Annotated in this window: 100 protein-coding genes (2 of these 100 only partly in view); 33 read left to right on the top strand and 67 right to left on the bottom strand. The window is 64.2% G+C overall.

Annotated features, from left to right (window positions below; all coding sequences use genetic code 11):
* Positions 1 to 91, bottom strand: the 5' portion of a protein-coding gene (locus tag AB1451_01080) for a DUF2784 domain-containing protein (protein MEW6681507.1). It extends 308 nt beyond the left edge of the window; only the first 91 of its 399 coding nucleotides appear in the window; the start codon lies at positions 89 to 91; the stop codon falls past the left edge of the window.
* Positions 92 to 273: 182 nt separating this feature from the next.
* Between AB1451_01080 and AB1451_01075 the strand changes: the two genes are divergently transcribed.
* Positions 274 to 831: a hypothetical protein gene (locus AB1451_01075; protein MEW6681506.1), complete on the top strand. Its 558-nt coding sequence runs from the start codon at positions 274 to 276 to the stop codon at positions 829 to 831.
* A 37-nt stretch (positions 832 to 868) separates the two neighbouring features.
* Here the strand turns inward: AB1451_01075 and AB1451_01070 are convergent, their stop codons facing one another.
* The 4 genes from AB1451_01070 to AB1451_01055 all read right to left on the bottom strand — a co-directional run bounded on the left by AB1451_01070 (position 869) and on the right by AB1451_01055 (position 3,480).
* Complete coding sequence (locus tag AB1451_01070) at positions 869 to 1,054, bottom strand: hypothetical protein (GenBank protein MEW6681505.1); 186 nt, start codon at positions 1,052 to 1,054, stop codon at positions 869 to 871.
* Between the two features lie 84 nt (positions 1,055 to 1,138).
* On the bottom strand, positions 1,139 to 1,282 hold the full coding sequence (locus tag AB1451_01065; protein MEW6681504.1) for a hypothetical protein: 144 nt from the start codon (positions 1,280 to 1,282) through the stop codon (positions 1,139 to 1,141).
* A gap of 7 nt (positions 1,283 to 1,289) precedes the next feature.
* On the bottom strand, positions 1,290 to 2,513 hold the full coding sequence (locus AB1451_01060) for an aminotransferase class I/II-fold pyridoxal phosphate-dependent enzyme (GenBank protein MEW6681503.1): 1,224 nt from the start codon (positions 2,511 to 2,513) through the stop codon (positions 1,290 to 1,292).
* A 10-nt stretch (positions 2,514 to 2,523) separates the two neighbouring features.
* Positions 2,524 to 3,480 (bottom strand): NAD-dependent epimerase/dehydratase family protein, encoded by a 957-nt coding sequence (locus AB1451_01055; protein MEW6681502.1) that lies wholly within the window; start codon positions 3,478 to 3,480, stop codon positions 2,524 to 2,526.
* Positions 3,481 to 3,632: 152 nt separating this feature from the next.
* On the opposite strand from AB1451_01055, the gene AB1451_01050 reads away from it, so the two are divergent.
* From AB1451_01050 to AB1451_01035, 4 genes are all read left to right on the top strand, one after another.
* Positions 3,633 to 4,322 (top strand): hypothetical protein, encoded by a 690-nt coding sequence (locus tag AB1451_01050; protein MEW6681501.1) that lies wholly within the window; start codon positions 3,633 to 3,635, stop codon positions 4,320 to 4,322.
* 54 nt (positions 4,323 to 4,376) lie between these two features.
* The gene (locus tag AB1451_01045; GenBank protein MEW6681500.1) at positions 4,377 to 4,985 is read left to right on the top strand and encodes a penicillin-binding protein activator LpoB; all 609 of its coding nucleotides are present in this window, start codon (positions 4,377 to 4,379) and stop codon (positions 4,983 to 4,985) included.
* Positions 4,986 to 5,089: 104 nt separating this feature from the next.
* Positions 5,090 to 6,418 carry a hypothetical protein gene (locus tag AB1451_01040; protein ID MEW6681499.1) on the top strand — a complete coding sequence of 443 codons (1,329 nt, stop codon included), beginning with the start codon at positions 5,090 to 5,092 and terminating at the stop codon, positions 6,416 to 6,418.
* 1 nt (position 6,419) lies between these two features.
* Complete coding sequence (locus tag AB1451_01035) at positions 6,420 to 7,511, top strand: LPP20 family lipoprotein (protein ID MEW6681498.1); 1,092 nt, start codon at positions 6,420 to 6,422, stop codon at positions 7,509 to 7,511.
* Between the two features lie 211 nt (positions 7,512 to 7,722).
* Here AB1451_01035 and AB1451_01030 read toward each other — a convergent pair whose 3' ends face one another.
* The 4 genes from AB1451_01030 to AB1451_01015 form a co-directional block, all read right to left on the bottom strand.
* Positions 7,723 to 8,784, bottom strand: a complete 1,062-nt coding sequence (locus AB1451_01030) for a M28 family peptidase (GenBank protein MEW6681497.1) — start codon at positions 8,782 to 8,784, stop codon at positions 7,723 to 7,725.
* Positions 8,781 to 9,506 (bottom strand): gamma-glutamyl-gamma-aminobutyrate hydrolase family protein, encoded by a 726-nt coding sequence (locus tag AB1451_01025; GenBank protein ID MEW6681496.1) that lies wholly within the window; start codon positions 9,504 to 9,506, stop codon positions 8,781 to 8,783. The genes AB1451_01030 and AB1451_01025 overlap by 4 nt, the downstream gene beginning before the upstream one ends.
* 85 nt (positions 9,507 to 9,591) lie before the next feature.
* Entirely contained in the window at positions 9,592 to 9,873 is a 282-nt protein-coding gene (locus AB1451_01020) for a hypothetical protein (protein MEW6681495.1), read from the bottom strand.
* A gap of 238 nt (positions 9,874 to 10,111) precedes the next feature.
* Positions 10,112 to 10,825: a hypothetical protein gene (locus AB1451_01015; GenBank protein ID MEW6681494.1), complete on the bottom strand. Its 714-nt coding sequence runs from the start codon at positions 10,823 to 10,825 to the stop codon at positions 10,112 to 10,114.
* A gap of 119 nt (positions 10,826 to 10,944) precedes the next feature.
* Between AB1451_01015 and AB1451_01010 the strand changes: the two genes are divergently transcribed.
* Entirely contained in the window at positions 10,945 to 11,766 is an 822-nt protein-coding gene (locus tag AB1451_01010; GenBank protein MEW6681493.1) for an alpha/beta hydrolase, read from the top strand.
* 117 nt (positions 11,767 to 11,883) lie between these two features.
* Here AB1451_01010 and AB1451_01005 read toward each other — a convergent pair whose 3' ends face one another.
* The 27 genes from AB1451_01005 to AB1451_00875 all read right to left on the bottom strand — a co-directional run bounded on the left by AB1451_01005 (position 11,884) and on the right by AB1451_00875 (position 37,771).
* Positions 11,884 to 12,462, bottom strand: a complete 579-nt coding sequence (locus AB1451_01005) for a hypothetical protein (GenBank protein MEW6681492.1) — start codon at positions 12,460 to 12,462, stop codon at positions 11,884 to 11,886.
* Between the two features lie 176 nt (positions 12,463 to 12,638).
* A complete protein-coding gene (locus AB1451_01000) occupies positions 12,639 to 12,803 on the bottom strand; it encodes a YHS domain-containing protein (protein ID MEW6681491.1) in 165 nt (54 codons plus the stop codon).
* A 60-nt stretch (positions 12,804 to 12,863) separates the two neighbouring features.
* Complete coding sequence (locus tag AB1451_00995) at positions 12,864 to 13,586, bottom strand: hypothetical protein (GenBank protein MEW6681490.1); 723 nt, start codon at positions 13,584 to 13,586, stop codon at positions 12,864 to 12,866.
* Positions 13,587 to 13,661: 75 nt separating this feature from the next.
* Positions 13,662 to 14,780 carry an ABC transporter permease gene (locus AB1451_00990; protein ID MEW6681489.1) on the bottom strand — a complete coding sequence of 373 codons (1,119 nt, stop codon included), beginning with the start codon at positions 14,778 to 14,780 and terminating at the stop codon, positions 13,662 to 13,664.
* A complete protein-coding gene (locus tag AB1451_00985) occupies positions 14,780 to 15,883 on the bottom strand; it encodes an ABC transporter permease (protein MEW6681488.1) in 1,104 nt (367 codons plus the stop codon). The genes AB1451_00990 and AB1451_00985 overlap by 1 nt, the downstream gene beginning before the upstream one ends.
* A complete protein-coding gene (locus AB1451_00980; GenBank protein MEW6681487.1) occupies positions 15,880 to 17,817 on the bottom strand; it encodes an ATP-binding cassette domain-containing protein in 1,938 nt (645 codons plus the stop codon). The genes AB1451_00985 and AB1451_00980 overlap by 4 nt, the downstream gene beginning before the upstream one ends.
* 4 nt (positions 17,818 to 17,821) lie before the next feature.
* The gene (locus tag AB1451_00975) at positions 17,822 to 18,772 is read right to left on the bottom strand and encodes an efflux RND transporter periplasmic adaptor subunit (protein MEW6681486.1); all 951 of its coding nucleotides are present in this window, start codon (positions 18,770 to 18,772) and stop codon (positions 17,822 to 17,824) included.
* A 23-nt stretch (positions 18,773 to 18,795) separates the two neighbouring features.
* Complete coding sequence (locus AB1451_00970; protein ID MEW6681485.1) at positions 18,796 to 19,413, bottom strand: hypothetical protein; 618 nt, start codon at positions 19,411 to 19,413, stop codon at positions 18,796 to 18,798.
* Positions 19,413 to 19,865 carry a universal stress protein gene (locus tag AB1451_00965; GenBank protein MEW6681484.1) on the bottom strand — a complete coding sequence of 151 codons (453 nt, stop codon included), beginning with the start codon at positions 19,863 to 19,865 and terminating at the stop codon, positions 19,413 to 19,415. The genes AB1451_00970 and AB1451_00965 overlap by 1 nt, the downstream gene beginning before the upstream one ends.
* A 59-nt stretch (positions 19,866 to 19,924) precedes the next feature.
* Entirely contained in the window at positions 19,925 to 22,387 is a 2,463-nt protein-coding gene (locus tag AB1451_00960) for a heavy metal translocating P-type ATPase (protein MEW6681483.1), read from the bottom strand.
* 27 nt (positions 22,388 to 22,414) lie between these two features.
* Positions 22,415 to 22,639: an SHOCT domain-containing protein gene (locus AB1451_00955; protein MEW6681482.1), complete on the bottom strand. Its 225-nt coding sequence runs from the start codon at positions 22,637 to 22,639 to the stop codon at positions 22,415 to 22,417.
* 114 nt (positions 22,640 to 22,753) lie between these two features.
* A complete protein-coding gene (locus AB1451_00950) occupies positions 22,754 to 23,476 on the bottom strand; it encodes a lycopene cyclase domain-containing protein (GenBank protein ID MEW6681481.1) in 723 nt (240 codons plus the stop codon).
* A gap of 59 nt (positions 23,477 to 23,535) precedes the next feature.
* Positions 23,536 to 24,180, bottom strand: a complete 645-nt coding sequence (locus AB1451_00945; GenBank protein ID MEW6681480.1) for a hypothetical protein — start codon at positions 24,178 to 24,180, stop codon at positions 23,536 to 23,538.
* Between the two features lie 41 nt (positions 24,181 to 24,221).
* Positions 24,222 to 24,974, bottom strand: coding sequence for a copper resistance protein B (locus AB1451_00940; protein ID MEW6681479.1), 753 nt, complete (start codon positions 24,972 to 24,974; stop codon positions 24,222 to 24,224).
* Positions 24,974 to 26,737: a copper resistance system multicopper oxidase gene (locus AB1451_00935; GenBank protein MEW6681478.1), complete on the bottom strand. Its 1,764-nt coding sequence runs from the start codon at positions 26,735 to 26,737 to the stop codon at positions 24,974 to 24,976. The genes AB1451_00940 and AB1451_00935 overlap by 1 nt, the downstream gene beginning before the upstream one ends.
* A 32-nt stretch (positions 26,738 to 26,769) precedes the next feature.
* Positions 26,770 to 27,954, bottom strand: a complete 1,185-nt coding sequence (locus AB1451_00930) for a methionine adenosyltransferase (GenBank protein ID MEW6681477.1) — start codon at positions 27,952 to 27,954, stop codon at positions 26,770 to 26,772.
* Between the two features lie 19 nt (positions 27,955 to 27,973).
* A complete protein-coding gene (locus AB1451_00925; GenBank protein ID MEW6681476.1) occupies positions 27,974 to 28,651 on the bottom strand; it encodes an isoprenylcysteine carboxylmethyltransferase family protein in 678 nt (225 codons plus the stop codon).
* Entirely contained in the window at positions 28,644 to 28,862 is a 219-nt protein-coding gene (locus AB1451_00920) for a DUF2933 domain-containing protein (GenBank protein ID MEW6681475.1), read from the bottom strand. Before AB1451_00920 ends, AB1451_00925 begins: the two co-directional genes overlap by 8 nt.
* A gap of 199 nt (positions 28,863 to 29,061) precedes the next feature.
* Positions 29,062 to 30,768 (bottom strand): AarF/ABC1/UbiB kinase family protein, encoded by a 1,707-nt coding sequence (locus AB1451_00915; GenBank protein MEW6681474.1) that lies wholly within the window; start codon positions 30,766 to 30,768, stop codon positions 29,062 to 29,064.
* 1 nt (position 30,769) lies between these two features.
* On the bottom strand, positions 30,770 to 30,943 hold the full coding sequence (locus AB1451_00910; protein MEW6681473.1) for a hypothetical protein: 174 nt from the start codon (positions 30,941 to 30,943) through the stop codon (positions 30,770 to 30,772).
* Between the two features lie 48 nt (positions 30,944 to 30,991).
* Positions 30,992 to 33,397, bottom strand: a complete 2,406-nt coding sequence (locus AB1451_00905) for a heavy metal translocating P-type ATPase (protein MEW6681472.1) — start codon at positions 33,395 to 33,397, stop codon at positions 30,992 to 30,994.
* 76 nt (positions 33,398 to 33,473) lie between these two features.
* Positions 33,474 to 34,652, bottom strand: coding sequence for a periplasmic heavy metal sensor (locus tag AB1451_00900; GenBank protein MEW6681471.1), 1,179 nt, complete (start codon positions 34,650 to 34,652; stop codon positions 33,474 to 33,476).
* A gap of 702 nt (positions 34,653 to 35,354) precedes the next feature.
* Positions 35,355 to 36,194, bottom strand: coding sequence for a class I SAM-dependent methyltransferase (locus AB1451_00895; protein ID MEW6681470.1), 840 nt, complete (start codon positions 36,192 to 36,194; stop codon positions 35,355 to 35,357).
* On the bottom strand, positions 36,191 to 36,334 hold the full coding sequence (locus AB1451_00890) for a hypothetical protein (protein ID MEW6681469.1): 144 nt from the start codon (positions 36,332 to 36,334) through the stop codon (positions 36,191 to 36,193). Before AB1451_00890 ends, AB1451_00895 begins: the two co-directional genes overlap by 4 nt.
* A gap of 246 nt (positions 36,335 to 36,580) precedes the next feature.
* Complete coding sequence (locus AB1451_00885; protein ID MEW6681468.1) at positions 36,581 to 36,742, bottom strand: hypothetical protein; 162 nt, start codon at positions 36,740 to 36,742, stop codon at positions 36,581 to 36,583.
* Positions 36,743 to 36,784: 42 nt separating this feature from the next.
* Complete coding sequence (locus tag AB1451_00880) at positions 36,785 to 36,934, bottom strand: lmo0937 family membrane protein (protein MEW6681467.1); 150 nt, start codon at positions 36,932 to 36,934, stop codon at positions 36,785 to 36,787.
* 324 nt (positions 36,935 to 37,258) lie between these two features.
* Entirely contained in the window at positions 37,259 to 37,771 is a 513-nt protein-coding gene (locus AB1451_00875) for a phosphate-starvation-inducible PsiE family protein (GenBank protein ID MEW6681466.1), read from the bottom strand.
* A 226-nt stretch (positions 37,772 to 37,997) separates the two neighbouring features.
* On the opposite strand from AB1451_00875, the gene AB1451_00870 reads away from it, so the two are divergent.
* Positions 37,998 to 42,524 (top strand): glucoamylase family protein, encoded by a 4,527-nt coding sequence (locus AB1451_00870; GenBank protein ID MEW6681465.1) that lies wholly within the window; start codon positions 37,998 to 38,000, stop codon positions 42,522 to 42,524.
* Complete coding sequence (locus AB1451_00865; GenBank protein MEW6681464.1) at positions 42,491 to 46,600, top strand: hypothetical protein; 4,110 nt, start codon at positions 42,491 to 42,493, stop codon at positions 46,598 to 46,600. The genes AB1451_00870 and AB1451_00865 overlap by 34 nt, the downstream gene beginning before the upstream one ends.
* Positions 46,601 to 46,948: 348 nt before the next feature.
* Here AB1451_00865 and AB1451_00860 read toward each other — a convergent pair whose 3' ends face one another.
* The 7 genes from AB1451_00860 to AB1451_00830 all read right to left on the bottom strand — a co-directional run bounded on the left by AB1451_00860 (position 46,949) and on the right by AB1451_00830 (position 55,411).
* The gene (locus tag AB1451_00860; protein ID MEW6681463.1) at positions 46,949 to 47,458 is read right to left on the bottom strand and encodes a hemerythrin domain-containing protein; all 510 of its coding nucleotides are present in this window, start codon (positions 47,456 to 47,458) and stop codon (positions 46,949 to 46,951) included.
* Between the two features lie 170 nt (positions 47,459 to 47,628).
* Positions 47,629 to 49,320 carry an alpha-glucan family phosphorylase gene (gene glgP / locus AB1451_00855; GenBank protein MEW6681462.1) on the bottom strand — a complete coding sequence of 564 codons (1,692 nt, stop codon included), beginning with the start codon at positions 49,318 to 49,320 and terminating at the stop codon, positions 47,629 to 47,631.
* 56 nt (positions 49,321 to 49,376) lie between these two features.
* Positions 49,377 to 50,390 carry a sodium:calcium antiporter gene (locus AB1451_00850; protein MEW6681461.1) on the bottom strand — a complete coding sequence of 338 codons (1,014 nt, stop codon included), beginning with the start codon at positions 50,388 to 50,390 and terminating at the stop codon, positions 49,377 to 49,379.
* Positions 50,391 to 50,414: 24 nt separating this feature from the next.
* Positions 50,415 to 52,844, bottom strand: a complete 2,430-nt coding sequence (locus tag AB1451_00845; GenBank protein MEW6681460.1) for a glycosyl hydrolase family 65 protein — start codon at positions 52,842 to 52,844, stop codon at positions 50,415 to 50,417.
* Complete coding sequence (gene otsB, locus AB1451_00840) at positions 52,841 to 54,433, bottom strand: trehalose-phosphatase (protein ID MEW6681459.1); 1,593 nt, start codon at positions 54,431 to 54,433, stop codon at positions 52,841 to 52,843. The genes AB1451_00845 and otsB overlap by 4 nt, the downstream gene beginning before the upstream one ends.
* A gap of 235 nt (positions 54,434 to 54,668) precedes the next feature.
* Positions 54,669 to 55,037, bottom strand: a complete 369-nt coding sequence (locus AB1451_00835; protein MEW6681458.1) for a YtxH domain-containing protein — start codon at positions 55,035 to 55,037, stop codon at positions 54,669 to 54,671.
* Positions 55,037 to 55,411, bottom strand: coding sequence for a hypothetical protein (locus tag AB1451_00830; protein ID MEW6681457.1), 375 nt, complete (start codon positions 55,409 to 55,411; stop codon positions 55,037 to 55,039). Before AB1451_00830 ends, AB1451_00835 begins: the two co-directional genes overlap by 1 nt.
* 338 nt (positions 55,412 to 55,749) lie before the next feature.
* On the opposite strand from AB1451_00830, the gene AB1451_00825 reads away from it, so the two are divergent.
* The 12 genes from AB1451_00825 (at position 55,750) to treY (ending at position 75,291) form a co-directional block, all read left to right on the top strand.
* Entirely contained in the window at positions 55,750 to 56,595 is an 846-nt protein-coding gene (locus AB1451_00825; protein ID MEW6681456.1) for a universal stress protein, read from the top strand.
* Entirely contained in the window at positions 56,592 to 58,448 is a 1,857-nt protein-coding gene (gene treZ / locus AB1451_00820) for a malto-oligosyltrehalose trehalohydrolase (GenBank protein MEW6681455.1), read from the top strand. Before AB1451_00825 ends, treZ begins: the two co-directional genes overlap by 4 nt.
* 167 nt (positions 58,449 to 58,615) lie before the next feature.
* Positions 58,616 to 60,769, top strand: coding sequence for a cation:proton antiporter (locus AB1451_00815; GenBank protein MEW6681454.1), 2,154 nt, complete (start codon positions 58,616 to 58,618; stop codon positions 60,767 to 60,769).
* 120 nt (positions 60,770 to 60,889) lie between these two features.
* Positions 60,890 to 61,921: an AI-2E family transporter gene (locus AB1451_00810; GenBank protein MEW6681453.1), complete on the top strand. Its 1,032-nt coding sequence runs from the start codon at positions 60,890 to 60,892 to the stop codon at positions 61,919 to 61,921.
* Between the two features lie 25 nt (positions 61,922 to 61,946).
* Complete coding sequence (locus AB1451_00805) at positions 61,947 to 62,816, top strand: YihY/virulence factor BrkB family protein (protein MEW6681452.1); 870 nt, start codon at positions 61,947 to 61,949, stop codon at positions 62,814 to 62,816.
* A gap of 31 nt (positions 62,817 to 62,847) precedes the next feature.
* The gene (gene glgX, locus AB1451_00800; protein MEW6681451.1) at positions 62,848 to 64,995 is read left to right on the top strand and encodes a glycogen debranching protein GlgX; all 2,148 of its coding nucleotides are present in this window, start codon (positions 62,848 to 62,850) and stop codon (positions 64,993 to 64,995) included.
* A complete protein-coding gene (locus AB1451_00795) occupies positions 64,992 to 67,004 on the top strand; it encodes an alpha-1,4-glucan--maltose-1-phosphate maltosyltransferase (GenBank protein ID MEW6681450.1) in 2,013 nt (670 codons plus the stop codon). The genes glgX and AB1451_00795 overlap by 4 nt, the downstream gene beginning before the upstream one ends.
* Before the next feature lie 24 nt (positions 67,005 to 67,028).
* The gene (gene treS, locus AB1451_00790) at positions 67,029 to 68,666 is read left to right on the top strand and encodes a maltose alpha-D-glucosyltransferase (GenBank protein MEW6681449.1); all 1,638 of its coding nucleotides are present in this window, start codon (positions 67,029 to 67,031) and stop codon (positions 68,664 to 68,666) included.
* A gap of 39 nt (positions 68,667 to 68,705) precedes the next feature.
* Entirely contained in the window at positions 68,706 to 69,977 is a 1,272-nt protein-coding gene (locus AB1451_00785) for a glycosyl transferase family 2 (GenBank protein ID MEW6681448.1), read from the top strand.
* Between the two features lie 7 nt (positions 69,978 to 69,984).
* Complete coding sequence (locus tag AB1451_00780) at positions 69,985 to 70,686, top strand: hypothetical protein (protein ID MEW6681447.1); 702 nt, start codon at positions 69,985 to 69,987, stop codon at positions 70,684 to 70,686.
* 55 nt (positions 70,687 to 70,741) lie between these two features.
* Positions 70,742 to 72,385, top strand: a complete 1,644-nt coding sequence (locus AB1451_00775) for a putative maltokinase (GenBank protein ID MEW6681446.1) — start codon at positions 70,742 to 70,744, stop codon at positions 72,383 to 72,385.
* Positions 72,382 to 75,291: a malto-oligosyltrehalose synthase gene (gene treY, locus AB1451_00770; GenBank protein ID MEW6681445.1), complete on the top strand. Its 2,910-nt coding sequence runs from the start codon at positions 72,382 to 72,384 to the stop codon at positions 75,289 to 75,291. The genes AB1451_00775 and treY overlap by 4 nt, the downstream gene beginning before the upstream one ends.
* 52 nt (positions 75,292 to 75,343) lie before the next feature.
* On the opposite strand, the gene nhaA is transcribed toward treY, so the two are convergent.
* The 4 genes from nhaA to AB1451_00750 all read right to left on the bottom strand — a co-directional run bounded on the left by nhaA (position 75,344) and on the right by AB1451_00750 (position 79,642).
* Positions 75,344 to 76,747 carry a Na+/H+ antiporter NhaA gene (gene nhaA, locus AB1451_00765; protein ID MEW6681444.1) on the bottom strand — a complete coding sequence of 468 codons (1,404 nt, stop codon included), beginning with the start codon at positions 76,745 to 76,747 and terminating at the stop codon, positions 75,344 to 75,346.
* A 96-nt stretch (positions 76,748 to 76,843) separates the two neighbouring features.
* Positions 76,844 to 77,467 carry an SRPBCC family protein gene (locus AB1451_00760; GenBank protein MEW6681443.1) on the bottom strand — a complete coding sequence of 208 codons (624 nt, stop codon included), beginning with the start codon at positions 77,465 to 77,467 and terminating at the stop codon, positions 76,844 to 76,846.
* A 39-nt stretch (positions 77,468 to 77,506) separates the two neighbouring features.
* A complete protein-coding gene (locus AB1451_00755; protein ID MEW6681442.1) occupies positions 77,507 to 78,565 on the bottom strand; it encodes a lytic murein transglycosylase in 1,059 nt (352 codons plus the stop codon).
* A 132-nt stretch (positions 78,566 to 78,697) separates the two neighbouring features.
* Positions 78,698 to 79,642: a GGDEF domain-containing protein gene (locus AB1451_00750; GenBank protein ID MEW6681441.1), complete on the bottom strand. Its 945-nt coding sequence runs from the start codon at positions 79,640 to 79,642 to the stop codon at positions 78,698 to 78,700.
* A gap of 133 nt (positions 79,643 to 79,775) precedes the next feature.
* Between AB1451_00750 and AB1451_00745 the strand changes: the two genes are divergently transcribed.
* From AB1451_00745 to AB1451_00715, 7 genes are all read left to right on the top strand, one after another.
* On the top strand, positions 79,776 to 80,810 hold the full coding sequence (locus AB1451_00745) for a hypothetical protein (protein MEW6681440.1): 1,035 nt from the start codon (positions 79,776 to 79,778) through the stop codon (positions 80,808 to 80,810).
* Positions 80,807 to 81,832: an ATP-grasp domain-containing protein gene (locus tag AB1451_00740; GenBank protein ID MEW6681439.1), complete on the top strand. Its 1,026-nt coding sequence runs from the start codon at positions 80,807 to 80,809 to the stop codon at positions 81,830 to 81,832. Before AB1451_00745 ends, AB1451_00740 begins: the two co-directional genes overlap by 4 nt.
* 143 nt (positions 81,833 to 81,975) lie before the next feature.
* Positions 81,976 to 83,844 (top strand): molecular chaperone DnaK, encoded by a 1,869-nt coding sequence (gene dnaK / locus AB1451_00735; GenBank protein ID MEW6681438.1) that lies wholly within the window; start codon positions 81,976 to 81,978, stop codon positions 83,842 to 83,844.
* Positions 83,845 to 83,868: 24 nt separating this feature from the next.
* Entirely contained in the window at positions 83,869 to 84,969 is a 1,101-nt protein-coding gene (gene dnaJ, locus AB1451_00730; GenBank protein ID MEW6681437.1) for a molecular chaperone DnaJ, read from the top strand.
* A gap of 111 nt (positions 84,970 to 85,080) precedes the next feature.
* A complete protein-coding gene (locus tag AB1451_00725) occupies positions 85,081 to 85,704 on the top strand; it encodes a hypothetical protein (GenBank protein MEW6681436.1) in 624 nt (207 codons plus the stop codon).
* A 48-nt stretch (positions 85,705 to 85,752) separates the two neighbouring features.
* A complete protein-coding gene (gene xth, locus AB1451_00720; protein ID MEW6681435.1) occupies positions 85,753 to 86,529 on the top strand; it encodes an exodeoxyribonuclease III in 777 nt (258 codons plus the stop codon).
* On the top strand, positions 86,529 to 87,518 hold the full coding sequence (locus AB1451_00715) for a ParB/RepB/Spo0J family partition protein (GenBank protein ID MEW6681434.1): 990 nt from the start codon (positions 86,529 to 86,531) through the stop codon (positions 87,516 to 87,518). The genes xth and AB1451_00715 overlap by 1 nt, the downstream gene beginning before the upstream one ends.
* A 393-nt stretch (positions 87,519 to 87,911) precedes the next feature.
* Here the strand turns inward: AB1451_00715 and AB1451_00710 are convergent, their stop codons facing one another.
* A complete protein-coding gene (locus AB1451_00710; GenBank protein MEW6681433.1) occupies positions 87,912 to 88,616 on the bottom strand; it encodes an HAD family phosphatase in 705 nt (234 codons plus the stop codon).
* Between the two features lie 119 nt (positions 88,617 to 88,735).
* On the opposite strand from AB1451_00710, the gene AB1451_00705 reads away from it, so the two are divergent.
* The 4 genes from AB1451_00705 (at position 88,736) to AB1451_00690 (ending at position 93,744) form a co-directional block, all read left to right on the top strand.
* Positions 88,736 to 89,437 carry a carbonic anhydrase gene (locus AB1451_00705; protein ID MEW6681432.1) on the top strand — a complete coding sequence of 234 codons (702 nt, stop codon included), beginning with the start codon at positions 88,736 to 88,738 and terminating at the stop codon, positions 89,435 to 89,437.
* A 67-nt stretch (positions 89,438 to 89,504) separates the two neighbouring features.
* Complete coding sequence (locus AB1451_00700) at positions 89,505 to 90,071, top strand: DJ-1 family glyoxalase III (protein ID MEW6681431.1); 567 nt, start codon at positions 89,505 to 89,507, stop codon at positions 90,069 to 90,071.
* Complete coding sequence (locus AB1451_00695) at positions 90,058 to 92,184, top strand: sigma 54-interacting transcriptional regulator (GenBank protein MEW6681430.1); 2,127 nt, start codon at positions 90,058 to 90,060, stop codon at positions 92,182 to 92,184. The genes AB1451_00700 and AB1451_00695 overlap by 14 nt, the downstream gene beginning before the upstream one ends.
* Before the next feature lie 270 nt (positions 92,185 to 92,454).
* Entirely contained in the window at positions 92,455 to 93,744 is a 1,290-nt protein-coding gene (locus AB1451_00690) for an aminotransferase class III-fold pyridoxal phosphate-dependent enzyme (GenBank protein ID MEW6681429.1), read from the top strand.
* Between the two features lie 114 nt (positions 93,745 to 93,858).
* On the opposite strand, the gene AB1451_00685 is transcribed toward AB1451_00690, so the two are convergent.
* Both AB1451_00685 and AB1451_00680 read right to left on the bottom strand, forming a co-directional pair.
* Complete coding sequence (locus AB1451_00685; protein MEW6681428.1) at positions 93,859 to 94,191, bottom strand: DUF5615 family PIN-like protein; 333 nt, start codon at positions 94,189 to 94,191, stop codon at positions 93,859 to 93,861.
* Positions 94,188 to 94,415: a DUF433 domain-containing protein gene (locus tag AB1451_00680; GenBank protein ID MEW6681427.1), complete on the bottom strand. Its 228-nt coding sequence runs from the start codon at positions 94,413 to 94,415 to the stop codon at positions 94,188 to 94,190. The genes AB1451_00685 and AB1451_00680 overlap by 4 nt, the downstream gene beginning before the upstream one ends.
* A 231-nt stretch (positions 94,416 to 94,646) precedes the next feature.
* Here AB1451_00680 and AB1451_00675 point away from each other — a divergent pair, with 231 nt between their 5' ends.
* Positions 94,647 to 95,018 carry a hypothetical protein gene (locus AB1451_00675; GenBank protein ID MEW6681426.1) on the top strand — a complete coding sequence of 124 codons (372 nt, stop codon included), beginning with the start codon at positions 94,647 to 94,649 and terminating at the stop codon, positions 95,016 to 95,018.
* Here the strand turns inward: AB1451_00675 and AB1451_00670 are convergent.
* The 12 genes from AB1451_00670 to AB1451_00615 form a co-directional block, all read right to left on the bottom strand.
* Positions 95,015 to 95,665, bottom strand: a complete 651-nt coding sequence (locus tag AB1451_00670) for a hypothetical protein (protein ID MEW6681425.1) — start codon at positions 95,663 to 95,665, stop codon at positions 95,015 to 95,017. The genes AB1451_00675 and AB1451_00670 overlap by 4 nt on opposite strands.
* A 234-nt stretch (positions 95,666 to 95,899) precedes the next feature.
* Positions 95,900 to 96,874 carry a HEAT repeat domain-containing protein gene (locus AB1451_00665; protein ID MEW6681424.1) on the bottom strand — a complete coding sequence of 325 codons (975 nt, stop codon included), beginning with the start codon at positions 96,872 to 96,874 and terminating at the stop codon, positions 95,900 to 95,902.
* A gap of 99 nt (positions 96,875 to 96,973) precedes the next feature.
* Positions 96,974 to 98,746 carry a hypothetical protein gene (locus AB1451_00660; protein ID MEW6681423.1) on the bottom strand — a complete coding sequence of 591 codons (1,773 nt, stop codon included), beginning with the start codon at positions 98,744 to 98,746 and terminating at the stop codon, positions 96,974 to 96,976.
* Between the two features lie 418 nt (positions 98,747 to 99,164).
* A complete protein-coding gene (locus AB1451_00655; protein ID MEW6681422.1) occupies positions 99,165 to 102,422 on the bottom strand; it encodes an efflux RND transporter permease subunit in 3,258 nt (1,085 codons plus the stop codon).
* Positions 102,398 to 103,444, bottom strand: a complete 1,047-nt coding sequence (locus AB1451_00650; protein ID MEW6681421.1) for an efflux RND transporter periplasmic adaptor subunit — start codon at positions 103,442 to 103,444, stop codon at positions 102,398 to 102,400. Before AB1451_00650 ends, AB1451_00655 begins: the two co-directional genes overlap by 25 nt.
* The gene (locus tag AB1451_00645; protein MEW6681420.1) at positions 103,438 to 103,641 is read right to left on the bottom strand and encodes a DUF2892 domain-containing protein; all 204 of its coding nucleotides are present in this window, start codon (positions 103,639 to 103,641) and stop codon (positions 103,438 to 103,440) included. The genes AB1451_00650 and AB1451_00645 overlap by 7 nt, the downstream gene beginning before the upstream one ends.
* Before the next feature lie 107 nt (positions 103,642 to 103,748).
* Positions 103,749 to 104,072, bottom strand: a complete 324-nt coding sequence (locus AB1451_00640; GenBank protein ID MEW6681419.1) for a zf-HC2 domain-containing protein — start codon at positions 104,070 to 104,072, stop codon at positions 103,749 to 103,751.
* On the bottom strand, positions 104,069 to 104,638 hold the full coding sequence (locus AB1451_00635; GenBank protein MEW6681418.1) for a sigma-70 family RNA polymerase sigma factor: 570 nt from the start codon (positions 104,636 to 104,638) through the stop codon (positions 104,069 to 104,071). Before AB1451_00635 ends, AB1451_00640 begins: the two co-directional genes overlap by 4 nt.
* 52 nt (positions 104,639 to 104,690) lie before the next feature.
* On the bottom strand, positions 104,691 to 105,515 hold the full coding sequence (locus AB1451_00630) for a CBS domain-containing protein (GenBank protein MEW6681417.1): 825 nt from the start codon (positions 105,513 to 105,515) through the stop codon (positions 104,691 to 104,693).
* Positions 105,516 to 105,552: 37 nt separating this feature from the next.
* Positions 105,553 to 106,380: a CBS domain-containing protein gene (locus AB1451_00625; protein ID MEW6681416.1), complete on the bottom strand. Its 828-nt coding sequence runs from the start codon at positions 106,378 to 106,380 to the stop codon at positions 105,553 to 105,555.
* Between the two features lie 175 nt (positions 106,381 to 106,555).
* On the bottom strand, positions 106,556 to 107,140 hold the full coding sequence (locus AB1451_00620) for a hypothetical protein (protein MEW6681415.1): 585 nt from the start codon (positions 107,138 to 107,140) through the stop codon (positions 106,556 to 106,558).
* Positions 107,137 to 108,144, bottom strand: a complete 1,008-nt coding sequence (locus AB1451_00615) for a tetratricopeptide repeat protein (GenBank protein MEW6681414.1) — start codon at positions 108,142 to 108,144, stop codon at positions 107,137 to 107,139. The genes AB1451_00620 and AB1451_00615 overlap by 4 nt, the downstream gene beginning before the upstream one ends.
* A 103-nt stretch (positions 108,145 to 108,247) precedes the next feature.
* Between AB1451_00615 and AB1451_00610 the strand changes: the two genes are divergently transcribed.
* Positions 108,248 to 109,264, top strand: a complete 1,017-nt coding sequence (locus AB1451_00610) for a plastocyanin/azurin family copper-binding protein (protein ID MEW6681413.1) — start codon at positions 108,248 to 108,250, stop codon at positions 109,262 to 109,264.
* Positions 109,265 to 109,314: 50 nt separating this feature from the next.
* On the opposite strand, the gene AB1451_00605 is transcribed toward AB1451_00610, so the two are convergent.
* From AB1451_00605 to AB1451_00585, 5 genes are all read right to left on the bottom strand, one after another.
* Entirely contained in the window at positions 109,315 to 110,151 is an 837-nt protein-coding gene (locus AB1451_00605) for a carboxypeptidase-like regulatory domain-containing protein (protein MEW6681412.1), read from the bottom strand.
* A 4-nt stretch (positions 110,152 to 110,155) separates the two neighbouring features.
* On the bottom strand, positions 110,156 to 110,623 hold the full coding sequence (locus tag AB1451_00600; GenBank protein MEW6681411.1) for a MarR family transcriptional regulator: 468 nt from the start codon (positions 110,621 to 110,623) through the stop codon (positions 110,156 to 110,158).
* A 129-nt stretch (positions 110,624 to 110,752) separates the two neighbouring features.
* Complete coding sequence (locus AB1451_00595; protein MEW6681410.1) at positions 110,753 to 111,550, bottom strand: carboxypeptidase-like regulatory domain-containing protein; 798 nt, start codon at positions 111,548 to 111,550, stop codon at positions 110,753 to 110,755.
* A gap of 229 nt (positions 111,551 to 111,779) precedes the next feature.
* Positions 111,780 to 112,715: a carboxypeptidase regulatory-like domain-containing protein gene (locus AB1451_00590; protein MEW6681409.1), complete on the bottom strand. Its 936-nt coding sequence runs from the start codon at positions 112,713 to 112,715 to the stop codon at positions 111,780 to 111,782.
* An 81-nt stretch (positions 112,716 to 112,796) separates the two neighbouring features.
* Positions 112,797 to 115,343, bottom strand: partial view of a multicopper oxidase domain-containing protein gene (locus tag AB1451_00585; GenBank protein ID MEW6681408.1) — the 3' portion only. 2,358 nt of this gene lie beyond the right edge of the window; 2,547 of the gene's 4,905 nt are visible here — the last part of the coding sequence; the start codon falls outside the window, past its right edge — the gene reads right to left on this strand; its stop codon occupies positions 112,797 to 112,799.

Raw genomic sequence — 115,343 nt, 5'->3', positions numbered from 1 at the left:
CCGCCGCTTGCCCGCCGATCACGAAAGCGACGAACGCGGCATGGACCGCCAGCGTGACGTCCGCAAGGACCGCGTAGTCAGACGGTTCGATCTGCCCCCTCCGAACCGGTCAGGAATCCGGGTTGAACGCCACGGGTCCACCGCGTCCAGGCCGGAGCATCGAGCCCAAGGAGCGCCACCTCCAACGGCTGTTCCTGCTGGTCGCTGAAATCAACCCCCGGCCGTCGTAGAATACGCGCACCTAGCCGCCACCGGAGTCGGTTCGGATGTACCATGCCTGAATCGTCAGCACGCAGCGCCACACTCGAAACGGCACGACGGAACGTCGATGCGGCTATTCGGATGCTCTTCAGCGGTGAAGATCCTCTGCCTGTGCATCTGGTGGCGGCCTCCGCCTTCCGCGTTCTGCACGATCTCGCTCAAACCAGTCGCACGGAAGCCCGGGACAGCGTGATCAAACTGTTCCTGATCCCAGGGGGAGAAGAAATATTTTACCGCGCGCTCAATGACGCGGTGGCTCTCTCCGAGCACGCTGAGGACCCCGGCGCAATGCTGCAGGCGTGCACGGATGAGCGCAACGATTTCGAAATCGCCATTTCCTGTTTGTACCTCGAATGCCTCGAAGCCAAGACCAGCCCCGAAGCACAGGCCTTTCTATGGTGGTTCGCAACCATGTACCCCCACGTGATGAAGGCCGATCGGTTCTTCAAGGCGTCGCTCCCCACCGAAGACTTTCAATGGCTCCGAGGCGCACCTCGATCCAAGCAGCTTCAATTCGGGGATACGATCCTCAGGTTGGTACGCCGTAACAGGCTGACTGCACAGTCGTAACTCCGCCTTCGGGCTTCCGAGAGGCGGGCTGCCGCGCTCAGTCCTGCGCCGTGTAGCTCAACCCGGTCATCCGGACCACGCCGACCGGTCGCTCGGGCACGGGCTGGCTCTCGATCTCGGCTTCGGTCGGCTGGACCTTAGACGCGACGGCGGACAGGAGATACCCCACGCCCAGGATCGCGACGGCGCCGAGGGACAGCGGGAGAGTCTTCACGGATCGCATAAAATCACCTCATCATCACGAACGCTGGGCTCGCAAGGAACGCTCCCTGGCTGAGAGCGTGAGGCTCTATCCGAAGGGTAGAACTCAAGAATAGCCCGGTACGCGTTCCGAGGTCAAGATCTGTTGCCCCACACCCCACGCCGCCAGTTGGATGGTCACGTTGAAGGACGGGTCGATGCGCTTGGGTATCGCGTTGAGCACGTCGAGCAAGGCACGGCGGACTTCCAACCGCTGATCAGCCCTGAAACGTCTTCAGGACCGCCAGCACGTGGTCGATATCGTGGTCGGTTTGGTCAGCGGTGACCTGCAGCCGAATCTCGTCTTCGCCTCTCGGCACCACCGGGTACGCGAGCCCGGTGACGAGAATGTCGTGGTTGAAGCAATGACGCACCAATGCCGCGGTCTTGGCCGGGTCCCGGATCAGGATGGGGACGATCGGGTGTTCGCCCGGGATCGTTTCCAAGCCCAAGCCCACGAGCCCTGCTCTCATCCGGGCGGCCAAGCCACGGAGGTGCTTCAAGCGCGCCGCCCCCTCGGGGCTGTCCAGGATCTCAAGGGATGCGAGTGCCGCGGCGGCTTCTCCCGGGGTAATCGGGTTGGAGTAAATGTAGGACGGCGCGGTTTCTCTCAGGTAGGTGATCACGCGCACGCTGGAGACCGCGTATCCCCCATTGACGCCGAAGGCCTTGCCCAAGGTGCCGATCAGGATATCCGCGCGGCCGCCCGTGAACTCCTCGGTGCCGCGCCCAGTACGGCCGAACGTGCCCACGCCGTGCGAATCGTCCACCACGGTGAGCACGCCTTCCGGGTAGCCCGCATCGTAGCGCTCGCACATCGCGGCGATCCGTTCCAACGGCGCGTGATCCCCGCGCATGCTGAACACTCCGTCGGTTACTACCACGGCGCGCGTTGCCCGTCCCTGGTGCGTCTGCAGGGCCCGCTCCAACTCCGCAAGGTCCAGATGCGGGTACACGGCCTTGTGCGCCGGGCGGGCCAGGCGGATGGCGGTGATGATGCAGTTGTGATTGAGCGCGTCGCTGACGACGAGCGTGTTGTCGCCGATGAGTTGGGGGAGCACGCCGACCACGGTCGCATACGCCGCGCTCATGACCATGGCCGCGTCGCGGCCGTGGAACGCGGCCAGCCGGTGCTCCAACTCGACGTGGGGTCGATACGTCCCGCTGATGAACCGCACCGCGCCCGGGCCCGCGCCGAACGCCTCGGTGGCGCGGGCGTCGGCGTGGATGACCCGCGCGTGGAGCGCCAGGCCCAAATACGAGTTCGAGTTCATGCGCAGGAACGCCCGGTCCCCGCATCCATCCAGGAAATAGCGCGGACCACCCTCGCCCCGCCCCGGCTTCACGCCGATGATGATGTGCTCGCGCCCCTTGAGCCTGCCCGCGGCCTCCAGGTCCTCGAGGGCGCGGGCCAGTAGCGGCTCGATTTTGCCTTGCGGCATCGCGTCTCCCTCACGCGGGCCTAGGGTGTCGCGAGAGCCTGTCCAGCATGTCCTTGGCCATGGCATGCAGATCGAACGTCGGTCGCCAACCCCACTCCTCGCGCGCCGCGCGATCATCCATGTGCCGGGGCCACGAGTCCGCGATGGCCTGGCGCACCGGGTCAATCCTGTAGCTGATCGAAAAATCGGGGATGTGTCGCCGAATGGCCGCAGCCAGGTCCTGCGGCGCCGCGCTCATGGCCGTGACGTTGTACGCGTTGCGGTGCCGCAAGCGTGTGCCGTCCACCTCCATGAGTTGCATCGCGGCGCGAACGGCATCTGGCATGTACATCAGGTCGAGGCGCGTGTCGGGTTTGAGAAAACATTCGTACCGCCGGTCCTTCAACGCCGCGTAGAAGATATGCACCGCGTAATCCGTGGTGCCGCCGCCGGGCAAGGTCTTGGAAGAAACCAGACCCGGATACCTGAGGCCACGGGTGTCCACGCCGTACCGCCGGTGATAGTAGTCGCACCACAACTCCCCGGTGACCTTCGTGATCCCATACATCGTGTTCGGACGTTGGATGGTGTCCTGCGGCGTGTGCTCGGCCGGCGTCGACGGTCCGAACGCGGCGATGGAGCTCGGGAAGAATACCGCACAGCCATACTCGCGGCCGGCCTCCAGCACGTTGATCAAGCCGTTCACATTGACGTCCCACGCGAGTTGCGGCTGTTCTTCCGCGGTGGCGGAGAGCAGCGAGGCGAGGTGCACGATCGTGTCGATGCGGTGCTCGACGATGGCGGCGTGGAGCGCGGTGCGGTCCCGCACGTCCAACGAGCACCACGGACCCGACTCGGCCAACTCGGGATCCGGCCGGCGCGTGTGCACACCGGCCAGCACGCATTCGCCTCCGTACCGTCGCCGCAAGGCGGGCGTGAGTTCGGAACCGATTTGTCCCGTGGCGCCGGTGACGAGAATATTCTTCATGGCTGGGGGTACCGCCCGTGACCCGGCTCCCCGAGCGTGACGTGAGCGAGTCGCCTGAATACTTGGGCTCAGTATAGGGAAATGCCGCGGTCGTGCTCAAGCCCGTTGCGCCGCGCGCTCACGTCCATCCCTAGTGACTCGCTTCCAGGTCTATGTTATGGTTTGCGGTCGTGGATCGGGCCGCGTCGCTGCGCGTGCCCGGTCGGGTGGTCGGGTCGGACACGGTGTCGCTATTCGCCGGATCGCGGAGGGAGTGGGACATGTCGAACACGAAGGTCATGACGAGGATGCTGGTCGTGGTGGCGGTCGGGATCTTGGCGGGCTGCGGGGGCAAGCAAGCGCTCATGCCCAAGGAAACCCCGGCCTGGGTGATCAAGGGAAGCGGCGCGTTCAAGGACGCGGGCGAGCACGTGTTCTACGGCGTGGGAGCCGTCACCGGCGTCCACAACAAGCCCCTGGCCGTGACCTCCGCGGAGAACCGGGCCCGGGCCGAGGTGGCCAAGGTGTTCGAGACGTATTCCGCCTCGCTGATGAAGGACTACGCGGCCTCCACCACCGGCGGCGCGGCGATCACGGCCGAGACCCCGAGCAGCGAGGAACAGCACATCGAACAGACCATCAAGACCTTCTCCGCGGTCACGTTGTCCGGGGTGATGATCGTAGACCGCTGGGAGGACCCCAACAACGCCACCATCTACTCGCTGGCGCGGCTCGACCTCAAGGCGTTCGAGGACCAGGTCAAGAAAATGCAGGTGTTGAACGCCAATGTGAAGGCCTACATCAAGGAGAACGCGGAGCGGGCGTTCGACGACCTCGCGGCCGAGGAGGATCGGCGTCGCTAGCGTTTTGATTTCGGATCGGGAGACGATGCCCGCGCACAGAGACAGGAGGACTCGATGAAACACATGGTGATGGCAGTGGCAGCCCTGGCGTTGGTCATCGGCGTCGCGGCCGGCGGCTGCGCGAAGAAACAGGTCTCGCGGGTGGACGTGGGCGAGACCATCGACCTGAGCGGCCGGTGGAACGACACGGACTCCCGCATGGTGGCCGAGGCCATGGTCTCGGAAGCCCTCTCGCGCCCGTGGGTGGACAAACACCTCAAGCAGCACCGCAAGGAGCCCACAGTCATCGTGGGCACCGTGGTCAACCGCAGCCACGAACACATCAGCGTCCCGACGTTCACCAAGGACCTGGAACGCGAGTTGACCAACTCGGGCCGGGTACAGTTCGTGGCGTCCAAGGGTGAGCGCGAAGAGCTCCGCGAGGAACGGACCGAGCAGCAGACCCACGCCAGCGAAGAGACCGCGAAGGGCCTGGGCAAGGAGATCGGCGCGGATTACATGCTCAAGGGAGAAATCAACAGCATCGAGGACGAGGAAGGCCGGGAAAAGGTGGTCTATTACCAGGTCACCCTGGAAATGATCGACCTGGAAACCAACGTCAAGGTCTGGTTCGGCGACAAGAAGATCAAAAAACTGGTCGAGCGGCGCCGGTTCGGGTTCTGACGCGCCCAGGCTGTTCGCCTCCCGTGGCATCGCCCTCTACCGCTGGCCGCGGCTTGCGGGCCTCCTGCTCCCGGCTCATTATCGGGTGGCTCGGGGGATGGCTCGTGGGGATGCTCGCGGCCTGTGCGCCTCCCACTCAGCACTACGTGCGCGTGGAGACGTCCCTGGCCCAGGCGCGTTTTGCCGACGCCGACCACTTGGTTGAGGAACACGCCCGACACTACGGGCGCAAGAACCAAGTCCTGTACGCGCTCGACCGCGCCATGACGCTGCATTACGCCGGGCGATACGAGGAGAGCAACCGCTTCCTCGAGCGCGCCGAACTCCTCATCGATGACCTATTCACCAAGAGCGTCACCGCGGAAGCCCGCGCCATGTTCAGCAACGATCTCACGCTGCCGTATGAAGGCGAAGATTTCGAGACGGTCTTGATCAACGTGGTCAGCGCTCTGAACTACGCGCTCCTGGGCGAGTGGGATGATGCGCTGGTCGAAGCCCGCAAGGTCGACCATAAACTCAACGTCATCAACGACCGCTACGCAAAGAAGAACGTCTATCGCGAGGACGCGTTCGCCCGCTACTTGTCGGGCATCCTTTACGAAGGCCGGGGCGAACTCAACGACGCGTTCATCGCGTATCGCAACGCCTACGACACCTATCGCGTCTACCTTGAGCAATACGGCACCCCCATCCCACCGACCCTTCCGGCCGACCTATTGCGCGTCACCGAAGCCCTGGACCTGACCGATGAACACGCGCACTACCGCGAACTCTTTCCCGCTGCCACTTGGATCAGGCAGCGCGACTTCAGGACCCAAGCCGAGCTCATCATCGTCAGCTACGACGGGCTGGCCCCCGTCAAGGTGAACGAGTTCGTGGACGCGCCGATTCCCGACGGCTCGGGCGGCGTCTATATCCTTCGCGTCGCATTCCCGAAGTTCGTGCCGAGACCCACCGGCCTGAGCGGCGCCGACGTGCGCGTGGTAGGCGAAGCCGGCGTCGCGGGGTCGCAATCCACGTTTCTGCAACGCACGTTTCTAGTGGAAGACATCACGGCGATCGCCCAGAAAGACCTGGCCGATCGCATCGGCCGCATTTCGGCCAAAGCCATTGCGCGCGCGGCCGCCAAATACGCGGCCACCAGGGCGGCCGAGCACGGGGTGAACCAGTCAAAGGGCGACGGGAGCGGCGCCATCGTGGGGTTGCTCGGCAACCTCTACGGCCTGGCGTCCGAACAGGCGGACACGCGCAGTTGGCGCACGCTGCCTGGAGCCATCCGGATGGCGCGGATCTTGGTGCCCCCGGGGCGGTATACCGTGGAGATCGTACCGGACGGAGCGCCCGGCGCGACCACCACCCGCGACGTGACGCTGGCAGCCGGGCGCAAGCTCTTCATCGCGGAGCGCGCGGTCGGGACCGTCTCCGCGTATTGACGTGGCGACCCGGCGCCCCGCGCTCGCATTCGGACCCTCGCTGGTGCTGGCAAGCGCCCTGCTCGCGTGCGCGACCACCGGTATTCTGACCGCCCGCGAGCCCGACTGGGTGGAGGGGCGCAGCGCGCGCTATCCCGACGCAAGCTACGTGACCGGCGTGGGCCGCGCCGACAACCCCGAGGCCGCCGAGGACCGGGCTTACGCCGCGGTATCCCGGGTGTTCTCCGCGCAGATCTCACAGCGCACCACCGAGTGGGAGCGCTACCTACAGGCCGATGACTCGGGCAAGACCGCGTCGCAACGCGACATCTCGATCGACCAGGTCACCAAGGTGTCCACCGGCAAGGTGCTGGAGCACGTGGCCATTGCCGAGCGGTATCACAACGCGAACACCGGGGCCTACTATGCCCTGGCGACCATGGATCGGCGGCAGGCCGCGGCCACGCTGCGCGAACGCATCGCGGGCCTCGACCGAGAAATCGACGCGCTGCTCCACTCGTCCCAGCGCAGCGATGACCCGTTGGGCCGGATACGCGCCCTCCACTTGGCGGTGAGACTTCTGCTGCTCCGCGACGCGTACCATACCGACCTGCAGATCGTGGACCCGTCCGGACGCGGCGCTGATCCACTGACCCGGCTTAGAACCGTCAGACTCCAGTTGCAGCGCGACCTCGAACAACACGTGCACATTGCGCTCGAGGTCACGGGTGACGAGCCCGCCGCAATCCGGAGCGCGCTCACCCAGGGCCTCAACACCTACGGCTTGCCGGTCAGCGGCGCGGACGGGGCTCCCGCGGACATCGTCATCCGGGGCGCGGCCACCTTCGAGTCCGTGGATCACATGCCCCAGGGACCGTTCGTTCGCTGGACCGCCAGCTTCGACCTGCTGGATCGATCCACCGACCAGATCATCGGATCCATTCGTCGCAACGGCCGCGAAGGCCATCTGACGGAACCGGAAGCGCGGGCCCGCGCGCTGCGCGCCGCGCAGCACGCCGTGTCGGACGATGCGGGCCGCACCCTGGCTGCGTTTCTATTCGGCACTGACACTGATTTCGCCTCACCACCCTCATCCCAGGAGCCCCGACCATGAGGCACTTCACTTGGAGACACGTCACTTGGAGGCACGCAATTTGGCTGTTGGTCACGCTGGTTATTGTTCCGGCACTCCTGCCCGCCTGTTCGTCACCCCAGCCGCGACACGACTATGAAAAGACGCGCAGCCACGCGGACGACGCCCAGCGCGACCTGCAATCAGAGGAAGAAAGGCACCGGTAACGCCACACCCTTGTCGGTCGGCGAATCTACTCGACGAGTTCCGGGAGATCCTGCGGGGGAATCACGTCCGGCTCGGTCGGCCGGCGCGGCGAGACGGTTCCGGTGACGCCGCCTGCCAGATCCGCCACCACGATCTCCAGCCCCGCGACCACGCGCGCCAGGCGTTCGAAGTCCACCTGATCCGGGATGTCCCCTTCGGCGTGGTACGCGGGGTAGCGGTACAGGGCGGTGTCCGTGACCATGATCGCGCGATAACCCTCCTGCCAGAACGACCAGTGATCCGACCATCCCACCCCGGGCAGGCGCTCGGGCACGGCGCCGCCTTCCGAAGGGATCGACGCGTGGCTGCGGAATGCCCTCAGAGCGCGCTTGAGCAGGCCCCGCGACCCCAAGTTGCTCACGAAGGCGATGAAGTTGCCGGTGTCGGGGTAGATCCAACGAAGCACCGAAGGGTAGCGCTGGGAGTTGGGCTCGTCGGTGAAGTAGCCCATGGTCTCCAAGCTGATCATCGCCGCAATGCGCTCGCCGCGTGCCTTGGAGCGTTTGGCGTAGACCACGCTCCCCATGCGCGCGGTGTGCGCGAACGGCGCCTCTTCGTTGGCAAAGGCCACGAAGCGCAGCGTGCGGGCGGTTTGGCGGGTGACAAAGTACTCGGCCAGGGCCAGGAGCGACGCCACGCCGCTTGCGTTGTCGTTCGCGCCCGGCGAGTCAGGGACCGTGTCGTAGTGCGCGCCGACGACGACCACCTCGTCCGCCGAGGTGGAGCCCCTTTGTTCGACCTCAAGATTGTCGTATGGGCGCCCGTCCAGCTCATAACGTTGCCGGTGTACCTCGTAGCCCGCGGCCTCCAGCGCGCCGTCGATGTAATCCGCCGCGGCCAGCAGTTCGTCGTAGTGCAGAACGTTGCGTTCGCCGATCTCGCCGGCCAGGGCCTCCACGTCGCGGGCCAGGCGCGCGCTGAGCGCCGCCTCACGCTGGGTGGGCGGCGCAAGAGGGCCGCTCACGCTCGCGCCGGGCATCCAAAACATCGCGCCGAGCCACCAGAGCAGACCGACGACCACCAGGCCCGCGACAATCAGTCCGGTCATGGCCCAGCGCACGCGGTCAGGAATCCTTTCATGATGGCGTCGGACGAGGGATGCGGCCAGCGTTCGGGATGCCACTGGACGCCCAACACGAACCGGTTGGCCGTGTGTTCGATCGCCTCGATGGTCCCGTCGCTCGCTCGGGCGACCACCCGGGTGTTGGGCCCAAGGCTCCGCACCGCCTGGTGGTGATGACTGTTGACGAGCGCGCTCGCGCGGCCGATCAACCGCACGAGCATACTTCCGGGTGCGATCGTGATGCGGTGCGACGAGTCGGTGTGTCTCGGGCCACGGTGGATCACCCGCGAACGCCGACCCGCCGCGCGGTGTTCGATCGGGATGTCCTGATACAGGGTCGCGCCCAGGGCCACCGCGAGGACCTGGATGCCGCGACACACGGCCAGGATCGGGACATCGTCTTTGAGGGCGGCCGCGAGCAGACCCAGCTCGAACGCGTCGCGAGGTTCGTTGATTCGCTCGCAGTACCGGTTGCGTTCCCCGTACCGCTCGGGCGCGAGGTCTTCCCCGCCCAGGAACAGCAGGCCGCGCGCCGAGCGTGGAACCGGTTCACCCGGCGACACCAGACACGGTGCGCCCCCGCTGCGCGTCACCCAGCGCAGGTACGGCCGCACGCCGCGCAGCACCGCGTTGTCACGCGACTTGATGATCACGGCGATCGAAACCTCGCCGCTCAGATCCGGCTTGGAGGGGCGGCCCTTCTTCACCCGATGCTCCTGTCTGCCGACGCTCGCGAGCATACCACACGGTGTCGGCTCGGGGGCGTTGGGCTGGACCTCACGGCTGCTGAGCTTACGAACCGCTCGGCGCTGCCCCTGCTTCGAAGTCCTTGGACAGCACGATCTCGATCTCGTCCTGCTCGGACATTCCGCGATTTCGAACCCGCGCGGTCCACCCGGGATAACGACGGAGCGCCGCGAACACCGCCCTCAACACCTCGCCCTTGATCGCCCCGTCCCACTCGCGCAGCCACTGATACTGATCGTCGTCCCCGTCATAATCCTCCGGAAACGCCGCCTCGAGACTGACACGAAGCGTAAATGTCTTCTCTTCTTTGAACGCGCGGGATGACATTGACCAAACGAGATTCCTACAACCGACCGATGCCTGCACTTCGCCCGTTCAGCAGCGGTCAGATGCCCCCTTCGGGGACTTCCGGCATCCGTCCTCTCGAAGGTGGGTCGCCAGGCGCCGCGAGCACCGGACCTGTAGGGGCGTATTGCAATACGCCCCTACCACGACGTGAGGACCGGATGCGCAGCGGCAACGCCGCAGATGGCCGCGGCTGGACGGGCGAGGGCGCGTCCGCGCCCTACCGGACGCCGGCGAAGAGGTGGGCGACCAACTCCTCCGCACACCGCTCCGCCGCGGCCCCGAGCCGCTCCCTCAGCTCCGCGCCGTCAGCGGCAGTGAGATCGGCCAGAAGCGTTCCCTTCGACGCCTCCTCCTCCGATCCGTCGCACTTGGTCTGCCAGACGACCCGTCGGCGGGAGAGATCGATCAAGCGACCGCTGGCCTCGAGTCGTACGTGGTAACGCGTCCAGAACTTCTTATCATAGGCAAGGCCCCAGCGAAGCGTGGTGACCTCAAGCAGCCAGCCGTCAGGGCCCGCCGCGCCAGTCCCGGCCTCGAGACGATCGTCGGTCAACACGCGCCGGTCTGACGGGTCGCGCTGCACCCCCAACTCGAACGCGAGGGCCTCGAACACCTTGTCCCCGACGCTGACGGCCGGGTCGTCGAGCGCATACTCCTCTTCCATCGGCGCATCGCCCGCGCTCCGGCCGGGAGTGACGAGCGTGCCACCGGACACCCCGAAGAGCGAATCCACCACCGAGTTGCCGGGGTCCGAGACCACAAACCCGGGCGGCTTCTGGCGCGCCAGTTTGAGCGGAGGTCCGTCCTTCAGCGCCGACAGGCTGTCGTGGTCGATCTTCACATTCCGAGCCGCGCAGGCCGATATCACGGTCAACGCGAGGCTCAGCGCAATCCATATCCTCCACCACCTTAACGGTCGATTCCCAGTCATCAGCGTTCCATGCCCCGAGTTCGCGGCAGTTCACCACACCATGGGGGCGGAAAGCAAGTACGACAACCACGTTGACGGACGACCCGCACCTTCGTACCATCGCGGGCGAGGGAGGTCGCGTGCGGATCGTGGTGTTGGTCGGCGTCAGCGTGCTCGTTGCTCTGGCGGCCATCAGCGGCGCGATGGTACTGATGGAGGACCGCTTCATCTACTTTCCAGCCGCCGACCTCTCGGCAACGCCCCGCTCCCTTGGCCTGCGGTTTGAAGATCGTTGGCTCACCACCGACGACGGCGTCCGGCTGCACGCCTGGCACATCCCGAACCCGGAGGCCCGCTACACCGCGATCGACTTTCACGGCAACGCGGGCAACCTCGGCGATCGCGTATACCACTACGCGCAATGGCATCGAGCGGGGCTTGCCGTGTACGCCGTGGACTACCGCGGTTACGGACGCAGCGCGGGGACCCCTTCGGAAGACGGGTTGTACCGCGACGCCCGGTCCGTGTGGGCAGACGTGACGAGTGAACTCGCCGTGCCTCCCGACCGCGTGGTCGTGGTGGGACGCAGTCTGGGGACCGGGCCCGCCACGCAGCTCGCGACCGAAGTACGACCGGCCGGCCTCGTGCTGGAAAGCCCGATGACCAGCATTCCGGACATGGCGCGCGTGGCGTACCCCTGGCTCCCGGTCTCATTTATGATACGCACACGATTCGACAACCTGAGCAAGATCACATCCGTGACGTGCCCGTTGATGGTGATCCACGCGGCGGAAGACGAGATCATTCCCGAATGGATGGGGCGCCGCCTGTTCGAGGCGGCTCGTGACCCCAAGCTCTGGGTATCGGTCGCGGGCAGGCACAACGACTTCGACGATGTCTCGGCCGAGGCGTACGAAGCCGCGTGGCGCGCGTTCCTGGGTTCCCTTCCTCCGCCCGTATGAACCCTAGGTTCGAAAAGCCTGGCGAGTGGATTGCCTCGGCCGGCCGATTGAAGGCCGATCTTGCAGCAGAATGTTGCGTAATCCCGGGATAAAGGACGTGAGCCGGGCGGCGTGACGTTACGATCGAGAGAAGCGATCGACCATCTCTTCGGTGCCTTGGCGATGATCGCGTGAGGCCAGGCATTGCCACGCCAACCAACCCCACACCCCGATCATGCCCAACCATCCGACGCCCGCCGCGAATCCGGCGATCGCGGTGTCGGACGACAGCACACCCCAACGGCTGAAGATGGTGGTCCAATCGTGCTCGCCACCGCCGACCAAGGGCAGAACTTGCGCCCTAGCGTCGGCCATGTAACGCGCAATGTTCAAGAAGTTCTCGAAGAACCAAAACCCCGTCACTGCAACGCCCACGGCTTCGCGTCTCGCCCAAAACGCGGCCGCGATGCCGGCCGGGATCGCGAGTTGGCCCAGCGTACCGCCGTACAATCCCAAGGTCGATCCCAGGATGCCAAAGATCGGGTGCCCGGCTTCGTGAAACACCAGGTTGGCGTCATCGATGATCCGTACCCATCCGCTCTCCGCGGCCGTGAGGAGATAGACGATCCAGGCAAACCCGAGCGACGCCAGCGCGAGGTGCCAATGCAACACCGGCCGCCACGCCTCCTGGGACCACTCACGCAGACGTTCAAACATGCTCCCTCGTTATACGCGTATCCCGCCGGACCACGGCTCACGCGTCGCAAGCATCTACGGCGGGCAAGGGAAGAGCATAGCCCCTTTTCCCGCTGGAACAAGTATCGATCCGCGACGATCTCATGTGTCGGTCTCGGACAGCCCGCGCCTCGCATAAGCGAGAGTCCACCGAGGAATCATCTCTTCTCCTTAGTTTCTCCCGAGACGAAGCGTTCGGGCGCAGCGTCGAATTTCGCCAAACAGTTCGCGCTGCAGAAATAATAGGTCTTCCCTGCCGCGATTCTCTGTCCCACCGCGCGCAAGGGATCTACCAACATGCCGCACACCGGATCTTTTTCCATGGTCGCGTCTCCTTTCCAGTCGTCGGAAAGCTTTTCGTTCTCACGCCTGCGTCCGTGGCCTCACGCTTCATGGCCATCCCCAACCCTTGTCAACCACATCTCCCACAGTGAGATGAGGATCTGAGCCGCGAGCGCCAGCCCCATCAAGATACCGCCAATGATCACGGTGTACGCGAAGACCGGCTCATACTTGGTGACCCACCAGGATCCGATGTCCAGCCAGATCGCGATGAAGGGAAGAAGCACGATGACCAGCCGCAGCCGCTTGTTGATCTCGGTCAGCGCGAAGATGAGGCCAGTCAAGAGAAAGACAAAACTCATGCCGAACAAATGGACGTGGCTCACACGCGCCAGCGCGCGCACGGATTGTCCCAAATCGACCTCAGCCACTGTTGTAACTTCTTGATAGCTCGTCAATGGTGGAATCGGATAACCGGACTCCGCGCTGTGGCACGATACGCAGTTCTTTGCAAACAGCGGTTGAACCGTCTCATAGTCCGCGGCCGCGGCCCCGTTGCGGATCCACCCGATTATGTCGGCCTTCTCGGCCGGGCTGATCTTGTCCGCCATGGAGCCGTTGAGGGCGACCTCCAGCCGCGTATTCCCGCGGTTTCCGTAGTATTTGATGATCGTGGCCTGAACGAGATTCATCCTCATCTTCCCGTGAGGCTCGACATCCAGGAGAAAGAGGTAGGTGATAGCCAGAACGTAACCCAGCCCTACGGTGATCAGGAAGCAACTGAACAGCCACCGAACGGTCACCGGAAGGCCCCGGAGCGTCAACCGCCCTCCTATTGCCACATTCCTCTGATTCACAGACCAGACCCTCTCTGTGGATTGCTCGAAGACCCGCTCGTTTTAATGCATGCGACGTCGCAGATGCAGGATGCCGCCGGCCAGCAACACCGCTGCAATCAACACGATCACGGCGAAGGAATGCCAGAGGACCTCCATTCCCACGCCCTTGAGAAAAATACCGAGGATGGCCTCCATGTAGTGCGTCAACGGGCTCAACTCCGCCAGATATTGGAACCCGACCGGCATGCTCTCCACCGGCACCAGGGTTCCGGACAGGAACAGCACGGGAAACAAGGCGAAGAACGACATCAGCAACGCCTGCTGCAGGGTGTCCGCAAAGGTCGCGACCAGAATACCGATGCCCATGCTGCTCACCAGAAACACGGCGGAGAAGAGAAAGAACAGCGCGAGACTCCCGCGCATCGGCACCCCGACCCAGGCGGCGATGAGCAGGCTCGGCACGAGCGCCAGCAATCCGACGAGCAGCATGGGCAGCATTTTGGCCACGAGCAGCTCAGCAGGTCTGACGGGCGTGACCAGCATTTGCTCGATCGTGCCCGATTCTTTCTCGCGCACGATGCCGGCCGCGGTGGTGATCACCCCCACCATCATCCCGGCCAAGGCGATCATGGACAGTACCATGAAGTACGCGTACTTGAGCTCGGAGTTGTACCAGATGCGCGGGCGGTGTTCGACCGGCAATACCGGCGGCTCCGGCACCGACGCCTGAAAGCGCTCCAGGGCGTAGGCCTGCACGATGCGCTGGGCGTACCCCTGGGCCACGCTGGCCGTGTTGGCGTTCGACCCGTCGAGCAGGAGCTGCACCGACACCGGCGTCCCGGCGGCCAGGCGGCGGGAAAACTCCGGGGGAATCACCAGCGCCGCCAAGGCCTTGCCGCGGTTGAGCAGGCCGGCGATCTCCACATCCCGCGTGGTCTGATGGTTGACATCGAAATACCCCGAGCTGCGGAACCGCTCGGCAAGCAGGCGGCTGGCGGCCGAGCGATCGAAATCCGCCACCACCGTGGGCAGGTGGCGCACGTCGAACGACAAGGCGTAGGTGCACATCAGGATTTCCACCGTATACAAGTAGACGATGAGGAAGAGCATCAGTCGGTCTCGCAGGAACTGGATCAGCTCCTTGCGCATGACCGCGGCCAGGCGTCCGGCGTCGATCATCAGGCCACCTTCTTGCGGAACTGCAAGGTCGCAACGGCAAATACGATCGCCGTGTAGACCAGCAGCAGTGCGAACTGCGGCCACACCACCTCCAGCCCCACGTCCTTCATCAGAATGCCACGCACAATTTCGATGAAGTAACGTGCCGGGAACAAATAGGTGTACATCTGCATCATTTCCGGCATGGTGAAAATCGGAAACAGAAACCCGGAGAACAGAAACGAGGGCATGAGGGTCACGATGAGCGCAAGCAGCATGGCCACGAGCTGGCTGCGCGTGACCGTGGAGATCAAGAGGCCCAAGCCCACGGTGCAGACGACGTAGATCGTGGTGGCCGCCAGAAACAGCAGCAGGCTACCCCGGAATGGGATCCCAAACCCCCACAGGCCTGCAACCAGGATCAGGAGCATCTCGACGAAGGCGATCACGGCGTACGGCACCATCTTGCCGGCGATGAACTGGTACGGCTGGATGGGCGAGACGAAGATCTGTTGTACTGAGCCAGCCTCCTTTTCGCGCACCACCGCGAGCGCGGTGAGCAGCGGCGGGAACGCCATGAGAATGACCCCGAACAAGCCGGGCACGATGTAGTTCACGCTCTTGAGGGGCGCGTTGAACCAGACGCGGGTTTCCACCGTGACGGGGGCGGCGGCGTGGTGCACCCGTTCCAGGTTATAGGCGTGGATGATGGCGGCGGCATAGCCGGCGATCACCATGGCCGTTGCGGAAAACGAACCATCCACCAGCGTCTGAACCATGGCCGTCTTGCCGGCGGCGAGCTTTTGGGAAAAGTCGCTTGGAATCACCAACACCAGCCGAGCCTGACCGCGGTCGAGCAGTGGCCCGATCTCTGTGTCCGCACGGATCTCGTGCGCCCGCCGAAAATAGCCCGAGTTCGGAAACGCGTCGATCAGCGCCCGGCTCTCCGCACTATCGTCCTGGTCGTAGACGGCAAGTGACGCGTCTTTCACATCCAGGGACAGGGCCGAACCGAAGAGATACAGCATGATGAGCGGCAGAGCCACGGCCACCCAGATGGTCACCGGATCACGGCGGATCTCGCGCACCTCCTTCCGCATGACCGCGCCGATCAAGCTTCTCATGCAGTGTTTCCGGCCTGGGCTTGGGCTGTTTCGAGGCGGGCTTGCTCCATCTCAATGAAGGCGATGAAGACGTCCTCGATGCTCAAGGGCACGCGCTCGACCCGGTGAACATGATGGCCTTCCCGCTGCAGGCGATCGACAATCCGCGGCCGAGCCGTCTCCGCGTCATCGACCAGGAGATGCAGTCGATCGCCGAAGAAAGAAGCTCGGATCCCTTCCGCCTCCTGGAAGATCGCGAGCGCCTGGATCGACTGATCGCACTCCAGCTCGAGCATCTCCCCGGCGCGCATGCCGGTTCGGAGTTCTTCCGGCGAGCCCAGAGCAATCAGACGCCCGGAGTAGAGCAACCCGAGGGTGTGGCAATGCTCCGCCTCGTCCATATAATGGGTTGTCACAAACACGGTGACCCCCCGGTCGGACAAGTGGTAGATCAGATCCCAAAACCGCCGCCGCGACAGCGGATCCACGCCGGCCGTGGGCTCGTCCAGAAACAGGACCTCCGGTTCGTGCAGCACGGCGCAGGCCAGGGCAAGCCGCTGCTTCAACCCGCCCGACAGGGAGCGCACTAGCCGCGTGTCCGCGCCGCTGAGCCCGGCCAGGGTCAGAGCCCAGTCGCGCCGCGCCGGGAGTTCCGCGGCCGGCACGCCGTAGGCCCCGGCGAAAAACGCGATGTTCTCGCCCACCGTCAGGTCCTCATATAACGAAAACCGCTGTGACATGTAGCCGATGCGCGCCTTCACCGCCTCAGGTTGCCGGCCGACATCATAGCCCGCCACCGTGGCCTGGCCCGCGGTGGGCGCAAGCAGGCCGCACAGGATGCGGATGGTCGTGGTCTTGCCCGACCCATTGGGGCCGAGGAATCCGAAGATCTCGCCGCGCCGCACCGAAAAACTCACCCGGTCCACGGCAGTGAACGCGCCGAAGCGCATGGTCAGGTCCTGCGCTTGCACTGCGACTTCAGCGCCCGGTCTCGCCGAGGCCGTAGCGGCTGCCGGCGGAGCCACCGCCGCGGTCTCTGCCAAGCGCGTGACGAACACGTCCTCCAGGCTGGGAGCGACCGGACGGATCTGCGCGACCGTCACGCCGCGTGACTCGAGCAGGCGGCGGAGGGAAATGTCCGACACGGCGCCCTCCGCCGCATGGAGGTGCAGCGTTTCGCCGAACACATAGGGACGCGCTTTCGGCAGGGCCTGCTGCAAGACCGCGAGCGCCTGACGCTGAGGGCGCGCATTGAGTTCGATCATGCGGCCTGGAAGTTGGGAGCGCAGCCGCGCGGGGGCGTCGCAAGCGATGAGTCGGCTTTCGTGCAGCAGCGCCACGCGCGTGCAGCGCTCCGCCTCGTCCATGTACGGTGTGGACACGACGATGGTGGCGCCTGTCGTGAGCGCCTGATACAGGATGGTCCAGAATTCGCGGCGCGACACCGGGTCTACGCCCGTGGTCGGCTCGTCCAGGATCAAAAGCTCGGGCTGATGGATCAGGGCGCAACACAGCGCGAGCTTTTTCTGCATGCCGCCAGAGAGGTGGCGCGCAGCCCGGCCACGATGCGGCACTAGGCGGGCGAACTCGGTCAACCGCCGCGTGCGCTCGCTTCGTGTCGGCTCCGGTACCCGGTGCAGGTCGGCGAAGAATTCCAGGTTCTCGTCCACGGACAGCCGCCCATACAGACTGAAGGCCTGCGACATGTACCCGAGACGTGCAGTAACCTCCGACGCCTCGCGCACGGTATCGTACCCAAGCACCGTCGCCGATCCCTCGGTGGGGTCGAGAATGGCTGCGAGCATTTGCAGCGTGGTGGTCTTGCCAGCCCCGTCGGAGCCGAGCAGGCCGAACACCTCGCCGCGGCGAACGGAGAGCGACAGCCCCTGCACAGCCGTGCGCTCGCGGTACCGGCGCGTGAGCGCGTGCGTTTCGATCACGGCCGGCCCGTCCACGATCCTATCGCCCCCACTCGGCCTCGGGCAGCCAGCGGACCAGCGCGTCCGCCGGCATACCCGGCTTGAGAATCCCCTCGGGGTTTTTGATTTCCAGCTTGACGCTGTACACCAGGGTCACGCGCTCATCCGGCATGTGCACGTCCTTGGGCGTAAACTCGGCCTTGTTCGCAACCTCCGTCACGGTCGCCTCGAACGGCCGGTCGGGAAACGAGTCCACGTACACGCGTGCGGGATCGCCGAGCTTGACTTTGCCGATGTCGCGTTCCGGCAGGTAGATGCGGAGATACGGTCTGGCCAGATCCACGAGCACCACCAGGGGCTTGCCGGGGAACACGAACTCGCCCACCTCCGCCGCCCTGGTGGTCACCGTGCCCGACACGGGTGCGCTGATGCGCGTCTCGGCCGCGACGGCCTGCGCCTCGTCCCTCGCGGCTCGAGCCGCGGTCGCCTCGCCCCGGGCCGCGCCCAACAGCTCGCGCGTGGCAACGAGTTCCCCCTCGGCTGCGCGTACCGCGTTCTCCGACGCGTCGAGTTGCTGTCGGGAGATGGCTCCACTGCGCGCCAGGGTTTGATTGCGCTGGTGATCGGCACGCGCCGTGACCGCGTGGTGTTCCAGAGTCTCCAGGCGTGCGGAGAGCTCTTTGATCCGTTGCTCGGCGGCCCGCAGCCGGCCTCCCGCCTGAGCCAGGCGCGCCTGGATCTCCTCGGCCGAGAGCTCCGCGATCAGCGCCCCCGCCTCCACGCGATCGCCTTCTGTGACCGCCATCTTGGCGAGGCGTCCCGACACCTTGCTGCTCACCGTGACCTCCGTCCCCTCGATCCGGCCATACCCCTCCAGGATGCCCTCCGGCAAACCAGACGGCGCAAACCAGCGCCACGCAAGCCAAGTCGCGCCGGCCACCACAAGCAAGAGCGCCACCGCCCAAAGCCCTCGTTGCATCTTCGCCGTCACGGTTCGTCTCCTTCCATCCCTCATCACCCCGTCCGGACAGCGAGATCCCGGCCACACTTCATACAGAACGGCTTGACCGAGCCCTTGCGTCGTTTGGGCGCATCCGGCTGACAACACTCGTCACAACCCCCAACGAACCGCGATGCCGCGGTCCCCATCTCCGCCACGTCGTAGCTCAGCACCGCCGAGACGTTCACGCGGCAGACGTTCGGCTCCCGCAGCAGCCGACGATACAGCGCGTGCGGCGTCCAGACCCAGTACGGCCGTCCGAGGAGGTAATTCGCCAGGGCGGCGCAGGTCATCCAACCGCGCGCCTGACTCGAGCGTCCGGGGATGGCTTCGCGGACCAGCAGGACGTCGCCTTGGGCGCCCCAGCGCAGAAATTTCTTCACCTGCTCCGACGTAATCGTGGCCGTGAGCAGTCGCGTCCACCAAGGCTCGAACAAGGTCCATGTCCCATCACCGACCGGCCGCATCGCAAACACGTGCTTGTGGACTTTGTGGACGAACGGATGCCACCACTGCTTGTCGATTCCCGGAACGAAACAGACGAACCAGCTTCGCGGTTCGAGCGGCACCAGTGACCCATCCGGATTGAGCTTCAGCTCGATGTCATCCGTTTCGACGGTTCCGCGACTCATCATTTCCTCACGGTCAGCACCGGACACGGCGCCAGGCGAACGACTCGTTCCGCCACGCTTCCGAGCAGCACATGACGCATGCCGGTTCGGCCATGGGTGCCGATGACGATGAGATCGGCGTTGGCGGCCTCGGCGGCCTTGACGATCTGGTCATAGGGCACGCCCTCGGTCACCCGACCGACGGCCGAAACGCCCTTCCGCTCAGACTCACGGATCAGCCCGTCGAGCATTGGCTGGATCTTCTCCGCCAAGCGCGGGTACAGCTCCGTCCACTGCACCGATTCGGCTACGGCGAAGCTTACGGTATCGATCACATGAACCAGGACGATCTTGGCATCGAACGTCTTGGCCAACATCTCGGCGTAACTCAGGGCGGGCCGGGAATGCTCAGAGAAATCGGTTGGGACCAGGATCGTCGTGATCGCGTGCTTCGCCGTTCTCGCCTTGGGCATCACCTTCCTCCTTGGATCGGTTGGATCGACATGGGGCGGGCTTCGCCTCCTGGCGCTCATCACGCCACGCGGTTTCGCGGCGTCCCTTCGAGAAACCCGGAAATGTTGTCCGCCAAGGCGGCTTGCACCCGATGAATGCCGGCCAGCCGCGTGCGCTTGAGCAGCAGGGCGTTGACCGCCACCAGCGCGGAGCTGCCGGACATGGCGAGCGCCGCCACCTCGGGGCTGATAACGAAGGGATAGAACACGCCCGCCGCGACGGGAAATGCGACGACGTTGTAGGCCACCGCCCACCAGAGGTTTTGATGCATCTTGCGCAGGGTCACGCGGGACAGCGTGATGGCGCCCACCACGTCGAAGGGATCGCTCTTCATGAGCACCACGTCCGCGCTCTCCATGGCCACGTCGGTACCTGTACCGATGGCAAAGCCCACGTCCGCCTGCGTCAGCGCCGGCGCGTCATTGATGCCGTCCCCGACCATGCCGACCTTCTTGCCCTGGGCCTGGAGTTCCTTGATCTTGGCCGCCTTCTGGCCCGGCAGGACGTCGGCCAACACGACATCCAGGTGGAGCTCCGCCGCAATCCGCTCTGCCGTGCCACGATTGTCGCCGGTGAGCATCGCGACCTGTACTCCGCGCGCTTTGAGCGCCTTCACCGTGTCGGACGATGTCTGGCGCACCGCGTCGGCGATCGCGATCAACCCGATGACCCGACCTGCGCGGGTGACGTGCACCACGGTTCGTCCCGCGCCCTGAAGCTCCGAGGCTTTCTCCTGGAGTCCGGCCATGTCCATGCGTTGCTCATCCATGAGCCGACGGTTGCCCAAAAACACGGTCTCGCCGCCGACTTCAGCGTGAGCGCCCTTGCCCTCGATGACAGAAAACCCTACCGGTTTCTCGACGGCGAGCCCGGCGGCGCGGCGGAGAATGGCCTGGGCGAGCGGATGATCCGTGCCTTGCTCCACCGCGGCAGCCGTTGCCAGCACCACCTCCTGCGTCGTGCCGGAAGCCGCGACCACCTCCACCACCGCAGGCTGACCCACGGTGAGCGTACCGGTCTTATCGAACACGATGATATCGAGTTTGGTCGCCCCCTCGAGCGACGCGGCGTTCTTGAAGAGAATCCCGTTCGTCGCCCCCAAACCCGTGCCGACCATGACGGCCATGGGCGTGGCGAGTCCGAGCGCGTCCGGGCAGGCGATCACGAAGACCGTGATCGTCAAGGTGAGGGCGAACAGCACCGGCTGGCCGATCCACCAGAACCAGACGGAAAAGGTGAGCAACCCGATCACCACGGCAATCATCACCAGCCACTGCGAAGCGCGGTCCGCGAGCAGTTGCGCCGGGGCCTTGGAGTTCTGCGCCTCCTGCACAAGCTTCACGATCTGCGCCAGCGCGGTGTCGGCCCCGACCTTGGTGGCGCGATACCGGAAGCTGCCGCTCTTGTTGATGGTCGCGCCGATCACCGTAGCGCCGGGCTTCTTGCCCACCGGCATGGACTCGCCGGTGAGCATGGACTCGTCCACTTGGGACTCGCCCTCGAGCACCTCGCCGTCCACCGGGATCTTGTTGCCGGGACGGATCACGACCAGATCGCCTACGAGGACCTCGGCGGTCGGCACTTCGACCTCGCGCCCATTGCGGATCACCGTGGCCATGGGCGGAGCCAGATCGAGCAGCGCGCGGATCGCCGCCGACGCGCCGGCGCGGGCGCGCATCTCCAGCCAGTGCCCGAGCAGGATGAACACGAGCAGCACCGACACGGCTTCGTAGAACTGCGCACCTTCGAAGAAAAAGGTGGCCCCCACGCTGAACAGATACCCGGTGCCCACGCTGAGCACCACCAGCACCGCCATGTTGAGCACGCCGTTTTTGAGCGCGCGCCAGGCCGCGACCAGAAACGGCCAGCCGGGGTACAGCACGGCAACGCTCGCGAGCAGGAACAGCCACGTATTGAGCGGAAGATCGAACGGCGGCGCGGGCGGGGCGAACATGCCACCCATGGGGGAATACAGAAACACCGGCACGGTAAAGACGAGCGCGACCCAGAAGCGATTGCGCATGTCCCGCGCCATGGTCTGCAAATCCATGCCCGCGCCATGGCCCATCTCGTGGGCCATGGCATCGGCGTGGGCGGCCGGTGCGGCGTGCTCGCGGTGCTCGGCGGCGGTCGGGCGCACGACACCTTCAACGGGCCGAGTCTCGTGCGCAGCGTGTTCCGCATGACCGACATGGGCGGCCGCGGCGCCCGCGGGCAGCGCCACGGCTGCGCCTGGCGGATCCTCGGGCACGCACACGTGCTTCGGCAGCCGCTCGCCGCTACAGTGGTAGCCGCACGCGTGCACCGCGGCTTTGATTGCTTTGAGGTCGGTCACGGTCTCGTCGTAGGTCACGGTCGCGCTGCCGGCCACGTAATTCACCTCGACGCGCTGCACGCCCGGCAGCCGCGAAAGCCGCTTCTCCACGCCACGGGCGCTCAAGGCCGACAGCATGCCGCCGACTTCGATGACACTCGTCTTCATAATCCGGTTCCCGGAGAGAGCATCGGACTAGGTCTTCGGCGCATCGCGTTCAAGCCGCGCCTTGCGCTCTTCGTACTCTTGGGTCGAGAGCTCTCCCGCTGCGTAGCGCCGCTGCAGGATCTGCAGCGGCGTTTCGCGCGCCCGGTGGCGCGGCACTGGGGTCAACAATGAAAAGAACGCTAGGATCAGAACGATCCAAAACAACCACCAGAACACATGCATGCCGAAAAACCCCCAGCCGTCGAAATGCATAGTAGGCTCCTTTCCATCACGGCGCCGGCAGCGTTCTCCTCACAGATCCACCTCCCGTTGCTCGATGGGCAGGCGAGACAACGGATTCACGATGATCTGACGTCCCATAGGGACTTAGCTCACCCCTTTAATGACGACCGCTCCAACCGGCACGACCTTTTGCCACGAGAGATGTTCATACACGCTGGACCACATCATGCCGAAGGTCACGGCGAACACGTACTCCTCGAGTGGCACACCCCAGACCAACACGCCGGAGAGGGCCGAGAGGGTCCAGACCCGTTCGACGTAACCCGGGAACGCCAGATCCAGCAACTGGAAGAACACGAAGTAGAGCAGGAGAAACACGCCGCCGCCGATCCAGATTTTGAGCTTGAGATCCGGCCGGCAGAGCAACGACGCGATGGCTCCCACGAACATGGCGAGGCTCCCGGCATAGATGGGGTTCCAGTTGGTTCCCGCCATCAGGAGCCCGAAGACGAGCATGGGGCTGATCAGCGCGGGTCCGTGAAAGCGGTGGCGGGGATGAGACCGCTCCGCGTGACTCATCGCGACGTGCCGAACAGGCACGATTGCCTCGTACAGCACCGTGCCGATGCCGCCGATGGCAAATGTGAAGATCAGGCTCTCGAGATCAAACCCGGTGCGCTGGGCGAGATCGAACAGGGTCGGCGGGTTCCAGTATTCCGGCACGAAAAGCGGTTCGGTCAGACCCAGCGGCATGGTCCAAAGACTGGTTCGGACCATCTGGGCCCGCCTGGCAGGCTTCAGCAGATACAGCCCGACCCACACCACCAAAAATCCCAGCGACCAGAGCAACCAGGCGTGCCGGTCCATCACCGCCCTCTCAAAACGTGCCTGTGAATCCCTGTGGTCATGCGATTGGATTCCACACCTCAAGGCTCCTGACTCAGATCCCACACCGCGCGCCGCTCCTCTGCGGGATCGCGCCAGACGAGTTCAAGCGTCTTGGTGCCCGGAGCGAGGATGGGATGTCCATCGTGTCGTGCGAACGTCACTACGGCCTCGCGGTGATACTCGCTCGATCGATTCGACTCGGACCAGTTCTCCGCCTCGTACGCGGCCCCAGCGTCCAGCCGAAGTGTGGCCAGCCGCTTCGGCTTTACATCGAAGAGCCGTCCCTTGGGCCCATGCAGCTCCACAGTGAAGACGAGATCGCGGTCAAAGTGATACCGCGCCTGGTATGCCTTGTACCGCGCGTCGGCATCGCGCTCGTCCTTACTTTCCACGGCTGCCAAGGCCTTGAAGAACGCCGCGTCGTTCAGCCGGATTTCCAGGTCATACGCCGGGCCGTTCAACCGCCGCGTGTTGACCTCCCAAAGACGCAGGTAGGCCTTGCCTGCGTCGGAATCGGTGAGCGTTCCGGCATAAACGCCGCCTCCGGGCACATCCGGAGGCTCCGGCATATGACTGACAACCTCCATTTGGACCTTCTGGTCATAGAGATAGGACACCACGACAAAGAGCACGACAACGACGACCAGGCCAGGTCCGATCCATTTCCATGGGTTTTGTGCCATCTTGTCCCTCCTTGTCTCGTTCCCGGTCGGTCGATTCCGATTTAGAACCAGGCCCGGAGGCCGGCGACGAAGGCCACGTCGTCCACGTCCTGTCCATTGCGGCGTGCCATGTCGGCAGTGGGACCGACCTTGGTCTCCCACGAAACGCCCACGTACGGAGCGACTTCTCGCACGATCTCGTAGCGAAGGCGTAATTCCGCCTCCACCTCGGTCACGCCGGAACCAAGACCAAGCTCCTCGACCTCCTGCAGCGCGACGTTCACCTCGACGGACGGCTTGGCGATCAGTCGCTGCGTGATCAACAGGTCGTACTCCGCCTCGAGGCGCGCCGACACGTCGCCCTCATCGCTGACAAACGCGGCCGCGTCCACTTCGAAGAAATACGGGGCAAGCCCCTGGACGCCCAGCACCGCGTAGCCGCGCGAGGGGTTCGGTTTGACGTCGTAGCGTGCCCCTGCCTGTACATCCCAGAACGCGGAAACGGTCCGGCTGTAAAGAAGCTGCAGTTCGGCGTCCGTCGCGCCGCCGTTGACCACGTCCTCGCCTCGTGTCTTGAACCAGACCTTGTCGTAGTCCCCACCGACCCAGCCCTGCGCCTCCCAGCCGAAGGCGTCATTCCCTTTGCGGGCCCGGTATTCGAACTGGTCGGCCTCGACGAATGTCACGTACGTGGGTTCGTCTGAGGGTTCGTCCGCTGCCGCGGGCTCGGCGCGCCAGGCCAGCGCAAGCACGGCCATGAGCAGCACCGTTCCGAACCGCACGATTCCGTGGATCACGTCGCTCACGTTGGCCATCAGTGCGCCTCCGCGCCGTGCTCGGAAACCACCGCGTGCGCCATCATGCCCGCGGCCATGTGGTAGCCCAAGTGACAATGGAACGGCCACGCGCCCAGGGCGTCGGCGGTCATGAGGAACGACAACCGCTCGCCCGGCTTGACGTTGATGGTGAATTTCCGCGGGTTGTGCTCACCATTGCCGTTCTCGAGCTCCATCCACATCCCGTGCAGGTGCAAGGGGTGCTCCATCATGGTGTCGTTGACCAGAACGACGCGCAACCGCTCGCCGTACCGCATCGGGATCGGCTCGGATTCCGAATACTTCTTCCCGTTGAACCCCCAAATGTAGCGATCCATATTGCCGGTGAGATGCAGCTCGATCTCCCGCTCGGGTGGTCGGCGATCGTAGCCAGGCTCGCGGGCCCGCAGATCGGTGTAAGCCAGCACACGGGTACCCGTGTGCTCCAACCCCGCGCCCGGCTCGGCAAGCCGGCTTCTCGGCATCATCGCGACCATGGAATTGCCCTTCCCGTGGGTGTCGGGACCGTGCATAACCGTGGGCGGTTCGGTACTCTCGGCCATGCCCGGCATGGCGTGTCCGGGTTCCTGGTTCATGGCTCCGTGGTCCATCCCCGGCATGGCGCCCATGTCTCCCGGTCCGTCATGATCCATCTCCGGCATGGTAGTCTCTTTCTCCTGCGCCGGGCTCTTCGACGCCATCCCGTGCGCGCCCTCAGCCATGCCCATGTCCGCCATGGTGCGGACTGGCCGCGGCCGCATCGCCGGGATCGGGGCCTCGATGCCGGTACGAGGCGCGAGCGTGCCGCGGGCGTAGCCGCTGCGGTCCATGGCCTCGGCAAAGATCGTGTAGGCCCGATCTTCCTGCGGCGCCACGATCACGTCGTAGGTCTCGGAGACCGCGATGCGGAACTCGTCCACCGCCACCGGTTCGGTGTCCTGCCCGTCGGCCTGCACCACCTCCATCTTCAACCCGGGGATGCGCAGGTCGAAGTACGTCATCGACGCGGCGTTGATGAACCGCAATCGGACTCGCTCGCCCGGCTTGAACAGCGCCGTCCAGTTGGCCTCGGGCGGCTGGCCGTTGATCAGGAACGTGTACGTGTAGCCGGTGACGTCCGCGATGTCAGTCGGGTCCATGCGCATGCGGCCCCAGGCCAGGCGGTCCGACAGCGTCTCGCGCCACCCCTTCTTCCCGATGTCGCGGAAGAAGTCCACAACCGTTGGCTTGTGGAAGTTGTAATACCCGCTCTGTTTCTTGAGCTTGGCCAGGACCCGATCGGGATGCTCATCGGTCCAGTCCGAGAGCATCACCACGTACTCCCGGTCGTATCGAAACGGTTCAGGTTTCGCAGGGTCGATGAGCAGAGGGCTATACATCCCGGACTGCTCTTGCAGTCCGGAGTGGCTGTGATACCAATAGGTGCCGCTCTGCTTAACCGTGAAGCGGTACGTAAACGTCCCGCCGGGATGGATGTGCTCGAAACTGATGCCGGGCACGCCGTCCATGGAATTTGGGACGATCACGCCGTGCCAGTGGATGGACGTGGGCTCGTCGAGCCGGTTGGTGACGTGGAGGGTCACCTCCTCGCCCTCGCGCCACCGCAGCGCCGGCCCCGGCACCGCCCCGTTGATCGTCACGGCCGTGCGCTCTCGGCCCGTGATGTCGACCGTGGTTTGGTCGATCACCAGGTTGTACTCGCCGGCCCAAGCCGAAGCCGTTGCGGCCCATACCGCCAGCCCTATAAACAAGAATCCCTTCATTCGCACCTCCTTCGCCATGTGCTCCCCGTCTCTCAATACAATGTGACACGCTCACCAAGGATCAGATCCGTGATTGTTTCGATTCTTGCCAACCACTCATCAGCCGCTGCCTCGGCCTTGCGGTTCACGTCCGAAGGGACCCCGTGTCGCGAGCCGATCTCGATGGCCGCAACCTGGGGTTGGTCCGTGGGCTCACCAATGGCGGACAGGAGCGTGATGCTGACTTCGTCCACCCCATCGAGGCGTTCGTAGAGATCCTTGGCCATGAGCATGGCCAGGACGTTGTAGACTTTGCCGACGTGCGAGGTCGGATTCTTCCCCGCCGCAGCCTCCAGCGACATACTCCGGTTCGGCGTGATCAGCCCATTGACCCGGTTGCCGCGCCCCACCTGACCGTCATCTCCCATCTCCGCGCTCAGTCCGGTCACGGTGAGGTACACGCCCTGCTCGTTCGTCGCCGCGAGGTCGTCCAGCGTGTTGATGCGAATCGCCACCGGCACGCCGACCTGGTCGGCAAGGTAGTCGCGGATCGCGCGCTTGGTCGCAAAGTACGCGGACACGCTCTCCACGTGGCGGTCCACGAAGGCCAGCGCGATCGTGGCGTGCAGGTCCCCGTTGACCCGGTGCCCCAGGATCTTGAAATCATCCCCGGCAGCCGGAAACGCCGACCTAAATTCCGGCGCCTTCAACAAGCGCGAGAGGGTGAGCACGACTTGCTCCAACCTGGAGTACGGTGCGTACCCGCAGCCGAACGAGGTGTCATTCGCGAGGGGCGCCCGCGCGCCGCGCGCAAACACCTCCCTGAGGTCCGCGCTGCCCTCGCGGATCTCGGTCAGGACTTTGAAATGACCCAAGCCGCAGCGCAGATTCCGCTCCAGCGCGCGCTGCGCAGCCGCTTCGACCAGCCCGCGGACATCGAGCGCCGAGCTCTGGTTGGTCGCTCGGCCGCAGACAATGACCTTGATCGGCTCGAGGCAGATCCCGCCGCCAAACCGCGGCTCGCTTCGCCCTGCCACAACCAAGCCTTTGTCAAGGTTGTGATGCAGAATGTGGCCGTAGGTCTTGCGATACGCCAAGGAGAGTTCGCGCGACGCGGCCTCGCAAACCGTGTCCGCGATGGTGTCCGGGTGTCCGACGCCCTTGTGTTCGCACAATTCGACCGCCAGTTGCTCGATCGGCAGCCGAGATAATGGTGTGACCACGATGTGGCGAGGCATGTCGATCTCCTCGTGCGTGCTACCGGCGTCCGCTGGTCGGCAGGTCCCGCGTCCGCGCGTTGATCGCGCCGAGACGGGGGAAAAAGGCCGGAGTGCGCGCCGCGTAGCGGGCGTACTCCTCGCCGAATTCCGCCAAGACTTCACGCTCCTCCCGGCGCGCCAGCCTGACGTACATGACGACCAGGACCGGGAACATGGCCAACGTCAGGATCGTGGGCCACTGCACCACGAATCCGACCATGATCAAGACAAACCCCACGTACTGGGGATGCCGGATGCGGCCGTAGGGACCGGTGGTCGCCAATGTGTGGGACTGCTGCGCCGCGTAGAGGACCTTCCAGGCATTGGACAGCAGGATGAAGCCGCCGCCGATGAGCGCAAAGCTCAGGACGTGGAATGGACCGAAATGCGGGTTAGTGCGCCAGCCGAACAAGACCTCCAACAGGTGGCCGGCATCATGCGAGAACCAATCCACCCCCGGATAGCGACTTTGCAACCACCCAGACAAGAGGTAGATGGTGAGCGGGAACCCATACATCTCGGTGAACAGCGCCACCAGGAACGCGGAGAACGCGCCGAAGGATCGCCAGTCGCGTGAGGTCTGCGGCTTGGCAAAGCTGAACGCGAACATGATGAAGATCAAGGAGTTGATGATCACCAGCGACCACAAGCCATAGGAGGGAGCGGAATTATTCATGTCGGTCTCCTCCTCCGGAATGACGGCCGTGCCCGCCGTGGCCGAACAGATGCAGGATCGGGCACAGCAGCAACAGTACGTACGGCAGGATGCCCAAAGCGTGCGCGCGATGCTCTGACAGCAGAAAGAACGCGGCAATGGCCAGAAACCCGCATAGCGCAAGGATCGAGCGCCATCCCAGGCGCGGTGTGGATTGCTGGTTAATGGTCATGAGCTCTGACTCACCCCGCCGCATGAAATTTCCCTCCCCCCTTTGCGGGGGAGGGGCAGGGTGGGGGGCGCCTACGGGGACGGTGCTCGCCTCGAGCGGAGGTATGCCCCCTTCGAGCCTGACGGCCCCCCATCCCATCCTTCCCCCGCAAGGGGGGAAGGAGAGAGCTCTGAGCACGTGTGCCGTTCATGAAAGGGCTCTAGCCTCTCGGTCCCTGCCGCAGGCGCATCACGAACCAGACCAACAACACGCCGGTCACGACCAGACCCAGGCGGCTCAGCGGAATACCGAGGATTGTGGCCGTGCCTTCCAAGTGCAGCAACGCGAGCGTGGCGACCACCACCGCGGTGAGGACCATGCCCAAGATGCGAAGGTCGTTCTGGCGATCGAATTCCTTCTTCATGCCTTCCAAATCGCCCGTGTCCAGCTTCACGCCGATCTCGCCCTTTTCGAGCTTGGTCAGCACATTGAGCACCCGATCGGGGAAGGTTCGCACAGACGCCGCGTAATCGAGGAGATCGGTTTGAAGCTGCTCGAACGCCTTGGTGGGCGAGAAGTACCCTTTGAGCGCGTTGGTCACGAACGGCGCCAACTCCGAGTTCAGATCGAACTCCGGGTAGAGCTTGCTGCCCATGCCCTCTGTGGTGACCAGCGCCTTGCCGAAGAGCGCCAGGTCACCCGGGAACCGGATCCCGCGGCTGGTCGCCCGGTTGATCACGTTGAAGAACGCCCACGCCACGCTCGGCGGATGCTCGGAGAAGAAGAACTCGCTCAGGATCCCGGCCGTGTCCTTCTCGAAACCGGTCACGTCGCTGCGCTCGTCAGTCACGGCCATGTGCATGAGGTGCTTGGTGTAGCCCTCGATGTCCTTGTTCACGAACGCAATCAAACAGCTCAACAGTTCCCGCCGTGACGCCTGATCCAGGTACCCCACCATGCCGAAATCGTGCAGACAGAGCGAGCCGTCAGGCATGGCGAAGAAATTGCCGGGATGAGGATCCGCGTGGAAAAAACCCGCCACGAAAAATTGCTGGAAGAACGCATCCACCCCGATCGAGGCCAGTTTCTTGCGATCCACGCCAAAGGCCGCGATCCGCTCGAGATCCGTCACCTTGGCCCCGTGCGAAAACGCGGCGGTGAGCACGCGCGGGGTCGTGTAGTCCCAATAGACCTTGGGGATGAAGATGTCGTGATTCTCGCGGAAGATGTAGCGAAACCGCTCCGCATTGTGCCCTTCGGCCTTGAAGTCGAGCTCACGGAGCGTCCAGTCCGCAAACTCCTGCACGATCCTTGCCGGTCGGTAGAGCCGAAGCTCCGGAAGGAACCGCTCGGCCAAGCCCGCGAGAAAATGCAGAATGTGGATATCCTGCTCGATGATCTTGCGGATACCGGGCCGTTGGACCTTGACCGCCACTTCCGCGCCGTCTTTGAGAAGGGCGCGATGGACCTGCGCCAATGAGGCCGCGGCCACCGGGACCTTTTCAAACGAAGCGAACAGGTCCTCGGGATGCCGGCCCAGCTCCTCCTTGATGATCTCCCTCGCAATCTCATAGGGAAACGGGCCGACATTGCTCTGGAGCTTGGACAGCTCCTCGGAGAGCTCCGCGCCCACGACATCGGCGCGCATGCTGAGGATCTGCCCGAATTTGACAAAGGTGGGACCGAGCCGCTCCAGGAGCGCACGCAACGCCGGGGGCGAGAAGAGCGTGGTCGCTTCGACTCGGGTCAGCTCGTGCTCGGACGGTCTCCTTCTGAGGAGTCGGCCAACGCGGTATCGAAGCGGCAGCAGGTAATTGAGCCGCAACCGTTCGATCACGATCGCTCCGCCGGATTCGAGCACGATCATCAGAATCGCGCGGAGGCGATTGACGTCTGCGAATCTGAGCCTGAACGGACGGGAATCCATACTACCCTTTCGGAGAACGTCGTCTTAGATACAATGCTCCCCAAATCATGATCGCAGGACAGACCAGGAGGAGCGCGACCAGAATCGAGGTCCAGACCGTGACGCCGAACAGGATCAAGATTCCCGCGGCCAACCCCAGCATCAGGTACGGGCAGATCCAGGCCCAGTCGCGCACGCACGCCCTCATTCGCTCATTCACGGCCGTTGCCTCCGGAGATCCACGTCACGCCACCGCCAACTTCTGTCGTTTCAACAGCGCCGAGTTCACGATCACGGACAAGGAGCTCAGCGCCATGGCCGCCGCAGCGACAATCGGATTCAAAAACCCGAGCGCCGCGATCGGAATGCCCACGCTGTTGTAAATGAACGCCCAGAACAGATTCTGTTTGATCTTGCGCATGGTCGCGCGGGACAGACGGATGCCCGCCACCACGTCGCGCACGTCGTTTCTGACAAGGATGATGCCGCCGGTTTCCTTGGCGACATCGGAACCGGATCCGATCGCGATGCCAATGTCCGCGGCGGCGAGCGCGGGCGCGTCGTTCACCCCGTCGCCCACCATGGCCACGATCTTTCGCTGCTTCTGCAGGTCCTGGACGACCCGGGCCTTGTCCGCCGGCAAAACCTCGGCAATCACGTGTTCGATGCCGACCTCGCGCGCAATGGCGTGGGCCGTGCGCTGGTTGTCGCCGGTGAGGAGGATGACCTCGACGCCTTCCTGGCGCAGCGCGCCGACCGCTTCCCTCGCCTCGGGTTTGAGCGTGTCCGCCACGGCAACAATGCCGACCAGCGCGCGGTCTGCGCCCACCAGCATCGCGGTCTTGCCTTCGGATTCCAGGCGGGTCATCGTGGATTCTGCAGGCGACGGATCGATCCCTTCGGCCCGAAACAACCGTCGGTTGCCGAGCAAAACCAAATCCCCTCCTCCCCCCTTTTCCAAAGGGGGGAGGAACGGCTGTGACAGGTGATGTGGTTCCCCCCTTTGAAAAAGGGGGGCGGAGGGGGGATTTGCGATTCGCCCCCGAATCCCGTGACCGGGAATCGCCTCGAAGTCGCTCACCTTGGGCAGGTCCAATTTCCGGTGTTGCGCCGCCCGCACAATGGCCTCCCCTAGCGGATGCTCCGAGCCGACCTCCACCGCCGCAGCCAGGCGCAGGACTTCTGTCTCCGTCAGGCCAGCGAGCGGCACCACGTCGGTGACGTTTGGTTCCCCCCGCGTCAGGGTCCCGGTCTTGTCGAAGACGACCGCGGTGAGTTTTTGCGCGCGCTCCAAGACCTCGCCCCCGCGGATCAGGATGCCGCCCTCCGCGCCCTTGCCCACGCCCACCATCAGCGCAGCGGGCGTGGCGATGCCCAACGCACACGGACACGCGATGATCAGCACCGCGATGAACGCGAGCAGGGCTTGCGGGAAATTGCCGGCCAGCCACCAACCCGCGAACGCCAGCACCGCCACACCCACCACGGCCGGGACAAAATAGCCGGTCACCTGATCAGCCAGGCGCTGGATGGGCGCGCTGCTGGCCTGCGCCTCTTCCACCATCTTGATGATCTGCGCCAGGGCCGTCTCTGCGCCGACCCGCGTGGCTTTGAAGCGCAGCAGGCCCGCGCGGTTGAGCGTGCCGCCGATGACTTGGCTGCCCATCGTTTTCTCCACGGGCATGGATTCGCCGGTCAACATGGATTCGTCCACCGAGGACGCACCCTCGATCACCGCGCCATCGGTCGCGATCTTCTCCCCGGGCCGCACCACCACGACCTCGCCGACCATCACGCTCTCGGCCGGCACCTCCATCTCGGCGCCTTCGCGGATCACGCGCGCGGTGGCGGGTTTGAGATCCAAGAGCTTGCGCACCGCGGCCGACGAGCGTTTTTTGATCATCTCCTCCATGTATTTGCCGAGCAGCACAAACGCGATAATCACGGCCGAGACTTCAAAATACACATCCCGCTCTTCGATCTTCACCGGCAGCACCCACGGGAAGAAGATCACCGCGACGCTGTAGAGGTACGCGACCGTGGTGCCGAGCGCGATCAAGAAGTCCATGTTGATGGTGCGCGTGCGGATCGCGGTCCACGACCCCACGTAGAACGACCACCCGCCGATGAACTGCACCGGCGTGACCAACAGGAACAGCCACACGCCCCACGTAAACCACGGCAGTTGCGGGATCGGCGCCCACGTGACGATCGTGGCGCCGGTGGCCAGCGCCAGGAACGCGGCGGCGCGCAGCACGGCCAAGGCCAGCACGCCGGTGAGCGCGATCGTGACGCGGGTGCGCATGGACTTGAGTTCCTGTTCGGGCGATTCGAATGTGCGCTGGCACCCCGCGCTGCAAAAGTAGTACGCCCGCCCGGCACGCTCGGTCTTGAGTGCGGTGGCCTTCTCCACCACCATCCCGCAGATCGGGTCCTTGGCCATCTCCTTGGCGGCCTTGGTCGTCTTGGCTGGGGGGAGACCCTCCGGCATGGCATGAATGGAGCTGGACGCGACAAAGGGCTTGGGGTTGGCCTCAAACGCCCGCAAGCAGTGAATAGAGCAAAAGAAGAACGCCCGCCCCTCGAACATCGCTGTTCCCGCGGCCGACGCCTCGTCAACCGTCATGCCGCAGACCGGATCAGTTGCCATCACGCTGCCTCCGTGTCCGTGGTTGCTTTTACGCCCCGGTTCTCCACGGATTGGTCGTCGTCATCTGCAGTCCTCCTCAAGGATGGTGCGGGTCCTTGGAGTCGGTCGCCCCCCCGCTCGACCCGCCGGGCGCTTCTGAAGGTGCCGGTTCCGGCCTGGCCGAGCCCGCCGGGGAGCCCATCATGCCCCCTATCATGGGCATGGACTCCATCATCGGCCCCATTGGCATCATCATGGACTCCATCTGTCGCCGCTGCTCGGGCGTGAGCATCTTCTTGATCTCTTGCGCCAGCGCCAAATGGCTCATCTCCAGCTTCGCGCCAGCGTCGTATTTCTCCTTGACCTTGGACTTGACCTTGTCGAGGTTTACGGAATCTGCAAGCAGCAGTTCTTGAATTTCCACGCCCGCCATGCGGATTTGGCCCAGCAGCGGAATCGCCTCTTTCTGGTGCTGGAGGGTCGAGAGCTGGACCTTTTTCTTTTGATCGGGTGTGAGATTGAGCCTGGGCATGGCGCGCATCATCTTCTTCATCTCGCTCATGCCGCCCATTTCCATTCCCGGACCGTGCATCCCCATCCCGCCATCGTCTTCGCGACCCATCATGCCGCCGCCCATCATCCCATCGCCCATCATGCCCCCACCCATCATGCCGCCCCCTCCCTTGTCTGACTTCCCCATCTGGGCCAAAGCCACGGCGGTCGAGGACAGCAAGGCCATCATCATCACAAGACCGGTGATCGCACGCTTCATGTTTCGCTCCTTTTCTTCGTAGAGATGTGTGTCCGTATTGGAGCCGCCATCGTGAGGCAGCCCCACCAAACGCCGGCTCACCCCCGCGATTAGCGGAGGTAGAACGATCCACTGCAGGAACGGCGCCAATCCAGTGGCAATCCACGGCACGCGAGGCATCGAACCGGAGTAACTCCACGCGCTGCGAAGGTCCACGTTCACCCACTCGCTCACCACGGTGTATCCCAGCCCGAGCGCCGTGAACGCCGCGACATCCCGGATACGGCCGTGCAACACCCAGAACCGATTGCCGGTTGCCAACGCCACGATCCAATACGCGCCCAGGAGGATCACCATGTCGCCCACCGTGCAATGCAACCGCGACGTCAAAATCTCGGCGTACGACTTGCGCCCGACGTCTGCGTACAGCGGCGACTGCATCATTTCCCACCAGAAGTTGAGCAAGAACCCGGTTGCCGCCAACGACAGGTGGACCACGACAACCGACGGAGCGCGCCGATTCATCCGGTTCTCCTCGCGGCCCAACCGGGCAATGGTCGATGCCGCGTACTACGTTGTCAGGAAGCTAGAAACGAACGTCGGACATCAGCCCGAACGGGCGATGCGCTAAATGCGGTACACGCGGTGCAATTGGAAGAGCTTGGCGGACCTCAGAGAGGACGAGACACCTGGATGAACCGCCGGATGTACACTTCCGAATACCACCCCGGGGGAGGGTGGCGCCGCCAGAAACGGATCGTCAATGTCGCCGGTGCAACGCGTTGATTCGGCCAACAACTGGGAAGCGGCGAACGGAGAAACCTCGGCCACAATGAGGCACCCGCGGTCGAGATCGGCAGGGTCCGCATGATGGGCGTGGGCCGTGTCGGGATAGCCTTGACACAAGAGGCAGACGACCAACCACCCGGCGAGCAACAACATCCCACTTGCCTGGGCGCATGACAGGCGACTCATATCGGACCCCTGCTCCCCGATGGATACGGGTAACAAATCCCGCCTCGAAATTGCAAGGTAACAGTATCATCTGAGCGCTTCAGACGGCTATCCCCCAAACGGAGGGTTCTGGACGGCTGAGGACTGGAGATCTCTACCCCGAAGTCAGGAAGGATGTACCGATCCCTCGCTCGTAGAACCAGGCGCATCATTCTCGAGAGCCTCGGCAAGGATCGATTAGCCTGTTTCGGGGCATCCCCCAGCGACGTGCGGTCAGCAGATTGCGGCTTCAGCGAGCCCGAGTCCCGCCCCGGCCTTCTTCCATCCCGACAGCACGCACCGCTGAGCGATCAAGGGCGTGAAACTGGGGATGTCGTAAGACACTCGCTTCATAACCTCCTCGGCAACGCCCCGATCGTCGAAACAATCGTACACGTCGTCGAGGAAGCCGCCTCGGAGGATCGGATGGCGAAGAAACGACTGGCCGGGACCAGTGGGGATCTCCAGGGGCCACTCGGCCACCTCGATACGCTCGAATCCCAGCGCGTCGAGCCAGGCGCGCCCCTCGTCCGCGGAGGGCCGCTCCGTCACGTACTCCGCGAGATAATGGCGCTCAGCGTCCAACCCGCGAGCGGCGAGTTCCCGATCGATTCTCCGCCAAAGCAGCGCAAACGTCCCGCGGGACGGGAACGTCAGGACGAGTTGGCCGCCCGGCTTCAGGTGGTCGAACAAGCCACGGACCGTTTCGAGCCGGCGCGGACGAAAGAACAGGACCGCGAGGTTGCCGGTGATCCGATCGACGATCGGCACGCGTGAAGGCAGCGAGCGCATGTCCAAGCACGCGAAGCGAAGCCACGGGAGATCCTGCTTCTGAGCCTCTCGAGCGCGCGCGATCTTCTGTTCGCTCAGGTCGATGCCGAGCACTTGTCCGGTGGGGCCGACCTGCTCCGCCAGATAGAACGCCGGCGTGCCGTGGCCGCACGCCACATCCAAAACCGTGGCCCCGGTGAAGAGATCCAGATGGTGCAGCAACGCCTCGGCAAACGGCGTGGACCAATGGTCGTGTATGGGGAGCGGCCAGCGTAGCGCCCCATCGTGCGGACCCGTGTTCACGCTGAAGTTTGCAGCGACGCCTTCAGGTCCGCAATCGCCCTGGCCACGTCCCCTTCCGTTGATCCGAACCGGTCGTTCATCACCTTGATGGCCTGATTGATCGCTTTGGTCATCTTCGAAATTTGCTCTTCCGGTGTCATGGGACTCCTCCTCCCGATGGAACGACGGGATGGCTACTCTGGTTTGTCTTCTTCATACGCCCCTTGGTCCACGACGCCCAGATGGCCAGACCCAATGTCAGGCTTAGCACTGCGAACAATCCGACGATACCACTCGTCGCTTGATACATCTCGGTCACCTCTCTGTTCACGGGATAACGTTTCTCTCCCTGAGCCTGATTGGAAGACTGGAGAACACGGTCGCTACGTCGACCGGTCTCTATTTTGTCAGGGATTCACGGGCAGCCCGGAAAGAAAGAGTTTTCCGCACATCGTACAGACGGTCTTCCCCGTGTTCTTGCCCATGAAATATTCCGACTCCTTCGTGGGATGCTTACACGGTTTGGTGCCCCATGCTTCGCGCTTAAAGACCGCTTTGCTATAGTCCATGGCGCCTCCTATTCGAGCAGTAAAGATGTCATCTTCCGTTGGTTACGCGAGTCTCCGGCTCCGCATAAGACTCACCGCCGCGGTGATCAAGGCCACCATCAACAGGACATGAATCAGCCCGCCCATCGTGTAGTGGCTCACCACCCCGAGCAGCCACACCATCATCAGAGTCACAGCGCTCGTCCACCACACGTGCTACTCCTTGTCGGACGGTTCTCTCCCTGAGCCGGATCAGCTCTATCTGATCAACGGACGGTGGCCGCCCGTTACAAGCAACGACCAACAGAGACTTCGGCGTAGAAGCGGCGGAGACTGGAGAATCCGTCGCGCGGTGGGAACGGTCAAGCGCGACGGATAGGACAGCCAGCGGGGCTAGAACGTCATGGCATCATCGTACGCTGAACGGAAGGCGCGGTCAAGCGGGATTACTTGAATCCAATGTTGGAGCTGAAATCGTTCACTAATGATGGCGAGATCTCATGAACCTCCGCATGTCTCATGCGCCATGACCCCGCCCTAGGTCATACTCCGCTGCGGAGATATGCGAACCACATATAACGCGATGACCAGCGCGACGATCACCAACACATTCGCCCCCACATCGAGCAGATACCGATGGAAGAGTTGATCGGTCAGGTCCTCCACGTTGGCAATCTGGGCCCCCGTCGTGAGGATGCGCCGGGTGGACGCGATGATGCAGATGTACAGAAACGGTTCCAATGTGATGGCTTTGGTCTTAAGGAAATTAATGATGGTACGAAAAAGCTCTAACAGGATGATTACCAGCAAGAGGTCATGGAGAAGGCCCAGCACGGCAGGAACAACCGTGGAACCCACCGTGATCGCGAAGGCATACCAGGCATGGACGAACACCACCATGCCCAGCGCCAGAAAACTGATCCCCGCCGTGATATATCCCCAGCCGTCCAGCACCTCCATCACGTCGATCGCCGCGCGGCTCACGGGACGACCGAGGATCAACTGGCGACTGAAGGAGCTTCGTTCCGCTTCTTTATATTTCTCGTCCATAGGCGGCGGACCGTATCACGCTAAGTTCACGGAGTCAATGTGACTTCGTCAGCGCGCGCGATTCCCGGAAGAAGATGGTACGATGCGGGCATGTCCTCCGCCCCATTGTCTGAACCTGTCGTTGCCCAGGCGGGCACAGCGCCCTCGGGTCGTGGATTCCGAAGGAGTCGGCCGGTAGTAGATCGGTCAGATCCGACCGCAGAACAGACTGGCCGGTGAGCCGGCGATGAGTGACCGCCTCGCCGCGCTGTACCGACTCATCAGGGGCGGGAGGCACGTCAAAACCGCCCAACCCCTGCGCGGCGAAATCCTCAGTATCGAACGGCTCGAAGAGCGTGCCAAGGCGCTCGCCGCCAGTTTTACGCTCGCTCGCAATCCCCGCCGGCGGGCCCGTCGCTTCTTTCCCCAACTCGAAGACAACGCGCGGGTGTTGCGCGACGCCTACCGGATCATGGCCGACGACGTCCACCGCGGCGAGGTCATGTCGCCCGCGGCAGAGTGGCTGCTGGACAACTTCCATCTCGTCGAAGCCGAGATCCGCGGCATCCTCCACACCCTCCCGCGCGAGTACTATCTCCAGCTCCCGAAACTCGCCTCGCGGGAGCGGTTCGGAACGGCGCGCATCTACGCGATGGCGTTGGAGCTCATTCGGCAGAGTGACAGCCGGTTGGATCGCCACCGCTTGACCCGCTTCGTGGTCGCGTACCAGACGGTTGCCCCCCTGACGATCGGCGAGCTCTGGGCGTGGCCCAGCATGCTCAAGCTGGCGCTCATCGAAAATATCCGACGCCTCGCAGAGGATATGCTCGAGGCCCGAAGCGCTCGCGGCGCGGCCGACCGCTATCTGTCTGAGATCGATGCGGATCACGACTATTCGGTCCTGCGACCGCTGCCCGTGGTCCTCGACACCGCATTTGTCGTCCAACTGCTGCAACGAATCCGCGAGTACGGGCCCGTGGTTTCACCGCTTCGGGCGGCGGTCGAGGCGACGCTCCGCGATCACGGGACGACCGCCGAAGACATCATCCGGACCGAACACGCCAGGCAAGCCACCGCCCAGGTCGCGATTGCCAACGCCATCACCAGCCTTCGCCTCTGTTCGACGCTGGACTGGCCCGAGTACGTCGAACACGTCAGCCTCATCGAGCAGGTGCTCCAGCGCGACCCCGCCGGGGTGTACGGCACCATGGATTTTCTGAGTCGCGATCTCTACCGACACGCGGTCGAGGACCTGGCCGAGCCGACCGGCGAAGCCCAGCTCCGCGTCGCGCTTCGTACCGTGGAAAGCGCCCGCCAGGCGGCCGAGCTGGACCCCTCCGGGCGAGCCGCTCACGTCGGATACCACCTGATCGGCAAGGGTCGCCCCGAGCTCGAGACCGACGTGGAGTACCTTCCACGCCTGGCCGAGCGCCTCCGACGCGTCGTCTCCTTCTATGCCACCGAGATCTACCTCGGCTCCATCGGACTCATCACGGGGCTGCTGCTCGCCTGGGCTGCGTCGTACGCCGGCCTGTCCCGCGCGGCAACCTGGATGCACCTGTGTGCAGCGGGACTGCTCGTGTTCCCCGCCAGCGAGTTCGCGATCGCGCTTGTGCAGCGGCTGGCGGCGTGGGTCGTGCCGCCACGGCGGCTCCCCCGCCTCGACTGCTCCGGCAGCGTTCCGGAGCACGCGCGGACCATGGTGATCGTGCCCACGCTCCTGACCAGCGTGACCGGAGTGAACGAGCTGATGGAGCACCTGGAGGTCCAGGCTCTCGGCAACCTCGATCCGCGCATCCACTTCGCGATCCTCAGCGACTTTGCCGATGCGCCTGCCGCGGAGATGCCGGAGGATGACAGTATTCTCGCCGCCGCACGCGCCGGAATCAACGCCCTCAACGCGCGGCACGGCGAGGGACGCACCGATCGCTTCTTCTTGTTTCATCGCGCGAGGCGATGGAACCCGGGAGAGGGTTCGTGGATGGGTTGGGAACGCAAGCGCGGCAAGATCGAAGAGTTCAACCGGCTGTTGCGCGGCGCAACCGACACCGGTTTTCGGATCCAGGTCGGCGACTTGAGCGTCCTGCCGAGCATCCGGTATTGCCTCACCTTGGATAGCGACACCCGCCTCCCGCGCGACGCCGCGAAAAAACTGATCGGCGTCATCGCGCACCCGCTCAATCGTCCGTTCTTCGACCCCGGCCTGCAACGCGTCACCGAGGGCTACGGCATCCTGCAACCTCGCGTCAGCGTCACCATGGCGAGCGCGGCGGGATCACGATTCGCCAGGGTGTATGCGGGCCATACCGGGGTTGATCCGTATACCACTGCGGTGTCGAATACCTATCAGGACCTCTTCGGAGAGGGGTTGTTCGCGGGCAAGGGCCTCTACGACGTGGACACGTTTATGGCCGCGCTGGACGGGAGGGTGCCCGAGAACGCCCTGCTCTCGCACGACCTGTTCGAGGGCCTCTACGCGCGCGCCGCGCTGGTAACCGACGTCGAAGTGGTGGACGACTATCCGTCGAGCGTGCTCACCCACGCCCGGCGCCAGCATCGGTGGGTGCGTGGCGACTGGCAGATCCTCTTCTGGCTCTTTCCGGTCGTGCCCACCCGCCAAGGCCTGGAGCGCAACCGGCTGCCACTGATTTCGCGCTGGAAGATCTTCGATAATCTTCGCCGCAGCCTGGTCGCCCCAGCCACGGTCGCCTTCCTCGCCCTGGCCTGGACCCGGCTGCCGGGACATCCCGCGGTCTGGACCACGGGGGTTCTGGCCGCCCTCGCCTTCGGCCTCTACCCCCTGCTGCTCCGAACCATCGCCGGCCCCCGGAACCAACAGCAATGGGGCGTCTTCCTGCGCGAAAGCTGGGACGACGTGGAGACCGCGGCCGCGCAAGTGCTGCTTCAGGTCACGCTGCTCGCCTACCACACCTACGAGATGCTGCACGCCATCGCGCTCACCCTCGTCCGACTGGTCATGACCCAGCGACGGCTCCTACAATGGGAAACCGCAGCCGCGGTCGCGGCCCGGGCGGCCGGTCTTGCGCGCCGGAGCCGGGTCTTGTCCTTCGCCGGGGCGATGCTCGCCAGCCCCGTCATCGCCGCGGGGATCGCGGCCGCGATCACCGCGTTGCGTCCCTCCTCCATGCTGGTGGCCGCGCCGCTGCTGGTCTCATGGACCGCGGCGCCGTTCGTCGCGTATTGGTTGAGCCGGCTGGTCGCGCCGCGACGAGTGCACCTCGCCCAGGAAGAACAGCTGTTCCTGCGGCTCATCGCGCGCCGCACGTGGCGGTACTTCGACACGTTCATGGGCGCCGAGGATCACGGGCTGCCCGCCGACAACCTCCAGGAAACGCCGGGGCCCACGGTGGCTCACCGGACATCGCCCACCAATATCGGGCTGGGCCTGCTATCGACCCTCGCTGCCCACGACCTCGGCTACATCCGCACCCCTGAGTTGCTGGATCGGATCGACCTGACCATGACCACCCTGGAAGGACTCGAGCGATGGGAAGGGCATCTCCTGAATTGGTACGATACCCGCAGCCTGACTCCCCTCTCCCCCCGGTATGTCTCAACCGTGGATAGCGGCAACCTCGCCGGGGCGCTCCTGACCTTGGCCGGGGGCCTGCGCCAATTGGCCCGAACCCCGCAAACACCCAAGCAGATCGTGGCCGGCCTGGCCGACACCACCGAGATCCTCCGACTCTCATTGGAGGCGGTCGCGGGCGCTCCGCCGCCACTGGGCGACCGGTTGCCCCCACTCGTGACGGAGACGCAAACCGTGCAGCGGCTCCTGACTGGGCCCGAGGAGGCGGACCAACAACTCGAGCAACTCGACCGGTTGGTCCCCTCGTTCCGCGCAGCCATCGACCGACTCGACATCGGACCCGACGCCTCTCCCGCGGAACGCGAAGTGGCCTACTGGGCCCACGCCGTGGCCCGTGCCATGTCCGGCGACCCTGCTCAGGATGGCGCTCGCCCTGAGCTGGTTGAAGGGCGGTGCCACCTTAGCAAGCTGGCCGCCGCGCGTGTGAACGAGCTCGCAGATCGCGCGCTGGCGTGCGCCGACGGGATGAAATTCGGCTCCTTGTACGACGCCCAACGAAAAATCTTCTCGATCGGCTACCGTCTCGCCGACGCGGACGGGCCCGGCCGCCTGGATCTCTCCTATTATGATTTGCTCGCCTCGGAAGCCCGGCTGGCCAGTTTCATCGCGATCGCCAAAGGCGATGTGCCCGAAACCCACTGGTTTCACCTCGGGCGCCTCGTCACCAGCGTGGATGGAGCCCCCACGTTGCTTTCCTGGAGCGCCACGTTGTTCGAATACCTGATGCCGCTCCTGATGATGCGACGGTATCCCGATACGCTGCTGGATCAGTCGTGCCGGATGGCGGTGCGCTGCCAGATCGACTACGCGAGCCAACAGGGCGTGCCGTGGGGCATCTCGGAGTCCGCGTTCAACCTCGTCGACGCGCACGGCACCTATCAATACAAAGCATTCGGCGTGCCCGGATTGGGGTTAAAGCGGGGGCTCGGGGACGATCTGGTGGTCGCGCCGTACGCCACCGCCCTGGCCGTCATGGTGGACGCGAAGGAGGCGATCCAGAACCTGCAACACCTCTCCGAACGCGGGCTGGACGGTACGGCTACTACGACGCCATCGACTTCACCACCCGCCGGACCGACGAGGCCGATCCCCGACCAGGTCCCCGACCGCACGGCTCGCACGGCGTGGTGGTGCAGGCCTACCTCGCGCACCACCAGGGCATGACCCTGGTCGCCCTGGCCAATACCCTCCTGGGGTATCCGATGGTGGAGCGATTCCACGCCGACCCGCGGGTGCAGGCCACCGAGCTGCTGCTCCAGGAGCGCGTGCCGCGCCACCTGCCGATCACCCAACCTCGACCGGCCGAGGAAACGCGGGTCGCGGCCCCGGTGCCGCCCCAGGCAGTGCGCCGGTTCCGGTCGCCTCACACGTTGTACCCTCACGCGCACTTTCTCTCCAATGGCAATTACACCGTGATCATCACCAACGCGGGAGGGGGCGCCAGCCTCTGCCGCGGCCGCGCGGTCACGCGGTATCGCGAGGACCCGACCCGCGACCCGGGAAGCCAGTTCCTCTACCTGCGCGACGTTCGCAGCGGGTCGGTGTGGTCCGCGACGGCTCATCCGATGGGCGGCGCGCCCGACAACTACCTCGCCACCTTCTTGGCGGAGAAAGCCGTGTTCCACCGCCGCGACGACGAGATCGAGACGCAGATCGAGATCGCGGTATCGGCGGAGGACGACGTCGAGGTTCGCCGCCTCTCGGTCACCAATCGCAGCGACCGCCCGCGCGAACTCGAAGTGACGAGCTATGCGGAAATCGTGTTGGCCCCGCCCGCCGATGATCTGGTTCACCCGACCTTCAGCAACCTGTTCGTGGAGACCGAATACCTCCCCGAGAGCGCCGCCCTGCTGTGCGCACGCCGCGCGCGCGCCGGCGACGAATCAGGCGCGTGGGCGGTGCACGTCCTCGGCGTGGAAGCACGCATGCAGGGACCGGTCGAATGGGAGAGCGATCGGGCTCGCTTCCTCGGACGCGGTCGCGGCCCCGACGACCCGATCGCGCTCGATGGACGAGCCTTATCCGGCACCACCGGCGCGGTGCTCGATCCCATCGTGAGCCTCAGGACGCGTATCCGCCTCGCCCCCGGCGGCTTCGTGCGCCTCTCGTTCGCCACCGGGATGGCCGGAACCCGCGACGCCGCCCTGGTCCTGGCCCAGAAGTACCACGACCCCAGCGCGCAAGGCCGGACCTTTGCGCTCGCGTTCACCCACGCGCAGATCCGCCTGCGGCACCTGGGCATCTCCAGCGACGAAGCCCAACTCTTCGATCGCTTGGCCTCCCGCGTGTTATACACCGACGGCTCGCTGCGCGCGGCCCCGGAGGTGTTGGCCCGCAACGTCCTGGGCCAGGCCGGGCTCTGGGCCCACGGGATCTCGGGCGATCTACCGATTCTGTTGGTACGCGTGGTCAAGGAACACGACCTGCCCCTCGTGCGCCAAGTCTTGCAGGCCCAGGAGTATTGGCGCATGAAGGGACTGAGCGCGGATGTCGTCATCGTCAACGAACACCCGGTCAGTTACTTGAACGAAATGCACGCCGCGCTCGTCGCGCTCCTGGAAAGCGGGCCGTGGGGCGCGTGGAAACACCGTCCGGGCGGCATCTACCTCCTGCGTGGCGACGGCATGGGCGAGGCCGAGCGTCTTCTGCTCGCCGGCGTGGCCCGGGCGATCGTCAGCGGCGACCGCGGGGGGCTGGCCACCCAACTGGATCGACCCTATCCCGAACCGCAATGGCGGGACGCCTTCAAACCCCCCAGCGCTCAGGAGCCAATCCCGACCCGTCCCGAACCGCCCGTCGCAATCCCTGCCCTCACCCTCGCCAACGGGCTCGGCGGATTCGCCGACAATGGACGGGACTATGTCATCGTCCTGGAAGGAGATCGCGAAACGCCGCTGCCGTGGGTCAACGTCATCGCCAACCCTCACTTCGGGACCGTGATCACGGCCTCGGGGTCCGCGTATACCTGGTCGGAGAATAGCCGCGAGAATCGCCTGACGCCCTTTGCGAACGACCCGATCAGCGATCCCACCGGTGAAGCCATCTTTCTGCGGGATGAGGACGCGGGCGACGTGTGGTCGGCCACGCCGGGCCCCGTGCGGCGACACCGCGAGAGCCCGCGCTTCGTCATCCGCCACTCGGCCGGGGTCTCCAGGTTCACCCTCGCCGACCACGGTCTGGTCCAGGAGCTCGCGGTGTTCGTTGCGGCGGAAGACCCCGTCAAGATCTCGGTGCTGACCGTGACCAACGCGAGCGAGCACACCCGGCGGCTTGGCGTGTTCGCGTACAACGAATGGGTGCTGGGGCCACCCAGCGCTGGGGAGTCCCGTCACGTGGTGACGGAATTCGACGTAGTCACGGCGGCGGTGCTGGCGCGAAACCCCTATCACCCGGAGTTCGCGGGCCGGGTCGCGTTCGCGTACGTTGATGACGGCCTGGCCTCGGCCACCGGCGACCGCATGGAGTTCGTGGGCCGCAACGGTTCGCTGTCGCACCCCGCGGCCCTCGACCGTGAGGCGCTCTCCGGAAGATTCGGCGCCGGCTTCGATCCCTGCGCCGCGTTGCACGTGGCCATGACCCTCGCGCCTGGCGAGACCCGTTCCCTCGTGTTCCTTCACGGCCAGGGGGAGGACCTGGATCAGGTGCGAGATCTCGTCCGCCGCTTCGGCCACGCGCCAGGCGCGCAAGCAGCCCTCGACGCGGTGCGTCGGTCCTGGGACCAGACTCTTCACACGGTTCAGGTGCAGACCCCGGACAACTCGTTCGACCTGCTGTGGAACCGATGGCTGCTCTATCAAAACATCAGTTGTCGCCTGTGGGCGCGCTCGGCCTATTCTCAACCAGGGGGCGCCTACGGATTTCGCGATCAGCTCCAGGACGTCATGGCGCTCGCGTGGGCCCGGCCCGATCTCTTTCGCGAGCACCTGCTCCGAGCCGCGAGCCACCAATTCATCGAGGGCGACGTGCAGCACTGGTGGCACGAGCCCAGCGGACGCGGCACCCGCACACGGTGTTCGGACGACCTGCTCTGGCTCCCCTACGCCGTGGCCCACTACGTGGACACGACCGGAGACCGCGCCGTGCTCGATGAAGTCGTTCCCTTTCTGGCCGCTCCGTTGCTGGCGCCCGGAGAGCAGGAGGCGTACTTCCAACCCCAGGTCTCAAATGACTCCGCGTCATTGTTCGAGCACTGTGTGCGCGCGATCGACAAGGGCCTCACCGTCGGCAGCCACGGCCTCCCGCTGATCGGCAGCGGGGACTGGAACGACGGCATGAACCGGATCGGCTATCAAGGACGCGGCGAGAGCGTGTGGCTGGGATGGTTCCTCCACGCCGTGCTGACCCGGTTCGCGTCAGTGTGCGAGGTCCGCGGCGAGAGCGAGCGCTCCGCCCGGTACCGGCACGAGGCGGCCCGATTGGCGGGCATGATCGAACTCGCGTGGGACGGCGATTGGTATCGCCGCGCGTACTTCGACAATGGCGCACCCGTGGGCTCGGAGCAAAACGACGAGTGCAAGATCGATTCGATCGCGCAATCCTGGGCCGTGCTCTCGGGCGCCGCGCCCCTCCCTCGCGCCGAACGCGCCATGGACGCAGTGCGCGCGCATCTGGTGCAACGGGGCGCCCGCGTGGTGCTGTTGTTTGCGCCGTCGTTCGACCGCTCGTCCCAGGATCCCGGCTACATCAAGGGATATCTGCCCGGGATTCGGGAAAACGGGGGACAGTACACCCACGCCGCGCTCTGGACCGTAATGGCGGTCGCGCGGCTGGGCAGCGGGGATGAAGCCGTGGAACTGCTGCACATGCTCAACCCGATCAACCATGCGCGCACGCCCGCCGACGTCGAGCGCTACAAGGCCGAGCCCTACGCAGTGGCCGCCGACGTCTATGCCCACCCCGCCCACGCCGGACGAGGCGGATGGACCTGGTATACCGGCTCAGCCGGGTGGATGTACCGCGCCGGACTGGAGAGCATCCTGGGACTCAGGCGAAAGGGCGCCCATTTCGCAATGGACCCCTGCATCCCCACGGCCTGGCCCGAGTATTCGCTGGTCTGGCAGGCCGATGGGACGCGGGGCACCCGGTACGAAATCACCGTTCTCAATCCCAAACGTCGCTGTCGTTGTGTCTCGGAGGCCGAACTCGACGGCGCGCCGGTGAACCCCGCGGAGATTCCGTTGATTTTGGACGGCGCCACCCACCGGGTGCGGGTGGTGTTGGGAGATCGTCACTCGGGATAGAGGAAACGGAGGGAGTTCACCTACACGGTGTTAACGCCGCTGGTTGAGCGCGTCGGCGGACTTCTATGGTTGACGCTGCACTTCACGTTGACATTTTTCACGCGCCGGAGGTAAGGTCCGGCGGGCCGCGGTGGGCGTGCCTGTCTGGCCGGGCCAACACGACGAGATTGGGAGCCGCAACGCCGCCCCACGAACGGGTCGGCTCCGCGGCACCCACCTAGACAAAAGAGCCGCTGGTCCAGCGTGTTCAGCCCACCGCGGTCCCCTGTCAGGCCCCGCCGCTCCCATTCACGCGAGCCGACCGTGGAGATAGATGCCTTCCAGACGGTCGAGCAGCGCGTGGAGTTCCTAGTGTTTGCCCGCTCCCATCTTCTGAGATTCGACGACTTCGAACGCTTCGGCGAGTTGCTGCTCCTGAGTTGGTCCCAGCCGCATCTCGGCCATCCGGAACAGCACGGAGTTTTCCTTGTCGATGTGGAGCCGCAGCGCGCTCGCGTAGTTCCCCGCGTGCCGGACGATGTCGCTCGCCGCGCCCACTTCCCCCGCTCGATGGCGCTCAACCGCGTCGCGCACTGCGCGTAAGGCCCCCCGCATCTGGTCGTGCTCGTGGAGCATCACCCCGACCGGCCCGCCCTCCCTGGGAATCCCGACCTTCTCCAACGCGGGAAAGAGCACCGCCTCTTCCTTGCCATGGTGGCACTCGTCCGCGAAACCACGGAAGAACGCGACGATCTGTTCGAGGTGCCCCGGCTCCACCGCTTGGCCCGCCTGCAGCCTTCGACACACGATCTCCAACACGACGAGCATCCGCTCGATGGCCGCGTGTTCCTTCTTCAACTGCTCGATCGCTACGCCCATCCCCGCCTCCGCGTTCCGATTTCCTGATCGACACAACCCTTACGCAACCCACGTCGATCTTAGCCGCCTATCGTAGATTGGCTCAACATCAACCTGGGACGCGAAGCGATCATCGGTTGCACCTTACCTGCCCGCGAGCCGTCTTTCGGCAGATCGCGTCGGCGGGCGGCCTACCGGAGATACGCTTCGATCGCGTAGCGCCGCATCATGCGGTGGCTGTTGAAGTATGACGCGTTTTTGCCGATCGCGCCTTTCATCACCGCGATCCACCCGGCCCGCGGCCCGGTCAGCAGCGGCAGCACGACGTCGTTCAGTTTGGCGTACAGCGCCTTGGCGTCTCCTCCGTTGGGCGACTCGGACGAATCCCCGATGGCCCAGCCGGTGACGCCTTCGATGCATCCCTCGATCCACCACCCGTCGAGCACGCTGAGACTCGGCACGCCGTTGAAGGCGGCCTTCATCCCGCTCGTGCCGGACGCTTCCAGGGGCCGCAGCGGCGTGTTCAACCAGACGTCGGACCCCGCGGTCATTGCCGCCGCGGTATCCATGCCGTAGTTGGGGAGATACGCGATGGGAATGCGTCCGGCCAGCTCCCGGGCGTGTCCGTGGAGCCGCTCGATGAGCTGTTTACCGCCCTCGTCCTTCGGGTGGGCCTTGCCCGCGAGCACGATCTGAAACGGCCGCCGGCGCGCGATCTCGCTCAGGCGGTCGAGGTCGGAGAAGAGCAGGTCCGGACGCTTGTACGCCGTCATGCGGCGCGCAAATCCCAACACTGGAAGGTCTGGGTTCAGGGTCACGTCGGTGAGCGTCTTGACCATTGCGATCAGGTCGGACTTCGCACGGCTGTGCGCGTCCCAGATGGCACTGTCGGGGATCTGATCGATCCGGACCAGGATCGCGGGCTCGTGACACCACCCGGGCATGTGTTGGCTATACAGCGATGCGAAGGCCGGATGCGTCCACGTGAATGGGTGCACGCCGTTGGTGATCGCATCGACTTGATACCCGGGAAAGAGCCGCCGCGACACCTCGGCGTGCCGGGAGGCCACACCGTTGACTCGCTCGCTGAGGTTGAGCGCCAGCCGTGTCATGTTCAGGAGGTCCCTCCCCGCGAGCGCCTTTAACGTGGCCGGATCCACCACCTCCCCCATGATCCGCTGGACCAGGTCGTACGGAAACCGGTCCTGCGCAGCTTCCACCGGCGTGTGGGTGGTGAAATGACAGAGCGATCGGACCCGTGGAATGTCGTAGCGCGATTCCCCTGGCCGGACGTCCTCCGGCGGGTACGCATACCGCCGCAGCAACTCCAGGCCCAGCAGCGCCGAGTGTCCCTCGTTCATGTGATGGTGCTGAACCTGAAAGCCCAGCGCCCCCAGCAGCCGCACGCCGCCAATGCCCAACACGATCTCTTGTTTGAGGCGGTACACCTGATCCCCGCCGTAGAGGTAATGGGTCAACTCCCGGTCGTCCGCGCGGTTTTCGTCCAGATCCGTATCTAACAGGATGATGGGCGCGCGCCCATTCATTTGTCCGTCGAGCACAGTAAGCCACCCGCGGACCCACACGTCGCGCTCTTCGATGCGCACCGCCACTTTGGCGCCGAGCGGCCGCGCCGCCTTCGCCGGGTCCCACGTGTCCCGGTGCTCGATCTGCCGTCCCCGCGCGTCGATCTCCTGACGGAAGTAGCCCGCGCGGCTCACCAGACTCACGGCCACGATGGGTAGATCCAGATCCGCGCTCGCGCGCACCGTGTCGCCCGCAAGCACACCAAGGCCCCCGCTGTAGGTGGGGATGTCGTTTTGGATCGCGATCTCCATGGAGAAGTAGGCGATCCGAGGTTCGCGAGTGAACTCGTCAAGCATCTGACCTCTCCGCACTCAGGGGGTGGACCCTCATCACCGCGCGGTCGAACCTCCGTTCACTGAAACAGCAGCCAGAGTCCGAGACAGTAGCCGAGGATAATGAGAAAGCTGTCGGGTTCGATCAACAGATAGCGCTTTTCCACGCGGTAGATGATCCCCATCAACGCGATGTTCATGAGAAGTATGCTCCACAAGGCGGTCAGCGCATGCGCATCGGACACGGCTTGGAACACGGGGCCTTCCAAAAACGCGAGATCCACGAAAAAAAAGGCCGCCATGTTGAAGGCATTGCTTCCGAAGAGATTGCCTACCGCCAGATCAAAGGCCCCCAACCGCACCGCGGCGATGGTTGTGACCAGTTCCGGTAACGACGTGGTGATGCCGACCAAGGATGTGCCGACAAACGTCTCCGTAATGCCGGACTGTTCGGCAATCGCGGTGGCTGATCCGGCCAAGAACGGCGCGGCGACCAGCAGCGCGAGAGCCGACAGGCCGAAACCGACGCCGGCTTTGCGAAGACCTTCACGTTTGCGCGGTTGCTTGGGGGCTTCACCGGCATGCGCCTCCGCAACCTTCTCTTGCTCCCGCTGCCGGCGCTTGAGGCTCTCCTGCCTGAAGACGACTCGCATGCCGAAAATATACAAGACCAACAACACCAGACTCCCCAGGCCGACGCCAGCATGCTTGACGTTGACGCCGTAGAGCACGAAGAATGCGGCCAGGCTGGTCAGAACCATCGCAAGTCCCGCGCTCAGGGCGTGCTCGAAGGCCGCCTGCTGCCAGAGCCGTTTTTGCCGGTGCATCAAGTCGATGATGCCCAAGATGAGCATGTTCGCCATACTACTGCCGAACAGATCCCCGGCCGCGATATCCGGCGCATTCATCAACGCGGCGCTCACGTCGGTCAGAATCTCCGGCAGCGACGTCGCCGATGCCATCAACACCACGCCGATCCATAAGCCGCCCAGTCCCGTGATGTCCGCAATCTGATCCCCGTACCGGGTCAACTTCGTCCCGGCATACACGATGACCGCCGCACTCAGCGCGAAGATCCCGAAGGCTAACAGCATGCCGAGCTGCGTTTCAGCAGCGGCTCACAACGGGAATTCATGTGTTTCACCTCCTTGGATCGTGTGGAGGACTCCCTTGATGCCGATCTGGATCGGGGCCGCCAGCGCGCGGCAGGCGCAGATGGTTACCGCGCGCTGGCCGAACAGAAGGTCAAGACTGTGCCCCCGATAGCGCACTTGCATCCGCAACCCGGCGACCGGCTCGGGCAACCGCGGATTGAGCCACAACGCGTCCGCCCGCACTTCGAGGCCGGTATACCCGCGCTGAATCATGTCCACGGTGCCAGCCATGGCGCCGAGGTGAATGCCCTCCGCGGTGGTTCCGCCTTGGATATCCGCGACGTCGCTGTCCAAGGCCTCGCAGAGGAGCGCCCAGGACCCAGGGCGGTCTGCTCGCAGTAAGACCCACGAGTGCGCCACGCGGCTGAGCGTGGAACCGTGAGAAGTCCGCTTCAGGTAGTAATCGATGTTTTTGGGAATCGTCTCGTATTCAAAGGGGTATCCCAACCGGCCGAACAACTCACGCAATTCCTCGGATGAGAACAGGTAGAAGAGCATGAGGACATCGGCCTGCTTGGAGAGCTTGTAGCGATTGGTGGAGTCGCCCTCCGCCCCCAGGATCCGGTCGAGGCGCTGGATGTCCCCATATTTGTTCCGATAGCCGACCCAGTCGAACTCCTCCAACTCGGCGTACCCCTCAAACTGGCTGATGATGCCGTCGTCGTGAAACACGATACGCATGGTGCGACTGACCCGGTCCCAGTGGGAGCGCTCGTCCGGGCCGAGAGCCAGCGTGTCGCACAGCTCGGCGCGACGGTCCTCGGGCAGCACGTCGAGCACGTCGAGAGCTCGCCATAGGACCCACGCCGCCATCAGGTTGGTGTAGGCGTTGTTGTTCAAGGCCGGGCGCGCACCCGCGAAGCGATTCCCGTCCGGGTACCCATCGTGGTACTCATCCGGGCCCATCACCCCCAGAATCTCGAATCGCTCCAGATCCTCGCGATACGTCGCGATGCTCGCCCAGAATCGGGCGATCTCCAGCATCATCTCCGCGCCGTAAAAGGACAGAAACTCCATGTCCCCGGTGGTTTGATAGTACTGCCAGATGTCGTAGGCGATCGCCGCGTTGACGTGGCGCTGCCGATGGCTGTTGTCGGGAATCCAGCGTTTGGATCGGGGATTGAGGTGGAGCATCGGTGTCTCCTCCCTCCCGTTGCTCCCGCTCTGCCATGGATACATCGCGCCGCGCACCCCCGCCTCGACGGCCGCGGCGCGCGCCTCCTTGAGCCGACGGTAGCGGTACAGGAGCAACGCGCGGGTGATTTCCGGCATCCGGAAATTCAACAAGGGGAAGATGAACAGTTCGTCCCAGAAAATATGACCGCGATAGGCTTCGCCGTGGAGCCCTCGCGCCGGTGCCCCCACGTCCAGATCGATCACGTGCGGTGAGCAGGTCTGCAAGAGGTGAAAGATGTGGAGCCGCAGCACGCCCACCGGACGATGCGCCGGGTGGTCGGCCTCCAGGTCGACGTGGATGCCGAAGCGCGCCCAGAGGTGGGCCCACGCTTCGACGTGCGTGTCCAACAGGTCGGAGAACCTCGGGGCCCGCGCGATCGCGGTCTGCGCCTCGAGTCCGCAATCCGCGATGGCATGGTCGCGGGAGGAGTACAGCGCCACCACTTTCTCGAAGGACACGCTCTCGCCCCGCGCAAGGTCCAACGAGAACTCCTGCGCGACGTACGCAGGCTCGGCGAGCGCGCGCGGCTCCGCCGCCACGGGCTGTCCGTGCCGAAACAGTCGGTTCCGCGCGGCTTCCGCCACCACGAGTTCGGACTGCGTGGTCCGGACCTTAAGGCCCATCACATCGCGCCCCCACAGGTCCGCGGTCACGGGCTGCAGATGGGCGTTGGCCAGATCGCGATACCGCTCGACCCCGGCGTTCACCACGCGACCATCAAGCGCCGACCGAATCACCACCGGTCCGGTCCAATTCTCGGCCGTCAGTGTGACGTGGAGCGCGGCCATGTGGCGGTCTCTGATGTGGACCAGCCGGCTGCCGCTCAAAGTCGACTCACGGCCCTGGTCGTCCCGGAACCGCACCATCCGCATAAGCACGCCGCGTTTCAGGTCCAACTCTTGATGGAAGGCCAGAATCGAGACGATCCGGAGATCAAACCACGGCTGATCGCCGACGCGGATGTTCAGCGCCAGCCAGTTTGGCAGGTTGACCAGGTCTTCGTGTTCGATCTTACGCCCGGCGAGCTCCGACCGGAGCCGATTGTACCCGCCGGCCAGGTAAGTGCCTGGATAGTGCACCTCGTCGGCGACCGCCTCCTCAGCGGCGCCCCGCGTTGCAAAGTACCCGTTGCCGAGGGTGCACAGCGCCTCGCGCAATCGTTGCCGATCCGGCAGGAACTCCTCGTAGATCAGTGACCAGTCGGACCACCGAGTCACCGGCCCCTCCGCTCGATCACCGAGCGCAGCCCCTCCAAGAACCGCCGGACGTCCTCCGGATCATCCAGCGCGTACCGGGCCGTGGTCTCGCGCGGCCCGTCGCGGACCAGGATCCCGATGCCGCACTCCGCCAGCGCCTCGAACGCGTCTTCATCGGTCTCGTCGTCGCCGATGTAGATCGGAACCACGTCGGCAAGATCCAGCTTCAATGCCCGGAGGAGCCACAGGACGGCCCGGCCCTTGTCCCACTTGAGACGCGGCCGCAACTCGAAGATCTTCTTCCCGCCCGTGACGCGAAGCCCGGGATATCCGGCCGCCACGCTGTTGACCACTTCGGCCACGAGCGGCACCTGGCGCCCGTCCACCAGGCGATAGTGCACGGCGATGGCGAACGCCTTGCCTTCGACCGCCGCGCCGTCCACGCCGGCGAGCTGGCTGCGGAGCTGTTCCTCGGCCGCTCGAAGCGCGGGCGCCGCGGCCACGCCCCCTTCATGCTGCATGCGGCAGCCATCCGGACCCGAAATATCGAACCCGTGGCTGCCGGCGTAATAGACGGATTCCAACCTGACAAGTTCGGCAACATTGGCCCGATCGCGTCCGCTGATGACGGCCACCGGACAGCGCGCAGCCAGATCGGCGACCGTGGCCCGCATCGCGTCGGACAGCACGGCCAGATCGGGACGCGCGACGATCGGCGTCAACGTCCCGTCGTAGTCGAGAAATACCGCGATTCGCTTGCCCTCGCTCCGCCGCGCCAGATCAGCCAGGCGGTCCAGCGCGGACGGAATCGTGTCGCTGCCTGCTCGCGTCGTCACCCGCTCCCCCTTAAAGACGATCTGACCCAGATCCGAGACGACCACGTCCGCACCGTGTTGTCTGAGCGCCTCGGCCTGCCCGCCGCGATCAACGCCCACCACCAGTCCGAACCGTCCCTTACGCCCGGCCTGAACGCCCGCCACCGCATCCTCGATCACCACCGCGCGCTCGGGCCCCACACCCAACCGTTTCGCGGCTTCGAGGAACACGGCCGGCGCGGGTTTGCCCTTGATTCCGAGTCGGGCCATCTCCACCCCATCGACTCGAACATCAAAGAGATCGTCGAGCCCGGCGGCCTTCACCACCGCCTCGCAATTGCGGCTGGACGAGACCACCGCGAGTCGACACCCCCGCTCGCACGCGTTGCGCAACATCGCCACCGCGGGCTCATAGACCTCGACGCCCTCGCGCTGGAGACGTTCCTGAAAGTAGAGGTTCTTTCGGTTCCCGAGGCCGTGCACGGTCTCGGCGTCCGGCCCATCGTCCGGCGAGCCGTCGGGAACACTGATGGCGCGCGAGGCCAGAAAACTCCGGACGCCATCGGCGCGAGGCTTCCCATCCACCAGCCGCCGGTAGTCGGCCTCGATGTCGAACGGCACAAACACCTCGGTCCCGGATTCGGCGCGCCGCCGAAGATACTCGTCAAACAGTTGCTTCCACGCCGCCGCGTGCACCGCCGCGGTCTTGGTGACCACTCCGTCGAGATCCACCAGCAGTGCATCGAATCGCCGGAGATCGATCACGGCTTTGGCGGGAATGGTCGCGTCGCTCATGCCGACGGGTCCTTTACCGTCATCACGACGTATCATCCCGAAATGGGAAGTGAGAGTCAAAGGGGGGGCGGTCGAATGACGCCCGGGAGCGGCGGAAAGGGCGACGGACGAGGCGCCCGGCGGCCTCGCGTCGCGGAACAGTTACGCGAGACGGCCCGCCAGCCGCACTTTGGCGTCCTGCTCCGCCACGCGTCCCCGAGCGGAGCACGCCGCACGTTCGGCTCGACCGACGCGCCTACTCGACGTCGGCTCGACCGCGCTCGCGGATTCGACGGAGGAGCGCGCGCTCCTCTTCAAGCGCCCGCTTCGCGATGGCGATGGCCTCCTGAAGATCCCGCTTGCGCTCTTCAGCCATGGCCTTGCCGCTGGCGACCAGTTCGTTCGTCTTTTCCTGAATCTCGTCGACAAGCCGCCCGATCCGGTCGGTCACGTCTTCCTGCAGTTCTCCCATGCGGGATCGGGAGCGATCGTAAAACTTGCGGATCTCCTCCCGCGTTTCTTCGCCGGAGCGTGGCGCGAACAGCAACGCCACCGCAGCGCCGATGGCGCCCCCAAGCAAGAACGCGGTTCCCACACACCCGAAGTCGTTGTGGCGGTCCGACATCACGAATCCCTTTCCTTTCTGCGGCGCGGGTAAAGCAGGTAACGAAGACCGACTCCTACGCCGTGGAGGAGCGCCGCAACATCCTCCAACGGGGTGAACAATCGGTCGCTCAAACGAACCAGGCGATGCGTGACCGCGTCCAAGGCGTCGTCGGTCCGGTGGACCCTCCTCCGCACCACCGACAACGCCTCCGAGAGGTAGTCGGCCGTCCGGCTGACCGCGCGGGTAACCGGACGGATTTCGGCATCCAGCGTTGTGAGCAGCCGCTCGATCTTTTCCGCCGCCGCGTTGACACGCAGCAGAGCGACCACGGCGACCACGGTAATGACCACCAGGCAGAATGCAATCACAACCGCCGCCACTTCAATGATCACAGAATCCCTCGTAGGGGGCGATCACCAATTCACCTCCGACGCACGGCGGGCCGATGACGCGTACCGGGATGTCGAAGAACGCAAAGTCCGTCGGAATATACCGTTATCGAGCGCTGACAACGGAAAACGCTTGAGGTACACTACGCGGCCGCATCCGCGGCCGGTCGACTCACGACAACGGTGAAATGATCTGTGAGCCGCCGCTATCTTACGACAGAAGCGGCCTCACCGGTCAAGAGGTTTCTCGACGCGGGTTGAGCACGCCGATTGTGGCACGGCTTTCCTTTATCTCGCCGACGTGAGAGAATACTTGCCTTTTCTCGTTCGTGCACGCACCGATGAATATTCTCCTTGCCGTCGACGGTTCAGAACACGCCGCGTGGGCGACCGCTCTGTTGTCGGCCCTTCCGCTGGCGAAGGCGCCGACGATCACCGTGCTCCATGTGGTCGAACCCCTGCCCGAGGTCCGCGCCATGTTGACCCCGACGGAGCGGCACGCATACAGCACCGCCTTGCGTGAGCAGGTCGCAGAAAAACGCGAGCGCGGGCACGCGCTCGTGAAACGACCGCTGGAACGTCTTCGCAAACGATGGACACGGGTCCGAGCCGTGGTTGAGGAAGGGCCCGCGGCGGACACGATTCTTGCCACCGCGAAACGGCGGAAGGCGGAGCTCATCGTGGTGGGATCGCGAGGGCTCGGGCACCTCCAGAGATTTGTCATGGGCAGCGTCTCCCATCGGGTGACCACCTACGCCCCCTGTTCGGTCCTCGTCGTCAAAGAGCCGCCGAGACACCTGAAGAACGTGCTCATGGCGCTCGATGGCTCGCCGTACGCCGCGGACGCCGCCGCCTTCGTCGGAGCGATGCTCGCAAGGCGGCAGATTCGCGCCACCGCGGTGTGCGTGTGGGAATTCCCCGATCGCATACCGGTGCCCGCGTCGGCCAAGGCCCTTGTCAGAGAGCGTTGCGCCAGAGTCATGCGCCGCGCCGGCCTCGCGGACCACGTCGAGTTCGCGACTGGCCGTCCTGCGAACGAGATCGCGCGGATCGCCCGACGCAAGCACGCGGGGCTGGTGGTCGTCGGCTCCAGGGGACTGACCGGCCTGAAACGCTTCCTGCTCGGCACCGTTTCCCACGAAGTGATCCTGCAGAGTCCGGCGTCGGTCTTGGTGTTTCGGCGTTGACGGCGTGGACCCTGGATCTAGGGGCGGGTGTTCAGGGCCCGTCGGCGGTTCGTTTCCGGGTGTGGGCGCCTCGGGCAGCCACCATCGGTGTCCGGCTCATCGGCGGCAGCCGTCCGGTCGTTTCCCTGGCTCCCGCCGGTGATGGGTACTTCGAAGGCCTCGTGGCCGACGTGGCGCCCGGGTCCCGGTACTGGTATGTGCTTGACGGCCGCGTGGAGCGGCCCGATCCCGCCTCCCGATTCCAACCCGAGGGCGTGCACGGTCCGTCCGAAGTCGTCGATCCGAAGGCGTTCCAATGGTCGGACGCCCGTTGGCGCGGTCTCCCGCTGGACCGCATGATTATCTATGAGCTGCACGTCGGGACGTTTTCGGCCCAAGGCACGTTCGACGCGATCATCCCTCATTTGGACTACCTTCGGACCGAACTCGGCGTAACCGCAATCGAGCTGATGCCGGTGGCGCAGTTTCCCGGTACGCGGAACTGGGGGTACGACGGCACCTACCCGTTTGCGCCGCAGGCAAGCTACGGCGGCCCCAACGGCCTCAAGCGGCTAATCGACGCGTGCCACGCCAAGGATTTGGCCGTGATCCTCGACGTGGTTTACAATCACCTGGGCCCGGAGGGAAACTACCTCGCGGATTTCGCCCCCTACTTTACCGACCGCTATCGCACCCCTTGGGGTCAGGCCATCAACTACGACGGACCCGACAGCGATCAGGTTCGCCACTACATCGTGAGCAACGCGCTGTATTGGATCACCGAGTACCACGTGGACGCCTTGCGCCTGGACGCAATTCACGGCATCTTCGATTTTGGCGCGCGGCACATCCTGGAGGAACTTGGCGATGCCGTGCACGCGCAAGCCGAAGGACTGGGCCGGATCGTTCCGGTGATCGCGGAGAGCGACCTCAACGACGTCCGTGTCATCGCGCCCCGAGCCGAAGGCGGTTACGGTCTGGACGGGCAATGGAACGACGATTTTCATCATGCATTGCACACCGTCCTGACCGGCGAACGGAGGGGCTACTACCAGGACTTCGGCCGGATCGAACAGCTTGCGTCCGCAATCCGAGAAGGGTTCGTGTATTCGGGTCAGCGGTCGGTCTTCAGACGCCGTCGCCACGGAAGTTCCTCGCGCAATCGGCCGCCCTTCCAACTAGTGGTCTCCGCGCAAAACCACGACCAGGTCGGAAACCGCGCCCAGGGTGATCGCCTCGGCACGTTGATCCCCCACGAGGCGCTGAGGGTCGCGGCGGCCGCGCTCTTGTTGGGGCCGAACGTTCCGCTGCTGTTCATGGGCGAGGAGTACGCCGAGACCGCCCCGTTTCAGTACTTTGTGAGCCACGGCGATCCCGCCCTCGTCGAAGCGGTCCGACGCGGTCGAGCGGAGGAGTTCGCCTCGTTCGGGTGGGCCGGCGAGATCCCGGACCCGCAAAGCCCCGGCACGTTCGAGCGCTCCCGACTCACACGCGACCGTCCGCGCACTCGCCAGCAGGAGGCCCTGCTCTGCTGGTATCGCGCGCTAATCGCCCTTCGCGTCTCCATCCCGGCGCTCGGCGCCGGGCAGACGGCGAGGCACACGGTCTGGACGCGGGAATCGGACCGTCTGCTGATCGTTCACCGGCGAGGCCCAGACGGATCAGCGGCCCTCGTGATTCTGGGGTTCTCTCCCACGCCCACCACGCTGACGCTCCACGAACCGGTTGGTGCCTGGCGCCGACACCTGGACGCCGGAGATGCCATGTTCGGCGGCAAAGGGACGTCCCCCTCGTTGTCCACGGTGCGTATCACCTCCGACGGGGTGTCGGCCGAAGTGAGCGGCTATCCAGCCTTCGTGTTCCTCCCGGCGTAGGGCCATCGTTCCGGCGACCCGCCGGGCGCTTCGCGGTGCCGTGTTGACGGCCGCGGTCCTGCCCGTGTTAGACTCCGCCGCGAAGGATCCGCCCACACCGGCGCCCCTGTTTCTCAGCGTCATGGCTCCACGGACGGCGTCGATCACCGAACCCAACGCGAAAGGACGTGGCTGAGTTGGGTGTCCCTGCGGTCTTGGGTCTCGTCGGCATGATCATTCTCGTCGGGCTCGCCGGCGAGTGGATCTTCAAGAAGACCGGCGTGCCCAACGCCATCATCCTCATCGGGTTGGGCGTTTTGCTCGGGCCGGTATTGGGCGTGGTCAGCTCCGAGTCGATGACCGCCGCGGCGCCGTTCTTCGGGACCCTGGCCCTGTTGATCATCCTGTTCGACGGCGGGCTGAATCTCAAGATCCTGAAGGTGGTTCGAGAAGCGCCGTTCGCGTTGCTCTACACCACGCTCGTGTTCTGCGCCAGCGCCGCGGCCGTCGCCGTCGTCTACCAGAGCGTGTTCGGGGGCGACTGGACGGTCGCTTTCCTCCTCGGGGTCATCCTCGGCGGAACCACCGGCGCGGTGGTGATTCCGGTGGTGACGCAGATGAAATCGATTTCGGACGAAACGCGCATCTTGTTGAGTCTGGAATCGGCCTTTACCGACGTGTTCGTGGTCGTCGCCGCGCTCATCTTCGTCAACTTGCTGGTCAGTCCCACGTCCCTGGAGACCGCGATAGTCCCCTTGATCCTCCACGCGTTCGTGGACGCGTTGCTGCTCGCCCTTGTCGCCGGGATGTTGTGGGCACGATTCATGGGCATGCTCCAGGGCCAGCCGCTGTCGTACATGCTCACGTTGGCCGCCGTGTTACTCCTGTACTCCGCCGCCGAGGCGTTGGGAGCGAACGGCGCGATCACGATCCTGTTCTTCGGCCTGGTGCTCGGCAACATGGAGGAAGTCGTCGCCCGAGCGCACGCGCACGTCCGACGGATTATCGGCTGGAATCTGGAGGTCGCGAATTTCGCGATCGACGTCTTTCTCCGGAGACTGAACGAAGAGCTTTCGTTCCTGGTCCGGACGTTCTTCTACGTCCTGCTCGGCCTGATTTTCAACCTCGCCAGCCTGACCCCGTTGGTCGCCGCCGGAAGCCTTCTCTTGTTCCTGGCGGTGCTGGGCTGTCGGTGGGGGCTCACCGCCGGTATGAGTCTGCTCAAACGAAGCTGGAGCCCACGCGATCGCCGAACCATCGTGGCCATGCTGCCGCGCGGGTTGTCCGCAGCGGTCATGGCGTTTGTCCCCGCCGCGCAGGGGGTCCCCAACACCGAGGCCTTTCCGCTCTACGCCCTCTTGATGATCGGGTTCTCGATCCTCCATATGACGGTTTCGCTGTATCTGCAGCAGCGCCGTGACACGGCGCGGGCCGAGGCACCGGCCCCTCCGTCGTTCGAGGACGCCGCGCAGTCGCCCGCCCCCCCGCAAGCCCCGCGCTGGGCGGTGTTCACGGAATTGGACGGCGCCCTGCTCGATCCCACGACGTTTCGCTTCGATGAATCCAGGCCGGCTCTGGACCGCCTGCAGAAGGAAGGCGTGCCCCTGGTGATTTGTTCCGGGAAAACGCGTGCCGAAATCGAGTACCTCCGGCGCGAAATCGGCAACCGAGATCCGTTCATCGTCGAAAGCGGGGGCGCGGTCTACATCCCGGAAGGCTATTTCCCGGCGCTGCCCGCTCCGCCGGCGAAACGGAACGGCTACGACGTCCTCGAATATGGCGTTCCCTATACGCGCCTGCGCGAGGCGCTCCGAACCATCGAGAGCGCGGTCGATCTGAAGCTGACCGGGTTCGGCGATATGACGATCGAGGAGATCGTGCGTCACACCGGACTCGAACAGCCCGGCGCCGAGCGGGCGCGGCAGCGCGAGTACGACGAGCCGTTCGTGTTAAACGGGGGCGTCCCGGTGACTCCCGAGACCCTGGGGCAGATCCGCGACGCCGCCGCGGAACTCGGGCTGACCGTCGTTGCCGGAGTGCGGTTTCTCCATTTGACCGGCGGGACTGACAAGGGACGCGCCTGCCGGGCCCTGATTGAGCTGTTCCGGAAACAGTGCGGTTCCGGCTTCCGGACGGCCGCGTTCGGCAGCACCTCGACGGACATCGCCATGCTGAAAGCCGTGGACCGACCGTTTCTGGTGGCTCGATCCGACGGCCCGCCGGGCAAAGGCCTCTTGCGGCTCGAACGGTTGACCCACCTGCCGGGCGCGGGACCCTCCGGGTGGGCGGAAGGCATCAACCGATTGCTGAATGAGGCGTCCCCAACGTCCGCAACGCCGTAACCACACCGCGCAGGAGGCGCCGCGAATCAATACGGCACGCTGATGGACTCACCGCCTTCTCGAATTGCAGACGCATCGGTAAGCCCGCGCTCGGTCCCGCCGTCGCAACTGGCTCGCTGGTTGACGCTGGCCGTCACCCTGGGAGCAGCCTATTTGCTTTTCGTGACCTTCAGCCCGTTTTTCTCGGCGTTGGCATGGGCCGCCCTCGTGGCGTATAGTCTCCATCCTGCCTACCGTGCCGTTCTTCGGTTCGTTCGCGGGCACGAAAACCTCGCCGCCTTGCTCATGTGTGGTGCCGTCACGATCGGCCTAATCCTGCCGCTGTTGTACCTGCTGATTCTAATCGGCGAGGAACTCGCCCGGACGTACCGGACCATCGTCACGGCCGTCAGGGAACAGGGTGGGGTTCTCCAGACCTGGCAGAACCACCCGCTGGCGACCGCTGTCCTTGCAAAGATTCAAACCTACGAACAGCTGACCGGCGTCAATCTCCGGTCCGTAGTCGCCGACAATCTGGCGGAGTTCGGCGGCTTCGTGGTCCAGAGACTCACACGGGTGGCGACGAATGTTCTGGTGGGGCTCCTGCAGTTCCTGTTCGTGCTCCTGGCCATGTTCTACTTCTTCCGCGACGGTCAGCGGTTGGTCGATTGGCTTCACGCCACGCTGCCGTTTCCACCCGAGCAGCAGCGGATCGTGGTCGAGCGGTTTCAACAGGTCGTGCACGGCTCGGTCTTCGGCAACACCCTGATCGCGGTCCTGGAGGGTCTTGCCGGCGGGCTCGCGTTCTGGGCCGTCGGGCTCCCGGCGCCGGTGCTCTGGGGCGTGGTCATGGGAGTCTTGGCGTTTCTCCCGCTTCTGGGTGCCTCGTTCGTGTGGGCGCCCGCAGCCGTGTACCTCGCCCTCCAGGAAGCGTACGGAGGGGTGGCCGTCCTGGTCGCGGCAGGCATCGGCATCGCCTTTCTCGATTACGTCACCCGCACGATCTTGATCGGCGAGCGCTCGCAGTTGCACACCCTGGTGGTGTTCTTCAGCGTGCTCGGAGGCCTGCAGGTCTTCGGGCTGATCGGGATCATCGTGGGACCGCTGGTCGCCGCGCTGAGCATCGTGATCCTAGAACGGGATCGCGCCGCCGGCCTCCCCTCGTCGCCATGAGCCCGTCCGACCGGATACGGACGCCGTGAACCTCCCGGTCGTGTCCGAGGTGTGGCTCGTGTTGCGGGAGGCGGTCCGCCGATTTCTCAGCGTCAACGGCCTCTTTCTCGCCTCCGCGCTCGCGTTCAGTCTCCTGCTGTACTCGGTCCCGCTGGTCCTGCTCGTCGTGGCCGCGCTCGGACAGACCGTGGTGGAGTCGGATCGCGCCTTGGCCGAGATCCAGGCGATCCTCCGACAGATCCTCCCGGACATCGAACAGACAGCCGTCGAGGGCCTCGCCACCGCGGCGGCGCACCGGCGCGCACTCGGTCTCTACGGACTGGTGCTGTTCGCGCTGTTCAGCACCACGACCTTCGGCACCGCCCGCTTCGCGTTGAACGTGCTGTTCGGCGTCGAACGACGCCGGGGCTTCTTCAGGGGCATGGGGGTGGACGCGCTGATGATCGTCCTGTTGGCGGCCCTGTTCGCGGCGACTATCGCCCTCAACTCCGCGCTCGGAGCCGCCCGCGCAGCCGGCGACTCCGTCCCGTTCGTGGGACCGATCCTCCGCTCCGACTGGTTCATCGCAAGCGAACTTCTCGGCACGCTGTTCATCCTGGCGCTCTGCTATCTGGTGTACCGCGTCTGCCCGGCGCGATCGCTTCGGCCCCGCGGCCTCGTCGTCGCCGCGCTCACGACCACGGTCTTACTGGAGATCTTCCGCTGGGCGTTCGGCTGGTACGCCGCCTCCGTACGCCACATGACGGTCCTCTACGGCGCGATCGGAGGTCTCGTCTTGTTTATCCTGTGGCTGTATTACAGTGCCGCAGTCTTCTTCTTCGGCGCCGCGGTCGGCTGGGCGGTCGACCGCCGCCCCCCCGTCCGGGCGTCGTCGCTGAACGACCAATTCCGTTGACATCTCCGCGGTTGGCATTTATAAGAAGCGCATGCGGATGATGCCGGGCTCTCCCTATCCCCTCGGCACGACCTGGGACGGGAAGGGGGTGAACTTTGCGCTCTTCTCCGAGAACGCCACCAGGGTGGACCTGTGCCTGTTCGACTCGGCGGACTCGGAGAAAGAAATCCATCGCATCCGGATCACGGAGCAAACCAACCGCATCTGGCACGTCTACCTCCCGGACGCGCGTCCGGGATTGCTGTACGGGTATCGGGTTCACGGTCCGTACGATCCCGCCGCGGGCCATCGCTTTAACCCGGCCAAGGTGCTGGTCGACCCGTACGCGAAGGCCATCGCCCGGAAGGCCCGTTGGGACGACTCGCTCTTCGCATACCGGGTCGGCAATCCCGACGAAGATCTGGTTCCGGACGATCGCGACAGCGCGGCGTTCGCCCCCCTGGCTCGGGTCGTTGATCCCGCATTCACCTGGGGCGACGACCGGCACCCGAAGACCCCCTGGCACGAGACCGTCATTTACGAGACGCACGTCAAAGGAATGACCGCGCGGCATCCCGACATCGCCGAACCGTTTCGGGGCACCTACGCGGGACTCGCCTCCGAACCGGTGATCCGCTACCTCAAGGAACTGGGCATCACCGCCGTCGAGCTGCTGCCCGTGCACCACCACGTGGACGACCGCCGCCTGGTCGAACGTGGACTGGTCAACTACTGGGGCTACAACACCCTCTCGTATTTCGCGCCGGACCTCCGCTATCACTCGGGCATGATGGCTCCGGTGTCGGAATTCAAGACCATGGTCCGCACCCTCCACCAGGCCGGCATCGAGGTGATCCTCGATGTGGTCTATAACCACACCGCGGAGGGCAACCACCTGGGACCGACGCTGTCGCTTCGCGGCATCGACAACGCGGCCTACTACAGGCTGTCGCCTACCGACCCCCGTTACTACGTCGACTACACCGGATGCGGAAACACGCTCAACATGCAGCATCCCCAGGTCCTGCAACTGATCATGGACAGCCTCCGGTACTGGATCACCGACATGCACGTGGACGGCTTCCGGTTCGACTTGGCGAGCACGCTGGCTCGCGAGCTACGCGACGTGGACCGGCTCGGCGCGTTCTTCGACATCATCCACCAGGACCCCATCATCTCCCAGGTCAAGTTGATCGCCGAGCCCTGGGACCTTGGCGAGGGGGGCTATCAAGTCGGGAATTTCCCGGTGTTGTGGACCGAGTGGAACGGGAAATACCGCGACACGGTCCGGCGGTTTTGGAAGGGCGAGGGCAGGCAGGTCGCCGAACTCGCCAGCCGCCTGGCCGGCAGCAGCGATCTGTACGAGCAAACGGGCCGCAGACCGCACGCCAGCATCAACTTCGTCACGTGTCACGACGGCTTCACGTTGCAGGATCTCGTGAGCTACAACGAAAAGCACAACGAGGCGAACGACGAAGAGAACCGCGACGGGTGCAACCACAACGACAGTTGGAACTGCGGGGTCGAAGGACCGACCGACGACCCGAAGGTCAACCGGCTGAGAGAGCGCCAGCGCAAGAACTTCATGGCCACGCTGATGGTGTCTCAGGGCGTCCCGATGATCTGCGGGGGCGACGAGTTCGGGCGAACCCAACGAGGCAACAACAACGCCTACTGCCAAGACAACGACCTGAACTGGTTCGACTGGGAGTTCACCAAGGATCAGCGACAGTTCTTGGAGTTCACCCGCCGCCTCATTGCGTTTCGCAGGCGACATCCCGTGCTGCGGCGGCGCACGTTCTTTCAGGGCAGGCGGATTCGCGGCTCGGAGATCAAGGACATCGCGTGGTTCTCCTCGTCCGGCCGGGAAATGACCGATGAGGAGTGGATGGCGGATCACGTGCGCTCGATGGGCATGCGCCTCTCGGGTGACGCCATTGAAGAAACCGACGAAAGCGGCAGACCGATCGCGGACGATACGCTGTTGATCCTGCTGAACGCCCACCACGAGGCCGTGCCGTTTGTACTGCCCGCGCATCGGGCGGGAACTCGGTGGATCGCGGTCATGGATACGGCTCGCGACCGCGAACGGCCTCGTAACCATCTCGAACGCGGGGGACGCGCGTACGACCTGCAGGCGCGCTCCCTCGCCGTGTTCCGCCTTGCCGCCCAAGGAGAACGCAGGGACGAGCCCATATGAGGCGTGCCCCTTCGGTCCCTGCTCCCCGGTTCGCGCCGCACGCCACCCAACGGGTGGTCATCGAGGATGTCACGCCGGAGATCAACGGCGGGCGCTATCCCATCAAACGGACGGTCGGCGAATCCGTGGCGGTGTCCGCTCGGATTTTTGCCGACGGCCACGACGTCCTCGCAGCCAGGCTCCGTTACCGGAAGAAGGGGGCACGCCAGTGGACCGATGTGCCGATGTCGCCCCAAGGCAATGACTGGTGGCAGGCCTCGTTCGTGGTCACGGCCAATGCCCGGTTCGAGTACACGGTCGAGGGGTGGATCGATCGCTTTGCCTCGTGGCAAGCCGACCTGGCCAAGCGGGTTCAGGTCGGACAAGAGGTGTCGAGCGAACTCTTGGAGGGTGCCGCGCTGGTGACGGCCGCATCGCGCACGGCCGGACCCGACCGGCGCTGGCTGTCCGAGCGCGCATCACTGCTGGCGAGCAACCGGCCGGTCTCGCAACGCACGGAGGCCGCGCTGGATCCCGCCCTGCAGGCGGCGATGTCCCGCTGTGCCGACCGCGAGCCGGTGACGGTGTACGATCGCGTGCTGGAGGTGACGGTCGACCGCGAGCGGGCGCGTTTCGGCGCGTGGTACGAAATGTTCCCCCGCTCCGCGGGAACCGATCCGACCCGTAGCGCCACCTTCCGGGAGGCGGCCGCGAGGCTCGACGACATCGCGGCGATGGGTTTCGATGTGGTGTACCTGCCGCCCATTCATCCGATCGGGCAAAGTTATCGCAAGGGTCCGAACAATTCGCTCACGGCAGGACCCCGTGATCCCGGCTCTCCTTGGGCGATCGGAAACGAACTCGGCGGCCACGACGCCGTCGAACCGAGTCTCGGGACGCTCGCCGACTTTCGGGGATTTCTTGAGGCGGCCAAGACCCGCGGACTGGAGGTGGCGCTGGACATCGCGTTTCAGTGCTCGCCGGACCACCCCTATGTGAAGGAGCATCCCGAGTGGTTCCGGCATCGTCCTGACGGGTCGATCAAATACGCGGAAAACCCGCCCAAGAAATACCAGGATATCTATCCGCTGAATTTCGATACTCCGGATTGGAAAAACCTGTGGCAAGAGCTCCGTCGCGTGATTTTGTTCTGGACCGAGCAGGGCGTCCGCATGTTCCGCGTCGACAACCCGCACACCAAACCGATCCACTTCTGGGAGTGGTTGATCGACTCCGTCCAATCGAAGTATCCTGACGTGGTGTTTCTCTCGGAGGCATTCACGCGTCCGGCGGTGATGTACGCGCTGGCCAAGGTCGGCTTCACACAATCCTATTCATACTTTACCTGGCGAAACACCAAGTCCGAACTGACCCAGTATTTCACGGAACTCACGCAGACCGAGGTTCGCGAGTACTATCGCCCGAACTTGTTCGCCAACACGCCCGACATTCTCCACGAGTACCTCCAAACCGGCGGTCGTGCCGCGTTCCAGGTCCGTCTCGTCCTGGCCGCCACTCTGGGCGCGAGCTACGGGATCTACAGCGGGTTCGAGCTCTGCGACGGCAACGCCGTTCCCGGGACCGAAGAGTACCACGACTCGGAGAAGTACCAGATCCGCGTGCGCGACTGGAATCAACCCGGCAACATCAAGGACCTGGTCGCGACGATCAACGCGATCCGCCGCCAAAACCCCGCGCTGCACAGCGACCGTTCGCTGCGTTTTTTCGCGTGCACGAACGACCGGATCATCTCCTACGCCAAGTCCACCGACGACCTGTCGAACGTCATCGTGGTGGTCGTAAATCTCGACGCCCACCACGCGCAGGAAGGGCACGTTCATGTGCCGATCGAGACCTTGAGCATTGCGCCATCGGATCCGTACGAGGTCCATGACCTCCTGAGCAACACCGGGTACCTGTGGCAGGGAGAGTCCAACTACGTGCGACTGGACCCTGCGGTGTGTCCCGCGCATGTCTTCCGCCTCCGCCGACGATTGCGCACCGAGCGCGACGTCGACGCGTTTGCCTAGGCGCGTGAGAGAGGCGCTCGACCGGTGACGGCTCGTTCGTATCCTTGGTACAAGAAGGCTGTGTTCTACGAGCTGCACGTCAAAGCCTACTGCGACAGCAACGCGGACGGCATCGGCGACTTTCGGGGGCTGCTCGGGAAATTGGACTACCTGCAGGACCTCGGGATCGACTGCATCTGGCTGCTCCCGATGTACCCCTCGCCGTTCCGGGACGACGGGTACGATATCTCCGATTACTACAACGTCCATTCCAGTTACGGCACGCTCGACGATTTCCGGGCCTTCCTCGACGCCGCCCACGCCCGCGGGCTTCGGGTCATCACCGAGCTGGTGCTGAACCACACGTCGGACCAGCACCCCTGGTTTCAAGAGGCCCGCAGCTCGCGGGACCACCCGCGACGCGACTGGTACGTGTGGAGCGATTCCGACGACCGCTATCGGAACGTGCGCATCATCTTTGTGGACACCGAGCGATCGAACTGGACCTGGGACCCGATCTCGAAGTCGTACTACTGGCATCGGTTCTTCAACCATCAACCGGATCTGAACTTCGACAACCCGGCGGTGCGCGAGGAGATCTGGAACGTCATGAAGTTCTGGCTCGACATGGGGGTCGACGGCTTCCGGGTCGACGCGGTGCCCTACCTGATCGAGCGGGAGGGCACGTCCTGCGAGAACCTCCAGGAGACCCACGAGGTGATCCGGTTCCTGCGACGCCGCCTCGACGAGCAGTACAAGGACAAAATGCTGCTCGCCGAGGCGAACCAGTGGCCGTCCGACGTCCGCGCGTATTTTGGAGAGGGGGACGAATTCCACATGGCCTTCCACTTCCCGCTCATGCCGCGCGTGTTCATGGCTGTCGAGCTCGAAGATCGCAAGCCGCTGGTTGAGATCATGGAGAAAACTCCCGCGATCCCGGAAACGTGCCAGTGGGGCACGTTCCTGCGCAATCACGATGAGCTGACGTTGGAGATGGTCTCGGAGGATGAACGGGACTACATGTACGAGGTCTACGCCAATGACCCCAGAACCAAAATCAACCTCGGGATCAGGCGAAGGCTGGGCCCGCTGTTGCAAAACGACCGGAGGCGAATCGAGCTCCTGAACAGTCTGCTCCTCTCGCTCCCAGGCTGCCCGATCATCTACTATGGAGACGAGATCGGGATGGGAGACAACATTTTCTTGGGAGACCGAAACGGAGTTCGCACCCCAATGCAATGGACCGGCGGATGGAACGCGGGGTTTTCCACTGCGGACCCTGAGCAGCTCTTTCTGCCGGTCATTTCGAATCCCGTGTACGGGTATCAGGCCGTGAACGTCGAATCCCAGCGGCGGTCCGATCATTCGTTACTCTCCTGGATGAAGAAACTGCTCCGCCTCTGGAAGTCCTCCGCGGTGTTCAGTTGCGGAACCATTCGGTTCGTCAACCCCAAAAACCACCGGATCATTGCCTACCTGCGCCAGATGGACGGCGAGACCGTGCTCGTGGTCAACAACTTGTCGCGGACGGCCCAGGCCGTTGAGCTCGATCTGCGCGAGTTCAAGGGTGCGATCCCGATCGAAATGTTCGGAGGCAATCCGTTTCCTCGCATCGGGGATCTCCCGTATCTTCTGACGCTGGGACCGTTTCACTTCTTCTGGTTCTCCTTGCGGCGGCTGTAACCCGCAGCGATGCGATCCGTTTGAAGACGGAGACAGACGTTGGCGGACGAAACCGTACTATCGGACGACTTGCTGAGCCAACTGATTGCGGTTGGCGAAGTCGACATCCTGGTCGGCGTGCCCACGTTCAACAACGTCAAGACCGCGGGGCAGGTGGTTCGCGCCGTGCAGGTCGGGTTCCTGAAGTACTTTCCGCGCGCGCGGACCGTGCTGATCAATCCGGACGGCGGCTCGACCGACGGGACGCTCGACGTGGTCCGCGACGCCACCATCAGCGATTTTCGGACGCTGATGACGTCCCAGCCGTTGCGAACGCTCCACCGGATCACCACGCCGTCCAGCGGCGGTCCGGGGCGTGAGCACGCGCTGCGCACCATTTTCGCGGCCGCGGATCTCCTCCGGGCCAAGGCGTGCGCGGTGGTGAGCGCGGAACTCCAGAGCGTGACGCCGGAGTGGATCGAGGGATTGATTCGTCCGGTCTACAAGGAGCAGTTCGATTTCGTCGCGCCGATTTACCATCGCCACAAGTTTGACGGGCTCTTGATCACCAACGTGATGTATCCCGTGGTTCGGGCGGTGTACGGAGCTCGGGTCAAAGAACCGTTGGGAAAAGAGTTCGGCGTGTCCGCGCGCCTCGCCAAGGCCTTTCTCGGAACGAGTCTCCAGGCCGGGCAGCCGTTTCGCCCCGGCGTCGATCTCCGACTGACCACGTCGGCGATCAGAGATGGCTACCTCCTCTGCCAGGCGTTCCTTGGGCCCAAGCTTCACGCGCCTAACTACGAGGAACCGGACCTGACGACCGTGTTGCAACGGGTGGTCGGCGCTCTGTTCGAGTGTATGGAGACCGATCAGTCCTTCTGGCTTTCCCGAAGCGGATCTGAACCCACACCGATCTTCGGATTCGAATACGAATTGAGCCTGGAACCTGTCCGGATCAATCGCGAGCGCATGCTGCAGGTCTTTCGAACCGGGGTCCGCGAGTTCGCATCGATCCTCGGTCCGATTCTTTCCCCCGAAACTCTTCAGGCGATCCAACGTCTCGCCGAGGTCGGTGATGCGGAGATGAGATATCCCGATGATCTCTGGGTCAAGACGGTCTACGAGTTCGCCGCGTCCTACCATCACGCGGTGATCCATCGCGATCACCTGCTGCAGGCCCTCGTTCCGCTGTACTTGGGGCGAACGAGTTGCTTTGTGGCGGAGCATCTCGAAACCGACTCGCTCGACTTCAAACAGCGGGTCGAGGCGCTCTGCCTGGAATACGAACGGTTCAAGCCGTATCTCGTCGAGCGCTGGACTCCAACCAAGTGAGGCACCCATGACCGAGACCCTCCTGCATGGCGTCGCGCAGACGCTGGACACCGCGATGAAGATGGCGCTGGATCTTTTTCCCAAGATCCTCGGGATGTTGATCATCATCGCCGTCGGCTGGGTGATCGCGATCGTCGTCAAGATTCTTGTCCGTCACTTCCTCAAATTGGTGAAGTTCGACGTGCTCTGCGACAACGTCGGGGCGACCCAGATGTTCACCAAAGCGGATCTGCCCCCGCCGACCGAACTCCTGAGCAGCCTGGTGTTCTGGGTCACTTTGGCGGGATTCCTGATGTTGGGGATCAGCACGCTCGGGATCATCGTGCTTCAGGAACAAATCTCCCGGTTCTTTTTGTACGTCCCCCAAATTTTTATTGCGCTGATCATCCTCTTTATCGGCATCCTCTTCGCCAACTTCGCGGCGCGGGCCGTGCTGTTGGGAATGGTCAACGCCAACGTGCCGTCGGCCCGGTTGCTGAGCAACACGGTCCGTGTGTTCCTCGTGATTCTGACGGTCGCGATGGCCCTCGAACAGGTTGCGCTGGCCAAGACCGTCGTCTTGATTGCGTTTTCCATCGCCTTCGGGGCCGTGATGCTCGGTCTGGCCATTGCATTCGGCATCGGCGGGCGCGACGTGGCCAGGCGTTTTCTCGAGCGGCAATTTGCCGAGGACAGCAAGCCCGAGAAAGACGAGATCTCGCACCTGTAGCCCCGGGCGCCGCAAACGCCTCGTAACTCCACTCGTCGAGACGCGGAACTTGACCATGCCGTCCGTCCATCGCGCACCAGGCTTACCGAGCGGTCTTCACGCGGACCTGATCCGGGAACTCCCCGGTTTCCTGGCCCGTCAACGTTGGTTCGGCGGAAAAGCCAGATCGATCCACCGGGTCAGCGTGCTGGACACGGTTCAGCTCACGACAGCGCCCCGCAGCCACCTGATCGTCCTGAAGGTCCGGTACACCAGCGGTCCTCCGGAGCGCTACCTGCTTGCCCTCTCGTGCCGCAACGTCCCGATGGACGATGGCAACGCCAGCGGACGCCCCCCGCTGGTAAAATCCCGCACGCGTGGAAACCGGGTGATCGTCTGTCACGACGGCCTCTACGACCACGAAGTCCACCGGCGACTGCTCGCGCTGATCACGCGCCGGCAACGGATCCGCGGGGGGCATGGATCGGTTATCGGCGAACGCGGTCCCGCATTGCCGCGCGTCCTTGCGCAGCATGAGGAGCGTGACCTCCCGAGCGCCTGCCGGGTTCTGGGGTCCGAGCAGAGCAACACCGCGTTGCTGTACGGCGACGCGCTGTTTCTCAAAGTCTTCCGAAAACTCGACGAGGGGATCCACCCCGACGTGGAGTTCAGCCGCTTTCTGTCCGAGACCGCGGCGTTCACCAATGTTCCCCCGTTCGCCGGAACGATCGAGTATCAACGCCGCGGGCACCTCCCCGTGGCGCTGGGGGTGCTTCAGGGATTCGTCCCCAACGTCGGCGATGGCTGGCGCTACGCCCTGGAACTCCTCACTCCCTATTTTGAACGGGCGGGCTCCGCGTCACTCCAGCGACGCGCTCCAGGGGCGCCCGCCTCTCCGTTCACTGTCGCGCGAACCGGATGGTCGTCGGTCGAGCAGCGCCTCATCGGAGCTGAGGCCACGGAGATGGCCGTGCTCCTGGGGAGGCGAACCGGCGAGCTGCATCGCGCACTGGCGGCCGACCGCCGTGACCCCGCGTTCGCTCCGGCGCGCTGCACCCTGGCCTATCAGCGGGCGTTGGCACGGGACGGGATCGCCCGGGCCAAGGAGACGTACCGGTTGCTCAGCCGTTCACTGGCCGGGCTGCCCGTTGCGTTGAAGCACGAGGTGAGGGCCACGCTGCGTCTCCGAAACGAGTCGCTCGCAAAAATCCGCAGACTGGGCGCCGTCCGACTCAGCGCGCCAAGAATTCGATGCCACGGCGATTATCACTTGGGGCAGGTGCTGTATACGGGGAACGATTTCGTCATCATCGATTTCGAGGGAGAACCCACCAAGCCGCTGGCGGCTCGCCGCGGCAAACACCCTCCCTTGCGGGATGTGGCGGGCATGATGCGGTCGTTTCATTACGTGGCCTACGCGGCCCTGTTTCAGCGAGGGGAAACGGGACGGCACCTGGCGGACCTGTGGCCGTGGGCCCACGTCTGGTACGCCACGATGGCGGGCGTCTTCTTGCGCGCGTATTTCGACACACTCGCCCGCTCGTCGCTCCTTCCCGAGGACCCGGCGGAGACCGTGTTCTGGTTGGAGACGTTTCTGCTCGACAAGGCATTGTACGAGGCCGCGTACGAGCTGAACCATCGTCCCGACTGGCTCCGCATCCCCTTGGCGGGGATCCGTGAGGTCATCACTCGATCCGGCCGCGGTTCGTTGCGAACATGAACGCCCCCCAGCCGCACGCTTTACGGATTCCGGTTTCGACCTACCGGGTGCAGTTGAACCCGGAGTTCGCGTTCGCCGACGCGGAACGGATCATTCCGTATCTTCACGCCCTCGGCGTGACAGACTGCTATACGTCTCCCTACTTGAAAGCCGTACCCGGCAGCCGCCACGGTTACGACGTGGTCGATCCCACGACGCTGAATCCCGAGTTGGGAACCCAGACGGACTACAATGCGTTCGTTGCCGCACTGGCACGCCACGACATGGGACACCTGCTTGACGTGGTCCCCAACCACATGGGCATCGCTGCGTCGGCAAACGCCTGGTGGCTTGACGTGCTCGAAAACGGACCGAGTTCCCGCTACGCCGCGTTCTTCGACATCGATTGGCACCCGCTCAAACTCGAACTCAATGAGAAGGTGTTGCTCCCGATCTTGGGCAATCAATACGGCATGTCCCTGGAGAACCAGGAGATTCTACTGGGATACTCGGACGGCACCTTCGTGATCCGGTACTACGATCACACCCTGCCGGTTGCGCCGAAATCCTACACCCGTATCCTCACCCATCGGCTCGACGAGCTGATCGCGGCGACAGGTGCGGAGAATCCGTCCGTCCAAGAACTGCAAAGTATCGTGACCGCCATCGGGCATCTTCCCGCCAGGAGCCAGCAGGACCCCGCGAGCGTGGCGGAGCGTTATCGCGAGAAGGAGATCATCAAAAAGCGCCTGGCGGCCGTGGTTCGGGAGAGTCCCACGGTCGCGCGCTTCATCGAGGACAACGTCCGCGCATTCAACGGCGCAAAGGGCCAGCCTGGAAGCTTTGATTCGCTCCACGCGCTGCTCGATGACCAAGCCTACCGCCTGGCGGACTGGCGCGTCGCCTCGGAAGAGATCAACTATCGGCGATTCTTCGACGTCAATGAACTCGTCGCCCTCCGGATGGAGCACCCCGATGTGTTCCAGAAGACGCACGCGCTGATCTTTGAGCTCATTCGTCAGGGGGCCGTCACCGGGCTGCGGATCGATCACGTGGACGGGCTCTACGACCCCCGCGATTACCTGCGCCAACTCCAGGCATCGGCCGTCTCGGCAACCACGCCGCACGAGACCGGGCGCCCAGTCTTTGTCGTGGTGGAGAAGATCCTGGGAGCCTCCGAACGCGTTCCCGAGGACTGGCCCGTGTACGGGACCACGGGCTATGACTTCCTGAATCTGGTGAACGGACTTTTTGTTGAGGGCGGAAACGAGCGCCTGATGAGCGACATCTACGGCCGATTCACCGGCGTCCGTACGCGGTTCGACGAACTTGCGTACCACAGCAAGCAGTTGATCATGCAGACGTCCATGGCGAGCGAGATCAATGTGCTGGCGCACCACGTGAATCTCTTATCGGAGCGCAACCGCCGATTCCGCGACTTCACGCTGAACAGTCTCACCCACGCGATCCGCGAGATCATCGCTTCCTTTCCGGTCTACCGTACGTACGTCACGCCGGATCCGAACACCCCGGTCAGTGACCGGGACCGCGCGTATATCCGACTGGCGGTCGCCAAAGCGAAACGACGCAATCCCGCCCTCAGCGGTTTGGTGTTTGACTTCGTGCGCGACCTCCTGCTGAAAGCATCCGATGAAGGCACTCCGACGGACCGTGACGAGCGCGTGGCCTTCTTGATGAAGTTTCAGCAAACGACCAGCCCGGTCACCGCAAAGGGCGTCGAAGACACCGCGCACTATGTCTACAATCGGCTCCTCTCGTTGAACGAAGTCGGCGGTGACCCGGAGCGGTTCGGCGTCGAGCCACGCGCCTTCCACGACGCCATGCTCGAACGCGCTGCCCGCTGGCCGTATGCCCTCTCCATCACTTCGACGCACGATACCAAGCGCGGTGAAGACGTGCGGGCCCGCCTTAACGTCCTCTCGGAGATCCCCAAAGAGTGGCGCGCGCGGCTGGGGCGCTGGCACCGGCTGAATCGGAAGAAGCGAATCGTGGTCGACGACCAACCGACTCCGGACCCCAACGAAGAGTGTTTTCTGTATCAAACGCTGATCGGCAGCTGGCCCTCGGGCGACGTCTCCGGAGCGGCGTGGGACGCGTTTCACGATCGCATCCAGCAGTACATGACCAAAGCACTGAGGGAAGCCAAAGTCCACACCAGTTGGATCAACCCCAACCAGCCCTACGAGGACGCGGTCGCCCGATTCATCTCGACCATCCTGGACCGCGGCTCGGCTCGTGCGTTTTTGGAAGATATTGCACGGTTCGTCGCGCGTGTCTCGCCACTGGGCATCTACAATTCGCTGGCGCAGCAGGTCTTGAAGATCGCCGCGCCGGGCGTCCCGGACTTCTATCAGGGAACCGAGCTCTGGGATCTCTCCCTGGTCGACCCCGACAACCGGCGCCCTGTCGAGTTCGAGCGTCGAGTCTCCCTCGTCGAGGACCTGCAGCAGAGGTCGGCCGCGGGCAACCGACGCGCGCTGGCCGAAGACCTCGTCCGGACCAGGACGGACGGTCGGATCAAGCTGTTTGTAATCATGACCGCCCTCCGGTATCGGCGGCACCACGCGCCGCTGTTCCTCGATGGCTCGTACGTTCCGTTGGACACGGTCGGGGCACGGCGCCGGCACGTGGTCGCTTTCGCCAGAACCCACCGAGATCGGATGATCATCGCAGCGGTTCCGCGTTTGGTGGCGACCCTCCTGCCCGATGCCGATGCGCTGCCGCACGGCTCCGCGGTGTGGGGGGACACCGGGATCAGGCTTCCGCCCACTCGCCCCGACTCCACCTTTCACAATCTCTTCACCGGAGAACCGGTGACGGCGACGATCATCGACGGACAGCCTGCGCTGCGGGCATCGGAGGTCTTTTCCACGTTTCCCGTCTCGCTTCTGGAAGGCCGCACCTGACCGCCGGACCGCCACCAGGGCAGGGCGCTCGGTTGCTCGAACGCCGTGACGCTCACCGTCCCCCTGTCTTCTCGACCGCCTCCCCAGGCCGTGACGCCCCGAGCGGAGCGCGGGCGTGACCATCCGACGCAGTCTCAGGGGTGCGGGTCCCGCCGGCCCGCGTGCGGCTCAGGATCGCCCATCCGGTCAATCCGGCGACCAGCGATGCGCTCAAGATTCCGAGTTTGGCCGAGGACAACAACGCGGATTCGGCGAACGCCAGGTTCGCGATGAACAGCGACATGGTGAACCCGATGCCGCCCAGCCACGCCGCGCCGTAGATGTGGCGCCACCCCAACTCCGACGGCAATGCGGCGAGACCCGCTCGGACCGCGCCCCACGCAAACAAAAAGATCCCGACCTGCTTGCCGACCACCAGCCCGAAGAAGACACCCAGCACGACCGGATCAGCCAGCAGTTCAAGCCCCAGCCCCGAGAACGAAACGCCGGCGTTCGCCAGCGCGAAGAGCGGCATGACCACAAACTGCATCCCGGGATGCAGTGTATGCTCCAATCGCTCCATCGGGGTCTGAACGTGAATCGTCCCGCTTTTCAACGCCTGCAGCGCGGATTGATGCGCTTCGGAGATGAACTCGTCCTCCCGGGAGTGCCCGGCCCGCTCGAACTCCTCCAACGTCGCGCGGCTCTGCGCCAGGAACTGATCGCTGTCGAGACGGGCGCGCGACGGGATGGTCATCGCCAACAAGACGCCCGCGATCGTGGCGTGGATTCCGGATGAGAGGACCGCGAACCAGAGCCCCAAGCCCAAGACCCCGTACACCAGCGGGTGCCGCACGCCCTGCCGGTTCAGTTCCATCAGAACCACGAGAATAATGAGGCCCGGGAACACGCTCCCCCAGTTGATGGTCTCCGTGTAGAACAAGGCGATCACCACCACCGAGCCCAGGTCGTCCACGATCGCCAACGCGGTGAGGAAGACCTTGAGCGAGAGGGGGACACGCTTGCCCAACAGCGTCAGGATACCGATGGCGAATGCAATGTCCGTCGCCATCGGGATGCCCCACCCGCGCGCGGTGGGGGTCCCGCCGTTGAACAGCGCATAGATGGCGGCGGGAATCGCCATCCCGCCGACCGCGGCCGCAACGGGAAGCGCAGCATGTCGGGGGGACGCGAGTTCGCCCACCAAAAATTCCCGCTTGATCTCCAGGCCGATGACGAAGAAAAAAATCGCCATCAAACCGTCGTTGATCCAGTGGTGGAGAGACAGCGTCAATATCCAGCGGCCCGCGCCGATCGTGACGGGCGTTTCCCAGAGGTGTTCAACCGCTCCTGCCCACAAGGAGTTCGCCGCAAGAAGAGCGAGCAGCGAGCACCCGAGGAGGAGAACGCCCCCCGAAGACTCGAGCTTGACGAATCGTTCGAACGGCCGCAACGAGCGTTCGATCAGAGTCGGCATGGAACGATTATCCGGTTGCACGCTCAACGCAATCGAGCGTGTGCACGAAGAGTGAACAGCGGAGGGATTTTACCAGAAACAACTCGGACGGACCGTTCAGGTTTCCGGCGTGGCGCTCTGGATGCGGGAGGAGAATTCGTCGAGCCGTTCGTTCAGCGCCCTTCCCGCAAGCGGTTTGGCCACAACCAACGCCCACCACCGAGCCAGCGCCCCGCTCGCTCGAAAGGAGGCGGTGATCCGAAGGCGACACGCGTGATCGGCCACGCGTTCGAGGTCCACCTCGACTCGGCCGTCCGAGACCGGCAGAGTCCACCCATCGAGAGAATCCGTCAGGTGACGGTGAGCGTACCGCGAGCCCTCCGTCCACTCCGTCACCTCCACGTCGCTGACAAGCTCTCGCCCTCCGGGAAGAACGCTCACAATCCGGCGTCGACTGCCCACCCCTCCGCGGAGATCGTTGGTTACGATAACCGTTCGAATCCACGGAAGCCACTTGCTCCAGCGGTCGGGTACCACCAATCCCCGCCACACCCGCTCCGCGGGCGTAGGGATGACAAGCTCGGCCCCGATATGGTAGTCCGCAGGCAGGAACCACCCGACGATGAACGCGACAGCCGCCACCGCCAGGACGGCCGCGCCGACCCAAAGCGCAACGCGAGACACGCGCCGAGGCGCCCGGTAGGAGGGACTCCCGCTCGAATCGCCAAGCCGCGTCTTCATCGTCCCGGACACGCTCCGCAGTCGCTGCGCAACCCGGACTTATGCGCTGCCCGCCAACCCGCCGTACAACTCCGCCAGGTCGGCCACCACCAGCGCGTAGTTCACCGAGCGATTGTACCGCAGAAGCGTGTGGAAGTTGGGCAGGAGCGCCACGGTCCGGCGGCCCTCCTTCCACGCATAGGCGAACAGCGACACCTCCTGATCGAGCTCCGAGGGGCGCAGATCAGCGCTCCACCCGCCGCCGAGATCGGGCAACTCTTTGAGACGAACCCTCCCCTCTAGTCCCTGATCGAGCAGGTCGCGGATCCGGCCCTGCTCTGGGTCCACGTTCACGTAGAGGCGTATCTGCTCGCCGGAGCGCCACCCGTGAGCAATGAGGAAGTTCGCCACGCTCGCTGCGATGTCACCGTCAGACCGCCACAGGTCGCGCCGGCCGTCGCCGTCATGGTCAACCGCGTAGTTCCGGTAGCTGGACGGGACGAACTGCGGCGTGCCCATCGCCCCTGCGTAGGAGCCCTTGACGTCCAGCGGGTTCCATTTTTCCTCGCGACACAGCAGGAGAAACTGGATCAATTCGCGGCGCGCGAATCCTTCACGCCGCCCGACCTCGGAGAAGATGGTATTGAGGGCGTCGAAGACCCGATATCCACCGTCGGGGCGACGGCCGTACCGCGTCTCAACTCCCACAATCGCGGTGATGACCGCGGGATCCACCCCGTACCGCTTCTCGATGGTCTGAAACAGCCCGCGCCGCTGGCGAAGGTAGGTCACCCCGCCGCGCGTCAGGTCCGGCGTGACCAGCCGGTGGAAATACTGCTCCACCGGCAAGCGCTCCGGAGCATGTTCGAAGAGACCTCCGATCTCTGATCGCAGTCGTGCCTTCCCGAACAGCGCGGCAAGGGCATTCCGCTCGAAGCCGTGTTCGCGTTGAAGTTCGTCCAAGAGTTCGAGGTATTTGGGCGTGTTCAGCGCGGGCGCGTCGGATGGGCCCGGTGGATGCGCCTCGGCCCGCGGCGCGTACCCGAGCCACGGTGCGGCCAGCACCCCGAGCCGGGCCAGCGCCCGTTGCAGGAACGCGCGGCGAGTCTCTTCAATCACGCAGTGTCGTCGACGTCGGCTCGGCAGAGCGACCTCGTCTACCCTGCCACCCGGGCGCGCGCTTGTCAATCCGCCTGGACGAAATGGCCCCGACGGTACTCCGAAAACTGCGACGGGGCAGGGAAGCGCGCGTTAGGTCGCGCTAAAGCAGACGGTTTGGTTCCGGCCGCGTTGCTTGGCCGCGTACAGGGCGCGGTCGGCATGACCGATCAACACGGGCGCCGCTTCCAAACGTTCGGACAGCTCAGCGATTCCGACGCTGATGGTGACGTGTATCCGCTGCTCTCGAAACTCAAACCGATGCGCTGCCACCGCGGAGCGGATCCGTTCGCCGACCGTGAGGGCTTCCTGCTCGTTGGTGTACGGCAGGATCAGGCCAAACTCTTCCCCTCCGTATCGTGCGAGGAGATCGGTGGGTCGAAACCCGTGTTTCAGGAGCGAGGCGATCTCCTTGAGCACGAAGTCGCCGGCTTGATGCCCCCACTCGTCGTTGACCCTTTTGAAATGGTCCACGTCCACCATGGCGACCGAGAGGGGCTCGTGGAGGGCTCGGCAGCGCTGGAAGATCCGCTCGAGATAGTCCTCCAGAGTCCGTCGATTCAACAGCCCGGTGAGCCCGTCAAGCCGGGCCCGGTCCGACATCACGTTCACATACAGGCTCTCGGCGCTGTCCGGCGCCACGTATTTGAGCACCGAGCCGCCGATCCACAACAGATCGCCGTCTCTGAGTTCGCGTTCCGTGATCTTCTGCTCGTTGCAGTACGTGCCGTTGCGGCTCCCCAGATCCCGAAGAATGACGACGCCCTCAGGCGCGACCAGCAGTTCCGCGTGCCGCCGGGAGACCAACGCGTCATCGAAACAGATGTCCGCATCCGCCTGTCGGCCGACCAGGTACCGGTCCTTGGCCAGAGCGATCTTCTCGCCTATCGACGCGCCGCTGATCACGACCAAACACGCCAGATTTCGGACTTTGCGGTTGAGCCGGCGCTTTTCGGACGCGTCGGCCATGCCGACCGTGGTTTCATCGGCGTGACGGGCGTTGCGGGTAGACCCAGATGATTCGGGTGTCGCGGTCATGACCGGGCCAAGACGTTCGGCTCCACCATACCAGCGGCACGTCATCTGTCAACGCGGGGATGGCCCCACGGTGACACGCTCCGTCGGTCCGTAAACCTGTTAAAATTGACCGCGTGTGCAACGCAGCGAGCTGATGGAGCCCGACACTCCGACCCTTGAGCCCGAGTGGGCCTCCTGGCCCGACGAGAAGCTGCTGGATCTGCGGCTGTGCGATCTCCACCTGTCGATCGACAACAGCTCGCTGGTCGCGCGACTCGACCAACTGGCTGCGGAGTTGGCCGGCCACCGGCTCCTGTTCCGCCCGCACGTGTGGATCGCGGACGAGTGGTTCACGCCCGACGGGATCCCCGGAATCGCGGTTCCCTTCTATCTGGTCCACCCCCGGCTCGCCAAACTCGAACTTCAACAAATGCTTGAGGTTGAAGGCGGCACCCCGGAATGGTGCATGAAAATTCTCAGACACGAGGTTGGGCACGCCATCGAAAACGCCTACCGGTTACGGCTGCGCAAGCGGCGCAAGCAGGTGTTCGGGAAATCCAACGTGCCTTACCCCACTTATTACACGCCCCGCCCCTACAGCAAACGATTTGTCCTGCACCTGGACCTCTGGTACTCCCAGAGCCATCCGGACGAAGACTTTGCCGAGACGTTCGCGGTGTGGCTCGACCCGAACTCGGACTGGCGAACGCAGTACGCGGGCTGGCCCGCGTTGAAAAAGCTTGAATATGTGGACGCGCTGATGGGCGAGCTCGCGGACGTTCCGCCGCCGGTGGCTCGCACCGACCAGGTCGATCCTCTGCCGTCATTGACCAAGACCCTGCGCGAGCACTACCAGAGTCGGCGCGCGCACTACGGCCTGGAACACCCGCACTTCTACGATCAGGATCTCAAACGCCTCTTCGTGGACGCGGCGTCGGCCAACGGCGCGATGACCGCGGCGCACTTCATCGCGCGCCTGCGCAAGGAAGCGCGGCGCAGAGTCGCGGAGCGGACCGGCGCGTACCAATACACCATCGACCGATTACTGGAATCCATGATCGCGCGCTGCCGTGAACTCGACCTGAGACTGGCCATGGCGCCCGAACAGGCTAAACTGGACTTCATGCTGTTGCTCACGGTGCAGACCATGAACTTCCTGCATAGCGGTCGTCACCGCGTAGCGTTATGAAGAGGCTACGAATCGCGGCGCTAATGCATGAGGACCTGATCCCGCCGGAGGACGTCACGGGTATCGACCTCAACACGGTCGAGTGGAAGACCGAGTACGACGTGGTCAAGGCGTTGCGTTGCATGAAGCACGAAGTCCTGCCGGTCGGCGTGCGCAGCGACCTGGGCGTGCTCCGGAAACCCCTCGAGGACTTCAAACCCGACATCGCGTTCAACCTGCTCGAGGAATTCAACGACGTACCGTTGTGGGATCAGAACGTCGTCTCGTTTTTGGAATTGATGGGCATCCCCTACACCGGCTGCAATCCGCGCGGCCTCATGTTGGCCCGAGACAAAGGGCTTTCCAAGAAACTGCTCTCGTACCATCGGATTCCGTTCCCGGATTTCATGGTGGTGCCCATCGGGCGCAAGCCCCGTCGGCCCAAGCGTCTCGAATTTCCGTTGATCGTGAAATCCGTGTGCGAAGAGGCCTCGCTCGGCATCTCACAGGCTTCGATCGTGGCCGACGACGAGAAGCTGCGCGAGCGCGTGGCGTTCATGCACCAGAACGTCAAGACGCCCGCAATCGTGGAGCGCTACATCGCAGGCCGCGAATTGTACGTGGGCGTGTTGGGCAATGAGAAGCTGCAGGTGCTCCCGGTCTGGGAACTGGACCTGAGCCGCATGCCCGAAGACGCACCGAAAATCGCCACGCAGCGGGTCAAGTGGAGCCTCGCGTACCAGAAGAAGTACAACATTACCTCGGGCGTGGCCAAGGACCTCCCCAACGGCCTGCCCGACCGTATCCACCACCTGGCCAAACGCGTCTATCGCGTCCTTGGCTTATCCGGCTACGCGCGCCTGGACCTGCGCCTCGACCCGGAGGGCCACGTCTACATCATCGAAGCCAACCCCAACCCCCAGATCGGCGACGGCGAAGACTTCGCCGAATCCGCCAAGCGCGTCGGCCTGTCGTACAAAGCGCTGATGCAACGCATCCTGACGCTGGGCCTGGCCTGGCGGCCGGACCGCCTGGCGGCGTAGCTCCCGGACGTCCGGTTCTCCCAGGTCCCCATCCCTCGTTCTGGCTATTCGCGCTACTCGGAAGGAGGATAGACTCCACTCCCGGCTTGTGCGATTCTGCCAACTGATCCTTGTTTCGCACGTCCCACCCCGGGAGATCGTCAATGCTTGTCATCGGTATCGACCTGGGAACGTCCAACTCTTCCGCCGCGGTCTTGCGCGGCGGCCGGCCGGTCACGATCCCGAGCGCGGAAGGCGTGAGCCTGGGCGGCAAGGCCTTCCCGAGCTATGTGGCCGTGACCGCAGATGGTCAGATGATCATCGGCGAGCCCGCGCGACGCCAAGCCGTGGTGAACCCGGAAGGCACGGCAACCGCATTCAAGCGCCGCATGGGCCGGCGTGAGACCATCCGACTACGCGACCGTGAGTTCTCGCCCGAACAACTTTCAGCGTTCCTCCTGCAAAAGATCAAGCGGGATGCCGAAGCGTTTCTCGGCGAGCCCGTGACCCAGGCCGTCATCACCGTTCCCGCGTACTTCGACGACAACCAGCGAAGCGCAACCAAGGACGCCGGCCGCATCGCGGGGATCGAGGTGTTGCGGCTGGTGAACGAGCCGACCGCCGCGTCGCTCGCGTACGGTCTCGACCGCCTCGGCCAGGAATTGCGAATCCTGGTCGTCGACCTGGGCGGCGGCACCCTGGACGTGACCGTGATGGAGTTCGGCAAAGGCGTGTTTGAGGTCAAAGCCACCAGCGGCGATACCCAACTGGGCGGGACGGACATGAACCAGCGCCTCCTGGCCCACCTCTCGGATCGGGTGCGCGACCAACTCGGCGCCGACATCCGCGGCGACCGCAAGGCCGAGGCGCGGATGCTCGAAGCGGCTGAAATCGCGAAGATCGAACTCTCGAATACGATGACGACGCGCGTGAGCCTCCCCTACCTGACCGCGGTACGGGGCGAGGCCAAGCATTTCGAGTACGAGCTCACGCGCGCGGAGCTGGAACGCGTGGTCCGCCCCGTCATCGAGCGCTGCCGCCCGCCCGTGGAGCAGGCGCTCCGCGACGCGGGCATCACGTCCAAGGACATCGACCGCCTGATCTTCGTCGGCGGTCCTACTCGGATGCCCGTGGTCCGCACGTTCTTCGAGGACTTGCTCGGCAAAAAGGCCGAAGTCGGGGTCGATCCCATGGAGTGCGTGGCCGCCGGAGCCGCGATCCAGGCTGGCGTGCTGGCGGGCGAGAAAGGATTGGGGGAGATCGTGTTGGTCGACGTCACGCCGCTCACCCTCGGCGTGGAGACCCTCGGCGGCGTCGCCACGTCGCTGATCGGGCGCAACACGCCGATTCCGGTTCGGCGCGCCGAGACCTTCACCACCGCCGCAGACATGCAGACCAGCGTGACCATCCACGTGTACCAAGGTGAGCGCCCCATGGCCGCCGACAACACCACCTTGGGCACGTTCAACCTCGATGGCCTCGCGCCCGCCCCGCGCGGCGTGCCCAAGATCGACGTGGCCTTCGACATCGACGCGAACGGCATCCTGAATGTGTCGGCCAAGGACATGGCGACCGGGAGATCGCAATCGATTCGGATCACTGGCTCCACCAGGCTCTCCGACGAAGACAAGCGTCGGATGATCCAAGAGGCCGAGCGTTACGCTGAGCAGGACAGGAAGCGCAAGGCCGACGCCGAGGCCCTCAACGCCGCCGACAACCTCTGCTACGAAGCCGATAAGACCTTGGCAGAGTTCGGCGACAAGCTGGCCCCGGAACTTCGGGCCCGCATTCAGAAGGCCGTGGCGGACACCAAAGAAGCGTATACCAAACGGGACGCCGCGCTCGTCGCGCAACGCACCGAGACGCTCAAGCAAGCGCTGCAGGAAGTCGGCAAGGTCGTCTACGCCCAAGCGGCCGCAGCGGGAAGACCATCACCCGCCGGCGGACCCACGCCGGGTGCGCCGTCCCCCGAGGGGATCGGCCCACACGAGCGAGTCGTGGACGCGGAGTACACCGAGACCAAGAAAGGCTAACCGCCTCCCGCGGGTCGACCACCTATGGTCACCGCGCAACGCGACTACTATGAAGTCCTCGGGGTGGCTCGCGACGCCGACCGGAAGGCCATCAAAGACGCCTTCCGCGCGCTCGCACTCAAGTACCACCCCGACCGCAACAAGGAGCCCGGTGCCGAAGAGCAATTCAAAGAAATCGCCGAGGCCTACGCGGTCCTCTCGGACCCCCAGAAGCGCGCCGCGTATGACGACAGAGGTTTTGCCGGGGTGGCGGGCTTCTCGCCCGAAGACCTGTTTGGCGGCGTCGACTTCGACACACTGTTCTCGGGATTGGGGTTTGACTTCGGCGGCGGTCTGTTCGACCGATTCTTCCGCCGGAGCGCGGGCCCGGTTCCCGGCGCCAACCTCGAAGTGGAACTGGTCGTGCCGCTCGCTCGCATCGCGTCCGGAGGCGAAGAAACCGTCCGCGTGGCGCGACTGACAACGTGTTCCGCATGCCGCGGCTCGGGGGCTGCGCAAGGCACCGCCCCGCGCAGTTGCGCGAAGTGCACTGGAACGGGCCGGCAGGTCACCAGGCGCCGCGAGGGCGGCATCAGCATGCAACGAGTCACAATGTGCCCCGAATGCGAAGGGCGCGGCACCATCATCGATCACCCTTGTCCCGCGTGCGCGGGCCGCGGCGAAGCCCCCCAAGAGGAAACGCTGGCGATCAAGATCCCACCGGGGATCGACGACGGCATGGCGTTGCGCGTGGCGGGGCACGGGATGCCGGGCCCCAAGCCGGGAAGCCCTCCGGGGGATCTCTACGTGGTCGTGCGCACGGCTCCCGACGCGCGCTTCGAGCGCCGCGGCGCACACCTGTGGCGAACCGAGACGATCGACGTAGCCGACGCCGTGTTGGGAACCCGCGTCACCGTGCCCACGTTGAACGGCTCGGCGAGCGCCACGATCCCTTCGGGAACCCAGCCCGACACGGTCATGCGGCTTCGCGGCAAGGGGCTCCCGCACTTCGGCGCGACGGGCCGCGGCGACCTCAATATCCGCATTCGGGTGAGAATCCCGGAAAAGCTCACACGCGCCGAACGAGAGATGTACCAGCGTCTGCGCGACGCGGCAAGGAGCGCGGCCAAAGGCGGCGCCGTCTAATTCGAGACTCGACATCCGGGACCCTCCGTGAATCGTCGAAACAGCAAGCAGCATTCGACGCTCGTGCGCGGTGCGATTCAGGCCCTTTTGGGAGGCGCTCTTCTCATCGGTATGATGGTCGCTCCGCGCCAGAGCCTCGCGAATTCCGATCTCCTGGGAGCCGAGTACGGTTTCACGCTGGGAGGGACCAGCGGTCCCTTTCGGACCGACTATGCCCTTTACTTCAACGGGTTTTTGGACCTCCCGATCACGAAGTCGGATCCGTTGTTCGGCCAGAAATTCATGGCGGAGTTGATGTTCGGGCATTCGAGGAGTCGCGCCACGGTGCCCCCGATCGTGTTCAGCGGGGTGACGATCACCGATTTCGAGATCACGACCTTTCAGGTCCTTCTCGGCGGGAAGTACAAGTTCGACAAGTTGGGGGAGCCCGGAAGCGTCGCCCGCAGGTTCCAGCCGTACCTCACGTTGGGAGTGCTGTTCAATCTCTTTCTATGTCGAACCAACGAGAGGACGGACAGCGAATCGGCCTGCGGCGCAGGACCGCTCCCTCCAGAGCTGGGCGAGAAAGGGGTCCCGGTGGGCGGAGGCGACGTCAGGTTCGACTATAGCCTCGGGGGAGGCGTGGATTTCTTGTTGGCCAGTCAGTTCTTTGTCGGGGTGGCGTTGCGGCAAAGCTTCAGCAGTGCCGACGCGCGGTACACGATGTTCGGCGGCACCGCCGGATTCCTTTTCTAGCCCGCACACCGTTGCCACGAGGCGCTTGAGTTGGTACGATACGGCGCCATGAAGATTGCCACGTTCAACGTCAACTCGATCCGCATGCGAATGGCCGCGGTCACGGACTGGCTCGCGAAGCACCAGCCGGACGTGTTGTGCCTGCAGGAGACCAAGGTGCAGGACAGCGAGTTCCCGGAACTCGCGCTCAAGGGGACCGGCTATCACATCGCGTACCGGGGGATGAAGGCGTACAACGGCGTGGCCGTGCTGAGCCGGCACCGGTTCGACGAGGTGTCGTTCGGACTCGACAACGGGGGGCCGCCCGACGAGGAGCGGCTCGTGCGCGTGGTGGTCCGTGGCATTCCGATCATCAACACGTACGTGCCGCAGGGCTACGAGATCGACTCCCCCAAATACGCGTACAAACTCGAGTGGTTCACACGTCTAAAGAATTACTTTAAGAATCACCTCTCGCCCGACCGTCCCGCCGTCTGGTTGGGAGACCTCAACGTGGCGCCGGAACCCATCGACGTGCACAGCCCCGAAAAACACCTCAAGCACGTGTGCTTTCACGAAGACGCACGCAGGGCCTACAAGGACACGGTCGCCTGGGGATTCGTGGACACCTTCCGCGCGCTCTACCCGGACCGCCAACAGTTTACGTTCTGGGATTACTTACGGCCCGACAACATCGAGAAGAACAAGGGGTGGAGGATCGACCACATCCTCGTGACCCGCCCGCTCGTCGCCCAGTGTAAAGAGGTGGCGGTGGACATCGAACCGCGCCGGGCCCCGAAGGCGTCCGACCACACCATCGTCTGGGCGGAATTTTCTGGTATCTGATGCCGTCCAAGGCGCCGCGCAAGTCTACAGCGCGCCGTCGCAAGAGACCCGCGGGCGCGTCGTCGGGCCTCACCGCCCAGGAGCTGGCGGGAGACAACGCCCCGAAAGAAGCTACTAATCTGACCTCCGCCATTGCTGGCGACGGCGGCCACGTCCTGGCCACCTACCGCGAACCGTTCAACGGCCGCTGGGTGGTGTTTGCCGCGCTGCCTATCGAACAAGTCGAGCCCACGCCCTACCAGCGCAACATCTCCGAAACGCACGTGCGCCGGCTCGAAGCCGTGATCAGCAAGCTGGGGCGCTTTTTGGACCCCATCATCGCGGTCCGCGCCGATCAGGCCACCGAGGGCGCGACACGATACTGGACGCCCAACGGCAACCACCGGCTCACCGCCATGCGCACGCTGGGCGCCAAAACCATCACCGCGATCGTGATTCCCGAACACGCCGCGGCCTACCAAATCCTGGCGCTCAACACCGAAAAAGCGCACAACCTCCGAGAGAAAGCCCTGGAGGTGGTTCGCATGTACGAGGAGTTGGTACGGTTGGGTGACGCGACCGAAGAGTCCTACGCCCTCGAATTCGAGGAGCCGTCGTTCGTTACGTTGGGACTGTGTTACCAAGAACGCCCGCGTTTCTCAGGCGGCGCGTATCATCCCATGCTCAAACGCGCCGACCAGTTCCTGAAAAAACCCCTCCGCGACGCGTTCGAGATCCGCCGCTCACGCGCCACCCAACTGCTGGCGCTGGACGATCAGGTGAACCAACACGTCGAAACCCTGAAAGCCCGAGGCCTCACCAGCCCCTATCTGAAGGCTGCTGTGGTCGCCCGCATCAATCCGCTCCGCTTCCGCCCCAAAGATGCCCCGCCCTTGAGTTACGACGAAGCCATGGACCGAATTACCAAAGCCGCAGCCAAATTCAACCCCGCGAAATTGACGTCGGAAGACCTGGCCAGAACCGGGGGAGCGCCGGAGGACAGTGGCTAGAGACCCTGAGATCAGCCGTCGGAGTTCGTCCCCAATACATGCTGAGCTATACTTCCAAGCAGCGATCGGCGTTTCCACCCAGATCTCAACCGCCCGCGCCGACGCAAGGAGGCAGCATGCATGTCTTGATCGGCATCCTCAGTAGTCGAGCGCCTCACCCCTGGTAGACCACCCATCAAACTAGTCCCCCCGAGGGGGCATCTATTGCTCAAGAGAGGGGTCCACCTTGGCCTGACGACAGCGACGGTGCGATGCCTCCAGCCGCTCGTCGCCCCCACGGCCCCGCGCTGGAGTCAGACGGGGAGGAGATTCACATATCAGAAAGCTTGAGCCGAAGCAAGCCTATTTCATCAGAATTTCAAACAGTTGATTGGTCCTGGCAGAAAAGGAGCGTTACGCGAATAACAAGGTGACTTCGCCCAGAGGGTCGTCCCTTAGCGTGGCCACGACACGGTCTGCACCGGCCTGTTTCAGTGCCGCCGCCGGATAGGAATTCCCCACTGCCAGGCAGCGCATCCCGGCCGCCTTGGCTCCTGCGATGCCAGCGAGCGAGTCTTCGATCACCAGGCAGGCGCTCGGCGCGATCGGCGGGGTCGGGTTCCGTGTTCGGTTGAGCAACGCGAGGGCCTTGGTGAAGCCTTCCGGGTGCGGTTTCCCGTGGCTCACGTCCTCGGCGCTCACGATGCCGGAAAAACACGGAAGAATGCCCGCGTGCTCGAGCATGGCCTGGATTTCCCGGCGCAGGGCGCCCGAGCAGATGACGAGAGGGACACTTTTCGCGAGTGCGCGGACCAGATCAACGGCTCCGGGCAACACGGGCGGCTTTTCCGCGATCTCGGCCATCAACATTCGGGATTTGCGGTCGATCATCTCGGGAACTTTGGGCAGGGCCGAGGTCTTCCCGTTCCGAGAGAGCGCCTCGGAAAAACATTCGCGGTCGTCCATGCCCAGATAGATCGCGTCGTAGTCTTCGCGCGTCAGCGGCACGCCCTCCTCGCCCAGCAGCCGCTGAAACAGGCGGAAGTGCAACGGCTCGCTGTCCACGATGACGCCGTCAAAGTCGAAGATGACGGCTCGTAATCCCTGGGGAAGTTTCACGCTTGACCCTCGGAAACGTTTTGTGCTAGGTTCGCCCCCCGTCCGCACCCCTCCCGTCTCACCGGGCTCTCGCGGACGGCGCATCGTACCATAGCCTGGTACCGGACGAAAGGAGCAACATGGGTCACCGCGGTCGCATCGCTCTCTCGATCAGTCTGTTCCTCAACGGCCTGTTCCTCGGCGTATTCTTGATGGGGTTCAAGGGTCCCAATGTCTTGACGTCGTTCAACTCCGACGTCGACCGGCCCACCGTGGCCAAGTCGGCCTTCGTGCACGAGATCGGCTCCGTCATCGGCGCGGTCACCATCGGTGAGCGCGTGTACGTCGCGCCCACTGCGTCGGTCCGCGGGGATGAAGGGCAGCCCATTTATATCGGGAACGAAAGCAACGTGCAGGACAGCGTGGTGGTTCACGGCCTGGAGACGCAAGAAGGCAAGGAGGTCATCGCCAAGAACCTGGAGGACGTCGGCGGCAAGAAGTACTCGGTCCATATCGGTGATCGCGTGTCCATGGCTCACCAATCGCAGGTCCACGGCCCGGCAAAGGTCGGCAACGACGTCTTCATCGGGATGCAGGCCTTGGTCTTTAAGGCCGAGGTGGGAAACGGCACGGTGATCGAGCCCGGCGCCAAGGTCATTGGGGTCAAGATCGGTGAAAAGCGCATCGTCCCCGCCGGAACGGTTCTGACCAAACAGGCCGACGCCGACGCCCTCGCCGCGATCACGGACGATTATCCCTTCAAAGACTTGAACAAAGCCGTGGTTCACGTCAACACGCAGTTCGCCGACGGGTACAACGGGAAGAAACCGGCGGCACACTAACGACGTTCCCCCCACCCCGCCCTCCCCCGCAAGAGGGGGAGGGTGAGGTGACTCAACGAGGTGCCGTATGAAACGCGTCCTCGTTCCCCTCGCTCCCGGCTTCGAAGAAATCGAAGCCGTGACCATCATCGACATCCTGCGCCGCGCCGATATCCACGTCACGGTGGCGGGCACCGTGGCCGGGCCGGTGACCGGGAGTCGTGGCGTGGCCATCGTGCCCGACGCCAGGCTCGACAGCGCCGCGGAGGTGGAGTACGACATGGTCGTCCTCCCCGGCGGTGGGCCCGGCACCGAGAACCTTCGCCGCGACCCGCGGATCGCCCGGCTCGTCAAAGCGCAATCCGACCGCGGAGGATACGTGGCTGCGATCTGCGCCGCGCCGACCGTGTTGAGCGACGCGGGCCTGCTCGTCGGCCGACGGGTCACCAGTTATCCGTCGTATCAGTCCCAGTTTGCCGCGGCCGATTACCAGACCGACCGCGTGGTGGTCGATGGGCGCCTGATCACCAGTCGTTCACCAGGCACCGCGTTGGAGTTCGCGTTGACCCTGGTGGAGCACCTGGCGGGCGAATCGGTCAGCAAGCGCATCGCCGACGACGTGTTGGCAGCGGGGACGGCACATGGCGGGCGCTGACACATCCTGGGCCACGGGATTTCTCACCAGCATCGTCGTCGACTACCTCGAAGAACGTCACCCTGACGCGGCGCGCGCACTGCCCTACTCGGCGATCTTCGCCGGCACCGAGCTCGCGAACCGAGCCGGAGACGCTCGGGCGCTCCTGACCGATCCGAATCAGTGGTTGCCCCAGGAGGTGCTCGCGCGGCTGGTCCTCGCTGCCGAGGACGCCACCGGGGAGGCCGACCTGGCCTACCTGGCGACGCGCGCGCACTTCGAGCGGCCCCATCGGCGCGGCCCTTCGATCTTCGAGATCATCGTCACGTTGTTCGACGACGTCCGCAGCGTGGTGTTGGCTTCGAGCGGATGGGCCAGCGCCTTCACCACCAATACCGCGCTCCAAGCGCTCGACCACGGCGACCGCCCGGAGGCCACGGTCTTGTCGTTGGTGTCAACGCGTGGACGCCTCACGCGCCTGCCGGCCCTATTCATCCGCGGCCAGTGCGAAGGATTTCCGGCGCTGTTCGGGCGCCAGACCGAGGCTGTGTTCCGCGAAGAGTTCACCCAGCTCTCGCTCCAGCACCTGCTCCACGATTTCGACGGCTACGAACTCACTCAGCAGGGCGAACGCTTGCGCATCGTCGACCGTGGGGGGTCGCTCGTGGCCAGCGCCGAAGGCATCACGCTGGGGGTCGAACGCCTGCCCGCCGGCCAACACCTGCCCGCGCAAGACGGGGCCATTGTCACGCCCGCGGGTTCCGAATACACCGTGTGGAGCGCCGCCGGAGCCCAGCCCGCGCCCCTCGCCAAGGCCCAGGCCGTGCGGATCGTGGACGGCGGCGAGTTGCGCCGCGGTCGCGTCAGGGTTCCGCTCCAGACCGGCGCGGTGTACGGCGCGCCGTACTCGAAGGCGCGTTTCCGCTGGACGGATCGCGGCGCCACGACAATCCCCGCGGAGTCGCGATTGCGCGACGCGTCGCGCCTGTTGTTCACCCACTTGCACGAGCTCAAACAGACCCAGCGGCGGCTGCTGCGCTGCGAGCGCGACAACGCGAGTCTGCGCGAGGAGAACGCGCAACTGAAATCCGAGCTGGTCGACCGGCACCGGTTCACCGACCTGATCGCGGTCAGTCCAAAGATGCGCGCGCTGTGCGCGAATCTGGAACGCGTGGTGGACGGCGACTCCACCGTCCTCTTGCTGGGCGAAACCGGGACCGGGAAGGAGGTCGTCGCCCGCGCGCTCCATTACAATGGGCCGCGCAAGACCGGCCGGTTCGTGGCCGTAAATTGCGGAGCCTTGCCCGAAGGGCTGTTGGAGAGCGAGCTGTTCGGGCACGAGCGCGGGGCCTTCACCGGCGCGTTGCAGCGCCGCGTGGGGAAGTTCGAGGCGGCCCACGGCGGCACGCTGTTTCTGGACGAAGTGGGCGAACTGTCGCCCGCCCTGCAGGTCAAGCTGCTGAGGGTGTTGCAGGAGCGGACCATCTGCCGCGTGGGCGGCGACGAAGACATTGCCATCAACATCCGCGTGATGGCCGCTACGCATCGCAACCTGCCCGAAATGGTAAAGGTCGGGAGCTTCCGGCAGGACCTGTATTACCGACTCAATGTGATGCCGATCACGATCCCTCCCCTACGCGAGCGCCGCGAAGACCTCCCGCTCCTGGCCCAGGCCCTGCTCAACAAGGTGCGCACGCGGACCGGCCGCTTCGCGGAGCGCTTCTCCCCGGATGCGGTGCGCGTGCTGATGGAACACCAGTGGCCGGGCAACGTCAGAGAACTGGAAAACGTGATCGAACGCGCCTTGATCCTGGCTGGGGATCAATCCGTCATCACGGCATCTCATCTCCCCGCCGAATGGTTCGGCGACCGAATAGAGGTCGGCGCCGCCGCGGGAGAGCCGTGGGCCGTGATCGGGAAGATGGACTGGTCCTGCTTTGCCGATTTTTTTGATCGCGGCGGATCATTTGACGACCTACTCCACCGCATCGAGTGGGCCATCACCGAACGCGCGGTGCGCGAGCACCAAGGCAACAAGAGCCACGCCGCGCGCACCCTGAAGCGCAGTTACCGTTGGCTGCGCAAACTCGAAAAAGAATCCCTCGACCCCGGCGCCAGCCAAAGCGACGCATAAAAGGCAAATCCCCCCTTCCCCCCTTTTTCAAAGGGGGGATCCATTAGGTAGAGCGCGATTCTGAATGCCCGCCCTTCGCGGGAATTGACTTCGAGCGCCGTCACGTCTGCGGAGAACCGCCACCAGCGCAGAATGCCCCGTTTGACTGACCGCAGAATGCCCCCCCCTTTGACAAAGGGGGGAAGGGGGGATTTGCCCCTTCGCCTGTCTCCGTCACGCTCTGATTCTCCATCCGGTCAGTCCAGGACCGTGTGCTATACTCGTCCCGCCATGTCGTCCACGCCTTCATCGCGCCCCGGACCCGAAGCCCGCGCGTGGGTCGAGCGAGACGCCAAGGTCGTCTCGCCCTCCTACACCAGGACGTACCCGCTGGTGGTCAAACTCGCATCCGGACTGCACGTCGAAGACGTGGACGGCCACGTCTATTTGGACTTCACCTCCGGGCTCGGCACCTCGCTGCTCGGTCACTGTCACCCCGACGTGGTGCGGGCGATCACGGACCAAGCCAATAGCTTGATTCACATGTCCGGGACCGACTTCTATTACCCGTCGCAGATCCGCCTGGCCGAGGAACTTGCCAGGCGCTGCCCGGGCGATGAGCCCAAGCAGGTCTTTTTCTCCAACTCCGGCGCCGAGGCGATTGAAGCCGCGATCAAACTGGCGCGGTACTTCACCAAGCGCCAACACCTCATCGCCTTCTACGGCGCCTTCCACGGCCGGACCCTGGGCGCGCTGTCGCTGTCGGCCAGCAAGACCGTGCACCGCCGCGGATTCGGTCCTTTGGTGCCCGGGGTGTTCCACGCGCCCTACGGAGACGTCGATTTCATCGAGCGCGAACTGTTTGGCCACGTGGTGTCCCCCGACGAGGTCGCGGCCGTAGTGGTGGAGCCGATCCAAGGCGAAGGCGGCTACGTGATCCCGCCCGAAGGGTTTCTGCGACGGCTCCGGGACCTCTGCATCCGGCAAGGGATCGTGTTGATCCTGGATGAGATTCAGTGCGGCATGGGCCGCACCGGCAAGTTCCTCGCCTGCGAACACGACGGCATTGTCCCGGACATCGTGGCGATGTCAAAAGGCATCGCCGCGGGGATGCCGTTGGGAGCCACCATCGCGCCGACCAGATTGATGACCTGGCCGCCTGGCGCGCACGCCAATACGTTCGGAGGACACCCGATCTCGTGCGAGACCGCGCTGGTGGCGCTCCGCCACCTCTTCGACGGCGGCCTCATCCAGCGCGCGGCCCAAGCTGGCGAGCGGCTGATCAACGCGCTCAAACGGAGCGCAGACCGTTCGCCGTTGATCGGCGAGATCCGCGGCAAAGGCCTCATGGTCGGCGTGGAGATCGTGAAAGATCGCGGGAGCCGATCCCCGGCTCCCGAGGCGCGCAACCGGATCATCCAGCGTTGCTTCGAAAAAGGCCTGCTGCTGGTCGGCGCCGGGAAACACGTGGTGCGCTTCATCCCCGCCCTGGTCGTCGCTGACCAGCAGATCGATCAAGCCATCGCGCTGTTCACCGAAGCCGTGGTCGAGATCGACCGCGAGTTGCCGCACGCGGCGTAATCGCGCCCTCAAGGCCGCCGGCCTCACGCCGGCAACATGGTTCGAAACCCGCTGGGACCACCGGTCACTGTCCGCCTTAGCCGTTCGGCTGAGTCCCGTTGACGCGGACGGCAGTTATTCCAAGGCAAGAAAGGCCCCCTCCGCGTCCAGCCCAAAAGCCTCAACTTCTGTATGCCGCGCACGGAGGATGCTCAGGATGTCAGCCGTCGAACAGTTCCCTCGCCTGATCCAGATGACCTTCGGCGGGTGGCCGAACAGGAAACTTCGTTGGTGAAAATCGGCGTCCTTAGAGGCAATGGTCAGACCGTGTCGAGTCGCGTACTGCCAAATCGCGTCGTCATCGGCGTCCCTCAGACCGACGTCACGGACGTGCACGGATCCTGGGTAGAGGTTCCGCAGCGCATCCACAAACCACGGAGAAAGATTTTGGTCGAAGAGCAGTTTCACCGCGCGGGGATCGAGACCAGCTTACGCTCTCGATCCGCAGCGAACGCGAGGCAGGCGCGAATGTCTTCGCGCGTCAAATCCGGGAAGTCTTTCAAAATCTCGGCCTCCGACATGCCGGAGGCCAAATAGTCGAGCACATCGTACACCGTGATGCGCAGTCCACGAATACACGGTTTGCCGCCGCGTTTCCCTGGCTCAATGGTGATGATATCGTGATAGCTCATGCAACCGAGCCTAGCCGCGATTGCTAGGCAATGTCAAGATATCCCGGCGGCGGTCATAAGTGTCCCTTCAGAATGAGTCCGTCCCGTTGTTCATGCTGTTTATTGAAGCCGTGGTCGAAATCGACCGCGATCTGCCGCATGCGGCTTAGTCGGCTCGCGCCCCCCCAACCCCATTTGCGAGAAACCCACCAATCGCTGTAGACTGCCAGCCAGCGAACAAGGAGGGCGGTGATGAGCAAGACTCGATCGATTTACCTGCGTAACGTCCGGCGCGTCAGCGTCGCTGCGAACGTCACGCTGGCCCTGGCACTCGTCGCCGGAATGCCGACCCCGGCGCTGGCCATCGACTGTTCAGCGTGGAGTTCGGTCCAGGGTGAGGACCGAGACCGAGCCTATGAAGCCGCGATCGACGAACTGCTCGGCAGTCCAAAAGCCGACCGATGGACCACGCTCAACAAACCGCGCGTCAAGGACTGTCTGCTTGCGAGCCGCGGACGGATTCAGGCGGAGTTCGACGGCCTGTGCGCAAAGGGCCTGCAAACCGCCATGGGAGCTCTCGACGCCAAGCTCTATGACTATGCGCTCGGCTGCGTGAGAGGCTAGAACTCCGCCCCCAGCGTCAGTCCGTGGGCATAGCGATAGCCGCCCTCCAAGAACGTGACCGATCCTTCGTATCCAACCGAAAACCCCATCCAATCAAGCGGCTGGGCCGCGAACTGGGCGCGCCAATCCAAGCGGGAGACCGGTTCGCCGTAGAAGGAAATCGTCTCGCGACCATCGAAGGCCAGGAACTCTTCCGCGTGATTCTCGACTTTCCCGGAGAGGTTGGCCGCGAAATCCAGTCCTAGGACGAACCGATAGGTTCGCCAAGGCAGGGTCCACTCCCCTCCCAGCGCAGGACCCGCGAAGGTGAACGACGAAAAGTCGTTCTCGAAAAGAATCCGCCTGATACCAGGCGCAATTGTCACATGCTCTCCCACCTGAAAGCCGACGTCGAACAAAAAATCCTGCCTCACCTCGTCCACCCGCACTTGTTGGAGGAACGGCGAGCTCAGCGTCCCCCCTGTAATGATGGTCGACACGGAATCACTGGTGGCGCCAAAATAGGTCATGTCGTACGACTCAACGCGATACCGCACCCTCGCGGACCAAGGGCCAGGCGCGTACCGAAGCGAAACCCCGCCACCGATATATGCGGAGGCATAGTTGAGATATTCAAATACCGCCCCGCCCGCCACGATCGGCTCCACGCGCCAATTCTTGGACGGCGCATCGGCTGCCGCTGCGTCGCGGGGAAGAAGCCACAGCAGAAGGAGACACCAGAACGCAAGAAGGAGGATGATGGGGCACCTCGTTAGAAAATCCCCCCTTCCCCCCTTTTTCAAAGTGGGGATTTTCATTCTGCGTGGGTGGGCAGCGCCCATGACCAACTGTTCGGCATGATCAAGGCTGCGAGTCTGGGACGCGAAGAACGCGTGCGCAGCTCAATTCGCAGGGGCCGCGGAATCAGCTCCCGCCGGGCCCCGAATTCGTTGCAGAGCCATGGCCGCTTGCCATTGCACCCGCTTGTCCGGATCCTTCACCGCCGCTTCTAGAACTGGAACGGCCTTCTCGGCCTTCAATAGACCGAGAGCTGATGCCGCCCCCTCCCTCACCTGCGCGTCGGTATGTTTCATGGCTCGCACCAACGGATCAATCGCCTTGGGGTCCCCTAGAGCGCCGAGAGCAAGCGCCGAAGACTGCCGAACCCTGACATCCGAATCCTTCTCCAAGACTCTCAGCAGCGGGGCCACTGCCTTGGGATCCTTGATCGTCCCCAATCCCCTGGCCGCTACCCGCCGGACATCCGCGTCAGAATCCTTCAGTCCTTTGAGAAATGCGTCCACTGCCGCTGGATCACCGATCTCCGTGAGGGCCCTCATGACTGCTTGACGCACCTTGGGATCGCGATCTTTGACGGCACGGCCCAATCCGTCGACCGCCCCGCGGTCCCCGATCTCGCCCAGGGACGTGGCCACGGTTTGCCGCACCACGGGCTGCCGGTCTTTCAGCAGTTTGACGAGCGGCTTGACGGCACGCGGATCTCTGAGTCGGCCCAATGACCATGCCGCACCGTATCGGACCTTGAACGCGTCGTCGGAGAGACGCGTGATGAGCGGGTCGACTGCCTGAGGATCACCGATCTTCCCCAGCGCCTCGGCCACCCGGAAGCGGACCGTGGGATCAGGGTCATCCAAGGCCTTCAGCAGCGGGGCAACGGCCGAGCGGTCCTTTGCGCCGCCAAGTGCAATCGCTGCTTTGGCGCGTTGGGCAGCGTCCTTTGCGGTCAACTGGTCGAGCCAACCGGGTACCTTCGACGGGGCAACCTGGGCATCAGCAGCCCGGGGCGTCGCCTTCCCATCCGACGCGAGTCCAGAGGTGTCTGCCAGCATCAACGCGTTGACAATCAGTAGTGCCACAACTCGTCCTTGCATGCCCAACCCCACTAACCCCGAAAAGAAGAAGCCCCCCGGAAGACAGTATCCGGGGGGCTTCCCTCAGACCAGACCTACGGTGATTTACCTCACAGGGAACGTGGTCGTCCCCACGAAACGATTTCCCTGCATGTCAACGACGTCAAGGAAGGCTTCCACGGAATCGTTGCCGCCATCGTCATTGAGTGCGGGAACGCCCGAGATCGTCTGGATCACCTTGTCCTCGTCCGAGGTGAAGGGCGAGACGGTGGACAAGCAGGCCGAACAGCTCGGCGCAGGACTTCCGGTATGCGAGGAGTATCGTGTTTGGCTGCTCGGGCGGATGAGGAAGTTCGAACCATTGACGACCGTTGTGGTTCCGTCGTCGGTGTACGAGATCACCCGACCAGTTCCAGCCACGGCCTCGGCAAACACCAGGCGCGGGGTTCCCGTACCAGCAACTTGGTCCCCGTCCAGGTTATCCACGAAGATCGTGGTTGCAGAGGGCGCCGAGTCACTGTCGCTGACATAGATATCCCCAAAGCTCTCGGCGAGGTTGAAGAGGTTATTGTTCGCATTGTTCCGAAGAGTCCCAGTGAGCTGGTAGAACTGGTTTTTCTTGAGGTCTTCGGTATGGACAACGGTCAAGATCGAACCGAACGAGTCAAACGTTCCGGTTACGCCAGCTACCGTCTTATTCGGCGCAGTGACGGGTGGTCCTGGCGACCATCCCTTATCATTGTCGGCATCTGCGGGCCCATCTAAGGTTCCGTCGTTATCCGTATCCGGATCAGCCAAGTTGTCCTCGTAGAAGAGCCCGATATCGTTATCCACCGTTGCCGGCACGCTGGTGACCACGATGAGGTTGCCGGTCTTCGGTGCGGTATAGGATGCGTTGGGATCGTTCAGCGTCGACGCTGCGGCATTGGTATACGCAACCTGGCTAGTAGAAAACCCTGGATAGCTGGCGGTCGAGCAGCAGTCTTGAAGCTGGGCGAAGAACGCGCTAGCAGCCTCCATGTTGGTGGCGACGATGAAGATATCCTCTTGCGGAACCGCCGCGGACAACGCGACCGTCTTATTCGGCGTCCCGTCGGCAAGATCTTCCAGGGAAACCCCGCCCGAGTACATCGGAGTTCCGCCAATCACCTGGGCCGGAACGACTACCTCATACTCCTGGCACCGATCCAAACCACTCAATGTCGCGATCCCCGTTGCATTCGTGGTCGTGGAAAATGGGACTGAGTGAACGTCGTCCAAATCGACCAAATCTGAATCCGTCACTTCGTCCACGTTTTGGTAGGTCCCGTCACAGGTGCCGTCCTCGTTGCTCGGATACGCGGCGACCGTCACCCCGGCAGGGACCGGCGCTCCATCTGCGGTTACCAACACGTCGAGGCTAACGCCGGGGTTCATGCGAATGAGGCCCGTATCCGTTTCAGCAATCGGGTTCCTCCCACCTGTGTTTGCGGCTTGAACAATATGGACCCTCAGATGTAACGGGGCAAGACGATCAGCCTCGGTCGGAATCTGGTTGCTGCCTCCTCCGACGGATCGCTTGTCCGTGATCGTGACCTGATGGCCCGTTAACCCTGATAGCGCGAAGTCCCAACAACCTGTACTGCCGGGAGCGGTATTGTCACAGAAGTCAGTTACAGAAAGACCCGTGATGTGGAATCGGCCGTTCGCATCGGTGGTATCGGTCTTGACGACCCCAGAAGCCACCTCGACGGTAAGACCTTTCTGAGGCTTTTGCGTGGTCCCACTGATGATTTGCCCGCTGATCACGCCAGGCGCCGAGTCGACGCCCTGCGTCACGGTCAGCGAACTTGGCGCTTCGATGTCACAAGCCACAAGGGCCCCCAGAATACCCACCATACTCAATGGTCCTCTCAACGACTTCCTTTTCATTGTCTAGGCCTCCTGTGTGTTTTTTCTAAAACACCACCGTGGAATGAACCTGCGGCGAACAGGGGCTCGCCGCCCGCCCATATCAGACAACAGTTCAGTTCGTTACCAGTAGCGTGACGAAACTACGCGGCCTGACATGCTTTGGAGTGAGTCACCAACGCCTTGGATCTGGTTGCCTAAGACGTTGAGTCGGTGACACGCTCACAAAGTCGACCGACGACCAGGAGATTCCCAGGATGCTCCTCTGGAATCCCCTCAAAAAAGGTAGAAGCGAGCGCGAATATAAAGGAGTCTTAGAAAGCTTGTCAAGAAAAAAAAAGGGGGGGGGAGCAGTGGGCGCGCGATACATCCAGTTCGACAAAACCGTCGGGGTCGGATCTGTCCGTCAACCAACGTTGTGGTCGGGCCGCCCGGCGCTGCGTGAACCCGTCAGTTCCGCCAGGGTGACGTACAACACCGGGATGACGACGAGCGTGAGCAGCGTGGATCCCACCACGCCGAAGAGCAACGAAATCGCCAGGCCCTGGAAGATCGGGTCCAGGATGATCACGAACGCCCCCACGATGAGCGCGGCAGCGGTGAGTAGGATCGGGCGCGTGCGGATTGCGCCCGCGCGCAGGACCGCTTCGGTCAGAGGGCGGCCCTCGGCTTGTTCCGTTTGGATGAAGTCCACCAGCAGGATCGAGTTGCGCACCACGATGCCGGCGAGTGCGATGAACCCGATCATCGACGTGGCGGTGAAGTACGAGCCGGTCAGCCAGTGTCCGGGGATCACGCCTACCAATGTGAGTGGGATCGGAGCCATGATCACGAGCGGGACTAAAAACGACTGGAACTGGCCCACGATCAACAGGTAGATCAGCACCATTGCGATCCCGAACGCGATGCCCATGTCGCGGAATGTCTCGTAGGTGATCTGCCACTCCCCGTCCCATTTGATCGCCACGCGATCTTCCAACGCGGGCTGCCCGGTGTAGTAGATGTCGATCGGCGCGTTGTTCGGTCCGCGCAAGGCCTCCACCCGCTCGTTGATCGCGAACATCCCGTAAACAGGACTCTCTTCCCTCCCCCCGACATCTCCAGTGACGTAGACCACGGGTTTGAGGTTCTTGTGATACCGCTTGGGCTCCTCCGGTTGGCGCTCGACCCGGACCAACTCTGAAATCGGCACCATCCCCCCGTTGGCCGCGCGTAGCCGCAGACTCAAGAGGCTATTCAAACCCGTGCGGACGTCATACGGAAGGCGAAGGATCACATCGATCGGCTGCTTTTCGCGCGGGTCCGCCAGCCGGCCTGCGGGCAGTCCAGCCAGGGACAAGGTCAGCGCGTCTACGATGTCAGCCGTGGCCACGCCGCTGGCCGCGGCCTTCGCCTGATCCACGCGCACCACTGTCTTGGGCCGTTCGGCTTCGAGCGTGTCGTCCACGTCCACCACGCCCGGCGATGATGCGAACGCGCCCGCCAACTCCGCGGCGGTTGCGCGGCGGGCGGCCTCGTTGGGCCCGTAGACCTCGGCGACCAACACCGATTGGACCGGAGGGCCCGGCGGCACTTCGACGATCTTCACGGCCGCGCCGTGCTCGCGGGCCAGGCGTTCCACGTCCGGCCGGATCCGGCGCGCGATCTCGTGGCTCTGGGCCGAGCGCTCGTGTTTGCCGATCAGATTGACCTGGATCTGAGCCTGGTACGGTTCCTCGCGGAGAAAGTAGTGACGCACGAGGCCGTTGAAGTTGAACGGCGCAGGGGTGCCCGCGTAGATCTGGTAGTCCGTGACTTCCGGGATCGTCGCCACGAAACGTCCCAGCGATCGGGCCGCGTCGGCAGTGGTCTCGAGGGTCGTGCCCTCTGGCATGTCGATGACGATCTCGAACTCGCTCTTGTTGTCGAACGGCAACATCTTGGCGATGACGGAACGGTTTGCGAAGAGCCCCACGGAGCCGAGCAGCAGCGCGGCGACGGTGAGGAAGAACACCACGCGGAGCCACCGGCGCTCGATCAGGGGCGTGAGCGCGAGCCGGTAGATCCGGTACAAGCGACCGGCTTCCACCGGGCCGGGCTCTTCATGGCCCGAGCTCCGAAGTCCCTGTTGGTGGCACAGCCTGCAGAACCAGGGCACCACGATGAACGCGACCAACAGCGACGCGAACATCGCGATCGACGCGTTGATGGGAATGGGCCGCATGTACGGCCCCATCAGGCCGGAAATGAACGCCATGGGCAGGAGCGCCGCGATCACCGTGAACGTGGCCAGGATGGTGGGGTTTCCGACCTCGTCCACGGCCGTGATCGCCGCGTCCATCGGCGGTTGGCGGCCCAGCCGCAGATGACGGTAAATGTTCTCCACCACCACGATCGCATCGTCCACCAGAATGCCGATGGCGAAGATCAGGGCGAACAATGTGACGCGGTTGATGGTGTACCCGATCAACAGCGACACGAAGAGCGTCAGTCCCAATGTGAGCGGGATTGCCAGCGCGACCACACCGGCCTCACGGACCCCGAGGGCGAATCCGAGAAAGAGCACCACGGCCACGACCGCGATGAGGAGGTGCTCCAACAGTTCGTTGGATTTCTCATTGGCGGTGGCGCCGTAATCCCGGGTCACGGTCGCCTGCACGTCGGACGGAATCACGGATCCCTTCAAGCGATCAACGGTCGCGATGACCTCCCTCGCCACCGCGACCGCGTTCGCTCCCGGCTGTTTTGCGACCGCCACGGTCACGGCGGGAACCAATCCGCTCCGCAGCGAAATCCCCTTCTCCACAGCGGCCGGGCCGTCGCCGAACCACACGTAGCGCGAGACCTCTTCGGCCTCGTCGCGCACCGCAGCCACGTCGCCGAGACGCACCACCCCTTCGCGCGACGCGCGCAGTACCAGGGACTCGAACGCGTCGCGCGAGGAGAGAAACCCGCCGGCTTCCACCAGCAGCTCGCGGTTGCCGGCCTGGAGCTGCCCGGCGATTTGCTGGCGGTTCGCGCCGCCGATGCGCTCCGCCACCTCCAGCGGGGCGAGTCCGTGGGCCGTCAGGCGCGCGGGGTCGAGTTCGATCCGCAGCCGACGCGGGTGACCGCCGGCCACGAACCCTCCGGCGGTCTTCGGCACTTTCTTGACCTCTTCGAGCACGTGGTCGGCCACCCGCCGAAGTTGGTCGTCGCCGTAGCGCTCGCTCCACAACGTCACCGTGACGATCGGGACGTCGTTGATGTCGCGCGGTTTGACCTGAAACGGCCCCGCGCCGGACGGGATGAGATCCTGGTTGGACATCAATTTGTCGTAGAGATCCACCAGACTCTTCTCGAGGTCCTCGCCCACTCGAAACCGCACGATGATCAGACTCAGCTCCGCCTGCGAAATCGAATACACGTACTCGACGCGCCGGATCTCGGAGATCTTGCGCTCAATGGGTTTGGTGAGCTGTTCCTCGACCTCCCCGGCCGAGGCGCCGGGAAACGGGATGACGACGTCGGCCATGGGCACGACGATCTGGGGCTCTTCTTCGCGGGGAGTGATGGCGATGGCCGCGGCTCCGAGCAACAAGGCCGCGATCATGGCGAGCGGGGTGAGACGCGAGTTGACGAACGCCTTGGCGATCCGGCCGGCGAGGCCGAGGCGTGCAGTCATGGCCCGGACGAACCGGTCCATTGCGCGCCGTCGACGCCGCGGCCGGCCTCGATCAACACGCGTTCACTCGGCTCCAGCCCTGCGCGTACCTCGATGCGATCGCCGTACGATCGCCCCAAGCGCACGAGTCTGGCGTGGACCACCTGGTCGGCGTCCACGACGAACACGCGATCCAGGGCCCCGACGGACGACACCGCCGTGCTCGGCACGGTCAGCACACGGTCCTGTCCCACGGTAAAACGCGCCCGGCCGTACAGCCCGCTCTTCAGGCCCGGGGTGCGCGGCAAGTCCACCTTGACCAGCACCGACTGCGTTGCGGCTTCGGCCCGCGGCACGATCACGGCCACGGTTCCGGACAAGGGCGCGGGGCCGAGGGCATCGACCACCGCCTCGACGGGCTGGCGCACGGTCATCCCGCTCGCCTCGTCGCCCGCCACCGTGACCTCCAGCCGCAACTCGCGGCTGTCCTCGACTTTGAGCAGGGGCTTGCCCGGCGTTGCCATGTCGCCGGCTTCCACCCAGCGGTCGGTGACCACGCCGCTGAACGGTGCTCGGATCACCGTGGACGCCAGCAGCGCCGCCGCGGCGTCCCGAGCCGCTTCAGCCACGCGCAGCGACCGCTCAGCGTCCTCGAGCGTTTGCGGCGCCACCAGTCCCTCCTTGGCCACTGACTGCAGGCGCTCCAAACGACTTTGGGCATTCCGCCGCTCCGCCTCGGCGCGCTCAAGATCCGCCGCCAACTCGCGGTCATCCAGCGCCACGAGCACGTCTCCGGCGGCCACGACCGCCCCTTCTCTGGCCTTGAGGGCCTTCACCGCGGCCAGCACCTTGCTCGCCAAGACCACCTCACGGGCCGAGACCACCACGCCCGTGGCCTCCACCACCCGGGGGACGTCGCCCACCGCGGTGACCAGCGTCTCGCCAGCGACGGTCGGTCGCTCCTGTTGGGCGTCTTCCGCGCCGCGTTTCCCCGTCCACCACAGGTACGCGACTAGCGCCGCGACCAGCACCGCCGCGGCGATGCCAAGTCGTCGGATCAGCATCGACCTTCCCGAACCCCTGCTTTCCGCAACACCGCCATCATCGGACACCAGCCGCTGACCGAAGACTGCAGCAGATTCAAGCCCACAAACGCGGTCAACCACAACCAGCGAGGATCGTGCACCACGCTCAACCCCACACTCGCCAGGACCACGGTCCCCGCGATCGCCCGCAACCACGCGTTGATATCCAAAGCCATGACCTCCTCCTCGGTTCAGGGTGACGAAACACTGCGTTCCCACCCTTGTAGAGTCACGACCTCGGAAAAGGATTCACCTCAGGGACAAACGGACAACCATTGAATTTTCAGCGATTTTTCCGTTTGCGGTGAGCCTGTCGAACCACGCGTTTACCACCGGGCCGGGGTCCGCAGGACGACAACTCCCGTCTCAGGGCGGCCAGTACCCGCTGCGAGACCCTGCGCGGCGGCGGCGTTGCCCGAGCCCGCCGGCACAGGGCGATGGTCTTTCTGAGGGTTCTGAGCATCACGCGGCAGTCCTCGCAGCGGGTCATATGGCTGCGGATTTCGTCGCGGACCCCAGGCGGAAGCTCGCGCTCGATGTACGCTGACAGGCGCGCGAGGCGCTGCAGGCACGGTTTCCCTGGGTGCGATGACCGCCGCGGGCTCACCGCCGGAGTTCCTGAAAACGCCGGGAGAGGTGCGCCCGCACGGCGAGCCGCGCGCGATGCAAGCGCGACTTGACCGCGGGAACGCCGACTCCCACGATCCGGCTGACTTCTTCGGCCGACAGTCCCTCCATGTCGCGAAGCACCAGCACCAGACGCTGATCCTTCGGAAGGGAGGCGATTGCGTCGTGGATCGCCCGCCTCGTCTCCTTCCGCATCACCTGGACGTCGGGACGGCGCGTCCAGTCGTCGACCGGCGCGGCGGGTCCGGCTCCGTCGCCTTCGTTGACCGCCATCGCGGGTCGAGCGCCGCGCCGGGTGCGGCGGCAGGCGTTGGCCGCGATGGTGTAGAGCCAGGTGGTGAAGCGGGCCTTTCCGCGGAAGGTCTTGGCGTGGCGGAACGCGGAAAGGAACGTGTCCTGGAGGATGTCCTCCGCGTCCTGCGCGTGGCGGCACATGCGGGACGCGAAGCGATAAATCCGCTCGTGGTGGCGTGAGAAGAGGCGCTCGAATGCCGCGACGTCGCCCGTCTTCACCCGTTCGACGAGAGACCGGTCAGCGTCGTCCACGCCGATCTTCTACCAGATCCACCGATGGGATGCAACGGCTCGGCGATCGACCTCACCTGTTCGGTTCGCGCTCGGACACACCGGGGTCCGCCATGACCGGAAGCAAGTCGCGGATCGAGATCACGCCGACCACGTCGGCGCCGTCCGCCACCAGGACGTGGCGAATTCCTCGATTCACGATGAGGTCGGCCGCGACCGTCAAGGAGTCGTCGGGACGTACGGTCACGGGCCTGGGCGTCATGACGTCGCCCACGGATGTTACGTAGGGATAGCGATCCACGGCCATCACCCGGTTGACCAAGTCCGCTTCGGTCACGATGCCGGCCAGGTCGTCATAACCGGCCCCGCTCCACTGACCGGAGCGATGTCGGGTCCGCCGTCCTCCCACCAACAACAGCCCGATGGATGCCTCGAGCATCCGGTCAGCGGCTTCGCGCACTGTTTCCTGCAAATGGATCGTGGCGATCAACTTGGTCATGGCATCGCAGATGCGCGTGGGCGGGATACGAGCCGCTGCGATCAGGTTGCGGGCCGTGACCCAGCCGGCGAGTCGCCCCTCGCGCGTGATCCCGAGGTGTCGAATCCCCCGGTCAGCCATCAGGCGACCGGCCACGTCGAGCGTGCAACCGTCGTCAATCGTGACCACGGGTTCGCTCATCACGCTCTCGACCGGGGTGACCCAGGGATGCCGATCGCCAGCGATGACCCGCCGCACCATGTCGGTTTCAGTCAACACTCCGGCGGGCGTGCCGTCGTCGTTGGCCGCCACCACGACGCCGTTGCCGTCTTGGACCATCACATCGACGGCCTGCCGGACCTGTGACCGGCGGGAGACCACGGACCCTTGCGAGGCACCAATGTCGGCCAGCCGTGTCAACGCGGCGTACCCAAGTCCCTGAGAACCTCCTCCAACGCTACGCTCGCGCCTTTCGAAGCGCGCCGGAAGCCACGTGGAGCCAGGCGGGTTCGATGATGTCTTCGACCGACAGCAGTCCTGTGATCTCTTCCCCCGCGGCGACCGCCAGATGTCGCACGCTCCCCCGCGCCATGACATCGAACGCCGTCATGACGTCTTCCGAACCCGACAGAGTGAACAACGGACTCCCCATGACGCCGCAGACCGGCGTCACCGAGGCGTCCAGGTCCTTCTCGACCACATCCCGCACCAAGTCCGTTCCGGTCACGATCCCCGCAACGTCCTGGCGCGAGAACCCGCGGAAATGGATCCCCCGGGGCTGCAGGCGCCGGCCCGCGACCAGCAGCGCGCTGACCTTCGCGTGCGCCATGAGAGCCGCCGCGTTGCGAGCCGTCTCTTCGGCGGGAATGATCACCGGCATCCTGGTCATCATGCGCTCCACCGCGATCGGCAGCAGGTTCACGACCGGGAGGAGGTCCCGGACCGAGAGCAGCCCCACCACGCTCGCACCTGACGAAACCGCCACGTGGCGGATCTCATGTTCCGCCATCAAGTCGCCGGCCTGCTCGATCGGCCGGTTCTCGTCTACGCTGATCAGCGGGCAACTCATGATCTCATCCACGGCCACGGACGCGGGATTCTTGTCCTCGGCCAGCACGCGACGGACCACGTCGGTTTCCGTGACAATGGCCGGCGGCTCATCCCGATTCCCCACCAAGACGCTCCCGATGCGGTGTCGGCTCATCACCGCGACCGCCGTGCGCACCGACGTCCCTGGTTCGACCCACTGCAAGTTGGTAGTCATGATGTCCTTCACGGCTCGCATGGTTCCCTCCTTTCCTCGCCTTATCGCCTCTACGCGAAGTTTACGTGTCGGCCTCGGCGCGACACCATGCCGAAGAGGGAGTAGCCATCCCGGAGGAAATGGGTGATGGGCGTCTCACCCAAATGGATGAGCGTACGCCGCCGCGGTCAAAGAGCCCCAGCCAACCGAACCAGCATCATGGCCCGGGCGATGGTTGAATCGGCTGACTGCCCATCCCAAAGGGCAATCGCCGCTCTTTCGGTGCCGCAAGACTTCGGTAGAGCTCCTGAAATTGATCGGTGGATAGATTCGGGGCGGTCAGGCGGCTGAGATCCTCGGGCGGAACCGGCATCCAGGCCAACTCGGCCGTATCAGTGGAGCCGATCTTGATCCAGTGGTGCGGAAGAATGTCCTGGCGGATCAGTTGGTCGATGGTTCCGGAGTACTTGATCGCCTCTTGGATCGCCCGGCGCGCCACATCGGCGGGAACGCACTTCCCGATGCCGATATTGCGGGGCGGGTCCATCAAGGGGTAAAACCTGACCCGGACCTTTACACTATCCGCGTCCGACACCAACGCGCGCTTGATCTCATCCGCCTGTTCTCGCCACTTCTGGGAAAGGACAATCTCGATCGTCGTGGGTTTGCCTCGATTCTCCTCGGCTTGACAATCGTAGACCACGTCGGCCCGCAGGCTGCTCGCGGACAGCAGCGACACAACGGCCGCCAGGACGATCGCACCGAGTCCGGTTCCAACGGCATAGCGACCAAACCGCGTCATTGCGGGACCTGGGCCGGCGCATCCGTCGGTCGCAAGAGATCGAGGTATTTCCGGGCCTGCGCATTCCCGGGATCGAGTTCCAGTGTTCGTTGAAAATTCTCGATCGCCAAATTCGTCAGTTGACTCTTTTCCGCGGCGTCGGTGAGGGAGGTGGCCAACATGACCTGGGCCTCGCCCAGCGCAAGGAACACCTCGGGGGAAGCTTGGCGGACCTGCGACAGCGTGGAGTACTCCCGCACGGCGTCTTCATAGAGTTGCTTTTCGAAAAATGTCCTTGCCAGGCGCTCTCGAGCCGAGGTCTCGTTGGGATCGTCTTCGAGGATCCGCTGCCATTCTTTGACCGCTTTGATGGTCTCGCCCTGCTTCTCGTAGATCAGGCTGAGATCGAACCGCGCTTCGGTGAGCGCCGCGTCAAGCCGCAACGCCTCCTCAAGCTCGCGCTGCGCCTTCGGGTAGTCGCCGCGCTTCAAATACAGCTTCCCCAGGCCGGCGTGAACCACGGCGATGTTCGGCGACAGCTTATTGGCTCGTTGATACGCAGCCATCGCTTCCGCGTCTTTCCCCTGGCGAATGTAGGTGTGCCCTAAGGAGATCCAGGCATGTTCATCGTTGGGCGCCAGCCTGCCGGCGGTTTGGAATTCGCGCACCGCGTCGTCGAGCGCCTGGCTCTGCAGGTAGAGCCGCCCCAGCCAGTAGCGAACGGTCGGGCTGTCGGGGTGCTCGCGAGCCATCTGCTTGTAGAAGTCGATTGCCGCCAGGCCGCGGCGCAACGCCATGTACGTCATGAAGAGCGCTTGATGATATCTGTGGGTTTCGGGGCTCGCCTGAACAGCCAGGGTGAATTTCGCCAACGCCTCGTCGAAACGTCGTTGCTTGTTGAGTTCCTTTCCTTCGTCGAAGTAGGCCTGAGCCACCTCCTCCGACGTCGCTCCGGCCGACACACCCGACACACACAACACCATGGTCAGCGCAACCAATGCCCTCAACACATTCGTGGTCGACACGGGGGTTCACTCCTTCCCAAGACGCGGATACGTTATCATCCGCGCCGTCTCAAACACAACCAGCATCTTGTCGCTCTCGCGCGCGTCTTGTTATGATCGCGGCGTGAGGAATTCCGGAACGGATCGGTGGCAGGTCGCGAAGCCGTGTCGCGACCTTGCGGCCTGTCTCGCGGTCCTCCAGTTGTCCATCTCGTTCTTCCCCCACACTGCCGGTGGAACGACCGGCAATGGGGTGACCGGCCGCGTCCTGTTCAATTCGGAACCGGCCGACGGCGCCGTGGTGTTCCTTCAGCCGCCGCCTGGCCTCTCCTTTGCCCCCTCGTCCGCTCCACACACGATTCGGCAGGAGAAGCTCCGGTTCGAGCCGGATTTCCTCGTCGTTCCCGCAGGGGCGACGATTCGATTCGAGAATCATGACGACGAGATCCACAACATCCACTCACGTGCCGCTGAAAATCGCTTTGACACCGGCGCGCATCTTCCCGGCACGGTCAAGGAGGTGACCCTGAAGAACCCCGGGGCCGTGCCCATCCGGTGCCGCACCCACCAGAGCATGCGGGGACTGATCATCGTCGCCCCGTCGCCCTATTTCGCCGTGGCTGACAAGCTCGGACGGTTCGAAATCCCGAACGTGCCGCCCGGCCATTACCGACTCGAAGCCTGGCATCCTCGACTGACCGCCGAGGAACGGGATCGAGGAGCGGTGGATATGGACTTGGACATGGGAAGACAGGTCGTTGATCTCCGGTTCACAGCGAAGGCTCCGGCTGGAACCGATCTCACCGAAACCACGGATCGGGACTGGATCTCAGTGGTGGAACAGGTCCGCACCGAACTGGATCGCGCCATCGGTCATTGGAAGAACGGGAGCATCACCGCGGCAACGTCGAGAGTGATGAGTGTTCAGTCGAGACTGTACAACGAGTCCGGCCTCCGAGACGCGATCGCGGAAGTGCTTGGAAAGGCCAGGGCGGCCGAGCATGAACGCCGGTTGGATGCTCTACGCAAACAGATCCAAGGCATTGGGACCGCGTCCGCGACTGAAGCGGTTCTCGAGCGCGAGGCGGCGTCCCTCGTCGCCGGACTCATGAGGGACGCGGAAAAGCTCCCCGGCTCGTAATCAGACGCCGTCGGGCAGCAGATTCCCCGCCGCCGAGCCCAGGTCAAGCGTCAACGCTGAATCCGGAAGCGCTCCTGCGTTTCATACAGGGGTCGCTTCACGAGCGCTGCATCGAACGAAAACTCGATGCGCTCCGTCCCCGAGGACGCGATGGTCACCCGTCGTTCCATTGGGGGAAAGTGCGGCCGCCACGCCGTGACGGTGTAGGTGCCCGGAGGCAGGCCGTCGATCGTAAATGCGCCGTTCTCGTCCGTGAGCGCATAGTACGGATTGTCCACCGCGTAACCCCAGGTCTGCATGAACTCGTGCATTCCGCAGATCATTTGGTAGATTCGGTATTTCCTTTCGAACTCGATGGGGAACATCCCCGCCGAATTCGGCGGATTCGGCACCGTCAACCGCAGATTCCCCTTCTCGCTTTGGTAGAGTTGCGCATTGTGAATGACGGGGTCCTCGTTCGTCATCCTGAACTGTCCGTGGTTCCGGACGACGCTCACAAACGGGATGAACTCGCAATCTCGCGACACGATTTCAGCCACGATGGGAGGGAACGGCTTCCCTCGCTTCACCCTCTGCACCGCCACCACCACGTCCTTTAATCCATGCTCGGCGCCTACTTCGAACTCTTGGACCAGGATGTTTCCCTTGCCGTCCGCAATGCGCTCATTCTTGTTGCAGAACGGCCCGAAGGGATAGAGCGCAACCGGAAAAACGCGCGGCTCAGGAATCGGTCCGTCCAACCATGCCTTCCCCGTCAACGTTCCCGCGTTCTGAACCTGGACTTCCTCGTAGGCAAGGGCCGGTGGCGCCTCACCGAACCCGAGGGTCGCCAGTAGCGCGACACCCACCGTCACCGTAACCGCACGATTCACCGCACCGTTCGTCATGCCATTACTCCTCGCTAAAAAAGAAGGTTGCTCTCATATCCTGAATCTCCATCAACCGAACCACGCGTTCCAGCGATGAACGGATGACTCGGACCTCAGCCGACGACAGACTTTCAAGCCCATGCAGCAACTTCCCTTGAGCCGCCTCCGGACCCCGTTGCACCAGCCGTTTCCCCGCGGACGTGAGGCTGATCTTGACCACGCGCCGGTCCGAGTCCTCTCGGTTGCGCTCCACGTACCCCCTGCGCTCCAACCGATCCACGACGCCCGAGGCCGTACTGATGTGCAGGTACATGCTCCGGCTCAACTCGCCCATCGAGAGCGGGCCCTGCGTGTAGATCGTCCGCAAGGCCCAGAGCTGCGGGCCGGTCACCCCGAACTCCTTAAACACGTCTTCGGAGTACTGCTGGATCGCCTTAAAGATCCGCCGCAAGGACTGCATGATGTCGGCAATGTCTCGTTTCTGGGCCATGCCGATCATCCGAAGAAGCGCCGATGTTTGGTGTTCAAAATATCTCGCCCATAGAATACCCAGCCCGCGGCCTCTTGGTCAATGCCCTACCCGTTCACGATTCGCCGACGACAGCGCCCGATGGGTGCTTTAGGGTCCCTGGAGCTCGACCGAAGGCGGCTCCAGCGGGATGAGATCCAGCGCGGGTTGGAGGCGGTAGCCGGTCTGCAGATCGTGCAACGGAATGTCCACTTCGGACGAGTCGAACTCAAAGCTCAGGTCCGCTTCGCCGTTGGCCGCAACCGTGACCTGTTTCGCTCTCACCCGCATATGGGGATGCCAGGCCACGACATCATAGGTTCCCGGCGGGAGATCCGAAATCGTAAACGTGCCGTCCGGGCCGGTGACCGCAAAATAGGGGTTGCCCACGGCCATGCCCCACGACTGCATGAAGTCGTGCACCCCGCACTGGGTCTTGAAGAGATAGTGGTCCTTTCTGAAGACGATCTTTTTTGAGGCCGTACTCTCCGGAAGCATGGGCTTATTGAACATTCCAAACGCATACGGATCCTTGATCGTATAGGCCTGGACATCGTGTACCACCGGGTCTTTGTTCACGATCACAACGGGGTGGTGGTTGCGAACGGGCGTGACGAACGGGCCGACACGGCAGTTTTCAAGGCTGATCTCCGGCGTGTAATCGAATCGTTTGCCCTTTTCCACCCCCACCACGGCCACGACCACATTCTGGAATCCGCCGTCTTGAGCGACCACGAACTCCTTGAGCAACCGGTTGCCTTTGCCATCGGAAATCCTGGTACAGAATGTGATATTCGGGGAGAACACCATGTGGAAAATCCGGCTGGGCGGAACCGCTCCGGCCAATGAAACCTTCCCCCTCAACGTGCCCCCCGAGGTCACCGTGACCTCTTCATACGCCCAACCCACGGCTCTCACTCCGAAAAGAACGCCACAAACTCCAGCAACGATCACCCACGCGATAAGCCCCAGCGAAGGCATACGCCGTGAAGGCATCCAAGTATTTCGATGTCGGAGCCTGTTCAGGAGTGGCCAGATGCAAGGCGGAAGAAGCCTTTGCGCGCGGAGCGTACTGGGTCGTACGTGAGCACGCAAAGGCAACTGACAACGCCGCAGATGGCCGCTCATGGACAGGCTCCTAGTCCTCGCAGTACGGCGGGCTACACTCTTCGAGATGTTGATGAGGAAGCGCCTCGGGTCCGATCCGGAATCGTTCCTGGCTCTCGTACGCGGGACGCACGACCTGCGCGCCGTCGAATTCCACGTTGAACGATGCCGTGCCGTTGGCCGGCACCGTGATGTCTTGTTCGACGATCGGGAGATGCGGATGCCACGCCGCCACACGATACGTGCCGGGTGGAAGATTGTCGATCGCGAACTTCCCGTCTTTCTTGGTTCTCGCGTAGTAGGGATTGTCCACCACAAACCCCCACGCCTGCATGAATTCGTGCATCCCGCAAATCATTTGTGAAATGCGCTTCCCGTCGTCGAAGTGGAGCATGCCGCCGCGCGGCTCCTCGGCGATCGGGAGCGGAAAGTTGAGAATGATGTTGCCCTTCTCATTTTGGAAGACTTGCCCGTTGTGAATGATCGGATCGCGGTTGACCACCCAGATCGGTTGGTGATTTCTCAGGACCATGACCAAGGGATGTTCGTGGTGCAGCTTGCCCTGGGCATCGATCGCAAACAGCTCGTCCTCCGCGGTCTCGGCGGGATGGAACATGCAGTCCACCGCTTCCAGTTCCTGTTTGATCAGAGGAAACGGTTTTCCCCGCTTGACCTGCTGCACCGCCACGATCGTGTCCTGCATCCCCCGGTCCGGCGACACGATGAACTCATCGACCAGGATGTGGCCTTTGCCGTCCGAGATTTTCTTGCAGAACGGCCCAAAGGGATAGAGCACCAACGGGAACACTCGCGGGTCAGGGACCGGCCCCTTCAGGGTGATCTTCCCGCTGATGGTTCCGCCGTTCTTCACGGCGATTTCTTCATAGACCGATTCTGCGGAGACCGGCGACGGTCCACCCGTCGCCAAAACGATCCCGACGGCGACCGCCACGACAAGACGAGACATCGTTCTCCTTCCTGAACAATGGTCAAGGGGCAGGAGAACTGCAATCCCCCGCCCCTTGACCTCCTTCAACTCAGAGACCTCTTACTTCCCCGTCCCCAGCAGCGAGACGGACACGGCATCACCTGACTGCGGCAGCTCCGCGGTCCGACCGCCGGGTCCGCCGCTGTTCAACGGCAGCACGCGCCGGTCTCCTGCGGGCAGTACCCGCAGATACCCCCACTGTCCGGCCTGGGTATAGGGCATCCGATGATTTTGCCACAAGTAATCCCCCGGCAGGCGGAACGGCCCGCCGGCCCCATCGACCAGGAGCACGTCCAGATTTTGAGACGAGCCGAACTCGCTCGAACTCATCAGGTCGGCCCCTGCCATGTTGGGCTTGAGGGGCCACTCGTGCCCTTCGAGACTGAACACCTGGTTCTGCTCGTTGAACGCGCCGAACACGTGGATCCGAACCGGGTCGCCGGCGTGCGCCATGATCGTCGGCGTGGCCAAATCGGACTGCGCGGCCACACACGGCGTGAACATGTTGCCCAGCTCGCACCCGTTCTCCTCCCGATAGGTCCAGGGCTCGGCGCGGTAGTTCACCCCGGTCAGTCCCGCGATCTGCTGAATGTACGGCATGAACGCGGTTCCGATGATGTTGTCCTCGTCTTGGAAGAAGAGCGAGGCATCCCGGAAGTCGGACCGGTTGGCATTCGCCGGTATCGACCGATCCACGATCACGTCAACCTGCCAGGCGTTCTTCATCGAGACGTCCTCGCCGGTCTTGGGATCCCGATACTTGGAGCCCTTGGGCCCGACGATGATGGCCCCGAACAGCCCATCCCTGACGTTGTTGATGAAGTTCCCCCAGTCCCACACCAGCGCAGCGGTCTCCCCGTACTGCGGCGGCGCATAGTACGTGTAGGTCCGGCTCTGGCCCGGGCCCACGGTCTGGTCCCCGGGGTTGTTGCCCACATTGACGCCTTGGGACTCCTTGGGATCGAATGCCAGCATGTCGGCGCTGAACGACGCCCGGCTGGCCTTCATCTCGTTCTTCAGGTTCACCTTGACGCAATCCCCTACATTGACGTGCAGGGTCAGCGGCATGGGCTGAGCACCGCCCTCCGCCACCTTCGTTTTCTCCCCTTCGAGCATGTAGATCTTGCCCTGCGGGTTTGCGACCTGCAACACGCGGTCAAAATCCACCTCGATCACGTCCGGCGCGTTGGTGTTGTACTTCAAGGCCCGATCCGCCGCGATCACGTTGAAAGTCTTGACCGGTGCATCCGACGGGCACACCGAGTTCGCGGAGGCCGGAATCTCCTCGCGCCCCGGCAGCTTCTTCAGATCCGGCACTTCTTTGTCGAGCACGCGGAAGATGCCCCAACTGCCTTCCGACAGATGGGATGGACGGCCGTCGAAGTGCAGGTAGTCGCCGGCCATCTGCTGCGGCCCCCCGGCCTTTGTGACCAGATCGTACCGTTCCGCGATCCCGACGTGCCACGCGTTCTTGAAGTCCGACTTCTCGGCGTACCGCTCGGTCCTGAATGCGTGGCCCGCCAGATGCCAGGTGTGCGACTCGTTCATCATCACGTGCATCAGACGAAACACCACGGTGTCCCCCAGGTAGGCCCGCAACAGCGGCGTCCCCGGGTCGATCCCGTGCGTCTTGGTGGAAAAGACCCTCGACGCATCCGGGTTGTTCTTGAGCCGCTTCGCGATCGACTCGGCCTTGAAGAAGAACCCACCGCCCGTGGTGTGCGTCCCGCCGTTGAGCATGGGGACCGACACCAGGTCCAGGTCATACGGCATCTGGAAGAACAATGCCTGACCCGCGTCGATGGCCGCCTGGATCGTCTGTCCCGGCGGATTGCCCGCGGTCACCACCTGCGCGGTATACGGCACCGTGTCGTTCAGATACTGCACCATCTCCCGGAAACTGCCGTTCACGCCGTAGCCGATCGGGTCGGTCGAATGAATATCGGCGATGGGACCGCTCCGGATCTCTTTGCCGGTCTTCGGGTCATGATACGTGGCGCCCACCGGCTCGACGATGAGCCCCCCCACGGCTCCGTGCGGCCAGGTGGTTCCGCCGAGGGCGTGGTCGTGCCAGAACACGGTCCCCAAGTCGGCATCCACCCAGTACCGGTACCGGACGTACTCGACCGATGCAACCTCCCCCTTCTTGTGCGCATGTTTCAAGGGTTCGGCGAAGACCAGCGTGTCGCCTTTGATCTCCTTGATCCACCGGACTTCAGAGGTCTTCACCTCGTGCATCCCGATCATGATGTCGGTCCCGGCGTGGAACTTGGTGGCCCCTTCCGGCATCTCGATTTTGACGCTGGTGGCCCCCGCCTTCACATTCTCCGCGAGGACGGCGTTCATCGGAACCGGCAGCCCTTTGTGCTCGGCCTTCTTCATCTGGGTGAAGGGGCGCACCGATTGCTCGTACGCAAAACCCGTGATCACACCGTCGCTCGCGTTGTTGTCGAATTGCATGAAGTGGGGATGGATATTGATCTTCGACATCTGGAAGTTCGTCGTGTTGTTGTCCTCCCACTCGCTCTTGAGGATCACGTCCACGCAGTCATACACGTTGGCGCGATAGACGAGCGGCCGTGCGAGGTCGCTGTTGGCCCGAACTGC

The organism is Nitrospirota bacterium, assembly GCA_040757335.1.
In the GTDB taxonomy this organism is placed as follows: domain Bacteria; phylum Nitrospirota; class Nitrospiria; order 2-01-FULL-66-17; family 2-01-FULL-66-17; genus JBFLXB01.
The sequence above is the reverse complement of the archived record's forward strand: the minus strand, read 5'-3'. Positions and strand labels throughout refer to the sequence as shown.

Bases quoted from the DNA above. Each gene is read 5' to 3' on its own strand.
- AB1451_01075 (MEW6681506.1), top strand. From the start codon at position 274: ATGCCTGAATCGTCAGCACGCAGCGCCACACTCGAAACGGCACGACGG.
- AB1451_01070 (MEW6681505.1), bottom strand. From the start codon at position 1,054: ATGCGATCCGTGAAGACTCTCCCGCTGTCCCTCGGCGCCGTCGCGATC.
- AB1451_01060 (MEW6681503.1), bottom strand. From the start codon at position 2,513: ATGCCGCAAGGCAAAATCGAGCCGCTACTGGCCCGCGCCCTCGAGGAC.
- AB1451_01055 (MEW6681502.1), bottom strand. From the start codon at position 3,480: ATGAAGAATATTCTCGTCACCGGCGCCACGGGACAAATCGGTTCCGAA.
- AB1451_01050 (MEW6681501.1), top strand. From the start codon at position 3,633: ATGTTATGGTTTGCGGTCGTGGATCGGGCCGCGTCGCTGCGCGTGCCC.
- AB1451_01045 (MEW6681500.1), top strand. From the start codon at position 4,377: ATGAAACACATGGTGATGGCAGTGGCAGCCCTGGCGTTGGTCATCGGC.
- AB1451_01030 (MEW6681497.1), bottom strand. From the start codon at position 8,784: ATGACCGGACTGATTGTCGCGGGCCTGGTGGTCGTCGGTCTGCTCTGG.
- AB1451_01020 (MEW6681495.1), bottom strand. From the start codon at position 9,873: ATGTCATCCCGCGCGTTCAAAGAAGAGAAGACATTTACGCTTCGTGTC.
- AB1451_01015 (MEW6681494.1), bottom strand. From the start codon at position 10,825: ATGACTGGGAATCGACCGTTAAGGTGGTGGAGGATATGGATTGCGCTG.
- AB1451_01005 (MEW6681492.1), bottom strand. From the start codon at position 12,462: ATGTTTGAACGTCTGCGTGAGTGGTCCCAGGAGGCGTGGCGGCCGGTG.
- AB1451_01000 (MEW6681491.1), bottom strand. From the start codon at position 12,803: ATGGAAAAAGATCCGGTGTGCGGCATGTTGGTAGATCCCTTGCGCGCG.
- AB1451_00990 (MEW6681489.1), bottom strand. From the start codon at position 14,780: ATGATCGACGCCGGACGCCTGGCCGCGGTCATGCGCAAGGAGCTGATC.
- AB1451_00985 (MEW6681488.1), bottom strand. From the start codon at position 15,883: ATGAGAAGCTTGATCGGCGCGGTCATGCGGAAGGAGGTGCGCGAGATC.
- AB1451_00970 (MEW6681485.1), bottom strand. From the start codon at position 19,413: ATGAGTCGCGGAACCGTCGAAACGGATGACATCGAGCTGAAGCTCAAT.
- AB1451_00965 (MEW6681484.1), bottom strand. From the start codon at position 19,865: ATGCCCAAGGCGAGAACGGCGAAGCACGCGATCACGACGATCCTGGTC.
- AB1451_00960 (MEW6681483.1), bottom strand. From the start codon at position 22,387: ATGAAGACGAGTGTCATCGAAGTCGGCGGCATGCTGTCGGCCTTGAGC.
- AB1451_00955 (MEW6681482.1), bottom strand. From the start codon at position 22,639: ATGCATTTCGACGGCTGGGGGTTTTTCGGCATGCATGTGTTCTGGTGG.
- AB1451_00950 (MEW6681481.1), bottom strand. From the start codon at position 23,476: ATGGACCGGCACGCCTGGTTGCTCTGGTCGCTGGGATTTTTGGTGGTG.
- AB1451_00945 (MEW6681480.1), bottom strand. From the start codon at position 24,180: ATGGCACAAAACCCATGGAAATGGATCGGACCTGGCCTGGTCGTCGTT.
- AB1451_00940 (MEW6681479.1), bottom strand. From the start codon at position 24,974: ATGGCCAACGTGAGCGACGTGATCCACGGAATCGTGCGGTTCGGAACG.
- AB1451_00935 (MEW6681478.1), bottom strand. From the start codon at position 26,737: ATGAAGGGATTCTTGTTTATAGGGCTGGCGGTATGGGCCGCAACGGCT.
- AB1451_00930 (MEW6681477.1), bottom strand. From the start codon at position 27,954: ATGCCTCGCCACATCGTGGTCACACCATTATCTCGGCTGCCGATCGAG.
- AB1451_00925 (MEW6681476.1), bottom strand. From the start codon at position 28,651: ATGAATAATTCCGCTCCCTCCTATGGCTTGTGGTCGCTGGTGATCATC.
- AB1451_00920 (MEW6681475.1), bottom strand. From the start codon at position 28,862: ATGACCATTAACCAGCAATCCACACCGCGCCTGGGATGGCGCTCGATC.
- AB1451_00915 (MEW6681474.1), bottom strand. From the start codon at position 30,768: ATGGATTCCCGTCCGTTCAGGCTCAGATTCGCAGACGTCAATCGCCTC.
- AB1451_00905 (MEW6681472.1), bottom strand. From the start codon at position 33,397: ATGGCAACTGATCCGGTCTGCGGCATGACGGTTGACGAGGCGTCGGCC.
- AB1451_00900 (MEW6681471.1), bottom strand. From the start codon at position 34,652: ATGAATCGGCGCGCTCCGTCGGTTGTCGTGGTCCACCTGTCGTTGGCG.
- AB1451_00890 (MEW6681469.1), bottom strand. From the start codon at position 36,334: ATGACACCGGAAGAGCAAATTTCGAAGATGACCAAAGCGATCAATCAG.
- AB1451_00885 (MEW6681468.1), bottom strand. From the start codon at position 36,742: ATGGACTATAGCAAAGCGGTCTTTAAGCGCGAAGCATGGGGCACCAAA.
- AB1451_00875 (MEW6681466.1), bottom strand. From the start codon at position 37,771: ATGGACGAGAAATATAAAGAAGCGGAACGAAGCTCCTTCAGTCGCCAG.
- AB1451_00870 (MEW6681465.1), top strand. From the start codon at position 37,998: ATGAGTGACCGCCTCGCCGCGCTGTACCGACTCATCAGGGGCGGGAGG.
- AB1451_00860 (MEW6681463.1), bottom strand. From the start codon at position 47,458: ATGGGCGTAGCGATCGAGCAGTTGAAGAAGGAACACGCGGCCATCGAG.
- glgP (MEW6681462.1), bottom strand. From the start codon at position 49,320: ATGCTTGACGAGTTCACTCGCGAACCTCGGATCGCCTACTTCTCCATG.
- AB1451_00850 (MEW6681461.1), bottom strand. From the start codon at position 50,390: ATGCTGTTAGCCTTCGGGATCTTCGCGCTGAGTGCGGCGGTCATCGTG.
- otsB (MEW6681459.1), bottom strand. From the start codon at position 54,433: ATGAGCGACGCGACCATTCCCGCCAAAGCCGTGATCGATCTCCGGCGA.
- AB1451_00835 (MEW6681458.1), bottom strand. From the start codon at position 55,037: ATGTCGGACCGCCACAACGACTTCGGGTGTGTGGGAACCGCGTTCTTG.
- AB1451_00825 (MEW6681456.1), top strand. From the start codon at position 55,750: ATGAATATTCTCCTTGCCGTCGACGGTTCAGAACACGCCGCGTGGGCG.
- glgX (MEW6681451.1), top strand. From the start codon at position 62,848: ATGCGGATGATGCCGGGCTCTCCCTATCCCCTCGGCACGACCTGGGAC.
- AB1451_00795 (MEW6681450.1), top strand. From the start codon at position 64,992: ATGAGGCGTGCCCCTTCGGTCCCTGCTCCCCGGTTCGCGCCGCACGCC.
- AB1451_00780 (MEW6681447.1), top strand. From the start codon at position 69,985: ATGACCGAGACCCTCCTGCATGGCGTCGCGCAGACGCTGGACACCGCG.
- AB1451_00775 (MEW6681446.1), top strand. From the start codon at position 70,742: ATGCCGTCCGTCCATCGCGCACCAGGCTTACCGAGCGGTCTTCACGCG.
- treY (MEW6681445.1), top strand. From the start codon at position 72,382: ATGAACGCCCCCCAGCCGCACGCTTTACGGATTCCGGTTTCGACCTAC.
- nhaA (MEW6681444.1), bottom strand. From the start codon at position 76,747: ATGCCGACTCTGATCGAACGCTCGTTGCGGCCGTTCGAACGATTCGTC.
- AB1451_00760 (MEW6681443.1), bottom strand. From the start codon at position 77,467: ATGAAGACGCGGCTTGGCGATTCGAGCGGGAGTCCCTCCTACCGGGCG.
- AB1451_00750 (MEW6681441.1), bottom strand. From the start codon at position 79,642: ATGACCGCGACACCCGAATCATCTGGGTCTACCCGCAACGCCCGTCAC.
- AB1451_00745 (MEW6681440.1), top strand. From the start codon at position 79,776: ATGGAGCCCGACACTCCGACCCTTGAGCCCGAGTGGGCCTCCTGGCCC.
- AB1451_00740 (MEW6681439.1), top strand. From the start codon at position 80,807: ATGAAGAGGCTACGAATCGCGGCGCTAATGCATGAGGACCTGATCCCG.
- dnaK (MEW6681438.1), top strand. From the start codon at position 81,976: ATGCTTGTCATCGGTATCGACCTGGGAACGTCCAACTCTTCCGCCGCG.
- dnaJ (MEW6681437.1), top strand. From the start codon at position 83,869: ATGGTCACCGCGCAACGCGACTACTATGAAGTCCTCGGGGTGGCTCGC.
- AB1451_00725 (MEW6681436.1), top strand. From the start codon at position 85,081: ATGATGGTCGCTCCGCGCCAGAGCCTCGCGAATTCCGATCTCCTGGGA.
- xth (MEW6681435.1), top strand. From the start codon at position 85,753: ATGAAGATTGCCACGTTCAACGTCAACTCGATCCGCATGCGAATGGCC.
- AB1451_00715 (MEW6681434.1), top strand. From the start codon at position 86,529: ATGCCGTCCAAGGCGCCGCGCAAGTCTACAGCGCGCCGTCGCAAGAGA.
- AB1451_00705 (MEW6681432.1), top strand. From the start codon at position 88,736: ATGGGTCACCGCGGTCGCATCGCTCTCTCGATCAGTCTGTTCCTCAAC.
- AB1451_00700 (MEW6681431.1), top strand. From the start codon at position 89,505: ATGAAACGCGTCCTCGTTCCCCTCGCTCCCGGCTTCGAAGAAATCGAA.
- AB1451_00695 (MEW6681430.1), top strand. From the start codon at position 90,058: ATGGCGGGCGCTGACACATCCTGGGCCACGGGATTTCTCACCAGCATC.
- AB1451_00690 (MEW6681429.1), top strand. From the start codon at position 92,455: ATGTCGTCCACGCCTTCATCGCGCCCCGGACCCGAAGCCCGCGCGTGG.
- AB1451_00680 (MEW6681427.1), bottom strand. From the start codon at position 94,415: ATGAGCTATCACGATATCATCACCATTGAGCCAGGGAAACGCGGCGGC.
- AB1451_00675 (MEW6681426.1), top strand. From the start codon at position 94,647: ATGAGCAAGACTCGATCGATTTACCTGCGTAACGTCCGGCGCGTCAGC.
- AB1451_00660 (MEW6681423.1), bottom strand. From the start codon at position 98,746: ATGGTGGGTATTCTGGGGGCCCTTGTGGCTTGTGACATCGAAGCGCCA.
- AB1451_00655 (MEW6681422.1), bottom strand. From the start codon at position 102,422: ATGGACCGGTTCGTCCGGGCCATGACTGCACGCCTCGGCCTCGCCGGC.
- AB1451_00650 (MEW6681421.1), bottom strand. From the start codon at position 103,444: ATGCTGATCCGACGACTTGGCATCGCCGCGGCGGTGCTGGTCGCGGCG.
- AB1451_00645 (MEW6681420.1), bottom strand. From the start codon at position 103,641: ATGGCTTTGGATATCAACGCGTGGTTGCGGGCGATCGCGGGGACCGTG.
- AB1451_00625 (MEW6681416.1), bottom strand. From the start codon at position 106,380: ATGCGAGCCGTGAAGGACATCATGACTACCAACTTGCAGTGGGTCGAA.
- AB1451_00620 (MEW6681415.1), bottom strand. From the start codon at position 107,140: ATGACGCGGTTTGGTCGCTATGCCGTTGGAACCGGACTCGGTGCGATC.
- AB1451_00605 (MEW6681412.1), bottom strand. From the start codon at position 110,151: ATGACGAACGGTGCGGTGAATCGTGCGGTTACGGTGACGGTGGGTGTC.
- AB1451_00600 (MEW6681411.1), bottom strand. From the start codon at position 110,623: ATGGCCCAGAAACGAGACATTGCCGACATCATGCAGTCCTTGCGGCGG.
- AB1451_00590 (MEW6681409.1), bottom strand. From the start codon at position 112,715: ATGTCTCGTCTTGTCGTGGCGGTCGCCGTCGGGATCGTTTTGGCGACG.